The following is a 111524-nucleotide window of genomic DNA, read 5'->3' as shown; positions in this document are numbered from 1 at the left end:
TCCCCGAAGTCGTGACCTACGCCGTCTCCACCGTCGAGGAGGAGCTGGCCGCCACCGACATCGAGACCGCGGGCTGGCGCTGGACGCTGACCTGGCTGGAGGGCAACCCGGTCGTCGAGCTCGACGACGGCACGATCATCCGCTACAACGCGCACGAGGACTCGGCCACGATCACGCAGGTGGTCGAGACCGAGCCCTCGGACTACGACGAGGCGTAGCGGGTCAGCGACAGCGGGTCAGCGCGGGAGCTGCGGCAGCGTGCGCGCGGCCCGGTCGCGGGTCTGCTCGACGGTCGCGACGAGCTCGGCGTGACGATGGTGACGGGCCGGCTGGCGCATCCCCCACGCGGTGAGGGCCCGACCGAGCCGGAGTGCTGCGCGGTGGCTGAACGGCCGGTGCACGGGCAGGGCGATGGCGGTCATGATGCGGTTCCTTCCGGGATGGTTTGAACTTCTGGTGTTGAGGTCTCTGCTGTCGAGGTCTCTGCTGTCGAGGTCTCTGCTGTTGAGGTCACAGCCGACTGGCCGTAGCGGCCGGCGCTGAGCAGGAGGCGCGTGGCGATCAGGGCGAGCACCACCACGACCACGCCGCCGATGAGGAACGGCAGACGGAGGTCGATCCGGGCGACGAAGCCGCCGAGCACCGTGGCGATCGGCGTCAGTCCCCAGCCGATGGTGCGGACGATCCCCATCGCCCGACCGAGGATGGCGCCGGGCACGATCGCCTGCCGCAGCGCGCCCCACGGGACGTTCCACACCGCGACGCCGAAGGCGCCGAGCGCGTAGGCGAGGATGCCGGCCACCATGTTGCCGGTGAGCCCGACGCCGAGGAGGCCGAGGCCGCCGAGCAGCATTGCGACGTACATCACGCGGCCACGGCCGAACCGGGTCACGAACCCGCTGGCGCTCAGCGCGCCGACGAGCGCACCGGCGCCGACCACCGCGGTGACGACGCCGACCATCGAGGGCGGCAGCGAGTAGGTCTGCAGGAGCAGCAGCACGACGCTGCCCTGCGCGAACGCCAGCGCGGAGGCGGTGATCGAGGTGAGCACGATCATCTTGCGCAGGAAGCGGTCGTCCCAGAGGAAGCGGACGACGGCGCCCATCCGCGGGCGAGGGGCGGCCTCCCCGCCCTCCCCGCCGAGCATGTGCGCACGCGCCGCCGCCACCGGGATGGTGAGGACGAGCAGCACGGAGACGAGGAAGCCGGCGCCGGTCAGCCAGAGCGGCAGCGCGATGGCGGCGGCGAACAGGAAGCCGGCGATCGGCGTGGCGATGAAGTTCTGCACCACGATCTCGGCGGACTGCATCCGCCCGTTCGCGCGGTCGAGCTGATCGCGGGTCACCAGGCTCGGCGTGACCGTGGTGGTCGCGTTGTCGAACACCGTCTCGCCGAGCCCGAAGGCCAGCACGCAGGCGTACAGGCTCCAGATGGTCAGCGCGTCCGTCGCGATGAGCAGCGCCACGACGGCGGCCACGGCGAAGCGAATGCCGTTGGCGACGGCCATCGCCGCCCGGCGGTCCACGCGGTCGAGCAGCATCCCGGCCGGGATGCCGAACAGCAGCCAGGGCAGGAAGGTCACGGCGGTCAGCCCGGCGATGAGCGCGGGGTCGTGGGTCAGCGTGGTGGCGATCAGCGGGACCGCGGTGCGGCCGATGCCGTCGGCGAGGTTGCTCGCGATGGCGGCGCTCCAGAGGCGGCCGAAGCCGTGCCCGAGGCGCGACTTCGCCGTCGTCGGGGAGGTCATGGCCGGACCTCCGTTGTGCTCTCCGCCCGGTGCTCCTGCTCGACCAGCGGGAACGCGTTGAACTGCGCCTGGATGCGCTTGCGCTCGCCGGTCGGCTCGGTCTTCCACTTCTCCTTGAGGCGGTTGAGCAGCTTGTAGTACTCGGTGCCGAACTCGGCGAGCTGCTCGCGGGTGACCTCCAGGTGCGACGTCGACAGGGCGGCGGCCTCCACCCACTCCGTCCCGAACGTGTCGATTCCGCGGCGGAGGTACGCGTTGAGCCGGCGCTCGTTGTTCTGCGCCCAGCTCAGCGAGATCTGCTCGGTGACCTCGCGGCCGGCCGGCGTCTCCAGCGTCTCCGGGCCGCCGATGGTGACGCCGCCCGGCGCCATCCGCCACCAGCGCTCACGGCCGCTGCCGCGCTCGGTGTCCTCGACGAGGATGCCGTGCTTGGCGAGCTGCCGGAGGTGGTAGCTGGTGGCCCCGCTCGACTCCCCCAGCCGTTCCGCCAGCATGGAGGCCGTGGCCGGGCCGAAGTCGGACAGCTCGTTCATGATCTCGACGCGCAGCGGGTGCGCGAGCGCCCGCAGTGCGGGCATGCCGAGGGACTCGAAGTGCGGCTCGTACTCGTCGGCCGCGTTCGGGTTCTCGGCGGTGGGGTCATCGGTGGACATGAGTCCAGAGTAGCCATGCAAAGAGTTCTTTGCAAGCACTTCTTTGCAATTGCTTGTTTGCAATCGACTCTTTGCAAGAGAGTCTTCGCAAGCGCCCCGCTCAGCCGCGCGCGATGATCTCCCCGTGCGGCATCCCGTACCAGCCCGACGCGTCGGCGGCCCACTCCAGCCAGGCCCGGGAGACCGTGTCGAGCGTGTCCGCCCCCACGCCCGCCTCCCGCGCCTGCGCGCCCCAGTCGGACTCCGTCACCCGCTCGCTCCAGAGCCCGCCCCACCAGCGCCGCTCCTCGTCGGACGCGAAGCACCACACCGACGCGGAGCTCGTCACATCCGCGAAGCCCGCGTCGAGCGCCCAGGTGCGCAGGAACCGGCCGGCGAAGGGCTCGCCGCCGTTGCCGCGCTGCACGGCCTGGGTGATCCGCATCCACTCGGCCAGGCCGGGGAGCAGCGGCGCCCACATGGTGCCGCCCCAGTCCACGTCGCGCGCGACGACGAAGCCGCCGGGGCGCACGACCCGGCGGAACTCCCGCAGCGCCGCCATCGGGTCCGACAGATGCTGGAGAACCTGATGCGCGTGGACCACGTCGAAGGAGTCGTCGGGGAAGTCGAGCGCGTACGCGTCGCCCACCGCGAACGACACTCCCGCCGCACCGCGCCGGGACGCGGCCTCGGTCGCGTGCTCGACGATGTCGGCACTCCGGTCGACGCCGATCACCGTGCCGGGCGCCACCCGCGCGGCGATGTCGAACGTGAGGGTGCCCGGGCCGCTTCCGACGTCGAGCACGGTCATCCCCGGCCGGAGGAGGCCGGCGAAATAGGCGCCGGAGTTGGCCAGATTCCGCCACTCGTGGGATCGGAGGACGCTCTCGTGATGACCGTGCATGTAGCGATCGACAATCTTCATGCTGCAATCCTAGGTTCGGCCCCGACCGCCGCCGCGGCGCGCTGGATGAATATTTCGGTGCCCCTAGGCTGAGGGCATGGCCGACTCCTCGAACCCTTTCCTCTCGCCCAGCCCGCTCCCCTACCAGCTCCCGCCGTTCGCCGACATCCGCGACGAGCACTACCGTCCCGCCTTCGAGCAGGGCTTCGCGGAGCAGCTGGCCGAGGTCGAGGCGATCGAGTCCTCCCCGGACGAGCCGACCTTCGAGAACACGATGCTCGCGCTGGAGCGCTCCGGGCAGGTGCTGCAGCGCGTCGCCGAGGTGTTCTTCAACAAGAGCTCGTCCGACAGCACCGACTTCACCAACGCGCTGGAGGAGGAGATCGCTCCCCTGCTCTCCGCGCACCAGGACGCCATCCGGCTGAACCCCGCGCTCTACGCGCGCCTCCAGTCGCTGCACGAGCGGCGCCACGACCTCGGGCTCGACCCGGAGGGCGTGTACCTGATCGAGCGCTACTTCACCGAGTTCACCCTCGCCGGCGCCGGGCTCGACGACGAGCAGAAGGAGCGCCTGCGGGACTACAACCAGCGCCTCTCCACGCTCACGACGCGTTTCGAGAAGAACCTGCTCGCCGACACCAACGACCTCGCCGTCGTGTTCGACTCGGCCGAGGAGCTGGACGGCCTGGGCGAGGGTGAGCTCTCGGCCGCGGCCGAGGCAGCACGCGAGCGCGGGCTGGACGGCAAGTACGTCGTGAGCCTCGTGCTGCCGACCGGCCACCCGTGGCTCGCGAGCCTCACCGACCGCCGCTCCCGCGAGCGGATCATGGCGGCCTCCCGCTCCCGCGGCATCCGCGGCGGCGAGCACGACAACCGCGACCTGGTGCTGGAGATCACGCGCCTGCGCGCCGAGCGGGCCCGCCTGCTCGGCTTCGACACGCACGCCGCCTTCGTCACGGCGGACGAGACGGCGCGGACCCCGCAGGCCGTCGCCGACATGCTCGGCCGGCTCGCGCCTCCCGCCGCCCGCAACGCGCGCACCGAGCAGGCCGACCTCCAGCAGCAGCTCGATTCGGGAGAGACCGTCGAGAGCTGGGACTGGGCCACGCTCACGGACAGCGTCCGCCAGGCGACATACGACGTCGACTTCGCCGCGATGCGGCCGTACTTCGAGGCGGAGCGCGTGCTGCGCGACGGCGTCTTCTTCGCCGCCACCAGCCTGTACGGCATCACTTTCGAGGAGCGGCCCGACCTGGTCGCCTATCACCCGGACGCGCGCGTCTTCGAGGTGCGCAACGAGGACGGCTCCGGGCTCGGCCTGTACCTCCTCGACCTCTACACGCGCGACTCCAAGCGCGGCGGCGCCTGGATGAACCCGCTGATCTCGCAGTCCGAGCTGCTCGGCTACCCGACCGTCGTGGTCAACAACCTCAACGTGCCGAAGCCGGCCGCCGGCGAGCCGACCCTGCTCACCTACGACGAGACCAACACGCTGTTCCACGAGTTCGGCCACGCCCTCCACGGCCTGTTCGCGCGCGTGACCTACCCCAAGTTCGCCGGCACCAACGTCTTCCGCGACTTCGTCGAGTTCCCGAGCCAGGTGAACGAGATGTGGATGCTGTGGCCGGAGATCGTCACGAACTACGCGGTGCACCACGAGACCGGCGAGCGGATGCCGCAGGAGCTCATCGACCGGCTGCACGCCTCCGAGTCGTTCAACGAGGGCTTCGCGACGAGCGAGTACCTGGCCGCCGCCCTGCTCGACCAGGCCTGGCACGCCATCACCGCCGACGACACGGTGACCGACGTCGCCGCGTTCGAGGCGGCGGCCCTCGCGGCGGTCGGACTCGACAACCCGGCCGTGCCGCCGCGGTACGCGAGCACCTACTTCGCGCACACGTTCTCCGGCGGCTACGACGCGGGCTACTACTCGTACATCTGGAGCGAGGTGCTCGACGCCGACACGGTGGAGTGGTTCAAGGAGAACGGCGGCCTCCGCCGCGAGAACGGCGACCGGTTCCGCGGCCGCCTGCTCGGCGTCGGAGGCTCGAAGGACCCGCTGGAGGCGTACCGTGACTTCCGCGGCCGTGACGCCGTGATCGAACCGCTGCTGAAGCGCCGCGGCCTCGACGGCTGAGCCGCCGGGCCACGATCTGCACCTAGCCCCCTTCCCGCGCCGCCCTCTAACCTGAGCGCAACGCGAGAAGGGGGCAGTATGACCTCGACGGCACCGGAACCGGAGTTGGCCGCGCCGAGTGTGCGGTCGCTGCTCCTGCTGTCCATACCCGCGGTTGTCATCGGCGTGATCAGCGCGCTCACGCTCTGGGCGGTCGACGAGCTGGCCGCCGTCATCGACGACGGCGTCTGGACCTCGCTCCCCCACACGCTCGGGATCGACCCGTCGTCGGGATGGTGGATCTTCCTGATCCTCACCGTCACAGGCCTCGCGGTCGGGCTGACCGTCTGGCTCGTCCCCGGCCACGCCGGGCCGGACTCCGCGACGACCGACCTGGTCTCCACCCCGCTGAAGGTCGGCGCCGTGCCGTCGCTCGCTCTGGCGGCGGTGCTCGGCCTGGCCGGCGGCGTGAGCCTCGGGCCCGAGAACCCGATCATCGCCATCAACGTCAGCCTCCTGGTCGCGCTGGTCGGCCGGTTGTGGAAGGCCGTCCCCTCACGCGTGGTCATGCTGATGGCCGCCGCCGGCACGATCGGAGCGCTCTTCGGCACCCCGGTGGCCGCGGCGCTGGTCTTCACGGGCGTCGTCGCCGCGGTGAAGGGCGGCGGCGCGCTGTGGGACAAGCTCTTCCTGCCGCTCGTCTCGGCTGCTGCCGGCTCGCTGACCATGACGCTGCTCGCGCACCCGCACTTCGGGATCCCGATGCCGGCGTACACGCAGATCACCGGGTGGGATGTGCTGGCCGCCCTCATCATCGGGGTGCTGTCCACCGCGGTCGGCCTGCTCGGCGCCGTGCTGTTCCCGTGGGTCCACCGCGCGTTCCACGCTCTGCGGCACCCGCTGCTCATCACGCTCGCCGGTGGTGTCGTGCTCGGTCTGCTCGGCGCGCTCGGCGGCCCGATCACCCTGTTCAAGGGCCTGGAGCAGATGGGCACGCTCGTCGTGAACCGCGCCGACTATCCGACGGGGCAGCTCGTGCTGATCATCGTGGTCAAGCTGGCGGCGCTGCTCGTGGCGGCCAGCGCGGGCTTCCGCGGCGGCCGCGTGTTCCCCGCCGTGTTCATCGGCGCCGCGATCGGGACCCTCGCCGTCGCCCTGGTGCCGGGGATCCCGCTTCCCGTCGCGGTCGCCGCGGGGGTCTTCGGAATCACTCTCGCGGTCACCCGGGACGGCTGGATCGCCATCTTCATCGGCGTCGCCGTCACTCAGAACCTGCTCGTGCTGCCCATGCTGTCGCTCGCCGTTCTTCCGGCGTGGCTGATGGTGACCAAGGCGCCCGAGTTCCTGATCAAGCCGGCGACGCTTACGCCGACTTCTCCTCGCGCCGCGGGCGGTGCGGGACGATAGTCGGAGCCGCGTTCTCGAGCACGGCCTCCCTGGTGACGACGACCCGGGCGACCTCGGAGCTGGACGGCACCTCGAACATGATCGGGCCGAGCACCTCCTCCATGATCGCGCGGAGGCCGCGGGCGCCGGTCTTGCGGAGCACCGCGAGGTCGGCGATGGACTCCAGGGCGGAGTGCTCGAACTCGAGCTGCACGCCGTCGAGCTCGAACATGCGCTGATACTGCCGCACGAGCGCGTTCTTCGGCACGGTCAGGATCTGCATGAGCGCGTCCTGGTCGAGCGGCGTGACCGTGGTCACGACCGGGAGGCGGCCGATGAACTCGGGGATGAGGCCGAACTTGTGCAGGTCCTCCGGCAGCACCTCGGAGAAGAGGTTGATGTCGTCGCCCTTGGAGTGCAGCGGGGCGCCGAAGCCGATGCCCTTCTTGCCCGCACGCGAGGAGATGATGTCCTCCAGCCCGGCGAAGGCGCCGGCCACGATGAACAGCACGTTCGTCGTGTCGATCTGGATGAACTCCTGGTGCGGGTGCTTGCGGCCGCCCTGCGGCGGGACGGAGGCGACGGTGCCCTCCAGGATCTTGAGCAGCGCCTGCTGCACGCCCTCGCCGGAGACGTCGCGCGTGATCGACGGGTTCTCGGCCTTGCGGGCGATCTTGTCGACCTCGTCGATGTAGATGATGCCGGTCTCGGCGCGCTTGACGTCGTAGTCGGCGGCCTGGATGAGCTTCAGCAGGATGTTCTCGACATCCTCGCCGACGTAGCCGGCCTCCGTCAGTGCCGTGGCGTCGGCGACCGCGAACGGCACGTTGAGGCGGCGCGCGAGCGTCTGGGCCAGGTAGGTCTTGCCGCAGCCGGTGGGGCCGATCAGCAGGATGTTCGACTTGGCGATCTCGACGTCGTCCATCGCGTCGGCGGAGGTGAGGGTCTGCTTGGCCCGCACCCGCTTGTAGTGGTTGTAGACGGCGACGGCCAGGGCGCGCTTCGCCTGCTCCTGGCCGATGACGTACTCCTCGAGGAAGCCGAAGATCTCCTTCGGTTTCGGGAGGTCGAACTCACCCGACGCTTCCTCGCCCGCCTCGGCGAGCCGCTCCTCGATGATCTCGTTGCAGAGCTCGACGCACTCGTCGCAGATGTACACGCCAGGACCGGCGATCAGCTGCTGAACCTGCTTCTGGCTCTTGCCACAGAAGGAACACTTGAGCAGATCGGCGCTCTCCCCGATGCGTGCCATCCGTCTCCCCCTCCTTCTTCGGGTGTCTCCGTCGAGCCTAACCCGAGACGGCGACATTGGGGCGCACCGGAGGCGATTCGACACGCGGGGCCCTTATGCCAGGAGCAGACGCGCTCGCGCCCCGGCACGCGAAGCGCCCCCGTCCGGTCGGACGGGGGCGTTCAGCGACGCGGGGTTACTTGACGAGCGCCGGCAGCGTCTTGCGGCTGGTCAGCACCTGGTCGATGAGGCCGTACTCCAGAGCCTCGTCGGCCGAGAGGATCTTGTCGCGGTCGATGTCCTTGTTGACCTGCGCGACCGAGCGGTTGGAGTGCTTGGCGAGCGTCTCCTCCAGCCAGGTGCGCATGCGCATGATCTCGTTGGCCTGGATCTCGATGTCGGACGCCTGCCCCTGACCGGCCTCGCCCACGGCGGGCTGGTGGATGAGGATGCGCGCGTTCGGCAGCGCCAGGCGCTTGCCCGGGGTGCCGGCGGCGGTCAGGACGGCCGCGGCGGAGGCCGCCTGGCCGAGCACCACGGTCTGGATCTGCGGGCGGATGTACTGCATCGTGTCGTAGATCGCCGTCATGGCCGTGAACGAGCCACCGGGCGAGTTGATGTACATGACGATGTCGCGGTCAGGGTCCTGGCTCTCGAGCACGAGGAGCTGGGCCATGATGTCGTCCGCGGACGCGTCGTCGACCTGCACACCGAGGAAGATGATGCGGTCCTCGAAGAGCTTCGCGTACGGGTCCTGCCGCTTGTAGCCGTAGGCCGTGCGCTCCTCGAACGACGGGAGGATGTAGCGGGCGCCGGGCGCCTGGAGGGCCGACCCGCCGAGCATGGGGGTGTTCATAGTGATGTCCTTAGTCCTTCCGGCGGTCCGCTACTTCGGGTCCTGGTCGGTGCCGCCGCCGCCCGAGACGTCCAGTGCGGACTCCCGGATGTGGTCGACGAAGCCGTAGTCCAGGGCCTCCTGGGCGCTGAACCAGCGGTCGCGGTCGCCGTCGGCGTTGATCTGCTCTGTCGACTTGCCGGTCGCCGCGGCCGTGATCTCGGCCAGGCGCTTCTTCATGTCGAGGATGAGCTGGGCCTGCGTCTGGATGTCGCTGGCCGTGCCGCCGAAGCCGCCGTGCGGCTGGTGCAGCAGCACGCGGGCGTTCGGCGTGATGTACCGCTTGCCCTTGGTGCCCGCCGTCAGCAGCAGCTGACCCATCGAGGCGGCCATGCCGATGCCGACCGTGACGATGTCGTTCGGGACGAACTGCATCGTGTCGTAGATGGCCATGCCCGCGGTGATCGAGCCGCCGGGCGAGTTGATGTAGAGGTAGATGTCGCGCTTGGGGTCCTCTGCGGCAAGGAGCAGCAGCTTCGCGGCGATCTCGTTGGCGTTGTCGTCGCGCACCTCGGAACCGAGCCAGATGATGCGGTCCTTCAGCAGTCTGTCGAAAACATTGGGCTGGATACCCATGTCGGCCATGTTTCGCTCCGTTTCCTTTGTCGCTTGGGATCGAATCTATCGGAGCGCGGGACGCTTTTCCGCGCTGTTCGCCCTGGGCAGAGCGGGTGTCGCGGGGCGCCGGGCTAGGGGGGTCAGTCGTCGTCGAGCGCAGCGGCGTAGGCCTCCACCGCGCGGCCGTACTGCGGCAGGTGCGGAACGAGCGCGCGCAGCGACTCCCGCAGCGCGTCGGCGGGGAGGCCGTCGTCGAACAGGGCCAGCGCGGCGAAGGCGTGGGCGGCGCCGGCGAGCGGATGCTCCGGCTCGGCCTCGAGGAGGTCGCGCAGCAGCGCCAGGGCCTCGCCGGGGCGGCCGAGGTTGCGGAGCGTGCTCGCGAGCTGGACGATCGCCTGCCCGCGTTCCGGCTCGGTCAGCCCGTTCGCGAGGGCGGCTCGGTAGAAGGGCTCGGCCTCCGCCTCCCGGCCGGCGAAGTCGCGTGCGCCGCCCGCCTCGAAGAGTGCGACGGGGTCGCCCTCCGGGCGCTCGGCGACCAGCGCGTCGATCGCGGCGACCGTCGCAGTCTCGCCCGCCTCGTCGGCCGTCGCCCACACCGCGTCCACCCGCTGCCTCCAGTCGTCCATCCCGCCCACGGTACACGGCGCCGTCTACCTGACAGAACACGCCGTTGGCACACGTCCTTCGACGGCGTGTCCTGCCAGATAGATCGTGGCTGACGCGACGAAGGCCGGGCATCCCGTGGGACGCCCGGCCTTCGTGTGGAGGGTGTTACTCGGCCTTCTTCTTGGCGGCGCGCTTCTTCGGCTTCTCGTCGGCGGCCGGCTCATCGGCCGGGGCCTCGGGAGCGGCGTCCTCGTCCGCGGCGTCCTCGTCCTCGTCGCCGGGGAGGGCGACGAACTCGGTGAGGTCGACCTTCTTGCCATTGCTGTCGACGACCTCGGTCTTGCCGAGGATGATCGCGAGCGCCTTGTTGCGGGCGACCTCGCCGACCATCGACGGGATCTGGCCGTTCTCGCTGAGGATCTTGACGAACTCGTTCGGGTCCATGCCGTACTGGGCGGCGCCCTGCACGAGGTACTGGGTGAGCTCGTCCTGGCTGACCTTGACGTCCTCCGCCTGCGCGACCTCGTCGAGGAGGATCTGCGTGCGGAAGGTCTTCTCGCTCGACTCGGTGACCTCAGCGCGGTGCTCGTCGTCCTCGAGACGGTTCTCCTGCTCGAGGTGACGGTGCACCTCGTCCTCGACCAGCGAGGCGGGGACCGGGATCTCGACCAGCTCGAGCAGCTTGTCGACCAGCTGGTCGCGCGCCGCGGTGCCCTGGCCGAACGACTTGGCGCGCTCGACCTGGCCGCGGAGGCTGGTGCGGAGCTCGCCGATGGTGTCGAACTCGCTGGCGATCTGCGCGAAGTCGTCGTCGGCCTCCGGGAGCTCGCGCTCCTTGACGGCGTTGAGGGTGACGGTGATCTGGGCGTTCTCGCCCTCGTGGTCGCCGCCCATGAGCGGGGCCTCGAAGGTGGTGGTCTCGCCGGCGGTCAGCGTGTCGAGCGCCTCGTCGATGCCCTCGATGAGCTCGCCGGAGCCGATCTCGTAGGAGATGTTCGCGGCGGTGTCGACCTCCTCGTCGCCGATGACGGCGGTCAGGTCGATCTGGGCGAAGTCGCCGGACTTGGCCGGGCGGTCGACCGTCACGAGCGTGCCGAAGCGGCTGCGCAGGCGGTCCAGCTCCTCCTCGACGTCGTCGACGGACACCTCGGCGGCGTCGACGGTGAGGGTGATGTCGCCGAAGTCGGGAAGGGTGACCTCCGGGCGGGTGTCGACCTCGATGGTGAGCAGAAGGTCACCCGAGAAATCGCTCTCGCTGGGCCACTCGGTGATGTCGGCCTGCGGCCGGCCGAGCGGACGCACGTCGTTCTCCTCGACCGCCTGGCGGTAGAAGGTGTCGAGGCCTTCGTTGACCGCGTGCTCGAGCACGGCGGCCTTGCCGACCCGCTGGTCGATGATGGGCGGCGGCACCTTGCCCTTGCGGAAACCGGGGATGCTCACCTGCTCCGCGATGTGCTCGTAGGCGTGCTTGATGGACGGCTGCAGTTCCTCCGGCGTCACCGAGATGATGAGCTTGGTGCGCGTGGGGCTGAGCTTCTCGACCGTGGTCTTCACGATGTCTGGGTTCTCCTGAGTGTTCGAACGATGGTCTACTCGCAAGGAACGAGGTCCTCGTCGGGGCGACAGGATTCGAACCTGCGACCTCCCGCTCCCAAAGCGGGCGCTCTAGCCAAGCTGAGCTACGCCCCGGCTTCAAGCGGTGCGAAAGACCGTGCGCCAGTCTACTGCACGCGGGCAACTCCCCGCGTGTACTACGATGGTCGTCGGCCATCCGCAGAGGACGGCCTTCGGGGATGTAGCTCAATGGTAGAGCCTCAGTCTTCCAAACTGATTACGCGGGTTCGATTCCCGTCATCCCCTCGTTTACTAACGCCGAAGGGCACGTAAACGCCCCTAAACGTACGTTTTAGGGGCGTTTACGTGCCCTTCGATCGTTGTGGGTCAACGTTGGAGGTACGCCAGCACCGCCAGTACCCGGCGGTGGTCGTCGCCCGAGTCCTCCAGCCCCAGCTTCTGGAAGATCGACGTCACGTTCTTCTCGACCGCGCCCACGCCGATGACCAGGCGCGCCGCGATCGCGGCGTTGGTGCGGCCCTCGGCCATCAGCGTCAGCACGTCGCGCTCGCGCGGCGTGAGCGCCGCCAGCGGGTCGGTGCGGCGGACGAGCAGCTCGCGGACGACCTCCGGGTCGAGGACGGTGCCGCCCGCGGCGATGCGGGTGACGGCGTCGCGCAGCTCGTCCAGGGAGGCTATGCGGTCCTTCAGGAGGTAGCCGGTGCCGCCGCGGCCGCTGGCCAGCAGCTCCTGGGCGTAGGTGCCCTCCACGTACTGGCTGAGCAGGAGGACGCCGACCGAGGGGAACGACTCGCGCAGCGAGAGAGCGGCGCGGACGCCCTCGTCGCGGAAGGTCGGCGGCATCCGGACGTCGAGCACCGCCACATCGGGCGCCGACGACGGGAGGGACGCGAGCAGCGAGTCCGCGTCCCCGAAGGCGCCGACGGTCTCGAAGCCTGCCTCGTCGAACAGGCGCACCAGGCCCTCGCGGAGAAGGACGGAGTCGTCCGCGACGACGAGGCGGAGGGGGCCGGGAGCACGCACCCCTCCACCCTAGGGCCCGCCGCATTCGTGCCGAATGTCGCGAATGCGGCGGCGAATCAGGAGATTCGTGCGGAATGTGGCGGCGACTACGTCAGCGGGAGGCGGGCGCCGATCACCGAGGGGCCGCCCTCGGGGCTGTCGATCAGGAACTCACCGCGGAGGCCGTGCACCCGCTCAGCCAGCCCGCTCAGCCCGTGCCCCGGCACGATCGCCGCGCCGCCGTGGCCGTTGTCGGTGAGCCAGACCGACAGCCACGGCCGGCCCGAGGTGTCGAGCGTCCGTTCCAGCACCAGCCGGCCGGCGGTCGCGCCGGAGTGCTTGGCGAGGTTCGCGGACAGCTCCGCCAGGACGTAGTAGGCGTTCCGCTCGACCTCCGGGCTGAACCGTTCCCCCGCGCTCAGCGACGACTCCACGGTCAGCGGCACGGTGCCGCGGGCGGCGAGCGAGTCGACCGCCGCGCCGAGGCCGCGGTCCTGGAGGATCGGCGGGGCGAAGCCGCGGGACAGCGCGCGCAGCTCTTCCAGGGTGTCTCCGGCCTGCTTGCGCGCCTCGCGGAGCAGCGACGCAGCGGCCTCCGGGTCGTCGGACAGCTTGCGCTCAGCGGCCGCGATGTCCATCTGCAGCCGGATGAGCCGCTGCTGCGGACCGTCGTGGAGGTCGCGCTCCAGGCGGCGCAGCGACTGGTCCTCCGCCGCGACGGCGGCGCCGCGCTGGGCGGACAGGTCCGCGACCTCGCGTTGCAGGGCCTCCGACGGCCAGGCGCCGAGCAGGCCGCGGGCCACGGCGTGGTGCAGCAGGGTGAGACCGCGGGTGACGAAGGGCAGGGTCACGGCGAACAGGATGCCGGTGATCAGGTACAGGATGCGGTCCCCCGCCACCGGGTCGAACGTCGAGTGGATGCCGAAGACCGCGTCCACCACCACGCGGGACAGGAAGAACTCGCGGTTCCCGTGCGGGATGAAGCCGAGCCAGAGCCAGCCGGTCAGGCCGCCCAGCGCGACGGACGTCCACGCGATCGTGATGCTCCAGCTCACGACGCTGACGATCGGGTTGATGATCATCCCGTGCAGCAGGTACAGCCAGTAGTGGCCGTTCGCCCACGGACCGAAGAGGATGCGCCAGAACGTGCGCGGCTTGTCGGCGGGCTCCCACACCGGCCGCGGGACGGCCGGCCTCCCGGCCCAGTCCAGGCGCGTCAGCTCGACGACACCGAACGCGCGCGCCGTGTAGAAGGTCGCGGCGACGATGAAGAAGCCCACGTAGATGACGATGGTGCCGAGGCCGGTCCAGAACAGCGACGCCAGCACGGAGAGGCCGATGATCGCGATCGGCATGGTGAGCAGCAGGAAGCCGAGCTCGCGCGGGACCCCGCGCCACAGCGAGCCGTAGCCGGTGCGGCCGACGGCGGTCGGGGCGGCGGAGGAGGCGGTCACGGCATCCAGCCTGGCAGACGCGGCGGCCGCGCCGGGGACGTCGCCCGCGGGCAGCGGGACGGTGCTCTGTTCGTTCATGCCTCCAGCCTCGCGAAGCGGCGGGCGCGGCCCCATCCCGCAACCCTCCCGAACCGTCCGGGGGTTATCCCCCTGGAGCGGCTGCCGAAGGGCACGTAAACGCCCCTAAACCGGCGTTTTAGGGGCGTTTACGTGCCCCTCGGCGGTGTCAGAGGGTGGTGTGGGTGAGGCGGCCGGCGAGGAGGGTGGCGGAGACGCGCATGCCGCGCAGCTCGTCGGGGGACGCGGTGAGCGGGTCGCGCTCCACGACGGCGAGGTCGGCGGGCTCGCCCACGGCGACGCGCGTCCTGGTCGACGCAGCCAGCGCGGCGGCCGCCGGGATGCGCTGCTCGGGATGCCACGGCTCGCGGCCGTCGCGGGTGCGCCCGACCGCCGAGGCGATCGCGGCCCACGGGTCGAGCGGCGCGACCGGGGCGTCCGATCCGAACGCCAGCCGGGCGCCGGAGGCGAGCAGCGCCGCGACCGGGAAGGCGTCGGCGGTGCGGCCGGCCCAGAGCCGGTCGGCCACGTCGCGGTCGTCCATCGCGTGCTCGGGCTGGACGCTGGCGGTGACCCCGAGCGCGGCGAAGCGCGGGATGTCGGCCGGGTCGATGAGCTGCGCGTGCTCGATGCGGCCTCCCGCGCCCAGCGCCTCGAACGCGTCGAGCGCGAGCCGGTTCGCCTCGTCGCCGATCGCGTGCACCGCGGGCTCGATGCCGCCCGCGACCGCGAACCGGAGGTCCGCCAGCAGCTCGGCGGGCGTCAGGTTGGCGACGCCGTGGCCGCCGTCCGGGTACGGGTGAAGGCACAGCGCGGTGCGGGTGTTCAGCGAGCCGTCGGAGATGACCTTGAACGGACCCATCGTGAGGAGGCCGCCTGTGCCGTCCACCGCAGCGCCGGTGCGCAGGCGGAGGTCCACCGCGTCCGCGATCCGGTCGCGGTAGACGCCGAACTCGACGCGCAGGGAGCGCGCGCCGGCGGCGATGCGGCGGGTCCAGACCTCCAGGTTCCAGCCGTACTCCAGGTCGACGATCCCGACCACGCCGCGCTCCGAGGCGGACTCAGCCGCCTCCGCAGCCCACCGATCGAGCGTCACGGCGTCGGAGGGGGTCAGCCGGCTGGTGAGGGCGAAGCTCTCGTCCTCGCGCAGCAGCGCACCCTCCGCGCCCGGCGCGAACCGCTCGAAAGCCGCGGTGTTCAGCCACGAGCAATGCAGATCGCCCGCGATCAGCACCACGGGCCTCTCCCCCGCCGCGGCGTCGAGCAGCTCACGGGTCGGGAGGTCCGGCCAGAGCGCGTCGTGGAAGCCGAAGCCGACGATCACGTCCGCGCCCGGATCCGACTCAGCGCGCGCTCGCACGAGCGACGCCGCCTCCGCCGCCGACGCCGCCCGCGACACGTCCAGGCGGCGCGCGGTCTGCGCCCACTGCGTGAAGTGCACGTGCTGGTCCCAGAGCCCCGGGATGAGCCAGCGCCCGTCGAGCCGGATGCGATCCCGGCCGCGCTCAGCGGGGAGCCCGGCCGGGGCGATCCCCGCGATCGACCCGTCGCGGACGGTCACATCGACCAGCTCACCCGACCCGGGCAGCCGAGCGTCCGCCAGGACGAACGTCATCGCGCCGCGCGGCGGCGGTCGTGCACCAGCCGCATCTCGCGCAGCAGCGTCGGGCTCGCGTACGGCGAGCTGCCGCCGAGCTCGGTCATGATCGAGTCCACGATGTGGTCGGGACGGTTCTGGCTCATCTTCTGCTTCGCGACGATCCTCGTCGGCGTCAGCCGCACGCCGACCGTGCCGGAGGAGATGCGCTCGGCGTAGCGCTCGTCCTCCAGCGTCCCGCGCATCTGCCGCGGCTCCGGCAGCGCGCGCTCGAAGTGGTCGACCAGCTTCTCCAGGACCTGGAGGTTCTCCTCCAGGCTGAGCAGCTCGGGCACGCCCGAGAGGTGGACTGCGACGAAGTTCCAGGTCGGCACGGCCGGGTCGGCGTCGTACCAGGACGACGAGATGTAGCCGTGCGGACCCTGGAAGATCACCAGCAGCTCGTGCTCGCCCAGCTCGTGGAGCTGCTCGTCGGGCCGGCCGACGTGGCTCACGATGCTGAGCTCCTCGCGGGTGTCGTCGAGGATGACCGGGTAGTGCGAGGCGACCAGCCCGGTGGAGGCGTTGCTCACGAAGGTGCCCCACGGGTTCTCGCGGATGATCCGCTCGATCTCGGCCCGCTCGGTGAGGGTGAAGCTGGGGTTCTGACGCACGGGGCGCTCCTTTACTTCTGATCCTTCGGGCACCAGTACAGCTTGCGGCCGCCCAGCTCCTCCAGCACGATGTGCGTTCCGCAGACCCGGCACGGCAGGCCCTCGCGCTTGTAGACCCAGTGCCGGTCCTCGCGCTTGGCCATCGCCTTGCGGTACGACTCCTCGTCGAGGTCGTCCATCGTCATCATCTGGCCGGTCTCGACGCCGATCTTCAGCAGGTGCACCCAGTCGCGCCACAGCTCCCGGACGGTGTCCTCCGGGACGAGCTTGCCCGGCGTGTGCGGGTTCTGCCGCGCCCGGAAGAGCAGTTCGGCGCGGTAGACGTTGCCGATGCCGCTGACGACGCTCTGGTCCATGAGCAGCAGGGCGATGGCGGTCGGCTTCTTGCGGACCTTCGCGACGAAGGCCTCCTCGGCCTCGGGGCCGCTGTCCACCTGCGGGTCGGGGCCGAGCTTGGCGATCACGGCGTCCACCTCGGCGGGGTCGAGCACCTCGCAGGCGGTCGGGCCGCGGAGGTCGGCCACTGCGGTGTCGGTGAGCAGGCGCACCCGCACCTGGCCCATCGGCTCCGGCGGGAAGACGTCGATGTCGGCCTCCACCTTCTCCGACTCCGACATCCGCAGCCGGGTGCGGCGGGGAGCGCCGATGGAGTGCAGGGAGTTCTCGCCCGCCTCGTCCAGCACCATGCCCGTCTGGTTGGTCTGGCCCATCCGCCCGTTGGCGCTCGCGATCGTCGGGTCGATGCTGATGTCGCCCGCGAAGTCCCAGGCGCCGTAGATGCCGAGGTGGATGCGCAGCCAGAGCTCGTTGTCGAACTCCAGGAACATCTGCTTGCCGACCGCCTTCGCGGCGATCAGCGTGTGCCCGTCGATGCGCTGCGCGTCGTCGGCGAAGCGGCCCTGCGGGGAGGACACCGCGACCCGGTGGCCTACGAAGTTGACCGCGAACTGCTTCGCGATCCGGTGGACGGAGTGGCCCTCGGGCATCAGCGGTCCACGTTCTTGCCCGCGATGTCGCCGGTGGCCTCGTACTCCGCGAGCTGCGCGATCCGGCGCACGTGGCGCTCCTCCAGCGAGAACGGCGTGGCGATGAAGACGTCGATGAAGCGGGTGGCCTCCTCGACGGTGTGCTGGCGCGCGCCGATCGAGATGACGTTGGCGTCGTTGTGCTGGCGGGCCAGCTCGGCGGTGCTCTCGTTCCAGACCAGGGCGGCGCGCACGCCGAGCACCTTGTTGGCCGCGATCTGCTCGCCGTTGCCCGAGCCGCCGAAGACCACGCCCAGGGCCTCGACGCCGGCCTGCTGGTCGCGCACGACTCCCGTGGCCGCGTTGATGCAGAACGCCGGGTAGTCGTCGATCGGGTCGTACTCGGCCGGACCGTGGTCGACGACCTCGTGGCCGGCCTCGGCGAGGTGCGCCTGGAGGTGCTGGCTGAACTCGAGACCGGCGTGATCGGTGGCGATGTGGATGCGCATGCGAACAGTCTAGGGAAGGCCGCCGACGCCGCCGTCGCCGCGTCAGTAAGGTGGATGCGGTGGACACGATCCACACCCATCCCGCTTTTTCCAAGGAGTCAGCGTTGCCCGGAGAAAACCTCACCCGCATCGAAGCCCAGGAGCGCGCGTCGCTCGTCCGCACCAGCAGCTACGACGTCGTACTCGATCTGACCACCGGCCCGGAGACCTTCCGCAGCACGACGACTGTGCGCTTCTCCGCCACGCCGGGCGCCTCGACCTTCATCGACGCGATCACGCGCACCGTCCGCTCGGTCGTGCTGAACGGCGTCGATCTCGACCCTGCTGCGGTCTCGGACGGCGTGCGCATCCAGCTCGACGGCCTGGCGGCGGAGAACACCCTCGTGGTCGACGCCGACGCGATCTACACCAACACCGGTGAGGGCCTGCACCGCTTCGTCGACCCGGTCGACGGCGAGGTGTACCTCTACTCCCAGTTCGAGGTGCCGGACTCCCGCCGCATGTTCGCGGTGTTCGAGCAGCCCGACCTCAAGGCGGAGTTCACATTCACCGTGACCGCCCCCGCGCACTGGTCGGTCGTGAGCAACTCCCCCACCCCGGAGCCCGTCGAGGCCGCCGAGGGCATCAAGACCTGGTCCTTCGCCGCCACGCCGGTCATCTCCTCCTACATCACCGCGCTCATCGCCGGCCCGTACGAGTCGGTGCACAGCGTGCTGACCAGCCGCGACGGCCGCACCATCCCGCTCGGCGTGTACGCGCGCAAGAGCCTGGCCGGGTTCCTGGACGCCGACTACATCTTCGAGAAGACCCGCGAGGGCTTCGCGTTCTACGAGGAGAAGTTCGACTACGCGTACCCGTTCGAGAAGTACGACCAGCTCTTCGTCCCCGAGTTCAACGCGGGCGCGATGGAGAACGCCGGAGCGGTGACCTTCACCGAGACCTACGTGTTCCGCTCCAAGGTGACCGACGCGATCAAGGAGCGCCGGGTCGTCACGATCCTGCACGAGCTGGCGCACATGTGGTTCGGCGACCTGGTCACGATGAAGTGGTGGAACGACCTCTGGCTGAACGAGTCGTTCGCCGAGTACGCCTCCACCCTCGCCACCGCCGAGGCCACCGAGTGGACCGAGGCCTGGACCACCTTCGCTGCGATGGAGAAGAGCTGGGCGTACCGCCAGGACCAGCTGCCCTCCACGCACCCGATCGTCGCGACGATCAACGACCTGGAGGACGTGCAGGTCAACTTCGACGGCATCACGTACGCGAAGGGCGCCTCGGTGCTCAAGCAGCTCGTCGCGTGGGTCGGCCAGGACGACTTCCTCGCCGGCGTCGCGCAGTACTTCAAGAAGCACGCCCACGGCAACACCGAGCTGACCGACCTCCTGGTCGAGCTGGAGGCCACCAGCGGCCGCGACCTGACCGAGTGGTCGAAGCTGTGGCTGGAGACCGCGGGCGTCAACACCCTCCGCCCGGAGCTCTCCGTGGACCCCGACGGCACGATCACCGCGTTCGCCGTGCTCCAGTCCGCTGCCGCCGACTACCCGACCATCCGCCCGCACCGCCTCGCGGTCGGCTTCTACGACCTGGTGGAGGGCCGCCTGGTCCGCACTTCGCGCGTCGAGCTGGACGTCGACGGCGAGCGGACCGAGGTCGCCGAGCTGGTCGGCCAGAAGCGCCCGGCGCTCATCCTCCTCAACGACGACGACCTCGCGTACGCGAAGATCCGCCTCGACGAGGACTCGCACCGCGTCGCGCTCGAGCACCTGTCCTCGATCGAGAGCCCGCTCGCGCGCTCGCTGGTCTGGGGCGCGGTCTGGGACGCCACCCGCGACGCCGAGACCCCGGCGAGCGACTACGTGCGCCTCGTGCTCGGCAACATCGCGTCGGAGACCGAGTCCACCACGCTGCGCACCACCCTCACGCAGCTCGTGCTCGCCGCCGGCAGCTATGTTGCGCCCGAGCGCCAGAAGCAGACCGGCGAGGAGGCCGCGGCCGCCCTCTGGGAGCTCGCCCAGCAGGCGGAGGCCGGCAGCGACGCCCAGTTCCAGTTCGTCAAGTTCTTCGCGGCACTGGCCTCCACCCCGGAGCAGCTCGCGAACGTCGCCGCCCTGCGCGACGGAACGGTGACCCTCCCGGACCTGACCGTGGACACCGACCTGGCGTGGGAGCTGCTCATCGCGCTCGTCGCCGGCGGGGTCGCGGGCGACGCCGAGGTGGACGCCGCCCTCGCGGCGGACAACACCGCCAACGGCGCCCAGTTCGCGGCCCAGGCGCGCGCGTCCATCCCGTCGCTCGCGGGCAAGCAGGCCGCGTGGGACTCGGTCTTCGGCTCGGACGCACTGCCGAACACGATCGTCCGCTTCACGGGCCTCGGCTTCCAGCGCGCGGCCGACAAGGCCGTTCTGAAGGAGTTCGTCGCGCCGTACTTCGCCGCGCTGCAGGACGTCTGGGCGTCGCGCACGTACAAGATCGCGGAGTACCTCGTCGCGGGCATGTACCCGGCGCCGCTCGCGAACGCCGAGCTGCGGGACGCGACGCGCGCGTGGCTCGACGCGAACCAGGAGCCCGCGGCACTGCGCCGCCTCGTGGTCGAGAACCTGGCGGGCGTCGAGCGGGCGCTCGCGGCGCAGGCGCGGGACGCGCAGGCGTAACGATCCGCTGATTGGAAGGAGGCCCCGGCTCACACGAGCCGGGGCCTCCTTTCATGCCATCGCCCTATCCCCCCCGACACGCAGGTGGTACTCAGGTTCGATGACGGCACCACCTCCGCCGCCCTACTCTCGGAGCCATGATCCAACTCGAACACCTCACCAAGAGGTTCGGCAGCAAGACCGCTGTCGACGACATCTCGGCGACCATCCAGCCGGGCAAAGTCACCGGCTTCCTCGGGCCGAACGGCGCGGGCAAGTCGACCACCATGCGCATGATCATGGGGCTCGACCGGCCGACCCACGGCACCGCGACCATCAATGGCAAGCGGTACGCCGAGCTGCGGTCGCCGCTCGGGGAGGTCGGCGCACTGCTGGACGCCAAGGCCGTTCACACCGGCCGCACCGCCTACAACCACCTGCTGGCGATGGCCGCCACCCACGGCATCTCCAAGCGCCGCGTGCACGAGGTCATCGGCCTCACCGGCCTGGAGTCGGTCGCGGGCAAGCGCGTCGGCGGGTTCTCGCTCGGCATGGGTCAGCGGCTCGGGATCGCCGCCGCCATGCTCGGCGACCCGGCGACGCTCATCCTGGACGAGCCGGTCAACGGGCTCGACCCGGAGGGCGTGCTCTGGGTGCGCCAGTTCGCCCGGCACCTCGCCGGCCAGGGCCGCACGGTCTTCCTCTCCTCGCACCTGATGAGCGAGATGGCGCAGACCGCCGACCACATCATCGTGCTCGGCCGCGGCCGCGTCCTTGCCGACGCACCGGTCGACCAGATCCTCGCCGGCGCCACGCGCAGCGCGGTCCGGGTCCGCACGCCCGAGGTCGAACGGCTCGCCAACGCCATCCAGGGCGGCGACGTCACGATCACCGGCGTGGAGTCCCAGCTCATCGAGGTCACCGGGCTCAGCGCCGCGCAGATCGGCGACGCAGCGGCCGGCGCGGGCATCGCCCTCCACGAACTCACCCCGCTCAGCGCCTCCCTCGAGGAGGCCTACCTCGAACTCACGCAGGACGAGGTCGAATACCACTCGGAGGTCACCTCATGAGCACGGCAACCGCACCCGCCATCGGGTACGCCCACGCCGAGGTCGGCCGGCTGAGCTTCGTGCGCGTGCTGCGCTCGGAGTGGATCAAGCTCCGCTCGCTGCGCTCGACGTTCTGGACGCTGGTCAGCGTCCTCGTGCTGATCGCCGGTCTCTCCGCGCTGCTGTCGGCCGTCGTTCCGAACGCCTCGACGCTCGGCGCGCGTGCTCCGGAGTCGGCGCTCGCGGACTTCACGACCCGCGCGGCGACCGCCGGGCTGACCTTCGCGCCGCTCGTCGTTGCGGTGCTCGGCGTGCTCGCCATCAGCGGCGAGTTCTCGACCGGGATGATCCGCTCGTCGTTCGCCGCGGTGCCGCACCGGTTCCCGGTGCTCGGCGCCAAGGCGATCATGCTCTTCCTCGTCTCGTTCGTCGTCGGTCTGGTGAGCTTCGCGGCCTCCTGGTCGATCGCCGTGCCGCTGCTGACGGCAAAGGGCTACAAGGGCGAGCTGTTCTCGGACACCACGATGTGGTCGATCCTCGGCGCCTCGACCTACCTCGGGCTCGTCGCCGTCTTCGCGCTCGGCGTCGGAGCGATCCTCAAGGCGAGCGCCGGCGGAATCGCGACCTCGCTCGGCGTGCTGTTCCTGCTGCCGATCATCTCGCAGCTCCTGCAGGCGCTGCTGCCCAAGCAGACCTGGATCGCCGACTGGTCGCACTACCTGCTCAGCGCGTCCGGGGCCGGGATGGCCGGGCTGCCGAACGGCACGCAGGAGCCCTGGCAGAACATCCTCACCGTCGTGATCTGGACCGCCGTCTCTTTCATCGCGGGAGCGATCCTGCTGCAGCGACGGGACGCGTGACCTCCACGATCACCTCAGCCGACGCCGCCCCGGCCGACCTCGAACTCCCGAGGCCGCCCGGGGCGGTGCGGCGCTATCTCGGCGCGCACCCGCTGCTGGTGGACGCGATCGTCGCGGGCGTCTACCTGGTGCCGTCGCTCACCGAGGGCATCGTCCACCTGGTGCGGAGCCCGAGCCTGGGCTCCGCGATCCAGCTCCTGCTCGTGGTGGTCGCCGGCGCGGCGCTGTTCGCGCGGCGGCTGCACCCGCGCGCGGTGTTCGGGATCGCGATCGTCGTCCTCGTGGTCAGCGTGTTCCTGGGCCGCAACCTCGACTTCGTGCCTGCGGTGTTCGCGCTCTACGCCCTCGCGGTCTACCGCACGGTGCGCTCGGCGTGGATCGGCTACGGCATCACGGCGGTCGTGACCGTCGCCTCCCTGGCGATCGCGACCATCGTGTCCGAGGTGCCGGACTTCGCCCCGCTCTCGACGGAGGCCGTGCCGTCCGGCTTCGCCGCGCTCGCGTTCTGCATCGTGGCGGTGCTGATCGGCAGCAACGTCGGCAACCGGCGGCGGTACCTGACCGCGCTCATCGACCGCGCCCGCCAGCTCGCCAGGGAGCGCGACCAGCAGGCGGAGATCGCCACCGCGGCCGAGCGCAGCCGCGTGGCGCGGGAGATGCACGACATCGTCTCGCACAGCCTGACGGTCATGATCGCCCTCGCCGACGGCTCCGCCGGCCTCGTCGGAACGGCGCCGGAGCGGTCCGCCGAGACGATGCGGCTGGTCGCCGAGACCGGCCGCGGCGCCCTCGGCGACATGCGCCGCCTGCTCGGGGTGCTGCGCGCGACCGAAGAGGAAGCCGCGGCGCACGCCCCGCAGCCCGGGCTCGCCGACCTGCGCGAACTGGTCGAACGATTCCGGGCGGCCGGCCTCCCGGTGCGGATCACCGTCTCCGGCACGCCGACCACCGACGTCGGGCAGCAGCTCACGGTCTTCCGGGTCGTTCAGGAGGCGCTCACCAACACCCTCCGCCACGCGGCGCTCGCGACGACGGTCGCCGTGACCATCGAGTTCGGCGAGCGGGTGACCCGCATCGTCGTAGAGGACGACGCCACGGTGCACACCGGGTCGGTGCAGGGCTCTGGCAGCGGGCTGCTCGGACTGCGCGAGCGCGTCGCGCTCTACGGTGGGACGCTGGAGGCTGGACCGCGTCGCGGCGGCGGCTGGCGGCTCGTCGCGGAGTTCACGACCGTGCCGGCCTCCACCGATCCGGCCGCCACCGAACCGGCCTCCACCGATCCGGCCCCCTCCGATCCGACCCGCGCCCCCGACCCCACCAGGAGACCCGAATGACCGACCCCGGCCACCCGCAGCCCCTCCGCGTCCTGCTCGTCGACGACCAGGCGCTCGTCCGGCTGGGCTTCCGGATGGTCCTGGAGACCGAGCCCGACCTCCAGGTGGTCGGCGAGGCGGCCGACGGCGTCGAGGCGGTCCGGCTCGCCGTCGAGACCCGGCCCGACGTCATCCTGATGGACGTCCGGATGCCGAACCTCGACGGCATCGAGGCGACCAGGCGCATCGTCGCGGCGAACCCGGACGCGCGCATCATCATCCTCACCACCTTCGACCTGGACGAGTACGCCTTCGGCGGCCTGCGGGCCGGCGCGAGCGGCTTCCTGCTCAAGGACGCGCGGCCGGCCGAGCTCACCGCGGCCATCCGCGCCGTCGCCGCGGGCGACGCCGCGGTCACCGGCCGCGTGACCCGCTCCATGCTGGAGCTGTTCGCCGACCGTCTGCCCGCGAGCGGCGCCGGCGCGACAACGGCCGTCGACCCGACCGCGGTGCTCACGCCGCGCGAGCGCGAGATCCTCCTCGCGATGGCCGACGGCCTGACCAACGGCGAGATCGGCGCGAAGTTCTTCCTCACCGAGTCGACGGTCAAGACCCACGTCGGGCGCGTCCTCGCCAAGCTGCAGCTGCGCGACCGGGTGCAGGCGGTCATCTTCGCCTACGAGAACGGGCTCGTGGAGAGCTGAGCCGCGCAGTGGATTCCAGACGACGCCAAGGGAGCTCTCGATAGGATTCCCTGCGATGAGCATTCTGAAAGCGAACTTCTGGACCTCCCTCGGCGACTGGGCCGTCAGCACAGGATGGACCCTGGTCAACGTCGTCTGCATCATCGCCGGCGCCGTCCTGGTGAGCTGGCTGCTGCGCGTGATCATCCGCCGCGTGGTGAAGCAGATCGTCTCCGGCGTCAAGAAGGGGCAGAGCGTCACCGACACGCAGGCCCTGGTGGCCTCGCCGCTGGCCGCGGTGCGGGTGGTGCAGCGCACCCGGACGCTGGGCTCCGTGCTGAGCAACATCGTCAACGTGACCATCGGGATCATTGCCATCGTGCTGATCTTCGGGGTCGTCGCGCCCGGCGCGGCCAGCTCGCTCGCCCTCCTCACCGCCGCGATCGGCGCCGGCCTCGGTTTCGGCGCCCAGAACATCGTCAAGGACGTCCTCAACGGCCTGTTCATGGTCATGGAGGACCAGCTCGGCGTCGGCGACGTGGTGGACCTCGGCCCCGCGACCGGCGTCGTGGAGGGCGTGGGAATCCGGATCACCCAGGTGCGCGACGTCAACGGCGTGCTCTGGTTCGTCCGCAACGGCGAGATCCTCCGCGTGGGCAACATGTCGCAGGGCTGGTCGCGCGTGATCGTGGACCTCGCGGTGCCGTACGACGCCGACATCGAGACGGTGGAGGCGAAGATGATGGAGGCCGCGACCGCGCTCGCGACGAGCCCCAAATGGCGCTCGCGCATCCTCGACAAGCCGGAGCTGTGGGGGCTGGAGTCGATCTCCGCCGAGGCGATCGTGATCCGGATCGTGCTGAAGACCCGCACGACGGCGAAGGACGACGTCTCGCGCGAGCTCCGGCTCCGCCTCAAGCAGGCCACGGACGAGCTCGGCGTCACGCTGCCGTCGCTCTCCGCCGTGGTGCTGTCCGGCTTCGACGGCGCGGGCAGCGTCGGTGGCGCCAAGCCGCCGCGCACCCGGCCGACGCCTGTCGTGCCCGACCGGCCGCTCACCGGACGCAAGGCGCGGGCTGCTGCGAAGCGCACCGCGACCCGTGGGCCGGATCCCGGAGCCATCCGCATCCGCCCGGCGATCGAGACGAAGCCCGGCACGACGACGGCGAAGCCGCATCCCGAGACCAAGCCCGCCGCCACTGCGAAGCCCGCGTCGACCGCGAAGCCCGCGTCGGCCGCCAAGCCCGCCACCCCTGACGACACCGGTGCGACCCCCACGACGCCCGCCCCGAAACCCCGCACCACGAGACCGCCCGCGGCCGAACAGCCTCCCGCGGAAGAAGCCGAGTGACATGACCACCATCCCCGTCGGCCCTCCCCAGGGGCCGTCCTTCTTCGAGCAGCTCGGCGGCCACGCCACGTTCGTGCGCCTCGTCGACGCCTTCTACCGCGGCGTCGCCGGCGACCCGGTGCTCCGGCCGATGTACCCGGAGGAGGACCTCGGCCCGGCCAAGGAGCGGCTCACCCTCTTCCTGGAGCAGTACTGGGGCGGCCCCACCACCTACAGCGAGCAGCGCGGCCACCCGCGGCTCCGGATGCGGCACAACCCGTTCCGGGTCAACCCGGACGCGCGCGACCGCTGGCTGGCGCACATGCGCGTCGCGGTGGACGAGCTCGCCCTGCCGCCGCTGCTGGACGAGACGCTCTGGAGTTACCTGGAGCGCGCCGCGTTCGCTATGGTCAACACATTCGAGGAATAGCCCGCTCCTCGTCCTCCCGTCGTGCCGAAGGAGACACGCCCATGACGTCTGAACCCGACTGCCTCGTCGTGGGAGCCGGACTCGCCGGACTCGTCGCCGCGTGCGAACTGCTCGACGCCGGGAAGACCGTCACGATCCTCGACCAGGAGCCGGCGGCCTCGCTCGGCGGGCAGGCGTTCTGGTCGTTCGGCGGGTTGTTCCTCATCGACTCCCCCGAGCAGCGCAGGATGGGCGTCTCCGACTCCCTCGCCCTCGCCCGGCAGGACTGGTTCGGCAGCGCCGGCTTCGACCGCGCGGAGGACCACTGGCCGAAGCGCTGGGCCGAGGCGTATCTCCAGTTCGCCGCGGGCGAGAAGCGCGCCTGGCTGCACGAGAAGGGCGTCCGGTTCTTCCCGGTCGTGGGCTGGGCCGAACGTGGCGACGGCACCTCGGGAGGGCACGGCAACTCGGTGCCGCGCTTCCACATCACCTGGGGCACCGGCCCCGGTGTCATCGCGCCGTTCGTCCGGCAGGTGCAGGCCGCCGCGGCGACGGGGAAGGCGCGGCTGCTGCACCGCCATCGCGTGGACGAGCTCATCGTCGAGGACGGCCGGGTGGCCGGGGTCCGCGGCGAGATCCTGAAGCCGGACGCCGCCGCGCGCGGTGCCGCCAGCAACCGGGAGCGGATCGCCGACTTCGAGCTGCGCGCCCCCGCGGTCGTCGTCGCCAGCGGCGGGATCGGCGGCAACCACGACCTGGTCCGCGCGGCCTGGCCGGAGCGGCTCGGCACTCCCCCGGACTTCATGCTCTCCGGGGTGCCCGCGCACGTCGACGGGCGGATGCTCGGCATCGCCGAGGCGGCGGGCGCGCACCTGATCAACGGCGACCGGATGTGGCACTACACCGAGGGCATCCAGAACTGGGACCCTGTCTGGCAGCGGCACGGGATCCGCATCCTGCCCGGGCCGTCGTCGCTCTGGCTGGACGCACGCGGCGAGCGGCTGCCCGCGCCGCTGTTCCCTGGCTTCGACACGCTCGGCACGCTGGAGCACCTCCGCACGACGGGCTCGGACTACTCGTGGTTCATCCTCACCCAGAAGATCATCGAGAAGGAGTTCGCCCTCTCCGGCAGCGAGCAGAACCCCGACCTGACGGGCAAGGACTTCGGCCTGCTCGCCAAGCGCGTCGGTCCCGGCGCGCCGGGGCCGGTGGAGGCGTTCAAGGAGAAGGGCGCCGACTTCGTCGTGGCGGACACCCTGGACGAGCTGCTCGCCGGGATGCAGCGGCTGTCGGAGGTCCCGCTCGACACCGAGCTGGTCACCCGGCACGTGCGCGAGCGCGATCGGCAGCTCGACAACCCGTTCGGCAAGGACCTCCAGCTCGCGGCGGTGCGCGGCGCCCGCGCCTACCGCGGTGACAAACTCATCCGGGTGGCGTCGCCGCATAAGCTGACCGATCCGAAGGCCGGGCCGATGATCGCGGTGAAGCTGCACATCCTCACCCGCAAGAGCCTCGGCGGCATCGAGACGGACCTCGACGGCCGGGTGCTCGACGCCGACGGCACGGTGGTTCCCGGGCTGTACGCGGCGGGCGAGGCGAGCGGCTTCGGCGGCGGAGGCGTCCACGGGTACCGCGCGCTGGAGGGGACGTTCCTCGGCGGCTGCCTGTTCTCCGGGCGGCAGGCCGGGCGGGCGGTGGCGCGGGCGGTCTAGCCGCCCACTGCACCTAACCGCGCTACACCTAGCCGCGCAGGCTCCACGACTGGCGGCGGATGAGCGTGTGCCCGCGTCGCGTGGTCAGGCGCGTCCAGGGTCCGGTCTCCAGGATCGAGACCGGCTCGCCCGCGGCCAGGAAGCCGAGGCTCTCCGCCGCGAACGCCGCCCCCGCCGGGACGTACTCCAACCCGTCGATGGGACGGCCCCACACCTCGGCGCGCACGCGCTGGACGAGCTGCTCGCCCGTCCCTGTCGGCACGGCCTCCGCGACCTCCGCGATGCCGGCGGCCGCAGTCGCCTGCAGGAGTTCGTAGCTCGTCTCCCCGACCGGACGCCAGCCGCCGCGGGGCGGCGAGATGCCCGCCCAGGTGACGGACGGCGCCTCCATCGGCAGCCGCACCTCCAGCGGAGCGCTCTCGACGGCGCCGTCGACCGCTCCGGACTCGTCGCCGTCGCGGCCCTCCTCCTCGACCGCCCCGGTCTCGGAGGCGGCCGCCGCGCTCTCCGCGGCCTCGCGCACGCGCGCGAGCCGGTCGAGCAGCGAGCGGATCGGCACGACGACGTCGAACTCCACGTCGTGCCCGGTCAGGAAGGTGCGCAGCCCGAGCACGGTCGGCGTCTGGTCGAGCAGCCCCCTCGGATAGAGGATGGCGGTGTACACGGCGAGCACGCCCGATCCTGCGATCAGGCGCACCGACCCTTCCTCGACGCGGGCGGCGCGCGACAGGTATGTCTGCAGGTCGGCGGCGGCGAGGGTGTCCTGGAGGGAAAACGACTGGCTCATCTGACCTCTAAGCTACTAGAGACACCGGACGGAGACACTGTGACAGAGCCCCTGGAATCGCTGCTCACCGCACTCGACCTCACCGACACCGGTGCCCGCACCAGCGAGGACATCTTCACAGGGCCGTCCCAGTGGATGCCGCTGGGCCGCGTGTTCGGCGGCCAGGTGCTCGCGCAGTCCATCGTGGCGGCGACCCGAACGGTGTCCGACGACCGCAGCATCCACTCGATGCACGGGTACTTCCTGCGGCCGGGAGATGTCAACTACCCGATCACCTTCTCGGTCGACCGCATCCACGACGGCCGGTCGTTCTCCACCCGCCGTACCCAGGCGTACCAGAACGGCCTGCCGATCCTGTCGATGATCGCGTCCTTCCAGGACGAGGACGAGGGCCTGGAGCACCAGGTCGCGATGCCGCAGGACCTGCCCGACCCCGAGTCGCTGCCGAACTCGGCGGCGACGCTGGAGGAGGTCGAGCACCCCGTCGCGCAGTACTGGGCGAGCCAGCGCCCCTTCGACATGCGGCACGTGCCCTCGCCCATCTACCTGTCGGTGGAGGGCGCGCACGTCGCCCACCAGGCGGTCTGGTTCCGCTCGGTCGGCGACCTCCCGGACGACCCGGCGCTGCACCGCGCAGCGCTCGCGTACGCCAGCGACTACACGATCATGGAGTCGGTCATGCGCCGGCACGGCGTCGCCTGGGCCACCCCCGGCCTCAAAGCGGCGAGCCTCGACCACGCAATGTGGTGGCACCGGCCGGCCCGGGTGGACGAGTGGCTGCTCTACACGCAGGAGTCCCCCAGCGCGAGCGGAGGCCGCGGGCTCGCCCTCGGCCGGATCTTCAGCCGCGACGGCCGCCTCGTGGCCAGCGTGGCGCAGGAGGCGACCATCCGGGTCCCGGACGCGGCGAAGCTGCGCGACTGACCTAGCCGAAAGTGCTGCGCAGCAGCACCGTCCCGTTGGCCGCCGAGCGGATGTCGATGGCGGAGATGTCGGACAGTGGAACGCTCGTCGTCGCCGCCGGCTCGACCACGGTCCCCTCCGCGGCCGTCCAGGTCGAGATCTGCGTCTGGTGGCCGGACCTGTCGGTGACGACCATCGCGTACGTCCAGGTGCGGCCGCCGTCATCGCCGCCGACCTTCGCGTAGGCGCAGCGCGAGTCGATCCGCGTGCCCCACGGCTCCGAGGTGAGGTGGAGGTCGGCGGACAGCGCGCTCGGTTCCACCTGCTCCATCGCGACGCTCGTGCCAGCGGGCGAGCCGGGCTCCAGCGCAGGGACGGCGATCGCGATGGCCCCCACGAGCACGGCCGCCGCCGCAGCGGCGAGACCGCCCACCAGCCAGCGCGACCGCCGCCTGCGCCGCCGAGCGGCGTCCAGCAGCGTCGGGAGCACCTCCGCGCCGAGCCCGGCGTCCTGCGGCGCCTCCTCGTCGAGTAGGGCGAACGCCTGCTCCCTGGGCACCCGGCCGAGCAGCCCGGGCATGCCCGCGAGCTCGGCGACCGCCGCCGAGCAGCGCCCGCACTCGCGCAAGTGCTCCTCGAACTCCTTGCGCTCGGCCGGAGCGAGGGCGCCGAGGACGTACGCGGCGTCCCAGGTGGCGAACTCGTCGTGGTTCATCGCTCCGTCACCCCTCTCTCCTGCAGCGCGAGCCGCATGGCCCGCAGGCCGTAGTGCAGCCGCGACTTGACCGTGCCTTCCGGGATCTCCAGTTCCCGGGAGATCTCGGCGATGGACCTGCCGCCGTAGTACGCGTGGACGATCACCGCGCGGTGCTCGTCGGACAGCTCGGCCAGCGCGTCGGAGACGAGCCACGCGTCGAGGACGGCGTCCGCGCCGTCGTCGAGCGACGACGGCCTCTCTGGGAGGGTGTCGGTGCCGAACTCGTGCTGTGAGTGCGCGCTCCGCTTGTCGTCGATGACGATGTTGCGTGCGACCGTGAACAGCCACGCGCGCGCGGACTGCTGGGTCTGATCGAGGACCGCCGGCTTGCGCCAGGCGCGCAGCAGGGTCTCCTGCACGACGTCGTCGGCCATCGCTCGGTCGCCGGTGAGGTGGACGACGTAACGCCAGACCGCCTGCGCGTGCTGGTCGTGCAGCTCCCGCAGCAGGCGTGCGTCCTCATCCGGCATGGTCACCTCCTGCACTAACCACGGAGACGGTGATGGAAAAGTTCAGAACTCCATGTGTGAACCGAAAGCCGACACCCTCCTGTGCCTAACCTAAGAGAAAGCACTGCCGACCGGGAGGATAAACGATGACCGAATCCGTGCCGCTGACGCGCCGCACCCTCGTTCAGATCGGCGGCGTGTCCGCAGCAGGCGCGGGGGTGCTTCTGCTGGCGGCATGCACGCCGGAGGGCTCTGGCGCGTCGTCGGGCGACGGATCGGGGAACGGCGGCTCGGCCACCGTCGCTCTCTCATCGATCCCGGTCGGCGGCGCTGTCTCCGCACAGCTCGGTTCCACGCCGATCGTCGTCTCGCAGCCCGCGGCCGGCTCGGTCGTCGCCTTCAGCGCGGTGTGCACGCACGCGGGCTGCACCGTGGCGCCGCAGGGCAAGGAGTTCGACTGCCCGTGCCACGGCTCCCGCTTCGACGCGGCGACGGGCGATGTGATCACCGGACCGGCGAGCACGCCGCTGACGAAGCTGACGGCAACCGTCTCCGCCGGCAAAGTCACCATCACCCAGTAGCCTCTCCACCGATCGAGGGGCACGTTGTTGTCACTTCTGGGCTCCAGAAGTGACAACGACGTGCCCCTCGGCGGATGTGGCGGAGGGTGCGAGGGTGGGGCGGGTCAGCGCTTGGTGAATTCGACGGGGGTGTCGAGGTAGGGGGTCCAGGCGGTGCGCTCGCGGTCGTTGATCCGGCGCGGGCGCTGGCTCGCGGCGTCGACCAGCACGATGGTGGTCGCGGCGCGCGAGAACATCGTGCGGGGCTCGACGCCCTCGGGCGTCCAGACCTCGTAGTTGACCTCCAGGCTCGCGCCGCCGAGCCTGCCGAGCCAGAGCTGCACGTCGAGCGGCTGCCGCAGGTACGGGATGGGCGCGACGTACTCGATCTCCTGGCGGGCGATCAGCGTGAGCGTGTCGGCGCCCGGCGTGCCGTCGAGCACGGCCGTGGAGCCGCCGACGGCGTGCTCGTCCGTCGACCAGAACGCCTCGATGCGCGCCTCCTCCAGGAGGCGCAGCATCGCGGCGTTGTTCACGTGGGCGTACGCGTCGAGGTCGCTCCAGCGGAGCTTGATCGGGACGTGCAGTCGCATGCCGGCGTCAGTCGCGCGTCAGCTTGCGGTACGCGGAGCGGTGCGGCTTGGCGGCGTCCGGGCCGAGACGCTCGACCTTGTTCTCCTCGTACGCCTCGAAGTTGCCCTCGAACCAGTACCAGTCGGACGGGTTCTCCTCCGTGCCCTCGTAGGCGAGGATGTGGGTCGCGATGCGGTCGAGGAACCACCGGTCGTGGGTGATGACCACAGCACAGCCGGGGAACTCGAGCAGCGCGTTCTCCAGGCTGGAGAGCGTCTCGACGTCGAGGTCGTTGGTCGGCTCGTCGAGCAGCAGGAGGTTGCCGCCCTGCTTGAGCGTCAGCGCCAGGTTCAGGCGGTTGCGCTCACCGCCGGAGAGCACGCCCGACTTCTTCTGCTGGTCCGGTCCCTTGAACCCGAAGGTGGAGACGTACGCACGCGACGGGACCTCGGTCTTGCCGACCTGGATGTAGTCGAGCCCGTCGGACACGACCTCCCAGACGTTCTTGTTCGGGTCGATGCCGCCACGGGTCTGGTCGACGTACGAGATCTGCACGGTCTCGCCGACCTTCAGGTCGCCGTTGTCGAGGGGCTCCAGCCCGACGATCGTCTTGAACAGGGTCGTCTTGCCGACGCCGTTCGGGCCGATGACGCCGACGATGCCGTTGCGCGGCAGCGTGAAGGTGAGGCCGTCGATGAGGACGCGGTCGCCGAAGCCCTTCTGCAGGTTCTTCGCGTCGATCACGATCTGGCCGAGGCGCGGCCCCGGCGGGATCTGGATCTCCTCGAAGTCGAGCTTCCTGGTGCGCTCGGCCTCGGCCGCCATCTCCTCGTAGCGCGCCAGACGCGCCTTGGACTTGGCCTGCCGGCCCTTGGCGTTGCTGCGCACCCAGTCGAGCTCGTCGGACAGGCGCTTGGCCAGCTTCGCGTCCTTCTTGCCCTGGATCGCGAGCCGCTCGTGCTTCTTCTCGAGGTAGGTCGAGTAGTTGCCCTCGTACGGGTAGAGGTGGCCGCGGTCGACCTCGGCGATCCACTCGGCCACGTGGTCGAGGAAGTACCGGTCGTGGGTGACGGCGAGCACGGCGCCGTGGTACTTGGCGAGGTGCTGCTCCAGCCAGAGAACGCTCTCGGCGTCGAGGTGGTTGGTGGGCTCGTCCAGCAGCAGCAGGTCGGGCTTCTGGAGCAGCAGCTTGCAGAGCGCGACGCGGCGCTTCTCACCACCGGAGAGGGTGTTCACCGGCCAGTCGCTCGGCGGGCAGCGCAGCGCGTCCATCGCCTGCTCGAGCTGGGAGTCGAGGTCCCACGCGTCCGCGGCGTCGATCTGCTCCTGCAGCGTGCCCATCTCGGCGAGCAGCGTGTCGAAGTCGGCGTCGGGGTCGGCCAGCAGCCCGGAGATCTCGTTGAACCGGTCGACCTTGCCCTTGATCTCGCCGACGCCCTCCTGCACGTTCTCCAGGACGGTCTTGGTCTCGTCGAGCACCGGCTCCTGCATGAGGATGCCGACCGTGTATCCGGGAGACAGCTTGGCGTCGCCGTTGGACGGGGTGTCGAGGCCGGCCATGATCTTCAGGATGGTCGACTTACCTGCACCGTTCGGGCCGACGACGCCGATCTTCGCTCCCGGCAGGAACGCCATCGTCACGTCGTCGAGGATCACCTTGTCGCCGACGGCCTTGCGGGCCCTGACCATCGAGTAAATGTATTCGGCCACTCTTGTTCCTGAACTCCCTGTCTTGGACTCGCGGGGTCGAAGCCCTGTACGAGGATACCGGGAACTACCAGTCGATCGGCCGGGTCTGGCCGATCAGGCAGCCTCCGGTCGCGAGGGTGGGGCTGGTGAGGCTGGTGTAGCCGCCGGAGTCCGGCCCGTACTGGCCGATCACGCAGCCGGCTCCGAATTGCACGGAGAACTGGACGGAGGCCGCCTTGAGCCCGATCGTGGTCGTGTCCGGCGTGACCTGCATGTCCGACTTGGTGAACCCGGCCGCGACGAGCGCGTCGATGAAGTCGCGCCCCTGAGCGGCGGGCTTGGCCGCGATCGTCGCCTGGTTGACCTTGTCGAAGTACGGCAGGTTCTGCTCCGCGGTGCCTCCGGGGACGAGCGCCGGCGCTGCGCTCGCGGTCGGCGTGGGCGTGGGCGTCGGCGTGGCCGAGTCGGAGGCCGTGGTGTGCGGCGCCGGGTCGGTCGTCGCCGAGGGATGGGCCCCGGTGCACGCGCTCAGCAGCAGCGCCGCCGCGACGGCCGCACCCGCGAGCAGGACGGCGGCGGGTCGGGCGGGCGCTCTCATGCTGTCCACCCTAGGGCCCTGCGCCTATGGGATCTCCGTGATGTGCGGGCGCCTCCGGGAGCGAGGACAGCGTGATCGACCCGCCCACCCGGGCCGCCGGCAGGGCGATTCCGGCGGTGGAGCGCGTGAACTCGCTGCGGCCCCAGCTCAGATCGTGCCCGATCGCCTCCGCCTCGATCTCCACCGTCACGCCGAGCTGTTCACCCTCCCAATCGCGCACGCACAGCCTCCCGGCCACCACGAGCGGATCGCCGCGCGCGATGCAGGCCGCCACGCTGACGGCGAGCTCGTCGAACGCCGTGACCGTGAACCAGTTGGACTGCGCGTCGGGGAGCTTCGCCCCCGAGCGCCGTCCGCGCCTGCGGTCGTTCGTCACGAGCCGGAAGCTCGTGATCGGCGCGCCCGCCTCCGGTTCGACGTGCCGCGGGCTCGTCGCCACCGTGCCCTGTACCGTCACCGTCTCTGCCATGTCGTCCCCCGTTTCCGCGGCCTCCCGTGAGGCCGTACGACAACGATGGCCGACCCGCGAGCGGCACGGCGGCGAGAACGGAAATCCGTGGAGAACGCGCGAAAACGGTCAGCCTGTGGAGGACGACCCGGCGAAGGTCAGGCCGCGACCACGTACGGCGCGTACGACGCCCGGATCTTGTTCACCTTGGGCAGCGCGACCGCCAGGCAGTAGCCCTGACCGGGGTTCTTGGCGAAGAAGTCCTGGTGGTAGTCCTCTGCGCGGTAGAACGTCCCCAGCGGCTCGATCGTGGTCACGATACCGCCCTCCCAGTACTCGGACGCCCGCTCGCGCGCCGCCTCGAACTGCGCGCGCTGCTCCTCGCCGTCGAAGAACATCGCCGACCGGTACTGCGTTCCGACGTCCGCGCCCTGTCGATCGAGCTGCCGCGGGTCGTGCAGCGTGAAGAAGACGTCGAGGATCACCTCGGCCGGGATGACCTCCGGGTCGAAGGTCACGGCGACGGCCTCGGCGTGCCCGGTCGTGCCGGTGCACACCTCGTCGTAGTCCGGGTCGACGGTGGTGCCCCCGGTGTAGCCGGACACCACATCCTGCACCCCGCGGAGCACGCGGTAGACGGCGTCGAGGCACCAGAAGCACCCGCCGGCGAGGACGAAAGTCTGCATCGGTCCATCCCTTCGATCGGTCCGGCCTCCATTCTGCTACGCCCACGCCGCCCCACGGGCTTCGCGACGAGATGCGCGACACAGCGCCGCCGCTGCGCGGACAGGACGGTCCGCCCCGTTACCATCGCGGCATGCAGTGGTGGAATGACTTCGTCGATTGGCTCAACTCGTCCGACGCGCAGCCCGCGGTCTTCAACGCCGCGGTCCTCGCGATCGCCGTCATCGTCTCCGGTCTGCTCGCCGCGTGGATCGCGCGCGGCGCCCTCCGTGGACTCCTCTCGCGCACCGACCGTCAGCAGAAGGCCAGCGCGATCGCCGCGCTCGTCGACGCGGCGACCGAGGCGTCCGTCTGGAACTCGCTGACCCCGGCAGAGCAGGTGCTCTCCGACCGCGCGGTGGGACAGGCCGACATCCTCGTGCGGCTCCTGCCGATCAAGGGCTCGGGCATCGCCGCGAACTGGGCGGGCCACCAGCTCGCCGAGATGAAGCGCGCGTCCGCGACGTTCGGCTACCAGCTCGACCCGGCCATCGCGGAGTTCCGCGACCGGCTGATCGAGTGGCAGAACAAGCCGGGCCGCGCGCGCCGCATCTTCCAGGGCGACCTGGAGCGCTGGCGCTTCGAGAGCGCTGACCCGAACACCTCCCTGATGGTCCAGCAGGACGCCTGGGTCGCGCAGCAGCACCACGAGCAGTACACGGCGCCTGCGGCCGCTACGGAGGAGACGGTCCCGGCCGCGACCTACGCCGCCCCTGCTGCCAGCGCTCCCGCGGCGCACAGCGACCCCTCGTTCACGTCCGCCAACTACCCCACCACGGGCGGCGCCAACGACGAGACCCCGCTCCCGGTGTCCGCCTTCGCCGCGGCGGGCGACGAGAACGACACCACCCCGAACCCGCGCTTCGGCCAGCCCGTCGGCTGACCTCCGCGCATCCGAGCCCACCACACGCCAAGGGGCGCCGACCACCCGGTCGGCGCCCCTTCCTCGTTCTCGGGAGGCGTCGCTCAGCGGCTGTAGTCGCCGCGCGTCGTCCACCAGTCGTCGAACATGCTCGCGGGCACCCGCCGCTTGTGCTCGGTCGCCAGGTAGCGCGTCTCGATCGCCGACGCGATCTCGTCCGCGACCTCCTGACCTTCAAGGAAGTCGTCGATGTCGCTGTACTGGATGCCGAGGTTGGCCTCGTCGGTCTGGCCGGGGTCGAGGTCGAGGAGGTCGGCGGTCGGCGCCTTCTCGTAGAGGCGCGCCGGCGCCTCCAGGTGCTCCAGCAGCGTGCGGCCCTGGCGCTTGGTGAGGCCGCTGAGCGGGAGCACGTCGGCGCCGCCGTCCCCGTACTTGGTGAAGAAGCCGGTCACGGCCTCCGCCGCGTGGTCGGTGCCGACCACCAGCAGGCGCCGCTGGCCGGCGATGGCGTACTGCGCCACCATCCGCAGGCGCGCCTTCACGTTGCCCTTGTTGAAATCGGTCATCGCTTCGCCGACGGCGTCGCCGAACTCGGCGTCCACGCCGTCCACGCCGCGCTCGATGTTGAACTCGATGGTGCGCTGCGGCCGGATGAAGCTCAGCGCGAGCTGCGCGTCGTCCTCGTCGTGCTGCACGCCGTACGGCAGGCGCGCCGCGATGAACTCGGCATCGACGCCCTCGGAGGCGAGCCGCTCGACAGCGAGCTGGCAGAGCCGGCCGGCGAGGGAGGAGTCCTGCCCTCCGCTGATCCCGAGCACGAACCCGGAGGCCCCTGTCGCCCTCAGGTAGCGCACGAGGAAGTCGACGCGCTTGGCGACCTCCTCCGCGGCGTCGACGCTCGGCGTCACGTTCAGCTCGTCGATGATCCTGGCCTGGAGTTCACGCATGGTGCCACGATACTGGGCGCGGATTTCGTCCGTGTGAACTCCCCGCGCGCCGGGGCCCCGCTCTACCATCGGCCGCATGAACCCGCTCGTCGGAACGATCGTCCTCGTGCCGCTGCTGGCCGTCGTCGCCGCCCTCGTCGCCTCGGTGGTGGGGAGGGTGGCGAAGATCCCGCTCGTGGTGTTCGAGATCCTGCTCGGCATCCTGGTCGGCCCGAGCGTGCTGGGCTGGGTGCCGGCCTCGGACGCGCTGCACGCGGTCGGGCAGTTCGGCCTGGCCTTCCTGTTCTTCATGGCGGGCAACGAGATCGACTTCCACGCGATCCGCGGCCGGCCGCTGCGCCGCGCCTCCCTCGGCTGGGTCGTCTCGCTGGCCGTCGGCGTGCTGCTCGGCGTGCTGCTCGCGCCGAACGCGATCGCCGGCGTCTACGTCGGGATCGCCCTGTGCTCGACCGCGCTCGGGACGCTCATGCCGATGCTGCGCGACGCCGGCGAGCTGCGCACCCCGTTCGGCCTCGCGGTCACGGCCGTCGGCGCGATCGGCGAGTTCGGGCCGCTGCTGGCCATCTCGCTGTTCCTCTCCGGGCGGAGGCCGCTCGCCGCGGCACTGGTGCTGATCGCGTTCGCGGTGATCGCGGCCGGAGCGGTCTGGTTCGCGGCGCGGGGAGGCCACGAGCGGTTCCACGCGCTCGTGCGCGCCACCCTGCACACCAGCGGGCAGTTCGCCGTGCGCGTCGTGGTGCTGGCGATCGCCGCGCTGGTCGGGCTGAGTCTCGCGCTCGGCCTGGACATGCTGCTCGGCGCGTTCGCCGCGGGCGTCGTCGTCCGCGTGCTGCTCTCCGGCGCCGCCGAGGAGGACGCGAAGCTCATCGAGACCAAGCTGGAGGCCGTGGCGTTCGGCGTGCTGGTCCCGGTGTTCTTCATCGAGACCGGGATCACGTTCGACCTGCGCGGGCTCCTCGGCGACCCGCACGCGCTGCTCCTGCTGCCGATCTTCCTGGTGCTGCTGCTCGTCGTGCGCGGGCTCCCCGGCTCGCTCGCGGCCCCGCGCGGCTCGACGTTCGCCGACCGGGCGTCGCTCACGCTGTTCAGCGCGACCGGGCTGCCGATCATCGTCGCCGTGACGAACATCGGGCTGAAAGACCACGACCTGACACCCGGGACCGCGACCGCGCTGGTCGGCGCGGGGATGCTGTCGGTGCTGATCTTCCCGGTCGTGGCGCTGCTGCTGCGGCAGCGGTCGGCGGACGGCGGGGTTCGGCCTCCGGACCCGGATCGCATCCCGGTCGTGGGCTGAGACGCCGATCACGGCACGCGCGTGACCGCCCTGGCGAGGATGGCCGTGGTGAGCGCCTCCACCGGTTCGCGTGCGGCGGACGGGTTCGAGAGCAGCGTGAAGTCCACGTGGCCGAGCTCCGGGAGGCCGAACCGGTTGGTGACCTTGATCAGGTCGGTGGGGATCAGCGACCGCGGGAACACCGCGACCCCGAGGCCCGCGCGCACGGCGGCGAGGACGCCGTTGACCTCGCGGGTGTTGCAGGTGATCCGCCAGGTGCGGCCGGCGGCCTCCAGCGCCTCGATCGTGATCTGACGGCTGAGGCTCGGCCCCTGGTAGGCGATCAGCGGGACCGGCTGGTCGGGTTCCAGCGCCGTCTTCTCCTGCCCGATCCAGACCAGCTCGTCGGTCGCGACCACGGTCCCGTCGGTCGTTCCGGGGTTCTGCTTGATGAAGATGAGGTCGAGGTGGCCGGCCTTCAACCGCCGGTGCAAGGGGGCGGACTGGTCGACGGTGAGCTCCAGGTTGACCTGCGGGTTCTGCTGCCGGAAGTGCCGGAGGATGCGCGGCAGGGTCGTGATCGCGAGGTCGTCCGCCGCGCCGAACCGCAGCCTCCCGCGCATCGCCGACCCGCTGAAGTAGCTGTCCGCCTCGGCGTGGGCGGCGAGGATCGTGCGGGCGAACCCGGCCATCGCGTCGCCGTTGTCGGTCAGGCGCACCTCCCGGGTGTCGCGCGAGACGAGCTGGCGCTTGGCGGCCTGCTCCAGCCTCCGCACGTGCTGGCTGACGGTCGGCTGGCTGATGCCCAGCCGCTGGGCCGCGCGCGTGAACGAGCGCGTGTCCACGACCGCGAGGAACGTGCGCAGGAGGACGGGGTCGAACATCGGTGCTCCGTTCAGCGGTGTCGGTGTCAGGGCTACTATTCGGAAACCCAATGGGAGTTATAGGTTCAATTCGCTGAAAGAATACCGCCGATTCCGTAGCGTAGAAGGAGAACTCGAACAGACCATACGGAACCAGGAACGCAGGAACGACTCGTGGCGAACTCCACCGCAGCAGCAGCCCCTCCCACCGGCCCCATGCCCACCCTCAGCGCACGGCCGCCGTGGCGCGAGACCTTCATCTCGCTGCGCGTGACCAACTACCGCCGCTTCGCCGCAGGCAACCTCGTCGCCAACACCGCCGTCTGGATGCAGCGCATCGCGATGGACTGGCTGGTGCTCCAGCTCTCCGGCAGCGTGGCCGCGGTCGGCGTCACGGTGTTCATGCAGTTCACGCCGATGCTGCTGTTCGGGCTGTGGGGCGGCGTCATCGCCGACCGGTACTCGAAGCAGCGCCTCCTGATCTGCACGCAGTCGGCGGCGGCCATCCTCGCCGCGCTGCTCGCGACCCTGACGCTCACCCACGCCGTGCAGGTCTGGCACGTCTACGCGATCTCGTTCGTGCTCGGCCTCGTCACCGTCGTGGACAACCCGGCGCGCCAGGTCTTCGTCAACGAGCTGGTCGGCCCGAAGTACCTGCGCAACGCGATCAGCCTCAACTCCTCGATCTTCCAGCTCGGCGGCCTCATCGGCCCGGCGCTCGGCGGCATCCTGATCACCGCGGTGGGCGGAGGCTGGTCGTTCGTGATCAACTCGGCCGCCTGCCTCGCCGTGGTCGGCGCGCTGTTCAGCCTCCGCACGAAGGAGCTGCACCACTCCCCCGCGGCGCCGCGCGGCAAGGGCCAGCTCGCCGAGGGGATGCGGTACGTGCGACGCAAGCCGGTCATCTTCTGGACCGTGGTGATGGTCGCGGTGCTGGCGGTCTTCGCCTTCAACATGCCGGTGTTCCTCGCCGCCTACGCCAACAACGTGTACGACGTCGGGGCGCGCGGCTACGGGATGTTCAACGCGCTCGTCGCCGCCGGGGCGCTCGCCGGGGCGCTGGCCTCCACCCGCCGCACGTCGGTGCGCCTCTCGATGGTGGTCGGCACGGCCGCGGCCCTCGGCATCGTGCAGGCCCTCGCGGGGCTGGCGCCGGACCAGGTCGCCTTCAGCGTGCTCCTCGTCGGAATCGGCGTCGGCAACCTGCTCTTCATCACGGCGGCGAACTCGCTGGTGCAGATGTCGTCGAACGTCCAGATCCGCGGCCGGGTCATCTCGCTGTACATCATGGTGCTGCTCGGCGGCCAGGCGATCGGCGGCCCGCTGATGGGCTGGGTGGTGGAGGCCGTCGGCCCGCACATCGCGATGGTCATCTCCGGGCTGGTGCCCGCGGCGGCTGCTGTCGTGGTCGCGTGGATGATCGCGCGGCACGCCAGCCTCCGGTTGCGGTTCGGGCTGCGCGGGCGGCGGCCGGTGATCGCGATCGTGAACCGGGCAGGCAAGGCCGGGGCGACGCTGTAGGGCCGGGCGTCACCGGACGCCCGAGCCGCCTACGGTATCGTGGAGGCCGCGCCCCCGTAGCTCAGCGGATAGAGCAGGAGCCTTCTAATCTCTTGGTCGCAGGTTCGATTCCTGCCGGGGGCACCACACGTCGTCACGTGCCGCGAGGCGGCGCAAAGTGGGCCCGAAACGCGCGAGGCGGCGGAGAATCAGCCGTCTCGCGGGAGCGTCAGAGGGCGTGGGCGGCTGCGACGAGCACTTGGTTGAGGGTGGGGACGCCCTCGGCGCGGAAGACTTCGGCTCCATCGACACCGAGCACGATCACGGTGGGCGTGGAGCGGATGCCGTCCGTCTCCGCCCGGGCGGGGTCGCGGGCGACGTCGCGCTCTGTCACGCGCAGGCCCGGTACGAGGCGCACCGCCTCGGCGAGCACGGCGCGGGTCTGCATGCACGGCTCGCAGAAGGCCGACGTGTACAGAGTGAGGTCGACCTCCCGGGTGACGGGACGGTCAACGGCGGGTGTCGCTTCCACGACGACCAGTGTACGTCCGGCGAATTCCCGGCGACCATCCCGCGACAGCGCCCGGCGCGTCACCCGCGCGTCACCCCGGCGACCGAGAATCGGGGCGTGAGCAGGACCACCTACACGCGTTACGTGGCCCTCGGCGACTCGATCACCGAGGGGCTCTGCGATCCCGCGCCCGCGCGGCCGGGAGCCTGGCTCGGCTGGGCGGACCGCCTCGCCGGCATCCTCGACGGCGACGCGCGGCTCTCCGGCGGGACCGTCGAGTTCGCCAACCTCGCCGTCCGCGGCAGGCGCATCGCCGACGTGGTCGGCGAACAGGTGCCGGGAGCGCTCGCGCTGCGGCCCGACCTGGTGTCGGTGCTGGTCGGCGCCAACGACCTGATGAGCCCGACCGCAGACCCCGACGCCCTGGCCGAGCGGCTCTCCGACGGGGTGCGGATGCTGCGGGAGCACGGGACGACCGTGCTGCTGGCGAATCTCTTCGACCCGCAGTTCGCGTTCTTCCTCAAGCCGTTCCGCGGGCGCGCCGCGGTGTTCAACGCGAACATCTGGAGCATCGGGCGCGACCACCACGCCGTCGTGCTCGACGTGTGGGGCGTGCGCGGGTTCCGCGACCCGGCGATGTGGGGCGCCGACCGCGTCCACCTCAGCTCGCGCGGACACCGGCTGCTGGCGACGCACGCCGCGCACGCGCTGGGCGTCCCCTACGCGGAGACGACCTCCGCCGACAGCGGAGACGCGGGCGTCGGCGCGGTGCAGGAGCCGCCCACCCCACCGGAGGACCTCCCGCTGCGGACCTGGCTGCGCGTGCACGCGATCCCCTGGGCTGCCAGGCGGCTGCGCGGGATCTCGTCCGGCGACGGGCTCAGCCCCAAGCTCCCGGAGGCGCTGCCGGTGCGCGGCCAGGCGCTGGTCGCCGGCCAGCCGCGGATGGTCGGAGGCCCGCACTAGACTTGCGGGCATGGCTGCCTCAAGTGATCGACTGGTCTGGATCGACTGCGAAATGACCGGACTCGACCTCGAGGTCGACGAGCTCGTCGAGATCGCCGTGGTCATCACCGACTTCGAGCTGAACGTGCTCGACCCGGGGCTCAGCATCGTCATCAAGCCGGACGCCTCCGCGCTCGCCAACATGAACGACTTCGTGCGCACCATGCACACCACCTCCGGCCTCATCGAGGAGATCCCGGACGGCAAGAGCCTCGCGGAGGCCGAGTACGAGGTGCTGGAGTACGTCCTCAAGTACGCGCCGACGGCACGCACAGCTCCGCTCGCGGGCAACACCATCGGCACCGACCGGATGTTCCTCGCCAAGTACATGCCGCGCCTCGACACCCACCTGCACTACCGGAACGTCGACGTCTCCTCCATCAAGGAGCTCGCCCGGCGCTGGTACCCGCGCATCTACTTCAACGCCCCCGAGAAGAACGGCGGCCACCGCGCGCTCGCCGACATCCTCGAGTCGATCCGCGAGCTCGACTACTACCGCGCAGCGGCCTTCGTGGACGTGCCGGGACCCACCACTGAGCAGACCCAGGAGGCCGCCGCAGGTGTGGTGGAAAAATGGGCCGCCAGGATGTACTAGAATCGATGAGTTGCCTCGCGCGGAAGGGCCATCGCAGATGACCCGGAACGCTCGCGGAACATGGTGGGTATAGCTCAGCTGGTAGAGCGCCTGGTTGTGGTCCAGGAGGTCGCGGGTTCAAGCCCCGTTACTCACCCCAAATGATCGAAGGGCACGTAAACGCCCCTAAAACCGTGTTTTAGGGGCGTTTACGTGCCCTTCGGCGGTTAGTCGGCACTCCGGTGCACCACGAAGATCCCGCCGTGCGCCGGGAGGTGGCTGCGCTCGTGGTCCGTCTCGACGTACGCGTCGATGACGGCCACGATCCGGCGGTCCAGCTCGGCGACGTCCTCCGGCGACAGGTGCAGCGAGAAGCGCGCGAACGTCGCGATGGAGGCCGGGCCGGCCTCCGCGAGCTCCTGCTGGAAGGCTTCCACCGGCGCCACGTTCCGGCTGGTGTCCTGCTGGTCCAGCGTCATCGACAGCCACCAGCTCCGCCCGGTCGAACGGTACGGCTTCTCGAGCGCGCCGCTGCCGCCCGACCGCACCGGCGCCGGCTCCAGGAAGCCCGCGGCCACCAGCTGGCGGACGTGGTAGTAGACCGTTCCGGCGTCCTCCCCCAGCCGGTCGGCGAGCTGCTTGTTGGTCAGCTCGCGGTCGCCGCACAGGCGCAGGATGCGCACCCGCAGCGGATGCGACAGCGCCTTGATCTCCGCGACGGAGGCCGGGCGGCGCTTGGCGTCCGGGTCGGCGGACGGGCCGGGCACGCTGCGCGCGGCGGCCTCCTCGGGCGTCTGCGCCTCCTCGGGCTTCTGGTCCGACATACCCCGAGGATACCCGTCTGATTGAGTTTCTTGACATCGATTGAGTTTTCTCAATCATCGTGTCAGGCTGGGCGCGTGACATCGGAACGCGCGGCATCGGCACCACTCGGCTCGCGCTATTGGACGCTCTGGACATCGTCGGCCCTCTCCAACCTCGCCGACGGCGTGATGAAGGTCGCGCTGCCGCTGGTCGCCATCCGCTACACCGACTCCCCCGCGCTCATCGCCGGCCTCACCTTCGCGTTCACCCTGCCGTGGCTGGTGTTCGCCCTCCTCGCGGGCGCCCTCGCCGACCGGTACGACCGGCGCAGGCTGATGCTCGTGGCCAACATCGCGCGGGCGGCGTTCCTCGGGCTCCTCACGATCGCGACGCTCGCGGGGGCCGGGGCGATCTGGCTGCTCTACGCCGCGGCGATCTGCATCGGCGTGGCCGAGACCGTCTACGACACGTCGTCGCAGTCCATCCTCCCGCAGCTCGTGAGCAAGCCCGCGCTCTCCCGGGCGAACGGCCGGCTGTACGCGGCAGAGCTCACCACGAACCAGTTCGTCGGGCCGCCGCTCGGCGGCTTTCTGGTCGCGGCCGGGGTCGGGCTCGCGTTCGGGACGCCCGTGCTGCTCTGGGTCGCCGCGATCGGGATGCTGCTACTCCTCCGCGGGCGCTTCACGACCGACCACCCGCGCACCACCACCATCCGCGCCGACATCGCGGAGGGGCTGCGGTTTCTGCGCGGGAGCACCTTGCTGCGCACGCTCGCGGTCATGGTGGGCGGCTTCAACTTCGCCAGCAGCGCCGTCTTCACAGTGTTCGTGCTGTACGCGGCCGGCCCCTCCTCCGCGATGAAGCTCACCGACCCGGGCTACGGCCTCCTGCTCACCGCCTCGGCGCTCGGCAGCGTCGTCGGCACGTTCCTCGCCGAACCCGCCGAACGGCTGCTCGGCCGCGCGCGAGCACTCACCCTCACGGTCCTCGGCTCGCTCCTGACGGTGGCCACGCCGGCGTTCACCACGAACCCGTACATCATCGGGGCCGGATTCCTCGTCGGCGGCGTCACCGTCTCGATCTGGAACGTCATCACGGTGTCGCTCCGACAGCGCGTGACGCCGCAGCGGCTGCTCGGCCGGCTGAACTCCGCGTACCGCCTGCTGGCGTGGGGCACGATGCCGCTCGGCGCCGCAGCGGCGGGCGTGATCGCCCAGTTCTTCGGCATCCCCGCGGTGTTCCTCAGCATGGGCGTCGTCGCGCTCGCGATGCTGATCGGGATGATCTGGGTCACCGACGCGCGCATGGCGGCGGCCGAGACGGAGGCCGAGGAGGCCGACGAGCGCGACCACGCGGCCTTCGGCGGCTGACCCGCCGGCCGGCGCACGCCGCACTGCCAGGTTCCGGCGCCGGAAGGCCCGCGGAACGACGCCGCGAGAGCGCGCGCACACGACTTTGCCAGCGTTCATGCCCGAGTCGTCCAGAGTGGGCGTCTAACGTGGTCGAACGACGGCAGTGAACGCCGTCTGTGCTGCGCCGTGCGTCCAACCCCCGAACCCCCCGGACGCCACCCCCGAAATCTGGTGCGGCACACCCGCGCCGAACGCCGCGCCTCGGGACCAGCCGGTCCAGTGGCGCTTCCGTGCGTCCCGGCGCGGTTGCCAGCCCGTCCGAGCGCTCTCCCCCGGGAGCGCTCTCAGCCGTGCGCCTCCCGAGAGGGAGGCCGCCCGGCTCGGCGGGGAAAGCCCGACCCAGGAAGTTTATGCTCAGCACTCTCAGCCACGTCGTCCGCTCATCCAACCTCTCCTTCGGCCGCGTCCTCACCGGCGCCGCCGCCATCATCATGTCGGCCAGCATTGTCGCCCCGATGATCGCGCAGCAGCAGGAGAGCGAACGCGCCACCCGCGAACTGTCCCAGTCCACCGGCATCCACCACGACCAGCTCGGCGTCTACAACACGCTGTGGCGCGACCGCCTCGAGGGCATCGCCCAGGTGAGCCTGACCAAGGCGGAGTCGACCGTGCAGGCGAACGCCGCCAAGACGGACGCGACTGCCGCGAAGACCGCGATCGCCGGCCTCGACAACTACAAGAAGCTCGACGACTCGAAGCTCCGCGCGCAGATCGACACCACCGACGCCGCCACCACGGCGCTCGCCGCCGCCGGTGTCGCCGCCGACCAGAAGGCCGCAGCCGCGGCCGCAGCCGCCGCTGCCGCAGCCGCCGCTATCCAGGCGAACGCCAATACGCCGAGCGGCGCGCGCACCGCCGCGCAATCCATCATGGCCAGCAGCTACGGCTGGGGCTCCGACCAGTTCCAGTGCCTCGACAGCCTGTGGACCAAGGAGTCCAACTGGAACTACCAGGCCTCCAACGGCGGCAGCGGCGCGACCGGCATCCCGCAGGCGCTCCCCGGCAGCAAGATGGCCACGTTCGGCAGCGACTGGGCGACCAACGCGACCACCCAGATCAAGTGGGGCCTCTCCTACATCAAGGGCTCGTACGGCACCCCGTGTTCCGCATGGAGCCACTCGGAGGCCATGAACTGGTACTGAGCCGGTTCGACACCTCCACAGCATGAGGGGACGGCGGCCGCGCCGGTAGACTCGCCCAGGTGAGCACCGGCCCGGCCCCCGTCCCCTCCGTCGTTCCCGAGATCCGTGGAGCGCACCTTGTCGGCAGCGTCAACCTGCCCGACGCGGGCGCCGTGTTCGGCGCCGCGAGCGCGCACCTCGGCGACCGGCTCCGCCGCATCCCCGACGGCGAGGTCGGCGAGCGGTTCTACTGGATCCAGTTCCAGACCAAGCGGTTCGACACGATGGCCGGGCTGTCCCGCATCCCGGTCGAGCCGTACTACCTGCGCGGGATCTTCGACGGCCGGCCGTTCCAGCTCGACGCCGACGTCGCGGCGGGCGATCTGGTCTTCCCCGACCTCGGCTACGCGGAGGCCGCACTGGCCTCCTACGCGGAGTTCACGCGGCTCCGGGACGCCGGCACGATCGCGCAGGGCACCCGGTTCCAGGTGTCGCTGCCGACGCCGGCCGCGGTGATCGGCGCCTTCGTCGTGCCGCGCGACCGGGCCGCGCTCGAGCCGGCGTACGAGCGCGCGCTCCTCGGCGAGCTCACGCGCATCCTCGACGGCATCCCGCACGAGGACCTCGCGATCCAGTGGGACACCGCGGTCGAGTTCGCGCTCCTGGAGGGCCGCATCGAGCCGTGGTTCGCCGAGCCGGGCACGGCCGGGGTGCTCTCCGGGGTCGTGGAGCGCTCCGTGCGTCAGGCCGCCGCGGTGCCGGGTGACGTGGAGGTCGGCTACCACCTCTGCTACGGCGACGTCGAGGAGCAGCACTTCGTGCAGCCCGCGGACGCCGGAAACCTGGCGGCGGTCATCGCCGGCATCCTCGCCGACGCGCCGCGGCCGATCACGTTCTTCCACCTCCCGGTTCCGATCGAGCGCGACGACCCGGAGTACTTCGCTCCCCTCGCCGCTCTCGAGCTGCCGGAGTCGACCGAGCTGTACCTCGGCCTCCTGCACCACGAGGACGGCGTGGAGGGCGCGCGGCGCCGTGCCGCGGCGGCGGCGACCGCTCGGCCGCGGTTCGGGGTGGCGACCGAGTGCGGCTTCGGCCGCGGGCCCTCGGAGCGGACGGTCGGCCTCCTCGACCTGCACGCCGCCGTCGCCGAGGCCTGGTGACGATGCCGCTGCACCTGGACGCCGACGCGTTCGAGACGCTCGTCACCGACGAGCTCGACCGGCTCCCCGACGAGATGGTCGACGGGCTGGACAACGTCGTGTTCGTCATCGAGGACCGCCCGGAGGACGGCTCGCTCGACCTGCTCGGCCTCTACGACGGCGTCGCCCTGACCGAACGGGACGCGTACGGCTTCGGCGAGATGCCCGACCGCATCATCCTCTACCGCGAGCCGTTGCTGTCGATCTGCGCCGACGAGGACGAGCTCCGCGACGAGGTCCATGTGACCCTCGTGCACGAGATCGCGCATTACTACGGCATCGACGACGACCGCCTGCACGAGCTCGGCTGGGCCTGAGACCGTCACCGTCAGCGCGCCATCGTGCTAAGGCGCGGGTGAATCCTTCCGAATCCCGCGCAGTCGGAGTCCGAGTACTCCTGAATACCGCCCTCGCCTCGTTGCTATAAACCCCTCACGCGACTCTTCTCTCGCGAGACGCGCCATGCAACGAAACGAAAGGGTGGCAATGCCCACATCCGCGAACACCGTGAAACGCGCGCTTCGCCCCGGACTGATCCTCGCGACGGTCGTCGGAGTCCTGGTGTCGCTCGCCGCGACCTCCGGACCGGCGGCCCCCGCAACGGCCGCGGGCGCCCTCGACTGCTCCGGAACGTCCATCTACGGCCTCGTGCCCGGCACCCTCGGAGCTCCGGACGTCGCGGACCTGCTGAGCATCGACGGCACGTCCGTCGGCGGCGCTCAGCTGAACGCCGCAGTCGCATCGTCGAGCACGTTCAATGGGACGAACCCGAACGGGCTCGGCCTCGCCGTCGGCGGCACGGGAGCGTTCATGGCCTCCGACAACGGAACCGTGATCCAGGGCTACGACGCCGCCACCGGCGACTGGACCGCGTACCAGGGCAAAGCGGCTCCGGGAGGCGGCGTGACGGTCGGCGCGGTCGATCCCAGCACGGGGATCTACTACTTCGGAGACGTCGGCACCAACGGCGTCACCGGTCAGCTCTGGGGCTTCAACACGAAGACGGACCAGATGGTCAGCCCGTCGCCACTGCTCACCTTCCCCGCAGTGGCAGGGCAGAACAACGGCGACATCGCCTTCGACGGCGGCGGCAACCTCTACCTCGTCTTCTCCTCGGCCACCAACGGCTCGCTCGAGGCGATCAGCGGTCCACTCCCGCAGACCGCCGCTGGGGCCGCGACGGTGACACCGGCGACCCTGAGCACGTTCGCCGTCCCCGGCGGCGCCGCCGTCAACGGCATCGCCTTCGACGGCAACGGGACGCTCTACCTGAGCCAGGGCAGCACCAACGGCATCTTCTCGATCGACCCGGGCACCGGCTCCTCCGACGGCAACCTGACACCGCTGCCGGCCTCCCAGACCGGCGCGTCCGGCACCGGCCTGGTGGACCTGGCGAGCTGCGCGTTCCCGCCGGCCGCCAGCGCCCAGAAGAACGTCGTGTCCCGCGTGAATGCGACGGACCAGTTCGCGCTGAGCGTCACCGGCCCCACGGTCAGCCTCCCCGCCACGGCCGTGACGGTGGGCACCGCGACCGGACTGCAGCAGACGGCGGACGGCCGCGTCCTCCAGGCCGGGCCCGCCCTCGCCCGCTTCGGCGACACGTACACCGCCACCGAGACGGCGGCGGGCACGACGAACCTGGCCCAGTACGTCTCGACGTACAGCTGCGTCGACACGGTGAACCCGGGGAACCCGCAGTTCCCGATCACGGGCAGCGGGACCTCCGTCTCCTTCGCGCTGGCGACGTACGCGGGTGAGTCGCCCTCGGTGGTCTGCACCTTCACGAACACGCCGCGGGCCGCATCCCTGTCGCTGACGAAGACCGCGAGCCCCGCGACGATCGCGAACGCGGGCGACACGGTGCACTACACGTACACGGTGACCAACACCGGCAACACGCCCCTGACCGGCATCGGCGTCACCGAGACGGCCTTCACCGGCACGGGGACCGCTCCGGTCCCGAACTGCCCGACCACCACGCTGGCGCCCGGGGCGAGCGAGCAGTGCACCGCGTCGTACGACGCGACCGCGGCCGACATCGATGCGGGCACCATCTCGAACACGGCCGTCGCAGGCGGCCAGGACGCGGTGGCCGGAGCGGTGACCAGCCCGGCTGCGACGGCGGACGTGACCGCCCAGCGGGCGCCGAGCCTGACCCTCGACAAGAAGGCGGACCCGACCAGCATCACCGGCGCCGGACAGCCGATCACCTACTCGTTCGTGGTGACGAACAGCGGCAACGTGACCCTGACCGCCGTCGGGATCACCGAGCAGAGCTTCTCCGGCAGCGGAGGCCCGCTGACGGTGACCTGCCCGGCGGACACCACGCTGGCCGCGGGAGCCTCGCTGACCTGCACCGCTGACTACCAGGCGACGGACGCCGACTACGCCGCGGGCAGCATCACCAACACGGCCGTGGCCGACGCGACCGACCCCACCGGCGCCGGCGTCCGGTCCGCGGAGTCCACTGCGGTCGTCGACGCCATCCGGGTGCCCGTCGAGAACCCGCCCGCGGCGAACCCGCCCGCGGCGAACCCGCCCGCGGCGGACCCGCCCGCGGGGAACCCGTCGCTGGCCCAGACCGGCCTCGACGTGCTGACGTGGCTCGCGCCGCTGGCGGCGCTCCTCGCGCTCGCCGGCACGGGACTCGCGCTGATGACGCGACGCAAGACGGCTCGCGAGCAGGGCTGAGCGGGTGACCGACTGACCGGCTGAGCCGCCGACGCACGATGCCCCGGGAGTCACCGACTCCCGGGGCATCGTGGCGAGCCGTTAGAGCGACTCCTCGTCCTTGTCGGCCTCGACCGGGTCGCTGTCGGGAGCGTCGAAGTGGTATGAGACGTGGCGCTCGCCGTTGACGCTGCGCTCGTCACCCGCGACGTACCAGAACAGCGACTCGAGGCCCTCGACCGCGGCCACCGCCCCGATCCGCTCGTCCACCTTCCCGCCGACCAGGTAGCGCCGCTCGGCCGTCCCGACGAGGGGGCCGTCCGCGTATTCGACGATGTACTCGGTGTCCGAGTGGGATGTCTCGCTCATGGCACCACCGTAGACCCCGAGGGATGCCGGGGTGCAGAGCCGATCGGCCAGTCGGTGACGTCCAGCACGAGGTCGGCTCGCCCCCGCGGGTCCTCGCGGGCCAGGTACTCCTCGAACTCGGACTGCCACTGATCCCAGTGCGACGCGAACGTCGCGCCGTCGCGGTCGAGCGCGCGCGCCTTGCGGAGGGCGTCGTCGGCGTCCAGCCAGATCGCAAGATGCGCCCAGCGGACGTTGGCGGCGGCGAGCGTGCCGCAGCCCTCCACGACGACCGGCGCCGTGCCCGCCACGTCGTGCCATTCGGCCGGGCGCCCGCCGGCCCAGTCCCAGCGCCGCCAGCGCCCGTGCCCGGCGAGGGCGAGCGGCTCGAGGAGGTCGCCGGCCAGCGCGCTGCTCGCGGCGAGGAGGCCGTCCCAGCCCGGGTAGAGGTCGTCCATCCTGACCAGCCGCGGCGCGTCGGCGCCGGGCCAGTGCCGCACGAGCAGGTCGGCGAGGGAGCTCTTCCCTGCACCGCTCGGGCCGTCGATCAGGACGACAGGGGCCGCCTCTCCCCCGGTCGCCTCCATCGCGTCCGCGACCGCGCCGAGGAGCTCGCACAGCTCCGGTCGTTCGTCAGGATCCCAGGACATTCCAGCTCCCCACCGCGATCGCCACAGCCGCCGCCGTGCCCGCGACAAGGAGCGCGACCGCCAGCGTCACCCAGTCCCGCCCGCGGAACACCGAGGGGCGCGCCCAGGTGCGGGCGACCGGCGCGCCGAAGCCGCGGGCCTCCATCGCCGTCGCCAGCTTGGACCCGCGCCGGATCGAGAGCACGAACAGCGAGAACGACTGGCCGAGGAAGCGCCGCAGCGCCCCGGTCTCCGCCACCCCGCGCGCCCGCCGCGCGAGGGTGAGCGCGCGCCAGTCGTCCACGAAGAGCCCCACCAGCCGGAGGCCGGCGAGTCCGCCGAGCACGAAGCGCGCGGGCAGCCTGAGGAGCTGCGCCAGGCCGTCGGCGAGGTCGGTCGGGTCGATGGTCACGAACAGCAGCACCGCGGGCAGCCCGATCGCGAGCACGCGCAGGAAGGTCGCGAGGCCGAGTTGGAGGGAGCCGTCGCTGACCTCGATCGCCCACCAGTGCAGGTAGACGCTGCCGGCGGTCCGGCCATAGAGCACGGTGGTGAGTCCCGCGAGCGGCGCCGCGATCAGGATCGGCGAGGTCCGGACGAGCAGCACGCGCGCCGGGATCGCCGCGAAGCAGAGCAGGACGAGCTCCAGCCCGAGAGCCACGCCCGCCGACACCGGGTCGATGGAGACCAGCAGCACAGCGGTTACGATCAGCGCGGCGCCCAGCTTGGACACCGGGTTGAGGGTGGCGAGCGGGCCGCTGCGGACGGGTTCGGCGATGGTCACGCGACCGCCTCCCGCCTGGTGTCGAGCCGCAGCCCGTCGGCGCCGATGGCCGAGGCGAACTCGGCGTCGTGGGTGGCGGCGACGACCGCGTGGCCTTCGTCGCGCAGCCCGGCGATCAGCTCGACGAGCCGGCGCCAGGTGTTCGCGTCCTGGCCGTACGTCGGCTCGTCCAGGACGAGGAGGCGCGGGCGCGTCGCGAGCGCGGTCGCGACCGACAGGCGGCGCTTCTGGCCGCCGGAGAGCGTGAACGGGTTGGCGTCCGCAAGCGCGGCGAGGCTGAGCGCCTCCAGCAGCTGCTCGACGCGAGCGGCGATCTCCCCCTGCGCGAGCCCCAGAGCACGGGGCCCGGCGGCGAGCTCGTCGCGCACGGTGGAGGCGATGAACTGGTGCTCGGGGTTCTGGAAGACGGTACCGATGCGCGTCAGCAACTCGCGCGAGCGCCAGACGCCGGGATCGGAGGCCGCGCCGGCCGCCAGGGCGGGTGCGGCGGTGAGGGTTCCGCCCAGGGCGGGCATCAAGCCGCCCAGGGTGAGCGCCAGCGTCGACTTCCCGACCCCGCTCGGGCCGGTGAGCGCGAGAGCCGAGCCTTCGGCGATCGCGACGTCCGCCCGGAACGGGAGCGCGTGCGCCAGCAGGTCGCCGCCGCGCTCTGCTCGCCGTCGGGCGCGACGGCCGGCGAACAGCGGCGACCGTCCGACGGCGAGCGAGGCGGCCTCCAGCAGCGGCGCCCCCTGCGCGACCGGACGTGCGGCGGGCACGGGCTCATCGGGCAGCCAGACGCCGGCCTCCCGCAGCCGTCCCGCGGTGTCGGCAAGCACCGTCTCGGGTGCTCCGTCCGCGAGCACGCCGCCCGCGGCGTCGAGCACGATGACCCGGTCCACCAGGTCCCGCCAGACGGCGACCCGGTGCTCCACGACGATCAGGGTCGCTCCGGTCCGCCCCAGTACGGCGGACACGGCGTCCCTGACCTCCCGCGCGCCATCCGGATCGAGGTTCGCGGTCGGCTCGTCCAGCAGGAGCAGGCCGGGACGCATCGCGAGCAGGCCCGCCAGCGCGAGCCGCTGCTTCTGGCCGCCGGAGAGCTGCGCGGTCGAGCGGTCCAGCGGGAGGTCGAGCCCGACCGCCTCCAGTGACCAGCGCACGCGTGTCCACAGCTCGTCGCGCGGGACGCCGAGGTTCTCGCACGCGAACGCCACATCGTCGCCGACGCGCGCGAGGATCACCTGCGCGTCCGGGTCCTGCAGCAGCAGCCCGGAGGCGCCGCGCGCCTCAGCGGGATGCCGGCCGCCGACGCGGAGGTCGCCCTCCGCCTCGCCGTCGTCGTCGCCGCCCAGCACGCCGGCGAGCCCGGCGAGCAGGGTCGACTTGCCCGCGCCGGACGCGCCGAGCAGCAGCACCCGCTCCCCCGGCTCGATCGACAGGCTCAGCCCGCGGACCGCCCAGGCCTGGCGGCCGGCGTGCCGCCAGCCCCAGTCGCCGACGTGCACGGCGACCGGGGCCGGTGGAGCACCGGCCGGACTCAGTTGCGGCATGACAGCCTCCCGGCCGTCGCCTAGACCCGCCCCGTGACCTCGCGGCCCGCGGCGAACCGGCCCAGCGCCCCTGTACGAGCGATCGCCTTGACCAGCAGCCAGGACCCGAGACCGGCGACGACGATGCCGGAGATGGTCGTCGTGATCGTGTAGACGACCACGAACTCCGGCTTGGCGCCGGGGTAGGAGTAGATCAGGTCGAGGATCGACTCGGCGAGGCCGGTGCCGGCGCCCGCGATCAGCGCGGTCACCAGATTCCAGCGGGCGTAGAGGAACAGCGCGAAGACGATCTCCGCGCCGAGGCCCTGCACCACGCCGGACAGCAGCGTGGCGAAGCCCCACTGCGTGCCGATCAGCATGGAGACGACGGCCGCGACGACCTCGCCGTACAGGGCGGCGCCGGGCTTGCGGACGATGAGCGCGACGAGCACGCCGGCGAACAGCCACGGGCCGTTCAGGATGCCCTGGAAGCCGGGGAGGACGGCGGTCACCGGGCCGGAGATGGGGTTGTAGGCCTGACCCCAGACCCAGAAGACGACGCCGGCTGCGACGGCGACGACGCTGGCGACGACGATGTCGACGACCCGCCAGCGGAGGATGCGCTTGGACGGCGCGGAGACGGACGAAATGGTTGCGTGCACTGTTCGTGCCCTTTCTGTTCAGAAATGGGGCACGGGATTGTGAGATGCCTCCCTGCGCTGGCATGACCCAGATCAGGTTCGACGGTCGAAACTTGGAGAAGCTTCCTCTCAGCCCGGCTCACCGGACTCCCGTGTTCAGGAGCCCAGTGTAGTCCCGGGGCGAGGCTTGCTGCTGCCGCGTTACCGCTTGAGCGCGCGGATGACCCGCGCCCAGGCGTGGCCGGCCACCCACACGAACGGGATGGCGACCGCGAGCAGCGTGATGAGGTTCGGCCGGAACCGCACGCCGGTCTCGTCGCTGATGTACGCGCCGAACGGGACAGCGGCGCCGCCGCCTCCCGCACCTCCCGGCGCCGAGTCGTCGCCCGGGCCTTCACCCGCGCCGAAGCCGAACTGCACGGCGGCGACGGGCACGATCGTGGTGCCGTCGACGACGATCGGCTCGCCGTAGACCGACTTGATTCCGGAGGAGCTCATCGTCTCGGCGAGCTTGAGGGAGAGGTTCGTCATGGGTTCACCGTACCCGGCGGGTCCCGGCGCGACCAGGGCCGGTGAGGGTCGGGGCGGCTGAGCGTCGGGGCTGAGGGTCGCGGGCGCTAGTCGCTCAGCCAGCGCGGGTTGCGGCCGTCGCGCTCGGCCTGCTCGGCGTCGCGCGACCTCCGCACCAGCGAGGCCGGCCCGATGGCGCCGCGGCCGAAGCGCGCGCTGACCGCGTCGAGCGTGCGCTCGGCCTCCCGCCACTCCTCGTCCGGGTCCCAGAGCGCGAGCGCGTCGCCGCCGGCGTCGGCGAGCTGCTCCGCGCGGACGCCGATCAGCCGGATCGGGGTGTCCTTCAGGCGGAGGTCGAGCGCCTCGAAGACGTCCCAGGCCTCCTCGAACAACCGCCGCCCGACGTTGGTCGGCTCGGCGAGGGTGCGCGAGCGGGTGATGGTGCGGAAGTCGGAGAAGCGCACCTTGAGGGCGATGGTCCGGCCGACCATCCCGTGCTTGCGCAGGCGCTCGCCGACCCGCCCGGAGAGCCGCAGCAGCTCGCGGCGCAGGGTGTCGGCGTCCTCCACGTCGACCGAGAACGTGTTCTCGTGGCCGATGCTCTTCTCGCGGGACGCCGTGACGATCCGCCGAGGGTCGCGGCCGTTGGCGAGCTCGTGCAGCCGGTGCGCGGTCGCGTCCCCGACGGCGCGCTGCAGGACGGTCAGCGGCGCGTCGGCCAGGTCGGCGACGGTGCGCATGCCCATTCGCTCCAGGGAGGACTGCGTGCTGGCGCCGACGCCCCAGAGCGCGCCGACCGGGAGCGGTCGGAGGTACGCCACCGTGTCGGCCGGCGGGATGACGAGCATCCCGTCCGGCTTGGCGTGACCGGAGGCGAGTTTGGCCATGAATTTCGTGCCGGCGACACCGACCGAGCAGGTGAGGCCGGTCTCCTCCTTGACGCGCGAGCGGATGAGCTCGGCGATGCGCCGGGGCGACCCCAGCAGCCGGCGCGCTCCGGCGACGTCGAGGAACGCCTCGTCGATGCTGAGCGGCTCGACCAGCGGCGTCACCTCGTGGAAGATGTCCATCACCTTGCCGGAGTACTCGGTGTACTTCTCGTAGTGCGGCGGCAGGATGATCGCGGTCGGGCACAGCCGCAGCGCCTGGGAGACCGGCATGGCGCTGCGCACGCCGAACCGGCGCGCCTCGTACGTCGCGCTCGTGACGACCCCGCGGCCGCCCGCGTGGCCGACGATCGCGGGCTTGCCTCGCGCGTCCGGGCGGTCGAGCAGTTCGACGGAGGCGAAGAAGGCGTCCATGTCGACGTGCAGGATCGTGGCGTCGGCGTCGTCGACGTCGGCGGTCGTCACCCGCCGGTCGCTGCCGTCCGCCCTACCCACCGAGAACACCTCCCACTGTGCACACCTCTGATAGGGCAATCCTCCCATCCGGCCACGACATCCGGCCCGCATCCGCCCGGACGCGGCGCTAGCGTGGAGGCATGGAATTCAGATACCTCGGCAACTCCGGTCTCAAGATCTCGGAGATCATCTACGGCAACTGGCTCACCCACGCCTCCCAGGTCGAGAACGAGACGGCGACGCAGTGCGTCCACGCCGCCCTCGACGCCGGCATCAGCACGTTCGACACCGCGGACGCGTACGCGAACACCGCAGCAGAGCAGGTGCTCGGCGACGCCCTGAAGGGCCAGCGCCGGCAGTCGCTCGAGATCTTCACCAAGGTCTACTGGCCGACCGGCCCGAAGGGCCACAACGACACCGGGCTCTCGCGCAAGCACATCCTGGAGTCCATCGACGGCTCGCTCACCCGGCTCGGCACCGACTACGTGGACCTCTACCAGGCGCACCGCTTCGACTACGAGACGCCGCTCGAGGAGACGATGCAGGCCTTCGCCGACATCGTGCGGCAGGGCAAGGCGCTCTACATCGGCGTGAGCGAGTGGACGGCCGACCAGCTCCGCGCAGGCCACTCGCTGGCGAAGGAGCTCGGCTTCCAGCTCATCTCGAACCAGCCGCAGTACTCGATGCTCTGGCGTGTCATCGAGAAGCAGGTCGTCCCGACCTCCGCCGAGCTCGGCGTCTCGCAGATCGTCTGGTCCCCCGTCGCCCAGGGCGTGCTGACCGGCAAGTACCTGCCGGGCGCGCCCCTCCCCGAAGGCAGCCGCGCGGCGGACGACAAGGGCGGCGCGAACGCGATCAAGGGCTTCCTGCGCGACGACGTGCTCACCTCCGTGCAGCGGCTGAAGCCGATCGCCGACGAACTCGGCGCGACGATGGCGCAGCTCGCGATCGCGTGGGTGCTGCAGAACCCGAACGTGTCCGGCGCGATCGTCGGCGCGTCCCGGCCGGAGCAGGTGGCCTCCAACGTCAAGGCCGCGGGCGTCCGGCTCAGCGGCGACGTGCTCGCCCGCATCGACGAGGCGGTCGGGGACGTCGCTGTGACCGACCCGGCGGAGACGACCTCCCCGGCGCAGCGGGTGGCCTGACTCATACCAGCGCGGCGCTCACACGAGCGCCGCGACGAGCGGCCGGAACCAGTCGCGGAACGCCTCCGAGTCGTCGCGCAGCGAGGTGCTGACGACGACCGTGTGCGGGCCGACGATCCACGCGCCGCGCTCGGCGAGCGGGAGCACGTCGATGTCCAGGCGGAAGTAGCCGGCCTGGCGTCGGAGGTCGTGCTCCCGCTCGTGGACCACGTCCACGATGTCGGCGGCGCGGGTGGCGTGGTGCTCGATGCTCGCTCGGGCGTACTCGGCGCGGCGCTCGCGCGCCCAGCGCGCCGCCGTCTCGTGCTGGGCGAGCACGATGTCCTGCAGCTCGATCGCGCGGTCGAGCGCGGCGAAGTGCGGAGGCTGAAGCAGCGGGGTGATCGGGCGGTGCTCGCGGTCGGCTGCGCGCTCGAAGAGGGCGTGCCACTGGGTCTCCAGCACGTCCTTCGCAGCAAGGGTCGTGCCTCGCCCGCTCCGCTCCGCCGACCCGTGCAGAGCGGGAACGACCGCCGGCGACACCCGCGGGAGGACGGGCTCGCGGGTGTTGTCGAGGCCCACGAGGTCGCGCAGGGCGAGCGCGATCAGCAGGTCCCAGGGACAGTCCTCGGTGACCTGCCATCGAAGGGTGCCCTCGACGAACATGCCGTCATTGTAAGAGCAGCCGGTGACCGCCAGCAGTGCACCGGTTCCTGCGTTCAGCCGCGCCGGTCGAGCTCGGCGATCAGGCGCAGGACGGTGCGCTGGTTGCGTCCCGTCGCCACCGGCCCGATGGCGCGCCAGAACGCGGCGGGCACGACCGATTTGGAGACGCCGAGCGGGCTCCACTGGTAGATCGCGCGGTCCCGCAGACGGACCACCTCCGGGGCGAGGTCGGCGTCGGCGGGCGCGCTCACGCCGGCGGGCAGGTCGTGGTCGAGGAAGGTCACGACGAGCCGGGAGTCGTCGTCCGCGATGTCCACCAGCGGGTTGTCCGCCGCGATCCGGCGGAAGCGGTCCTCCGGCAGCAGGACGACGCCGGCGGACACGCCGGACGACTCCGCCAGCGCCGCGCTGACGGCCTCGGCCTGCGCGGCGGTGGGTGCGCCCGGCCCGCGGAAGACGACGTTCCCGCTCTGCAGCAGGGTGACCACGTCCTCGAAGCCGGCCGCCTCGAACGCGGCCGCCAGGTCGGCCTTCGCGACGCGCGCGTTGCCGCCGACGTTGATGCCGCGGATCAGGCCGACCCCGAGCACGGCTCAGGCCTCCGCGGGCTCGGCGGCCACCAGCAGCACCGCCGGGATGGTCGCCTTCTCGTACGGACCGCTCCCGTCGCGGCGGAGCTGCGGCTCGCTGAACGCGACGACCCAGTGCGTGTAACCGTCGTTCGGCAGGGAGACGTGTCGGAGGCTGCGATCCCCGTTGGCGATGATCACCCCGGTCGGTTCCCCCGGCCAGTCGTCGGGCGTCGGCGGCTCCTGCTCGACGACGTACACCTGCACGCCGACGCCCAGGGACGGCGTCGCCGCGCGGGGGTCGCGGGGCGGGCGGGGACGATCACGCTTCCACATGGCTCAAGCATCCCATCTCAGTGCGACGTCGATGGCTCGGTCCTCCCCCGCTCCGGGTCGAGCAGGCGGCGCAGGGCGCCCCGCTCGACGACGGTCCAGGCCGTCGTGGTCAGGATGTACACGGCCGCGGCGAGCGGCACGAACGCCGCGAACACCACCGTGACGTACGGCAGGAACGACAGCGCCCGCACAACGCCGGTCGGCGGCGGCGTGCCGTCCGGCTGCGGCAGCGCGAGCACCCGCCGCGACACCGTGGTCACGGCGGCGATGAGCACGAGCACGCCCGCGTAGACCAGGAACGCGGGCCAGACCGGGCCGGCGCCGGCGAGGCCGACGAAGCTCGTGCCGAGCGGCGCGCCGAGCACGTGCGCGTCGAGCAGGGCGTTGGCGTGGCCGGCGATGGTGGCGTGCGTGAACAGCGCGTAGACCAGCGAGATGACGGGGAGCTGCGCGAGCAGCGGCAGCATCCCGGCGAACGGGGAGGTGCGCTCTGCCTGGTAGAGCTCCATCGTCTTGCGAGCGAGCGCCTCCCGGTCCTTCCCGTGCGTGCGCTGGAGCTCGGCGAGGGCCGGGGCGAGCCGGCGCCTGGTGTACTCGGCGCGCACCTGGCTGACGCCGACGGGGAGGAGGAGGGCGCGCACGATCACCGTCAGGACGACGATCGCGACGATGCCGGCCGCAGCGCCCGCGACGGGCTCCACGGCGGCGGAGAGGGCGGTGACGAAGCCGTAGGCCGCGTCGAGGATGGCCGCGATCGGCGGCCATGAGAAGAAGTCCATGAGTGGTATCCCTGCTGTCAGAACGAAACGAAGACGTCGTCTGGCCGCGCAGGGGCGAGAAGCGCCCGGCTACGCGACCGGCAGGAGGATGCCGGGGGCTCGCGGGCGCGGACGGCCGTCGGCGTCCGGGTCGGCCTGGCTCTGCAGCAGCCAGCCGGCGGCGGGCTGCAGCGGGTTCGACCAGACGGCGCGCACGCGCAGGGAGGCCGCCAGCGCGGCGACCGAGCGCACGACCGCCGTCGCGGCGACCGCGACGATCCCGATCGCGCCGGCCAGGCCGGCGAGGGCGACGAGCCCGGAGAGCCCTCCGGGCCAGGCCGCGGAGTGCCACAGCACCGACAGGCCGGAGCCCGGCGCGAAGAAGCGCGCCACGAACTCCAGCAGACCGGTCATGTGCACGACGGTAACGCATCCCCCCGCCGGGCCGCGCCCACGTTCGCCGTGAGCGGAGCGGGGCAGAACAGGAGCAAGATGGAGGCATGAGTCGAATCGCGATCGTCGGAGCCCACGGAAAAGTCGCCCAGCAGCTCATGCGGGTGCTCTACGACCGGGGGGACGAGTTCGTCGGCCTCGTCCGCAGCGACGAGCACGCCGACGACGTCTACCGCCTCGGCGGCGAGGGCCACGTCCTCGACATCGAGCAGGCCGACTCCGGCGCGATCGCGATGGCTTTCGTCGGCTGCGACGCTGTCGTGTTCACGGCGGGCGCCGGGCCCGGCTCCGGCGTCGCCCGCAAGCGCACGGTCGACTACGCCGGCTCGGTGAAGTCCGCAGAGGCCGCCGCCTCCACCGGCATCCGCCGGTTCGTGCAGGTGAGCGCCTGGGGCGTCGACGGCCCGGTGGCGGAGGACGCCGACCCGCAGTGGCGCGCCTACGTCGAGGCCAAGCGCGACGCCGACGCCGACCTGCGCGCCTCCGGGCTGGACTGGACCATCCTGCGCCCGGGCGGACTGACCTTCGACGAGGGCACGGGCCAGGTGCAACTCGGCGAGAGCGTGCCGCGCGGCACCATCGCACGCGAGGACGTCGCCCGGCTGATCGCCGTCTGCCTGGCCGAGCCTGCCACGATCGGCCGCACCTGGGAGGTCGTCTCCGGCGATGTCCCCATCGAGGAGGCCGTGCGCACGCTGACGGCGGCCCCCTAGGCTCGTGTCTGTGAGTGGTTACAGCGATCGTCCCTGGGTCTCCGCCTACGCGCCAGGTGTCCCGGCCGACATCGAGCTGCCGGAGGGCTCCCTCGCCCACCTGATCGACGACTCGGTGGCGACCTACGGCAAGCACGTCGCCCTGGAGTTCTTCGGCGCGACGACGACCTATGCCGAGCTCGGCGACCAGATCGCCCGCGCCGCGGAGGGCCTGCGCAAGCGCGGCGTCCGCAAGGGCGACCGGGTCGCGCTGGTGCTGCCCAACTGCCCCCAGCACGTCGTCGCGTTCTACGCGGCGCTGCGGCTCGGCGCCGTCGTGGTGGAGCACAACCCGCTCTACACGCCGCGCGAGCTCCGGCACCAGTTCGAGGACCACGGCGCGACCGTCGCGATCGTCTGGGACAAGGTCGTGCCGACGGTGCAGGACCTCCCGGCCGACCTCGGCGTGGCGACCGTCATCTCGGTGGACATCACCCGCGGGATGCCCGCGAGCAAGCGCTTCGCCCTCCGCCTCCCCGTGCCCGCCGCGCGCAAGGCCCGTGAGCAGCTCACTGCGAAGGTGTCGGGCGCCGTCACCTGGGAGTCGCTGGTGTCGTCCCGGCGGCTGAAGGCCTCCGTGCCGCGGCCGGAGCGCGACGACCTGGCGCTCATCCAGTACACCAGCGGCACCACCGGGCGGCCGAAGGGCGTCATGCTCAGCCACCTCAACCTGGCGGTCAACGCCGCGCAGGCACGCGCGTGGGTGCCCACGATCGAGCGCGGCACCTCGGTGGTGTACGCGGTCCTGCCGCTGTTCCACGCCTACGGGCTCACACTCTGCCTGACCTTCGCCATGAGCATGGGGTCGCGGCTCGTGCTCTTCCCGAAGTTCGACCCCGACCTCGTGCTGGATGTCGTGAAGAAGCGGCCGGCGACCTTCCTGCCCGCTGTGCCGCCGATCTACGAGCGGCTGGTGCAGGCCGCCGAGAAGCGGAAGGTGTCGCTCTCGGGCATCGACATCGCGATCTCCGGCGCGATGAGCCTCCCGCAGACCATCGTGGACCTCTGGGAGTCGAAGACCGGCGGCTACCTGGTGGAGGGCTACGGGCTCTCCGAGTGCTCGCCCGTGCTGATGGCGAACCCGGTCGGCGCGACCCGCAGGGCCGGCACGGTCGGCCTCGCGCTGCCCGGCACCGAGCTGCGCGTCGCCGACCCGGAGGACCCGGCGGTCGAAAGAGGGTTCGGCGAGGAGGGCGAGCTGCTCGCTCGCGGACCCCAGGTGTTCTCCGGCTACTGGCGCAACGCCGACGAGTCCGCCAAGGTGCTCACCGCGGACGGCTGGTTCCGCACCGGCGACATCGTGACGATGGACGAGGACGGCTTCGTGCGGATCGTCGACCGGATCAAGGAGCTCATCGTCACCGGCGGCTTCAACGTCTCCCCGACCGAGGTGGAGGACGCGCTGCGCAGCTTCGAGGGCGTCGCGGACGTCGCCGTGGTCGGCCTCCCGCACCGCCGCGGCGGCGAGGACGTGGTCGCGGCCGTCGTCATGGAGCCGGGCGCGTCGTTCGACGAGGAGGCCATCCGCGCCTACGGCCGGGACTGCCTGACCGCGTACAAGGTGCCGAAGCACGTCGTGCAGGTGGACGAGCTGCCGCGCAGCATCGTCGGCAAGGTCATCCGCCGGAAGGTCCGCGACCAGCTCGTGGCGCAGCAGGAGGCGGCGGGCTCCTGAGGTGTTCGGGCGTCAGCCGATCGGAAAGACCAGCAGCGACCCCGTCGCCGTCGCGACCGTCTTCCCGCTGCCGTCCGTCACCACGCCGTCCGCGAACGCCACCCGGTTGCCCGGCTTGGTCACCGTCGCGCTGCAGGTGAGCGGGCCGCTGCCGGCGAACACCGGGCGGAGGTAGTTCACCTTGATCTCGATCGACGTGTAGCCCTGGCCCTGCGCCAGCGTCGACTGCACCGCGCAGCCGATCGCCGAGTCCAGCAGGGTGCACACCAGTCCGCCGTGCACGGTCCCGATCGGGTTGTAGTGCGACTCGTCCGGCTCGCAGACGAACACCGCGCGCCCGGTCTCGGCCTCCGTCAGGGCCATCCCCATCAGCTTCGCGATGGGCGGGGGCGGCAGCTCCCCCGCGATCATCTTCTGTAGGTACGCGAGGCCGCTCACCGTCGGCATGACGGCGACGCCCGGCGCGGGGTCCTCCCAGTGGACGGTTCGGCTGCGTTCGCTCACTCACTCCCCTTCCGCGGGAGGTCGGGATCGGCCGGCGGCAGGTCCGCCGGCTCGTCGACCTCTTCGAGCGTATCCGCATTGACCGGGGTCTGCCCTTCGGGGAGGTTGGAGAAGTCGGGCGCGATGACCGTCGCGGGCAGGCGCGCCGCCACCGAGCCGAACACCGAGTCTGCGCCGACCACCTCGGGCGCGAGCACGATGTCGTCGCTCCTGCGCGGCAGGGTGAGGCCCTTGAAGTAGTCGGGCCGGATGATCCGCCAGACGATCATCAGCACGACGCCGATCAGGATGCCGCCGATGCCGACGACGGCCTCCGCGCCGATCCCGAAGATGGTCACGTTCTTCCCGTTGGCGTCCTGCAGCCAGTCGGGCGCCGCGAACTGGATCACCCCGTAGATGAACACCGCGACCAGCATCACGCCGCCGAGCACCGGGAACAGCCCGCGCATGATCGCGTGCCGGAAGCTCGTGAACAGCGTGCGGCGGTAGTACCAGACGCAGGCGAACCCGGTGAGGCCGTAGTAGAACGCGATCATCAGGCCGAGCGACCCGATCAGGGCGGTCAGGAGGGTGACGCTGATGAAGGTGAACAGCAGGTAGAACGCCGCCGAGGCGATCCCCATGCCGACCGTCGACCAGGTGGGGGTCAGGAACTTCGGGTGGATCTTCGCGAACTTCTCGGGGATGGCCTTGTAGACCGCCATCGACAGGGTCGTGCGCGCCGTCGGCAGGATCGTGGTCTGGGTGGAGGCCGACGCGGACGTCAGGATCGAGAACCCGAGCAACGTCAGCAGGATGGAGCCGAGCGGACCGCTGCCGAACAGCGTCGGCCCGATCGCCGAGAACACGTCGGCCGAGTTGGCCGGGTTGGCGAGGCCGATGCCCTTGTCTCCGACCCCGGCGAAGGCCACGGTGGCGACGGTGACGACGGCGTAGGTGGCCAGCAGGAGCAGGGTGCTGATGACGGCCGCGCGGCCCGGGGTCTTCTCGGGGTTCTTGGTCTCCTCGTTGATCGACACCGCGGTGTCCCAGCCCCAGTAGATGAAGATCGCGGTCAGCAGCGCGGGGGCGATCGTCTTGCCGAAGTCGAGGGTGAACGGGTTGAACCACGACCACTGCGGGATCAGCGAGTACGGCTCCGCGTTTCCGGTGTAGACCTTCACCAGCGCGAAGGCCGCGAAGAAGATCAGGATGACGATCTCGAAGCCGAGCAGGACGTACTGCACGCGCGCCGACACCTCGATGCCGCGATAGCAGATCCAGGTCATCAGGGCGATCCAGATCAGCCCGGCTATCGTCACGGCGCCGGCGTTGTTGGCGAGCGCCGCGACGCCGGGGAGGCCGAAGCCGCCGATGAACGTGAAGGAGTAACTGCCGGCGATCTGCGCCAGGTTCGACATCACGATGATGTCGGCGATGACGATCCCCCAGCCGCCCATCCAGCCGGTGATCGGGCCGAAGGCTCTCGCCGCCCAGGTGAAGGTCGTGCCGCAGTCCGGCTCGGCCTTGTTGAGCTCCGCGTACGCGACCGCGATCAGGTACATCGGGATGAACGCCAGCAGCACGATGCCCGGCGCCTTCACGCCGGCCGCGAGCGTCCCGCCGACGACGATGAAGCCCAGGCTGGCCGCGAGGCTGTAGGCGGGAGCGGTGGACGCGACGCCCACCACGACGCTCGACACCAGGCCGAGCGCGCCCCCCTTCAGGCCCTTGTTCCCGGCCTCGTCTGGCACGGTTGGACGGGTGGATGTCATGGCAACACCTCCGGTGACTCGGGTCCGCTCGGCGATGAGCGGGCCACCGGACGACAGCGTAGCTCCGAAGCGGGCCGCGCAGGTTGCACGTTCTCACAGACAACCGGAGCACAGACAGTCAGGAGCAGAGACTGCTCGGTGCGCAGACAGCGGGAAGCGGCCGGAATCGGTCAGGCTCCCGGCGCCGTGGCGAGCCGAGCCAGCCGCCTCCGGGCCGCCAGCTCGGCCTGCGTCCGCGGCCCGAGCAGCACCTGCGCTCCCCCGAGCACGGCGGCCGTCGCGCCGTGGATCGGCAGCCGGTCGGTCACGGGCAGCCCGAGCAGGGCACGGTGCCGCGGCTCCATCGTGGAGACCGCGGCGCGGAACAGCACCCGGTACGACGGCCGCAGCGTCCAGCGCAGCGGCGCACGCCGGATGAAGCGCACGACCTCCTCCACCTCCGGACCGCCGCGCAGCTCCCCCGCGTCGGTCACCGCGTCGATGCGGGCGCGCAGGCCGGCGGCGGTGCGCGGCGGGTCGCCGACGCCCATCAGCTCGGCCGCGGTCGCCCACTCGTTCACGTACCCGTCCGCTCCACCCGGGATCGGCGACCCCCAGCGCTCGTGCGCGGTGAGGAAGGCGTCGGTGAAGGCCAGGTGCACCCACTCGGCCAGGTCGGGATCGTTCGCCGTGTACGGGCGGGTGACGCCGTGCCCGTCGACGTAGCTGCCGTGCACGCGCTCGTGCAGGGTCTTCACCAGCTCCGAGCCGGCGACGGCCTGGCCGCGGCTGCCGAAGGTGACCGTGTGGATCCACTGGATCGTGCCGGCCAGCCGGCCCAGCGGGTCCTCGCGGTAGCGGGAGTGCTCGCGCACGCCGGCGAGGGCGCCGGGATGCAGCGCCTGCAGCAGCAGCGCGCGGACTCCCGCGACGAGCGTCGGCATCCCGCCGTGCACCGTCCAGGCGGCGCCGCCCGCGGGGAAGAAGCCTTCGTCCTCGCCGGCCTCCAGGCGCAGCACCCAGCCTGGGACGCGGTCGGAGCGCCCGGACAGCGTCTCGATCAGGTGCGAGCGCACCGGGCCGAGGAGGCGGTCGACACCGGCACCGGTCATCGCGGTGCGAACTCCTGACCGAGCCCGTCGATCACCTGCGCGGACGGGAGCCCGCCCAGCAGCCGGCCGGGAAGCAGGATCTTGGACCGGCGCACGCCGGACCCGATGATGACCAGGACGCCGTCGGCCGCCACGCGGGAGTCCACCAGCAACGGCCACTCGGCCGGCAGCCCGATCGGCGTGATGCCGCCGTACTCCATCCCGGTCAGCTCGACGGCGCGCTCCATCGGGAGGAAGGACGCCTTTCGGACGTCCAGCAGCCGCTTGACGGTGTTGTTCACGTCGGCGCGCGTGGTGGCGAGCACGACGCAGGCGGCGATCCGCTCGACGCCCTCGCGCTTGCCGCCGACCACCACGCAGTTGGCGAGCGTGTCGGCGCTGAGACCGAACTGCTCCTGCGTCGCGGCGGTGTCGGATACGTCCGGGTCGATCTCCACGACGCCGACCTCGTCGAGCCAGCCGAGCTCCGTCAGGGTCGCGAGGGTGGCCGGGGCCAGCAGGTCGGTGCGGGAGGAGGCGGGGGCCGTGGTCAGCCCGCCGAGTGTGAAGACGCCCATGCGCTCAGGCTAGCGCGCCTACTCGTGTGCCCGCCCTCCACGTCGTCGAGGGGTCGCGACACGCCGTTCCCGTCCGCGGACGGCGGCGTGTTGCGACCCCTCGATCCGCGGCCTACTGCGAGGCGCGCTCCAGCACCAGCTCGCGGACGCGGGCGGCGTCCGCCTGGCCCTTCATCGCCTTCATGACGGCGCCGATGACCGCGCCGGCGGCCTGCACCTTGCCGTCGCGGATCTTCTCCAGCACGTCCGGCTGCGCTGCGAGCGCCTCGTCGATGGCCGCGATCAGCGCGCCGTCGTCGGAGACCACCGCGAGCCCGCGGGCGTCCACGACCTCCTGCGGAGCGCCCTCGCCCGCGACGACGCCCTCCAGCACCTGGCGGGCCAGGCGGTCGGTGAGGGTGCCCTCCTCGACCAGCGCGGCCAGCTCGGCGACGTGCTGCGGGCTCACCAGGGTGCCGGCCGGGACGCCCTGCGCGTTCGCGAGGCGGGCGATCTCGCCGGTCCACCACTTGCGCGCCGCTGCAGGGGTCGCGCCGGCGGCGATGGTCGCCTCCAGCTCGTCCAGCAGCTCGGCGTTGTCCACGTCCTGGAACTCCAGGGCGGTGAAGCCCCACTCGGCGGTCAGGCGCTTGCGGCGCGCGGCCGGCGGCTCCGGGAGCGTGCCGCGCAGCTCGTCGACCCACTCGCGGCTCGGCGCGACGGGCACCAGGTCGGGCTCGGGGAAGTACCGGTAGTCGTCGGCGTCCGACTTGGGACGGCCGGCGGAGGTGGTGCCGGTGTCCTCGTGCCAGTGCCTGGTCTCCTGCGTGATCGAGCCGCCCGCGTCGAGGATCGCCGCCTGGCGCTGGATCTCGTAGCGGACCGCGCGCTCGATCGAGCGCAGCGAGTTCACGTTCTTGGTCTCGGTGCGGGTGCCGAGCTGGCTCGAACCGCGGCGGCGGAGCGAGACGTTCGCGTCGCAGCGGACATTGCCCTCCTCCATGCGCGCGTTCGAGACGCCGAGCGCCTTCACCAGGTCGCGGATGGCGCGCACGTAGGTGCGGCCGACCTCCGGGGCGTCGCCCTCCGCGCCCTCGATCATCCTGGTGACGATCTCGACCAGCGGGACGCCGCCGCGGTTGAAGTCGACCAGCGAGTAGTCGGCGCCCTGGATGCGGCCGGTGGCGCCGCCGACGTGCGTCAGCTTGCCGGCGTCCTCCTCCATGTGCGCGCGCTCGATCTGGATGGTCAGCTCGCGGCCGCCCTCCAGCTCGATCGTGACCTCGCCGTCGTGCGCGATCGGCTCGTCGTACTGGGAGGTCTGGAAGTCCTTCGCCAGGTCGGGGTAGAAGTAGTTCTTCCGCGCGAACCGGCTCGACTCGGCGATGTCGCAGCCGAGCGCCAGGCCGAGGCGGATGCTCGACTCGATCGCCTTCTCGTTGACCTGCGGAAGGCCGCCGGGGAGGCCGAGGCAGGTCGGGCAGGTGTTCGTGTTCGCGCCGGAGCCGAACTCGTTCGCGCAGCCGCAGAACATCTTGGTCGCCGTGTTCAGCTCGACGTGCACCTCGAAGCCGAGCACCGGCTCGAACAGCTCGAGGGCCTTGTCGTAATCCATCAGTTCGGCCGTGGCCATCAGACCGCTCCCTCTTCGCTCGCGAACATCTCGGTGGCGCTCAGATCGGGCGCCTGGCTCAGCAGGCTGCCGCCCCACTGCTCCTCCAGGAGCCGCTCCAGGGCGGCGCCGATGGTGTAGAGCCTGGCGTCGGCACGGGCCGGCGTCATGAGCTGCATGCCGACGGGGAGGCCGTCCTCCGGCGCCAGCCCGATCGGGAGGCCCATGCCGGGCACGCCCGCGAGGTTCGCCGGGATGGTGGTGATGTCGTTGAGGTACATCGCCATCGGGTCGGCCAGCTTCTCGCCGAACTTGAACGCGGTGGTCGGCGCGCTCGGGCTGACCAGCACGTCCACCTTCTCGAACGCGACGGAGAAGTCGCGCTGGATGAGCGTGCGGACCTTCTGGGCCGACCCGTAGTAGGCGTCGTAGTAGCCGGCGCTCAGCGCGTAGGTGCCGAGGATGATGCGCCGCTTGACCTCGGTGCCGAAGCCGGCGTCGCGGGTCGCCGCCATCACGCGCTCGACGGTGACGGGGCCGTCCTCCGGGTTCACCCGCAGGCCGAAGCGCACCGAGTCGAAGCGGGCCAGGTTGCTGGACGCCTCGGCCGGGAGGATCAGGTAGTAGGCCGCGACCGCGTACTCGAAGCTCGGAGCCCCGACCTCCACGATCTCGGCGCCCGCGCCCTCCAGGAGCGCCAGCGCTTCCATGAAGCGCTGCTTGACGCCCGCCTGGAAGCCCTCGCCGTTCAGCTCGCGCACGACGCCGACGCGCACGCCCTTCAGGGCGCCGTCGCGCAGACCCGCCCGGGCGGCGTCGGCCATCGACGGCCAGGTGTCCGTGAGTGACGTGGAGTCGAACTTGTCGTGGCCTGCGATCACGTCGTGCAGGAGGCCGGCGTCCAGCACGCTGCGTGAGACCGGGCCGACCTGGTCGAGCGAGCTCGCCAGCGCGATGGCGCCGTAGCGGCTGACGCCGCCGTAGGTCGGCTTGACGCCCACCGAGCCGGTGACGGCGGCGGGCTGACGGATCGACCCTCCGGTGTCGGAGCCGAGCGCGAAGGGCGCCTCGAAGGCGGCGACGGCCGCGGCCGAACCGCCGCCGGAGCCGCCGGGGATGCGCTCCAGGTCCCACGGGTTGCGGGTGGGGCCGTACGCGGAGTGCTCGGTGGAGGAGCCCATCGCGAACTCGTCCATGTTGGTCTTGCCGAGCGGCACCAGGTCGGCCTCGCGCAGCTTGCGGACGACCGTGGCGTCGTAGGGCGGGATCCAGCCCTCGAGGATGCGCGACCCGGAGGTCGACGGCATGTCGTGGGTGGCGAGCACGTCCTTGATCGCGACGGGGACGCCGGCGAGCGGGCCGAGCGGGTCGCCCGCTGCCCGGCGGCCGTCGATCTCCGCGGCGGTGCGGACGGCATTCTCGCCCGCGACGTGCAGGAACGCGTGCACGTCGGCGTCGACCGACTCGATGCGGTCGAGGTGGGCGCGGGTGGCCTCCACGGAGGAGACCTCGCGCGCGGCGAGCAGGTCGGCGAGGGTCGCGGCGGAGAGCCTGGTCAGATCCGTCATGCTTACTCCTCGTCCAGGATGGTGGCGACCTTGAACCGGTCGCCCTCGCGTTCGGGGGCGCCGGAGAGCGCCTGCTCGACGGTCAGCGACGGGCGCACCTCGTCGGACCGGAACACGTTGGTGAGCGGCAGCGGGTGGCTGGTCGCGGGGACGTCGGGCCCGGCGACCTCCTGCACCTTGGCGACCGCCTCGACGATCTGGCCGAGCTCGCTGGTGAGGCTCTCGATCTCTTCCGGGCTGAGGTCGATCCTGGCGAGGCTCGCCAGGTGCGCGACCTGTTCTGCGCTGATTTCGGACATGCGTCTCCGTCGTGGTGTCTGAGTGGGCTGAGTCAATTCTAGGGTGACCGCGCCAGCCCGCGCCCGCCCAGGAAACTCCCGGCGGACGACCTCCTGACGCGTCGCTAGCTGAGGACGAGGTCGCCCTGGTCGATGCCGATCAGCGCGAGGTTGCGCATGCACTCGGTCCCTGCGCTGAAGTACTCGTTGTGGCCGCTCGACCCGGTGAGGCTCTTGTCGGTGATCGGGTCGGTACCGCCGTCGACCCCCATCTTCTTCGCGCCGTAGGAGGGCGCCCCCGGGTCGCTGCCGAAGAAGGCGCTGTTGACGATCGGGTCCATCGTCGCCTTGCCGACGTACACGTTGCCGTCGCGGACGCCGAGCTGGTGCACCGACTGGGCGTCGGACCCCGGCGACCCCATCAGGGCGAGCGCGTCCACGGTGACCGTGCCCTTCTCCAGCGCGAGCAGCGCGGCGGTCGACCCGTACGAGTGGGCGAGCACGCTCAGGTACGGCGGGTCCGCCTGGCGGAGCGACTTCAGGCCGATCAGCGTGCGCTCCAGGCTGTCGGCGCCCTGCTTGGCGAGGTCCATGCCGCCGATGTTGGTCAGCACGGGGGTCTGGTAGCCGATCCAGGCCACGACCGCGACGCCGGGCGCCGCGGTGTTCGACCGGGAGCCGAGGAAGCGCTTGAGGAAGCCGGTCTCCTGCGAGTAGAGGTCCTGGGCGACGCCGGCCCAGCTCTCCACCTGCTCCCCCACCGCCATGTACATGCCGGGCACGAGCACGCTCACGTAGCGCGCCGTGCGAAGGTCGCCGACGACGATCGCGGCTCTGGCGTCCGCCGACGTGTCGAGCGAGACCAGGGTCCGCTTGACGCCGTCCTTCTTCTTCAGCGCCGTCTCGACGTTGCCGAGCGTCGTGAGCTGGCGCTTGAGCGCGACACGCTCGGTCTTGCCGCGCTGGGTGCGAAGGTCCGACTTCGCGGAGGCGATGGTGCGGTCGAGGTCGAGCACGTTCGCCTTGCCGCGGATGTCGTACGGGACGCCCTCCAGGTTGCCGATCACGTGCGGCGCGAACTTCACGAGCTGGGCCTGGCGGGCCGGGTCGAGGAGCTTCCACAGCTGGCCGACGTCGCTCGCCGCCGGCGGGTTGGTCAACATCCGGTTCAGCTCGGAGGCGTGCGCGCCGAGGAACTCGGGCAGCGCGGCGGGGTCGACCGCGCGGATCGAGCCGAAGACGGCCGCGGCGGTCGCGCCGGAGACCCCCGCACCCGCCGGGCCGGAGCTGGCCGGCGCGTCGCCGACGGCCGCGGGAACAGGCTGCGCGAGCACCGAGACCTGCGCCGCCTGCGCGCTGTCGGCAGGCATGACGAAGGCCCCGGTCAGTCCTGTGACGACCGAGGTGACGATGGAAGCTGCTGCAAAGCCGACCAGCACTCCGTCCGGGTCCCTCCGAGAGCGAGCGAGCTAAGCCCTTGCGTGCACCGGGCGAGCGCACATCATGACTCTAGCCGCATCCGGGGGGTGGACGGATGGACGTTCTACCCCCGATTCAGGGGGATAACTTGTGGTCTGTCCACAAACTGACGGACTAGTTTTCGAGCCCGGACGGGCCCTTATCGACAAGGATCGCGAACTGGGCGGCGTCGATGACGCGCACCCCCAGTTCTTCCGCCTTGGCGAGCTTAGACCCCGCGCCCGGTCCCGCGGCGACGAAATCGGTCTTCTTGGACACACTGGAGGCCGCTTTCCCTCCGGCGGAGATGATCGCCTCCTGCGCCCCCTCGCGGGTGAAGCCCTCCAGGGAGCCCGTGGCGACGACGGTCAGGCCCGCGAGGACGCCGCCCGCGTCGGCCTGCGCGCCGGGTCCGGCGTGACCCGGCGTGGCGAACTGCACGCCGTCGGCTGCCCAGCGCTCGATGATCTCGCGGTGCCAGTCCACCTCGAACCAGGCGAGCACCGCGTCGGCGATGATGCCGCCGACGCCGTCGACCGCGGCGAGCTCCTCCCGGGAGGCGCCGCGGATGGCGTCGAGCGACCCGAAGTGGTCGGCCAGCGCGCGGGCGGCGACCGGGCCGACGTGCCGGATGTTGAGCGACACGAGGATGCGCCAGAGCGGCTTCGTGCGGGCGGCGGCGAGATTCGCGAGCAACTCCAGCGCGTTCTTGGAGGGGACGTACAACTCGTCGCCGTCGAACTCCGCGGCATCGGGGTGGAACGCTCCGTCCTTCTTCTGGCGACGACGGCGGAACGGTGTGTCCACCTTCTCCGCGCCGGAGTCGGTCAGCTTCGGCAGCCCCGTCTCGGAGTCGCGGACGACCACCTCGATCGGGAACAGCTCCCGCACGGTCAGCCCGAACAGCCCGGCCTCGGTCGGCAGCGGAGCCGTCTCCGGGAAGCGCGGCTGGGTGAGCGCCGCGGCCGCGACCTCCCCCAGCGCCTCGATGTCGAGCCCGCCGCGCGATCCGATGTGCTCCACGCGGCCGCGCACCTGCGCCGGGCAGAACTCGGAGTTGGGGCAGCGGAGGTCGATGTCGCCCTCCTTGGCCGGCGCGAGCTTCGTGCCGCACTCCGGGCAGTTCTCCGGCATCACGAAGGCGCGCTCGGTGCCGTCGCGCAGCTCGACCACCGGGCCGAGGACCTCCGGGATGACGTCGCCCGCCTTGCGCAGGACGACCGTGTCGCCGATGAGCACGCCCTTCGCCTTCACGACGTCCTGGTTGTGTAGCGTCGCCTGGCGCACCTCGGAGCCGGCGACGCGCACCTTCTCCATCACCGCGAACGGCGTCGCCCGGCCGGTGCGGCCGACGCTGACGACGATGTCGAGCAGCTTGGTGTTGACCTGCTCCGGCGGGTACTTGTAGGCGATCGCCCAGCGCGGCGCCCGGGAGGTCGCGCCCAGCTCGTCGTGCAGGGCGAGCTCGTCCACCTTGATGACGATGCCGTCGATCTCGTGCTCGACGCTGCCGCGGTGCTCGCCGAAGTAACGGATGAACTCGTCCACCTCGGCGACCGTGCCGAGGACGCGGTAGTGGCTGGAGGTCGGCAGGCCCCACGAGCCCAGCAGCTCGTAGACCTGCGACTGGGCGTCGACGGGCGGGTTCCGCCACGCGCCGATGCCGTGGACGAGCATGTGCAGGCGGCGCAGCCGGTCGCGCATGAGCGCGAGCTGGGCGGCGTTCTTGCCCTCCGCCTTCTGCCTCAGCGAGCCGCTGGCGGCGTTGCGGGCGTTCGCGAAGACGCGCTCGCCGGCCTCCTGCTGGTGGGCGTTCAGCTCGTCGAACTGGGCGACGGGGAAGAACACCTCGCCGCGCACCTCCACCACGGGCGGGAACGGGCCGTCGCCGGCCAGCCGCTGCGGGATGGCCGGGATCAGCCGGATGTTCTCGGTGACGTCCTCCCCCACGACGCCGTCGCCGCGGGTGGCCGCGGTGACGAGCACGCCGTTCTCGTAGCGGAGGTTGATCGCGAGGCCGTCGATCTTGAGCTCGCACAGGTAGTCGACCCGGCGGCCGGCGTCGCGCTCCACCTTGGCGGCCCACGCCTCGAACTCCTCCAGCGAGAACACATTGTCGAGGCTGAGCATCCGCTCGGCGTGCTGGACCGGCGCGAACAGCGTCGTCTGCGCGCGGCCGCCGACGGTCTGGGTGGGGCTGTCCTGGCTCTGCAGCTCGGGGTGCAGACGCTCCAGCTCCTCGAGGCGCCGCAGCATCCGGTCGTACTCCTCGTCGCTGACGAGCACGGTGTCGCGCTCGTAGTACGCGTCGCGCAGCTCGAGGATGCGGGTGGTCAGGTCCTGGGCCTCCGCGCGCGCGTGCGCGTCCTGCTCGTCAGTCACCCCGCAAGCATATTCACCCCCACCGACCCCCGCGGCGGTAACGGCGGAGCCCCGCCCCGACACGCCGCCCGAAAACAGCCAACGGAGGACATCCTGCCGCAGCAGCCCCCGATCTCCTCCGTTATCTGCCGACACGCGGTGCGGCGAGCCGGAACTCCTCCGTTGCCGACAGGGTCAGGCGGGGACGGCGGAGACGGTGCGGTCGATGGTGGTCTGGCCGAGGACGCGGGTGCCGACGTAGACGACGGCGGTCTGGCCGGGGGCGACGCCGTTGAGGGGCTCGTCGGGGCGGACGACGAGCTCGCCGTCGCGCACCTGGGCCACAGCGGGCACGGGGTCGGCGTGGACGCGGATCTGGACGTCGCACGCGAAGGCGGTCTCCGGCGCGACGGGAGCCTGCCCGGCCCAGGTGTAGCGCGAGCCCGCGATCTCGGCGATGTCGAGCGCCTCCTTCGGGCCGACGACCACCGTGTTGTCCTTCGGCCGCACCTCCAGCACGAAGCGCGGGCGGCCGTCCGGGGACGGGTAGCCGATGTTGAGGCCCTTGCGCTGGCCGACGGTGTACGCGTGCGCGCCCTCGTGTGCGCCGAGCCGGTTGCCCTCGCGGTCGAGGATGTCGCCCTCCGCAGCTCCTACGTGCTCGGCCAGCCAGCCGCGCGTGTCGCCGTCGGGGATGAAGCAGATGTCGTGCGAGTCCGGCTTGTTGGCGACGCTCAGGCCGCGGGCCGCAGCCTCCGCGCGCACCTCCGCCTTGGAGGGCGTCGCGCCGAGCGGGAACATCGCGTGCGCGAGCTGGTCGGCCGTGAGCACGCCGAGCACGTACGACTGGTCCTTGGCCCACGCGCTCGCGCGGTGCAGCTCGCGGTTGCCGTCGGCGTCGGTCAGGATGCTCGCGTAGTGGCCCGTGCACACGGCGTCGAAGCCGAGGTCGAGCGCCTTCTCCAGCAGGGCGGCGAACTTGATCCGCTCGTTGCAGCGCATGCACGGGTTGGGGGTGCGGCCGGCCGAGTACTCGGCGATGAAGTCGTCCACGACGTCGAGCTTGAACCGCTCGGAGAAGTCCCAGACGTAGTACGGGATGCCGATGATGTTCGCGGCGCGCTGGGCGTCCATCGAGTCCTCGATGGTGCAGCAGCCGCGGCTGCCGGTGCGCAGCGTGCCCGGCATCCGGCTGAGCGCGAGATGCACCCCGACGACGTCGTGCCCGGCCTCCACGGCGCGCGCGGCGGCCACGGCGGAATCGACGCCACCGCTCATCGCTGCCAGAACTCGCACCCGAGGAGTCTACGCCGTGGCGGCTGAGCGGCTCCCGGGCGTGCGCTCGGCCAGGCCGGCGCGCGCGGCCTGGGCGTAGGCGGACGGAAGCGCCGCGAGCAGCGCGTCCACGTCCGCCTCGGTGGAGGTGCGGCCGAGCGTGAAGCGCAGCGCGCTGCGCGCCTCCTGCTCGCTGCGCCCCATCGCGAGCAGCACGTGGGACGGCTCGGGGATGCCCGCCGTGCAGGCCGCGCCGGTGGAGACCGAGAGCCCGGCGAGGTCCAGCAGGAACAGCAGCGAGTCGCCCTGCGCGCCGGGGAAGACGAAGTGGGCGTTGGACGCGACGCGCTCGTCCGTCCCGTCGCGCGCAGGCTCCGGCCCGCTCAGCACCGCCGAGGGCACGGCCTCCCGCACCCCGCGGATCAGCCGGTCGCGCAGTCCGGCGAGCCTGCGGGCCTCGTCGACGCGCTCGGCCTCCGCGGCGAGCGCCGCCGCCGCGAACGCGACGGCCGCCGCGACGTCCTGCGTCCCAGAGCGCACCTGGCGCTGCTGTCCGCCGCCGTGGATGAGCGGAACCACCGCAGAGCGCCGCCCGAGGACGAGCGCGCCGATCCCGACCGGTCCCCCGATCTTGTGTGCGGAGACGCTGAGGGCGTCAACGCCCAGGTCGGCGAAGGAGACCGGCAGGTGGCCGTACGCCGCGACCGCGTCCACGTGGACGGGAACCCCGGCGTCGCGCGCGAGTGCGGCCAGCTCTGCGACCGGCTGGATCGTCCCCACCTCGTTGTTCACGGCGAGGAAGGTCAGCAGCGCGACATCGGACGACGGCACCAGCGCAGACGCGACGACGCCAGGCAGGATGCGCCCCTCCGGGTCGAGCGGCAGCCACTGCGCGCGCGCCCCCTCCGCGCCCTCCAGCCACTCCACCGCGTCGACCGTCGCATGGTGCTCCCCACCCGGAGCCAGGATGCGCGGACGCGCCGCGCCGGCGTTGCGGGCCCAGTACAGCCCCTTGATCGCGAGGTTGATCGCCTCCGTGCCGCCCGAGGTGAAGACGACTTCGATCGGGTCGCAGCCGAGCGTCGACGCGACCGCTTCGCGGGCCTCCTCCAGCATCCGCTTGGCCTGCTGGCCCTGGCTGTGGATGCTCGACGGGTTGCCGACGAGCCCCAGCGCGTCCGTGAAGGCGGCGATCGCCTCCGGACGCATCGGGGTGGTGGCTGCGTGGTCGAGGTAGACGGGCACCGAGGCCTCCTCAGGGTGCGGCGCGGTGTGGTCCTACTCTAGAACGCATGACGTCCCCCGATCCTCTGCGCAACCTGGGTGTACGCATCGGTCCGCACGGCGGTGAGCTTCGGGTGTACTCCGAGCACGCCGACGCGATGGAGCTGCTGCTGTTCCACCGCGACGACCCGGACTGGCGGACCAAGACCGTGACGATGGTCAAGGACGCGAACAACGTCTGGATGGGCCGCTCCCGCAGTCTCCAGGTCGGCAGCCTGTACGCGATCAACGTCTCCGGGCCGTCCGGACCGCAGAACATGTTCAACCCGGAGACCCTGCTGCTGGACCCGTACGCGAAGGGCCTGACCCGGGTCGGCCCGGAGGAGTGGCGCTCGACGGTGGTCGCCGACGGCTTCGACTGGGGCGACTCCCGCAAGCCGGGCACGCCGTTGGATCACACCGTCGTGTACGAGGCGCACGTGCGCGGCATCAGCCATCAGAACCCGGACGTGCCGGAGGAGCTGCGCGGCACGTACGCCGGCCTCGCCCACGAGTCCACGATCGGCTACCTCAAGGACCTCGGCGTCACCGCAGTGGAGCTGCTCCCGGTGCACGCGTTCACCTCCGAGCAGCGCCTCATCCGCGAGGGCCTGACGAACTACTGGGGCTATAACACCCTGAACTTCTTCAGCCCGCACGCCCCCTACGCCACCCGCGCCGCCCAGGCCGAGGGTCCGGAGGCCGTGCTGGTGGAGTTCAAGGGGATGGTGAAGCTGCTCCACGAGGCGGGCATCGAGGTGATTCTCGACGTGGTCTACAACCACACCGCCGAGGAGGGCATCGGCGGACCGCGCACCAGCCTGCGCGGCATCGACAACGCCACCTACTACCGGCAGGACGCGAACGGCGTCTACATCGACGTCACCGGCTGCGGCAACACGGTGGACTTCGGCCACGTCGTCCCGCAGCGCCTGGTGCTCGACTCGCTGCGCTACTGGGCGCGGGAGGTGCAGATCGACGGGTTCCGGTTCGACCTGGCCGTCACCCTGGGCCGCGGGGAGGACGCCTCCTACAGCCGCGACCACCCGCTCATCAACGACATGCTGAGCGACCCTGCGCTCGCCGACGTCAAGCTCATCGCCGAGCCGTGGGATGTCGGCATCGGCGGCTGGCAGACCGGCAACTTCCCGGGCGGCCCGGACCGTAAGGACGGCACTGGCACCGACGGCACCTGCGGCAGGGACGGCTGGTCCGAATGGAACGACCGCTACCGCGACCGCGTCCGCAACTTCTGGCTGGCCGACATCGCCGAGGCGCGGCGCAACGGCCAGGCCCCGATCGGCATCGGCGGCTTCGCGACCCGGCTCGCCGGGTCCTCCAACACGTTCTCGCCCGAGCGCGGCCCGCTGGCCTCCATCAACTTCGTGACCGCCCACGACGGCTTCACGATGGCCGACCTCACCGCGTACAACGTCAAGCACAACCTCGGCAACGGGGAGGACAACCGCGACGGCACCGACAACAACCGCTCGTTCAACCACGGCGCGGAGGGTCCGACCCTGGACGAGCACGTGCTGCTCGACCGCCACAAGGCGATGCGCAACCTGATGGGCACCCTGCTGCTCTCCGCCGGCGTGCCGATGATCACGGCCGGCGACGAGTTCGGCCGCAGCCAGCGCGGCAACAACAACGCCTACTGCCAGGACAGCGAGCTCACCTGGATGAGCTGGCTGCGCACCAGGGAGCAGCGGGAGATGCTCGACACCACCCGCCGCCTGCTGGAGCTGCGCCGCGAGAACCCGGCGCTGCGCCCGAGCCGGTTCGCCGTCTACGGCCAGACCACCCCGAACGCCAGCCACATGGACTGGTTCGACGCCACCGGGGCGCTCATGGACGACGAGGACTGGAACTCCCCGGAGAACCGCACCCTGCAGTACCTGGCGGCCTCCACGCCCGACAAGGAGGAGTTCAACCGCGTGCTCCTCATCGTGCACGGCGTGGAGGACGACGTGGAGGTCTCCCTCCCCGTCGCGCCGGGCGTGGAGTCGTACCAGCTCCTCTGGGACAGCGCGACCGAGGTGCCGATCCTGGAGGACGGCGTCGAGGTCGCGCCGGGCAGCAAACGCCTGGTGGGCGGCACCTCGATGCAGCTATACCGGGCGAACGGGCCGCGCGTCGAGACGCCGGTGGGGACGGCCTGATGGCGAAGCGGCCGGCCTCGGCGGGCACGCCCGCCACGGTCGCGCTGGGAGCCGCGGCCATCCCGTTCACGGTGCACGCCTACGAGCACGACCCGGCGGCGCCGTCGTACGGCCTGGAGGCCGCCGACGCGCTGGGCGTGGAGCCGGACCGGGTGTTCAAGACCCTGCTGGCCGACACCGAGCTCGGGCTCGTGGTCGGCGTCGTGCCGGTGACCGGGATGCTCGACCTCAAAGCGCTGGCCGCGGCGGTCGGCGCGAAGCGCGCGGTGATGGCCGACCCCGCCGTCGCCGAGCGGCGGACGGGCTACGTCGTCGGCGGCATCTCCCCCATCGGCCAGAAGACCCGGCACGTCACGGTCGTGGACGAGACCGCGCAGCTCTTCGACACGGTGTACGTCTCGGGAGGCCGCCGCGGCCTCGACCTCGAGCTCGCGCCCGACGCACTCGTCGCGGCCACGTCCGCCACCTACGCGCCCATCGCCCGAACGAACTGACAGGAAGGTCGTCAGGCTGCGGCGACGAGGCCGAGTTCGGCGGAGGACAGCAGGAGGTCGTTGACGGGGACGACGCGGACGGTGTAGCCGAACGAGCCCGCCCAGGTGAGGGTCACGCCGCCGGAGAACTCGTGCGCGACCGACGGGTCGGCGCCGGGGATGGCGTGGTCGAGCGTCAGGCGCTCGTAGTGCACGCCGGTCAGGTCGTCGCCGTCGTAGCTGCGGCCGTAGACGAGCTGCACCTCCACGTCCTCCGGGCGCAGGCCGTTCAGGTGCACGAGGGCGCGCACGCGGAGCTGGTCGCCCACCTGCGGCACGGCGTCGAGGCCGCCCGCGTCGATGTGCGCAACGTTCACGCCGGGCCACGCGGAACGCACCTGCTCCTTCCAGGCGGCGAGCTCGCGCGCGTCCCGGTAGTCGTCGGCGCTCAGCCGCTTCTCGTTGGCGGCGGCCGGAATGTAGAGCCGCTCCACGTACTCGCGCACCATCCGCTCGGCGCTCAGCGGGGAGGACAGCGTCGCGAGCGTGTGCCGGATCTGGCCGACCCAGGTTTCCGGCACGCCGTCGCCGTCGCGGTCGTAGAACCGCGGCGCGATCAGGTGCTCGATCAGGTCGTACATCGCCTCGGCCTCCAGCGCGTCGCGCTCGGCGCCGTCCCCCGCGGCGTCGGCGGACGGGATCGCCCAGCCGTTCTCGCCGTCGTAGAACTCGTTCCACCAGCCGTCCAGGATGGACAGGTTGAGCCCGCCGTTCAGCGCCGCCTTCATGCCGGAGGTGCCGCAGGCCTCCAGCGGCCGCAGCGGGTTGTTCAGCCAGACGTCGGTGCCCGGGTAGAGCAGCTGCGCCATCCCGATGTCGTAGTCCGGCAGGAACACCATCCGCGAACGGATCTCCGGCTCGGAGGCGAACTGCACCAGCTTCTGGATGAGGCGCTTGCCCTCGTCGTCGGCCGGGTGCGACTTGCCCGCGATCACGAACTGCACCGGTCGCTCCGGGTGCAGCAGGATGTTCCTCAGCCGCTCCGGGTCGTGCAGCATCAGGGTGAGCCGCTTGTAGGTCGGCACGCGCCGGGCGAAGCCGATGGTGAGGACGTTCGGGTCGAGGAGGTCGTTGATCCAGACCGGCGCGATCCCGCCGGGGTTCTGCGTCTCCCAGGCCGCGGCGACGCGGTGCCTGGCGTCCTTGACGAGCTGCTCGCGCATCCGGGTCCGCACGCTCCACAGGTCGAGGTCGCTCACGGCGCCGCGGTTCGCCCAGTCGGCGTGCGTGGTGTCGTCGGTGCCGAGCCGCTCCATCGCGAGGGAGCGCAGCATCGGGTCGGTCCAGGTCGGCGCGTGGACGCCGTTGGTCACCGAGTCGATCGGCACCTCCGGGCTGTCGAACCCGGGGAACAGGCCGCCGAACATCTGCCGGCTGACCTCGCCGTGCAGGCGGGAGACGCCGTTGGCGTGCTGGCCGAGGCGGAGGCCCATGACCGCCATGTTGAACACGGCGTCGGAGCCGCCCGGGTAGTCCTCCGCGCCGAGCGCGAGCACCTGGGCCGGCTCGACGCCCGGGAGCAGCACCGTGGAGAAGTAGCGCTCGACCAGCGGCCGGTCGAACCGGTCGATGCCGGCGGGGACGGGCGTGTGCGTGGTGAAGACCGTGCCGGCGCGCACCACCTGGAGGGCCTGGTCGAACGTCAGCCCCTCGCCGATCAGGTCGGAGATCCGCTCCAGGCCGAGGAAGCCGGCGTGCCCCTCGTTGGTGTGGAACACCTCCGCAGCAGGCGCACCGGTGAGCTCGGTCCACGCCTTGACGGCGCGCACGCCGCCGATGCCGAGCAGCAGTTCCTGCAGCAGCCGGTGCTCGCCGCCGCCGCCGTAGAGCCGGTCGGTGACCGAGCGCAGGCTCTCGTCGTTCTCGGGGATGTCGGTGTCCAGCAGCAGGAGGGTCACCCGGCCGACCGCCGCCTGCCAGACCCTGGCGCGCAGTTCGCCGGCGGGCAGGGCGAGCGTGATCTGCACCGGCGCCCCGTCCGGGTCGCGCAGGACGCTCAGCGGGAGCCCGTCCGGGTCGAGCGCCGGATAGCTCTCGACCTGCCAGCCGTCCGGCGTGATCGCCTGCGCGAAGTAGCCGGAGCGGTAGAACAGCCCGACCGCGACCAGCGGAGCGCCGAGGTCGCTCGCGGCTTTGAGGTGGTCGCCGGCGAGGATGCCGAGGCCGCCGGAGTACTGCGGCAGCGTGGAGGCGATGCCGAACTCGGGCGAGAAGTAGGCGATGGACGCCGGCGCCGAGTCGTCGAGCGACTGGTACCAGCGCGGGTCGTGGATGTAGGCGCGCAGTTCGTCGCGCACGTGGTTCGCCCAGTCGACGTAGCCGGGGTCGGCGGCGAGCTCGGCCAGCCTGGCCGGATCGACGGACCCGAGCAGCGCGATCGGATCGTGCTCGACCTCCTGCCAGATCTCCGGTGAGATGCGGGCGAACAGCTCCTTGGTCGGCTCGTGCCAGGACCAGCGGAGGTTGCCGGCGATCTCCTCCAGAGCGGAGAGGGTCTCGGGGAGGACTGCGCGGACGGTGAATCTACGGATGGCCTTCACTCGCACGAGCATAGACGGGCCTTGTGACCGGAGTGTTAATGAGGGCTCATGACGAAACTGCGAATGAGTGTACGGTCGGCATGTGGCAAAGAGCGCAGCGACCAAATCATCAGCCGCCGCAGCACCGGAGGCGCCGGCAGCCGTCGAGCCGGAACCCGTCCAGACGGCACCCGAGTACGAGCCCCTCCTCCCCCGGCTCCCGATCCTGGGGCTCTCGCCCCAGGTGGACGAGGGCCACTGGGCCGCCTCCGCGTTCAGCGGCGAGGTCGTCCCGTTCCGGGCCACCGCCTTCCGCGAGGGGCACGACCGGATCGGCGTCGACCTGATCCTGCTCGACCCGTCGGGCAACCAGGTCGAGCACCACATGCGGCCGCTCGCCCCCGGCACCGACCGCTGGGGCGTGGAGGTCCAGCTCGAGGAGGAGGGCCTCTGGCGGTACCGCGTCCAGGCCTACGCCGACGAGTACGCGACCTGGCGGCACAATGCCGAGGTGAAGGTGCCGGCCGGCGTCGACGTCGAGCTGATGCTGACCACCGGGCGCGAGCTGCTTGAGGAGGCCGCGACCGACAAGCGCCGCAGCACTGCGGAACGCCGCCACCTGTCCGAGGCTGCCCGGGTCGTCGGCGACGCCGAGCGCGGCGTGGAGGAGCGCTTCCAGGCGGCGGTCGACGACCGCATCCGCCGCATCCTCACCGAGCGGCCCGTGGTCGCCCTGCCGTCGCTCTCGCCGACACGCGCCATCCTGGTGGAGCGCACCCGCGCGGGTGTCGGGAGCTGGTACGAGTTCTTCCCCCGGTCGGAGGGCGCCAAGCGCGCCGCCGACGGAAGCTGGCAGTCCGGCACGTTCCGCACCGCGGCCAAGCGCCTCCCCGAGGTCGCGGCGATGGGCTTCGACGTGGTCTACCTGCCGCCCATCCACCCGATCGGCCGCACCTTCCGCAAGGGGCCGAACAACTCGCTCGACGCCGGCCCCAACGACCCCGGCTCGCCCTGGGCCATCGGCGGTCCGGACGGCGGCCACGACGCCATCCACCCGGACCTCGGCACCGAGAAGGACTTCGTCTTCTTCCTCGGCAAGGCGAAGCAGGCCGGACTGGAGATCGCCCTCGACCTCGCCCTGCAGGCCTCCCCCGACCATCCCTGGGTCACGACGCACCCGGAGTGGTTCACCACGCTCCCGGACGGGACGATCGCGTACGCGGAGAACCCGCCGAAGAAGTACCAGGACATCTACCCGATCAACTTCGACAACGACTACGACGGACTCCGCTTCGAGGTGCTGCGGATCGTGCGGTACTGGATGTCGCTCGGCGTGCGGATCTTCCGCGTCGACAACCCGCACACCAAGCCGCTGCACTTCTGGGAGTGGCTCATCCACACCGTCAACGAGACCGACCCCGACGTGGTGTTCCTGGCCGAGGCGTTCACCCGGCCCGCGCTGCTGCACACGCTCGCCAAGGCCGGGTTCCAGCAGTCGTACACCTACTTCACCTGGCGCAACACCAAGGAGGAGCTGGAGGAGTTCCTGACCGGGCTCGCGACGGAGACGGCCGACTTCCTGCGGCCGAACCTGTTCGTGAACACCCCGGACATCCTCACCGAGTACCTCCAGTTCGGCGGTCCGGCCGCCTTCAAGATCCGGGCGGCGCTCGCGGCGACCGCGGCGCCGACCTGGGGCGTCTACTCCGGCTTCGAGCTGTACGAGAACGTCGCCCGGCCGGGAGCCGAGGAGTACATCGACAACGAGAAGTACGAGTACCGGCCGCGGGACTACGCGCGGGCCGTCGCGCTCGGCCGCTCGCTCGCGCCGTACCTCACCATGCTCAACCGCGCGCGCAGCGAGCACCCGGCGCTGCGCCAGCTCCGCAACCTGCAGGTGCACCGCAGCGAGGACGAGTCGATCCTCGTGTATTCGAAGTACCTGGCCGGCCAGTTCACCCGCAGCGGCAAGCCCGACGCGGTGCTCGTCGTCGCCAACGTCGACCCGCACTCGGTGCGCGAGACGATGATCCACCTCGACGTCACGGCGCTCGGCATCGAGCCCGGCGCGCAGTTCGAGGTGCGCGACCTGGTCACCGGCCAGCGCTGGACCTGGGGCTCGGACGCCTACGTGCGCCTCGACGCGTTCACCGAGCCCGTGCACATCCTGACCGTCAAGCCGTTGGAGGCCGCACGATGACCCCGATCCCCGAGGGCGCCGCCGCCGTCGACCTGCCCGCCCTGGACGACGACGTGCTGCGCGCCGTCGCCACCGGCAGCTACCACGACCCGCACTCCGTGCTCGGTCAGCATCAGGTCGCCGCGCCCGGCGTCGAGGACCCGATCACGGTCATCCGCGCGCTGCGCCCGCTCGCCGAGGCGGTCTTCGCCATCCTGCCGACCGGCGCGCACATCGAGCTCGCGCACCTCGGCCACGGCATCTGGCAGGGCGTCGACATCGTCGGTCCAGGCGCCTACGAGCTGGAGGCGCGCTACGACGGCGGCAGCACCTGGACCACCGACGACCCGTACCGGTTCCTGCCGACGATCGGCGAGCTCGACCTCCACCTGATCCGGGAGGGCAGGCACGAGCAGCTCTGGACGGCACTCGGCGCGCACGTCCGCGACCTCGGCGGCGTCACCGGCACCTCCTTCACGGTCTGGGCGCCGCACGCCCGCGCCGTGCGTGTCGTCGGCGACTTCAACGGCTGGGACGGCACCCTGCACGCGATGCGCAACATGGGCGCGTCCGGCGTGTGGGAGCTGTTCGTGCCGGGGCTCGGCGAGGGCTCCATCTACAAGTTCGACCTGCGCGGCTCCAACGGCGAGTGGGTCCGCAAGATCGACCCGATGGCGCAGTTCGCGGAGATCCCGCCCAACACGGCGTCGGTGGTCACGGTCAGCCGGCACGAGTGGGCGGACGGCGAGTGGATGACCCGCCGCGCCGCCACCGACCCGCACGCCGGGCCGATGAGCGTCTACGAGCTGCACTTCGGGAGCTGGCGGCCCGGCCTCGGCTACCGGGAGGCCGCCGACCAGCTCATCGACTACGTGGGCGGGCTGGGCTACACCCACGTCGAGTTCCTGCCGCTCGCCGAGCACCCGTTCGGCGGCTCGTGGGGCTACCAGGTGACCGGGTACTACGCCGCGACCAGCCGGTTCGGCTCGCCGGACGACCTCAAGTATCTGATCGACCGCCTGCACCAGGCCGGCATCGGCGTCATCCTCGACTGGGTGCCGGGCCACTTCCCCAAGGACGACTGGGCGCTCGCCCGCTTCGACGGCCAGGCGCTCTACGAGCACTCCGACCCGCGCCGCGGCGAGCACAAGGACTGGGGCACCTACATCTTCGACTACGGCAACTCGCAGGTGCGCAACTTCCTGGTCGCGAACGCGCTGTTCTGGCTGGAGGAGTTCCACATCGACGGGCTCCGGGTCGACGCCGTGGCCTCGATGCTCTACCTCGACTACTCGCGCAACGAGGGCGAGTGGGAGCCGAACATCCACGGCGGCCGCGAGAACCTGGAGGCGATCGGCTTCCTGCAGGAGGTCACGGCGACCTCCTACAAGCGCAACCCCGGCACGGTGCTGATCGCCGAGGAGTCCACGAGCTACGCCGGCGTGACAGCGCCGACCTCCTCGGGCGGCCTCGGCTTCGGGCTCAAGTGGAACATGGGCTGGATGCACGACGCGCTCCAGTACATCCAGGAGAACCCGATGTGGCGCAGCTACCACCACAGCGAGATCACGTTCTCCTTCGTCTACGCCTGGAGCGAGAACTTCCTGCTGCCGATCAGCCACGACGAGGTCGTGCACGGCAAGGGCTCGCTGATCGGCAAGATGCCGGGCGACCACTGGCAGCAGCTCGCGAACGTGCGCGTGTTCCTGTCGTTCATGTGGGCGCACCCGGGCAAGCAGCTGCTGTTCATGGGGCAGGAGTTCGGGCAGTACTCCGAGTGGAGCGAGGAGCGCGGCCTCGACTGGTGGATGCTCGACCAGCCGAGCCACCGCGGGCTCTGGAACCTCGTCGCGCAGCTCAACGCCGTCTACCGCGACAACCCGCAGCTCTGGGCGCTCGACAACGACCCGGGCGGCTTCGAGTGGCTGGACGGCTCCGACGCGGCGGGCAACGTCCTCGCGTTCCTGCGCAAGGACCGCGACGGCTCGCCGATCGCGGTGCTGCTGAACTTCTCCGGAGCGCCGCACGCCGACTACCGGGTCGGGCTGCCGTTCGCCGGCGAGTGGGAGGAGCTCCTCAACACGGACGCCGAGGACTTCGGCGGCTCCGGCGTCGGCAACTTCGGCGGAGTCACCGCGCACGACGAGCCGTGGATGGGCCGCCCGGCCTCCGCGGTGCTCACGCTGCCGCCGCTGGGAGCGCTGTACCTGCGGCCGCGCCGCTGAGAGTCAGGCGAACTCGGACTCAGGCGGATCGGGACTCAGACGGATTCGCGCAGCCACGCCGCGTACGCGACGCCGTCGACCGCGTGCTCCGGCGCGAGGTGACGCCCGGCGCGCCAGGCCGAGCCGAGCGGGCCGCCGAGGCGGACCGACAGGATCGGCCGGCGCGTGCCGGTGGCGTCCTTCCACTGCCGGGCGAGCGCTCGGGCGCTCTCCACGCGCGGGCCGCCCACTGTGCGGGTCGACCCCGGCGTGCCTGCACCCTCGGCCGCGTCCACCAGGACACGCGCGACGTCCGCCACCGAGATGGGCTGGAACCGCGTTCCGGAGGGCGCGGTCAGCGTCCCGAACCGGCGGCCGCGCTCGAAGACCGACGTGACGAAGTCGTGGAACTGCGTCGTGCGCACGACCCTGACCTCCAGCGGGGACTCGAGGTAGGTGCTCTCCTGCACCAGCTTCGACCGGTAGTACGGGTAGCGCGCGCCGTCGATGCCCGCGATGGACAACAGCACGGCCCGGCCGACGCCGAAGCGTGCGGCGGTGTGCAGGAGGTTGCGGGAGCCGTGCGCGAACACGTACGAGGCGCGGCGGCCACCGGCGTTGCTCGCGTCGATGAGCACATCGACGCCCTCGACCGCCTCCTCGAGCCCGTCGCCCGTCACCAGGTCGGCCGTCACATAGGCCGCACCGTCGACGTACGCGGCCGCGTCGTCGTCGGGCGTGCGCCGGGCGGCGACCACGACCTGGTGGCCGCGCGCGACGGCCTCAGCGGTGACGGCACGACCGGCGAGACCGGTCCCACCGACGACGAGCACACGGGACATGCGCGAGCCTTCCAGGCGAGGGGGATGTCAACCGCTCTGCGCGTCGGACCCCGGGGCTGGAGGGTGCGCGTCAGTAGAGCAGTGATGCCAGCCTAGCCCTGGCCTTGCCGACGCGGGGGTCTTCCACGCCGACGATCTCGAAGTACTCCAGGATGCGGGCGCGCACGGCCTCCTTGCCCTCCGCGTCGAGCGTCGGGAACAGGGTCAGCAACCGGTCGAAGGCGTCGTCGACGTGACCGCCGGAGAGGTCGAGGTCGGCCACGGCGAGCTGTGCGTCGCTGTCGCCCGGCGTGGCGGCCGCGGCGTTCCGGATCTCGTCCAGCGTGCGGCCGGCCAGGCGCGACAGCAGGCTCACCTGGGCGAGCCCGGCGATCGCCATCTGGTCGCGCGGGTCCTGCGCGATCGCGGTCCTGTACGCGGTGATGGCCGCGGGATAGTCGCCGCGGTCGATCGCGTCGTACGCCTCGGCGTGCAGCGGGGGCAGCGGCGGCTCCGGCGCGGGCTCGCCGGCCTCCGCGCCGGGCGTCTCCGCGCCGGGGGTCTCCCCCGCCGCGGCGTCGACCTGCGCAGTGCCGGTGACCCCGTTCTGCGCGGCCAGCTCGAGGAGCTGGGCGAACACGTCGCGCACCTGGTCCTCCGGCAGCGCTCCGGTGAAGAGCTGAACGGGCCGGCCGGAGACGATGCCGGCCACGGCCGGCGCCGACTGCGCCTGGAACGCCTGCACGAGCTGCGGGTTCGAGTCGACGTCGACCTGGACGAGCACGACGCGCCCCGCGAGGTCGTTCGTGACGCGGTCGAGGACCGTCGCGAGCGCGCGGTCCGGATCGGCCCAGGACGCCGTGAGCGCGACGACGACCGGGATGCGCATCGACAGGTCGATGAAGTCGTTGAAGTTCGCGTCTGTGCCCTGGAAGAACAGGCTGGGCAGCTCGACCGGCTCACCCTGCGCCGCGCCGCCTGCGTCGCCCTCGCCGGGCTGCGGCCGGTTCACCAGGCCGCTCAGGTCCACGGCGCCGCGGAGATTGGTCGGATTGGGCGGAAGCTGACTCATGAAGTCAAGCCTACTGCGCAGCCCAGCCCCCATCACGGGTCAGCACCGTGCGGTCACTGCACCTCGCGCGCGGAGACCAGGCCCTGGGCGAAGCCGAGGAGGCGCACCTTCTCGTTCGAGCCCGCCGGGGGCACGTAGAAGGCGAGCTGGTAGCCGTACACCGACTCGATGCCGGTGTTGGACTGCGCCACCCCGCTCAGCGCCGCCGTCGTGGCGCCCGCGATGACCTGGGCGCCGGCCTCTGTCACCCGGTGCAGCTGCACTTCCTCCGGGTTGACCCAGACGATGGCTCCGGAGTCGTTGGTCGCCATCGAGATGACAGGGCCTGCGCCGACGCGGCCGGAGAACGTGAGGGTGGAGGTCTGGCCGAACTGCTGGGCGAGCCTGGCCTGCTCCTGCTGCTTCCAGGAGGCGCCGACCTGCGCCACGAGCTTGTCGTCGGTGAGGTCGAAGCTGGAGTACCACTTGCTCTTGTCGCCGTTCAGCAGGATGTCGCCGTACGCGGCGGCCACCTGGTCGGGCTGGACCTTGAGCAGCTTGGAGTCCGGGGGCACCACTGCGGCGCCGATGCTCGCCGGCGCCAGGTTCGGCACCTTCACGTTCGGCTCGAGGGCGATGGCGTACTCCACCATGTAGTTGTCGCGCGGCGTCTGCTGCACGAGGGCGAGCGCGAGCGGGGCCTGCGCCTTGCCTGTGGAGTCGTTCGGCATCTTCACGACGGCCGTGACGGTGCGCGGCCAGCTGTCGGTGGCCTGCGGGAGCGAGAGCTCGAGCGGTCCGGCCGGAATGGCGGGCAGCGCAGGCTGGTCGGCCTTCTTGAGGCGGATCGTGTAGTTGGCGTCGCGGAGCTGGAGGGCGGGCCCGGCGAAGCGCAGCTTGGCCAGGGCCGTGTCGTTCTTGGCGTCCGCGTTGGCCGCCGCGACCGAGATCCGCTTGATGATGCGCTCGAGCTGCGGCGCCGTCACGGCGGGGGCCGGGGAGTTGCTGTTGCTGTTCGGCGCGCTCGTCGTCGAGGTCGGCGTCGGTGTGGGCGTCGGCGTCGGCGTGTCGGCGAAGGCGGCGCCCGCTCCGGTGCCGGCCAGGGCGAGGACGCCCGCGAGGATGGCCGGGGCCATCACGCGCGTGCGGCGGGTGGACCGGCGTCCGCGCGGGGTCGCCTCGATGGACGCGGTCGGCTTGTATTTGGGGGCTTTGGGGAGCTTCGGCATCTTGGGTCCGCTCTTGCGTCGTGGTCCGCGCGCCCTGCGGTGGGTGTAGAGCCCCCACAGGTAGAGCGCGATGCCGATCACCAGGAGCACGAGACCGCCGATGATGAGCGGGAACGCCCACGGCGTGCTGGTGTCGACCGGCCAGGTCAGGACGATCTTGTCCGGGGCAGGGGTGGTCCCGTCGCCGGCGACGATGACGCTGACGCCGGACGGGACGTTCATCTTGGTGACCTGGGCGTCCTGGCCGTCGAACTCGTCGAGCCAGAGGTCGGAGCCGGCCGGGTCGGGGCCGGGGGTGGCCGTCTGCGCCGGGGTGGTCCCGGTGGGAGCCGGCGTCGGTGTGGCGGTCGGAGCCGGGGTGGCGGTGGAGGCCGTACCGGTCTGTCCCGTCGATCCTGTCTGGCCGGACTTCGGGGTCACCGTCTTCACCGTCACCGCGGTGTCGCCCGCGCGGTAGGCGATGGTCGCGTACTTCTGGTCCGCCAGCCACGCCTTCACGTCGGCGGTGCGGCCGTAGGCGACCATCTGGGTCTTGGCGTTCTTCGAGCCGGAGATGGACAGCGTCTGCTGGCCCGGATGGGCGTTCAGCACCGCGCTGTCGATCACGACGTAGCGGGTGTCGACGGGGACGGTCGCCGCGGCGGTCACCTGCGACGGAGGTGCGAAGACCGTGCGCTGGGCGATGCCGGCCACGATCATGACGGCAGCGACCACGAACGCGACGATGGCCAATACGAAACGCAAAAAGAACTCCTCAGTGCCGGACGGGGGGCGGGCACAGTCACACAACGATAATGGAGGACCCTGAGAGGCATCTAACCGTTGTCTGCACGGTCACGCAGTCCCCCATGCGGGTACGGCCCTCGAAATGTAAGATCGATGCGGCGCGCGCGCGGCTCGCTCTCTCGATCCCACAGGAGTAACACGGTGGCCACCGACGAATCCAACTTCACCCAGGTCTTTCGCGGATACGACAAGGACGAAGTCGATCAGGCCATCCAGGACCTCCGCCGCGAGCTGATCAAATCCAACACCCAGTCGGCCGACTCGTCCAAGGAGCTCAAGCGCCTGCAGTTGCGCATCGACGAGCTGAACGCGGAGATCGAAGAGGTCGGCAGCCCCACTTACTCCGGGCTCGGCACCAAGCTGGAGAACACCCTCCGGGTCGCCGAGGAGCAGTCCACCCGGCTCATCGCGCAGGCCGACATCGACGCCGAGAAGCTGCGCACCGGCGTCACCGCCGAGATCGACAAGATCAAGAAGACGGCGGCCCAGCAGGCCGAGCGCGTCCTCGCCGACGCGCAGGCCCGCGCGACGACCGCCCTCGAGGACGCCCAGATCGAGTCGTCCGAGCTGCTGGCCCGCACCCGCGCCGACAAGGAGACCCTGCTCAACGACGCGATCCGTGAGGCCGCGGCCATCCGCGGCGCCGTCGCCACCGAGGCGGCAGAGTTGCGCGCGACGAGCAAGCGCGAGGCGGCCGCCCTCCGCGCCGAGGCGGACCGCGAGGCCGCCGAGCTGAAGGCCGTCGCCCTGCGCGAGGCGGAGGCCGCACGTACGGAGGCCGCCGAGCTCGACCGCACCATCGCCGCCCGCCGCGGCGAGCTGGAGAACGCGCTCGCAGCCGACCGCGCGGCGTTCGAGCGCGAGGCGGCGCAGACCCGCCTCGAGCTCGACAAGCGCGTCGCCGAGACCGCGGACCGCCTGACCGCCGAGCAGGCCGAGGCCCGCGGCGCCGTCGCAGCGGAGGTCGCCCAGGCCCGCGTCGAGCTCGCGGACGAGGTCGAGCAGCAGCGCGCGACCCTCGCCGCTCTCGCCGCGCAGACGCGCGCCGACCTCGAGCACGAGGACACCACGCGGCGTCAGGCGCTCGCCGCCGACGTCGAGCAGACCACGACCTCCCTGGCCGCCGAGGTCGAGCAGACCAGGAGCTCCCTCGCCGCCGAGGTCGAGCAGACCAAGGCCCGCCTGGCCGACGAGGTCACGACGACCACCTCCGCCCTCGCGGACGAGGTCGCCCGCACCACGACGGAGCTCGCCGACGAGGTGGCGCGCACGAAGGCCGCGCTCGCCGCCGAGGTCACCAGCACGAAGGCGGCGCTGGAGACGGAGGTCACCACCACGCGCTCGACGCTCGAGACCGACGTCACCACCACCCGCTCCGCGCTGGCCGAGGAGGTCGAGCGCACAAAGAAGGAGCTCGCCGACGAGGTCACCCAGACCCGCTCGACCCTGGAGCGCGAGACCACCGAGACCCGCAGCGGCCTCGAAGCCGACCGCACCGCGACCGCCGCACAGCTCACCGCCGACCGGGAGCGCGTCACGAACGAGCTCACCGCCGAGGAGGAGACCACCCGCGCCCGCGTCACGGCCCTGCGCGAGCGCACCGCCGCGGAGCTGGCGACGGAGGTCGCGGACACCCGCGCCGACCTCGCGGCCGAGGTCGAGACCACCCGGGCCGACGTCGCCAAGGAGATCGACGCGGCTCGCTCCACCCTCGCGAAGGACGTCGAGACCACCAAGGCCTCCCTCGCCAAGGAGGTCACGAGCACGCGCTCCGCGCTGAAGAAGGAGGTCGCGAGCACGAAGTCCGCCCTCGCAGCCGAGGTGGAGACCACGCAGGCCGCGCTCGCAGCCGAGGTGCAGACCGCGCGTGCAGAGCTGGCCGAGGAGGTCGAGACCACGAAGTCCGCCCTCGTGGAGGAGGTCGAGACCACCAAGGCAGCCCTCGCGGAAGAGGTCGAGAGCACGACCTCCGCCCTCGCGGAAGAGGTCGAGACCACCAAGGCAGCCCTCGCGGAGGAAGTGTCCACCACGAAGGCCGCCCTGGCCGACGAAGTCGAGACCACCCGCTCGGAGCTGGCCGCCGACGCCGAGCGCCAGCGCCGCGAGCTGGAGGGCGAGGCCACCGACCTGCGCGCCGAGCTGGCCGCAGAGGTCGGCGAGGCCCGCACCGCCCTGGCCGAAGAGCTCGCCACCGAGCGCAGCGCCCTCACCGCCGAGGTGACCTCCACCCGCGCCACGCTCGCGGCCGACGTCGACCAGACCGCCGCCCGGCTCGCCGCGGAGAAGGAGCAGACCCTCTCCCGGCTCGAGACCCAGGTCGTCACCACCAAGGCTGCGCTGGCCGCCGAGGTCGAGCAGACCAAGGCCGCCCTCGCCGCCGAGGTCGAGCAGACCAAGGCCGCTCTGGAGACCGAGGTCACGACCACGACCTCCAACCTGGCCGCGGAGGTCGAGCAGACGAAGTCGGCGCTCGAGACCGAGGTGTCCACCACGAAGTCCGCCCTGGCCGCCGAGGTCGAGCAGACCACGTCCGCCCTCGCCGCCGAGGTCGAAGAGACCCGCTCCAAGCTGGCCGACGAGACCGAGCAGACCCGCAGCACCCTCACCGCCGACGTGAAGCGCACCACGGCCGACCTCGCCGACCAGCGCGCTCGCACGGCCCAGGAGCTGAAGAACGACCGCCAGCAGCAGCGCCTCGAGCTGGAGCGCGAGGCCGACCAGACCCGGGTGACCCTGGCCGAGGAGACCGAGCGCGCCCGCATCACGCTCGACGCCGAGACCGCGAAGGCCCGTGCCGAGGTCGCGCGCGAAGCCGCGGAGGCGAGCACCGCGCTCGACGCCGAGCTCGCCGAGCGTCAGGCCGGCTACGACCAGGAGGCCGCGACCGCCCGCGCCGACCTCGACGCCGAGCTCACCGCCCTCCGCACCTCCACCCTCGGCGAGCTCGACAAGCGCACCCGCGAGATCGAGCAGGCGCGCATCGACCTGGATGTCGAGCTCCGCGCCCGTCGCGACGAGGCCGAGAAGGAGTACCTGGGGCGGCACCAGGAGGCCGTCGCCCAGACTCAGAAGTACCTGGACGAGGCCAACGTCCAGCTCGCCGACGCCGTGAAGCGCACCTCGCAGGCGCGCACGGAGGCCGAGACCTTCGGCACCGAGGCCCGCGAGACGGTCAAGAAGGCCCGCAAGGACGCCGAGAAGGTCGCCGCCGACATCGTGCGCCAGGCGCAGGAGCGCGCCGACGCCCTGGTGGAGGAGGCCGAGGAGCGCACGCAACGCCTGGTCGCCGACGCGGAAGACCGCCTCTCCCAGATTAGGATTGAGCGCGAAGCCGTCGCCGGGTACTTCGAGAATCTGAGGGGTATGCTCCAGCAGGCGGATACGGTTTCGGCCGACGACTGAGCTCCGTCCCTTCCCGGGCGGAGGGCCCGGAGGGGGACCGAGTGAAGATCCAGAACGCGTTTCGAGTCGGCCTGATCGGCACGCTCGGCGTGGGTCTGGGCTTTCTCATCCTGACCTCGATCGTGAGCCTGGCCACGATCATCACGTACATCGGCGCCGCGCTGTTCCTGGCGCTCGGCATCGAGCCGCTGATCTCCTTCCTGGAGCGGCGGAAGTTCCCGCGCTGGGCCGCGCTCGTGGTCACGCTCGTCGTCATCGTGGGCGCGTTCGTCGGCCTGATCTGGGCGATCGTCCCCATCGCGGTGAGTCAGGCCACGCAGCTCGTCCAGAACGCGATCAACTGGGTCAACAACGGCAGTGCCGAGAAGTGGTTCCTCAGCCTCCAGCACCAGTTCCCGACGGTCGTCAACCAGCAGAACATCAACGCGGTCACCCAGTGGCTGCAGAAGAACCTGCCCGACATCACGTCCAAAGTGCTGCAGACCGGGTTCGGCATCGTGCAGGGCGCGTTCGGCGTGATCATCGTCGTGATCCTGACCATCTACTTCACCGCGTCGCTGCCGAGCATCAAGCGCGCGGCCTACCAGCTCGTTCCGGCCTCCCGCCGCTCGCGCTTCGCCGACCTGGGCGACCAGATCACCGACTCGGTCGGCAAGTACGTCGGCGGCCAGGTCTCGCTCGCACTCGTCAACGGCGTGCTGAGCGCGATCTTCCTCACGATCATCGGCGCGAAGTTCCCCATCCTGCTCGCGTCGATCGCGTTCTTCTTCTCGCTCATCCCGCTCGTGGGCACGATCACCGGCTCGGTCATCATCGTCGCGGTCTGCTTCTTCTCGGGCCCGCCGACCGCCATCGCCGCCGCGATCTACTACCTCGCCTACATGCAGGTGGAGGCATACATCTTGAGCCCGCGCATCATGAACCGCGCCGTGTCGGTGCCGGGTGCGCTTGTCGTGGTCGCCGCCCTCGCCGGCGGCACGCTGCTCGGCATCCTCGGCGCGCTGGTCGCCATCCCGTTCGCCGCGGCGATCCTGCTCATCATCAAGCAGGTCGTCATCCCGCGGCAGAACGAGCTCTAGCGCGGCGGTCTCGCTGGGCTCAGGCCGGCGGCCACTGCGACGGCAGGGGCGCAGCGGAGGGGTTCATCCGCTCCACGATCTCGTCCAGCACGCGTCGGGTCTGGTTCTCCCCCACCCAGAGGTGCTTGCCGCCCTCCACGTCGACCAGCTCGATCTGCGGCAGCGGGCGGAACCGCTCGGCGGCCTCCGCGGGCTGGAGGTAGTCGTCGTGCTCGGGGATCAGCGCGACGATCGGGCGGTGGTCGCCCGCCCAGGCCGCCAGGTGCTCGGGCTTGGCCCTGTGCAGCGGCGGTGACAGCAGGATGATCCCGTCCACCGGGCACTCCCGCCCGTACATCAGCGCGAGCTCCGTGCCGAACGACCAGCCCAGCAGCCACGGGTGCGGGAGTCCGCGCTCGGCGACGAACGCCATCGCGGCCTCGACGTCGTAGCGCTCGTCCACACCGTGGCCGAACTCCCCCTGACTGCGGCCGCGCGGCGACGCCGTGCCGCGCGTGTTGAACCGCAGCACCGCGATGTCGGCCAGCGCGGGAAGGCGCCCTGCCGCCTTGCGGAGGATGTGGGAGTCCATGAAGCCGCCGCCGGTCGGCAGCGGATGCAGTGTGACCAGGGTCGCCACCGGCTCGCGGTCGAGCGGGGAGGCCAGTTCGCCGACGAGGGTCAGTCCGTCGCGCGTGCGCAGCTCGATGTCCTCGCGCCGGGCGGGCAGCTCGACGCCGCCGCGGATCTCGATCGGCCCCTGGGGCGCCGACGCGCCTGCACTGTCGGTCATTCTCTCTCCATCACTCACGCGACCCGCCAGCACGTCGTGTGCCAGTGCCGGCGGGCGGCCAGGTCGGCCGCGTCGCCCATCACGCCGTCCGCGCGCCAGGCGACCAGGTGCGCGACGCCAGGACCGATCTCACGACCGCAGCCGGGGCACACGTAGCTCTTCTGCGCCTGCACGGCCGACACGGGCTGCACGTTCCATTCGACGCCGCGCCGCATCTCCGTGCGCCGCCAGCCCGCGAGGAGGCGGTCGAGGCCGTCCTGCTCCTCTTCAGACGGCTCACCGTGACGACGGCGGGGACGATTGCTGCGGGGCACCGATCCAGTCTATGCACGCTCCGCGGCTGTGACCCGTCGTCCCACGCGCGTGGCAGGAGCGCCGCGTAGCAGGAGCGGTCAGGGCGTCGTGTCCGCTCAGTACCAGCCGGACGACTGCGAGTGCGCCCAGGCGCCGCACGGGTTCGTGTAACGGCCGGCGATGTAGCCGAGGCCCCACGAGATCTGCACGGAGGCGTCCGTCTGCCAGCCCGGGCCCATCTTGCTTCCGGGGAGGGCCTGCGGGATGCCGTAGGCGCCGCTCGGGTTGGACGCGTTCACGCGCCAGCCGGACTCCCTGTTCCACAGCGACACCAGGCAGCTGTACTGGTCGTCGCCCCAGCCGCGCTGGTGCACCATCTGGTAGGCGATCGCCTTCGCGGTGCCCGGGTCCGGAACGGGAGCGGACGGTGCGCTCGATCCGCCCGACGAAGAGGACGACGACGACGACTTCGTCGGCGTGGGCGTCGGGGTCGGCGTGGGCGTCGGCTTGAGCTTGACGCCCAGCGTGTCGCGCGTGACGGCCGTCTCCGAGGCGTTCGGGGCCGTCAGGCTCTGAACGGGGACCGCGCCGAAGCGGGAGGTCTGCTGGATGCTCTGGAGGGTGTCCGCGTACGCCGGCGTGGCTGCGGAGCCCGAGTACGGGTCCACGACGTTGACCAGCGCGAAGCCAACGGCCGCCGTGAAGGCGAACCCCCAGATCACGGCCCGCGAACGGACGTGAGGCCGTCGCGAACGACGGAATGCGACTCCGACCGGGTTGGCAGGGGTCAGCGGAACGAGCTCTGCTGCTTCTTGTCTACCCACGATCACAGAACCATAACGGACATTTCACACGTTTCCAACACGGCGCTCTCCTACTCAGGTAACGGCCAGGGTCAGCGGACCGCGAGCATCACGTCCGTGACGCTGTCCAGGAGGAGGTCCACTTGGGCCTCACGGTACCCCCCTCGCTGCTCACGGAAAGTGACCGTGCGAACTTCGTCGACGCCCATCGGGCGGCCGTCCTGGAAGTACTTCACCAGCCGGCCGGCGAACCGGTCGACGTCCTGGCGGTTGTAGCCGAGGGTCAGGAAGCTCACCCGCTGGAAGCGGTGGCCCAGCGGGCGCTCCAGCCGGTCGAGGATCGCCTGCGCCGCCGTGCGGGCGTCCTCGAACCACAGCGCGTCGTGGCCGCCGCCGCGTGCGACGTCGCGCTCACGGGCCGCGAAGGCGTCCTCCAGGCGCTCCAGGGCCGCATCCACGTGCGAGGTCGAGTAGCCGCCTTTGGTCATCGAGAACGCTGTGTGGCGGATGTCGGAGGCCGACAGCGTGCCGGGGTTCGAGGGGTCGGAGTCGTAGGCGCGACGGGCGCTGACGAGGAACTCGTCGACCTGCGCGACGTCGTACCCTGGCTTCGACTTGGGGCTCCGGGGGAAGGTGCTCACCAGCCCATTCTGTCAGGAGAAGATGAGGAACAGCACGTAGGTGGCCGCCGCGGACGGCAGGATGGAGTCCAGCCGGTCGAGGAAGCCGCCGTGCCCAGGCAGCCAGGAGCTCATGTCCTTGATGCCCAGATCGCGCTTGATCAGCGACTCGGAGAGGTCGCCCGCGGTCGCCGTGAGCAGCGCGACGACGCCGAAGATCACCCCGAACCACCACGGCTGATGGATCATGAACAGCGAGATCAGGACGCCGGCGACGATCGCCGCGACGGCGGCCCCGGCGAAGCCCTCCCAGGTCTTCTTGGGGCTGATGGTCGGCGCCATCGGGTGCCGGCCGAAGGACAGCCCGCTCGCGTACGCGCCCGTGTCGACGGCGACGACCACGATCAGGAAGCCGAGCACCCACCACTCGCCGCCGTTCTCCGCCAGCAGCAGGATAGCGAAGGAGCCGAGCAGGGTCACGTACATCTGGACGAGCACGCTCCAGGCGAGGTCGCGCGAGAGCGCGACTCCCCCTGCGCGCTTGGCCGGCAGAACGGCCTCCTCGACCAGCCGCCAGACGACCACCAGGACGATCCCCGACGCCAGCGCGACGAGCTGGCCGCCGGCGTGGAACCAGAACGTCGCAGGCACGATCGCGAGCGACGCGATCAGCGACGGGGTCCGCGGCACGCGCCTCCCGGCCCCGCGGAACGCCTGGGTGAGCTCGAAGGCGGCGAAGCCGATCATCGCGGCCCCGAAGACGAGGAAGAGCTCCTTGATGAAGATCAGGCTGACCACCAGCAGCGCGCCCGCGACCAGCCCGATCAGGGTGGCCAGGATCAGGTTGCGCCCCGTGCGGGCGGCGATCCGCTCGTTCGTCGCGTCGAGCTGCGCCTTGCGCGCCAGCACCTGCCGCTCGAAGTCGGCCCGGGTCGCCTGCACCTGCGCGCGCAATTCGGCGCGCGCCGCGGACTTCCCCCTTCTGCCCGACGCCGGCGTGCGAGGCTCGCCGGGGCTGCTCCCCTCGCTCATCTAGACCTCGAGGAGCTCGGCTTCCTTGCGCTTGAGGGCGTCGTCCACCGCGTCGACGTTGGTGCGCGTGATGGCCTCGAGCTCCTTCTCGCCGCGCGCCACCTCGTCGTCGCCGACCTCGCCCTTGAGCGCGTCCAGGTCGTCCTTCGCCTTGCGGCGGATGTTGCGGATGGCGACCTTGGCGTCCTCGCCCTTGCTTCGGACGAGCTTGACGAAGTCCTTGCGGCGGTCCTCGGTCAGCTCGGGGAGCGAGACGCGCACGATCTCGCCGTCGTTGCCGACGTTCGCCGACAGGTTCGGCATGTTGACGATCGCCTTCTCGATCTCCTTGAGGGCGGACTTGTCGTACGGCGTCACCAGCAGCACCCGGGCCTCCGGGTTCTGGAGGCCGGCCAGCTGGGCCAGCGGCGTCGGCGAGCCGTAGTAGTCGACGAGCACCTTCTGGAAGAGGGCCGGGTTCGCGCGCCCCGCGCTCACCGTGCCGAAGTCGTCCCTCGCCGCGTCCACGGTCTTGGCCATGCGCTGGCGGGCGTCGGAAATCACATCCGCGATCACGGTTTCTCCTTCAGATCGATGAGTCGTTGTCTAGTCTAGGGCCAGGCCGCGGAGCACCCCGTGCATGGCGGGGCGCCCCGCCGCGCCGGGTCAGCCGAGCAGGGTGCCGATCTCGGCGCCGAGCAGCGCGGCGGTGACATTGCCGGCCGGCTCGATGCCGAAGATGCGCATCGGCATCCCGTTGTCCATGCAGAGGCTGAGCGCGGTGGAGTCCACGGCCTTGAGGCCCTGGGTCAGCGCGTCCTGGTGGCTGATCTGGTCGATCTTGCGCGCGTCCGGGTTGGTGCGCGGGTCGGAGTCGTACATGCCGTCCACGCCGTTCTTGGCGACCAGCACGACGTCGGCGCTGATCTCCAGGGCGCGCTGGGCGGCGACGGTGTCGGTCGAGAAGTACGGCAGGCCGGCGCCGGCGCCGAAGATGACGACGCGGCCCTTCTCGAGGTGGCGCTCGGCGCGGCGCGGGATGTACGGCTCGGCGACCTGGGTCATGGCGATCGCGGACTGCACCCGCGTCTCCGCGCCCGCTTGCTCCAGGAAGTCCTGCAGGGCCAGCGAGTTCATCACGGTGCCGAGCATGCCCATGTAGTCGGCGCGCCCGCGGTCCATGCCGCGCTGCGACAGCTCGGCGCCGCGGAAGAAGTTGCCCCCGCCCACGACGATCGCGATCTCCACATCCTCCGCCGCCTGGGCGATCTCGCGCGCGATGCCGCTGACGATGTCGGGGTTCACCCCGAGCTGACCGCCTCCGAAAGCCTCGCCGGAGAGTTTCAGAAGGACCCTGCGTCTGTGAGTGGCTGCCGTCATGTGTGTGGGAGTCCTTCCGTGTGTTTCGTTAACGCTAGTGCGTGCCCGCTGTGCCTGAACAGGGAGAGGCGGACACAGAAAAGGAGTCCGGATCGTGATTCACGATCCGGACTCCTTCATGCCTGGGTCAGGCGCCGACCTTGAAGCGGGCGAAGCCCGAGACAGTCAGACCCGAGTCCTTGAGGACCTGGGCGATGTTCTGCTTGTTGTCGCGGGCGTAGTCCTGCTCGAGCAGGGCGACCTGCTTGAAGTAGGCGCCGAGGCGACCCTCGATGATCTTCGGGAGCGCGGCCTCCGGCTTGCCCTCGTTGCGCGAGATCTCCTCGACGATGCGACGCTCGTTCTCGACCTCTTCGGCCGGGACGTCCTCACGGGTGAGGTAGGTCGGGTTCGCGAACGAGATGTGCTGCGCGATGCTGCGGGCGGTCTCCGCGTCGGCGCCGGCGTAACCGACGACCACGCCGACCTGCGGGGGCAGGTCCTTGGAGGTCTTGTGCAGGTAGATCGCGAAGTTCTCGCCCGAGACGACGGCGATGCGGCGGAGCTCCACCTTCTCGCCGAGGATCGCGGCCTCGTCACCGATGAGCTCGGCGACGGTCTGCGACCCGGCGGGGGCGGCCAGCGCCTCCTCGACGGTGGTGGCGCCCGCGGCGGCGGCCGCGTCGAGCACCTTGTCGGCGAGGGCGATGAACTTCTCGCCCTTCGCGACGAAGTCGGTCTCGCAGGCGAGCTCGATCATCGTCGCGGCGCCGTGGCCGTTCTCCTTCGCGGCCACGAGGCCCTCGGAGGTGGAGCGGTCGGCGCGCTTCGCGTTGCCCTTGGCGCCCTTGAGGCGGAGGATCTCGGTCGCCTTCTCGATGTCGCCACCGGCCTCCTCGAGGGCCTTCTTGGTGTCGACCATTCCGGTGCCGAGCTGCTCGCGCAGGGCCTTGATGTCAGCGATGCTGATGTTTGCCATGTTCTGAGTGGAACCTTCTGACTCGAAGTTGTGTGAGTGTGCTTACTTGGCCTCGGCGTCGGCGTCGGCCTCGGCGACGACCTCGGCGGAGTCCGCCTTGGCCTCGGCGTCGGCTTCGCCCTCGGCGACGACCTCGGCGGAGTCCGCCTTGGCCTCGGCGAGGTCGGCGTCAGCGGCCTTCTCGTTCTCGGCGGAGGCCTGGAGCTCTTCGCTCGGCTGGGCGAGGAGCTCCTGCTCCCACTCGGCGAGCGGCTCGGCGGGCTCGGCGCCCTCTTCCGGCTTCTGGTGACGCTGGATGAGGCCCTCGGCCGCGGCGTCGGCGACGATGCGGGTGAGGAGCGTGACGGAGCGGATGGCGTCGTCGTTGCCCGGGATCGGGTACTGGACCTCGTCCGGGTCGCAGTTCGTGTCGAGGATGGCGATGACCGGGATGCCCAGCTTCTTCGCCTCGTCGATCGCGAGGTGCTCCTTCTTGGTGTCCACGACCCAGATGGCGCTCGGGGTCTTGGCCAGGTTGCGGATGCCGCCGAGCGACTTGTGGAGCTTGTCCAGCTCGCGCTTCTTGATCAGCAGCTCCTTCTTGGTGAAGCCGCTGGTGGTGCCCTCGAAGTCGAGCTCCTCGAGCTCCTTCATGCGGGCGAGGCGCTTGGACACGGTCTGGAAGTTGGTCAGCAGACCGCCCAGCCAGCGCTGGTTGACGTAGGGCTGGCCCACGCGGGTCGCCTGCTCGGCGATGGCCTGCTGCGCCTGCTTCTTGGTGCCGACGAAGAGGATGGTGCCGCCGTGGGCGACCGTCTCGCGCACGAACTCGTACGTCTTGTCGATGTAGGTGAGCGACTGCTGCAGGTCGATGATGTAGCTGCCTGAGCGCTCGGTGAGGATGAAGCGCTTCATCTTCGGGTTCCAGCGGCGGGTCTGGTGTCCGAAGTGGACGCCGCTGTCGAGCAGCTGGCGCATGGTGACGACGGCCATTTGCCGTTCTCCTGTTCTTGCGCACCCGGCCTCACGGCGGGGACACGACTCTCGGTTGTCCAGCGGAAGCCGATCGGCCGCCGCTCCTGGTGCCCCGCACCTCCCCGCACCCGCGCCTCCGCACGGAGGACCGTGGTGGATGAGCGGGAGACCGGTGGAGAGGCGCACGCCCCCATCGATGATGTTCTCGTCGAGGACGTCCGGACACGCGTAGTCACTCCGACATGCGGAGTGCAGTGGACATCCTATCAGGAACCCGGCCCCGGCCGGGCCGCGTCACGGCCGCGGGACGGTGTCCCCCGACGACCGCACCTGCGGGCCGCGGCTGCGTCCGGCGTTGGCGAACAGCGTCTCGGCGTGCTCCAGCGCCATCCCGTTCGTCTCCGGCACCTTGAAGAACACGAAGAAGAACGACAGCGCGGCGAAGATCGCGTACATCCCGTACGTGAACGGCAGAGAGAAGTCCGACATCGGCGGGAAGGAGACCGTGACGAGGAAGTTCGCGATCCACTGCGCGGAGGCGGCCACGCCGAGCGCAGCGCCGCGGATCCGCGGCGGGAAGATCTCGCCCAGCAGCACCCAGACCAGTGGGCCCCAGGAGGCGCCGAAGCAGATCACGAAGAGGTTCGCCGCCACCAGCGCGATCGGCCCCCACGGGTTCGGCAGGCTGACGGCGCCGTTCACCTTGTCGGAGAAGCTGAACGCGAGCGCCATCACCCCCAGCGACAGGGCCATGCCCACCGAGCCGGTGAGCAGGATCGGCCGCCGGCCGACCCGGTCCACCAGCAGGATCGCCACGATGGTGACGACCACGTTGGTGACGGAGGTGATCACGGTGATCAAGAGCGAGTTACTCTCGGTGAAGCCGACCGCCTTCCAGAGCGTCGTGGAGTAGTAGAAGATCACGTTGATGCCGACGAACTGCTGGAACACGGACAGGATGATGCCGATCCAGACGATGGGTTTCAGCCCGAACCGGTTGCCGCGCAGCGTGCCCTTGGCGGAGTCCTTGTCCTCCTTGATCGCGCTCTCGATGTCGCGCACCTGCCGGTCGACGTCCTCCTCCGGGACGAGCGTGGCGAAGATCTCCCGCGCCTCGTCGTGCCGGCCGGTGGACAGCAGATAGCGCGGGGACTCCGGCAGACGCAGCGCCAGGATGCCGTAGATGACCGACGGGATCACGCCGACGAGGAACATCCACCGCCAGGCCTCCAGCCCGAACCAGAGCTGGTTGGCGGCCGCACCCGCGGCGCCGGCCAACAGGGCGTCGGACAGCAGCGCCACGAAGATACCGATCGTGATGGCGAGCTGCTGGAGCGAGGCGAGGCCGCCGCGGCGCTGCTTGGGCGCGATCTCAGCGATGTACGCCGGCGCCACCACGGACGCGATGCCGATGCCGAGGCCGCCGATGATGCGCCAGAAGCCGAGGTCCCAGACGGAGACCGAGAGGCCGGCCCCGATCGAGCTGGCGAGGAACAGGACCGCGCCGATGAGCATCACCCGGATGCGGCCCCACCGGTCGGCGAGCCGCCCGGCGAGGTAGGCGCCGAGCGCACAGCCGAGCAGGGCGATGGCGACGATGAACCCGGTGACGAACGCGTTGAGCTTGAAATTGTGCTGGATGGAGTCGACCGCCCCGTTGATGACCGAGGAGTCGAAACCGAACAGGAACCCGCCCATCGCTGCGGCGACGGCGAGGCCCACGACCTTCCGCCGCATCGCCGCCGTGGGCTGCGGAACGTTCTCCTCCTCGTGATCGGATCCGGTGCTGCGCTGATCGGACATGAGACCCCCTCCTCCATCGAGTCGCCGCCCTCTGAGGAGGACGGCGGAACGTGCTGGTCAGGGTACGCCGACTCGTTCGTGTGCAGAAGAGTCCTCCACAGGGAGGGGGTGTGAGCGCGTTGTACACGGATCTGGCGGAGGCGCGGGTGGGAGGCGGTCGGTGGCGGAGGCTGGATGCGGAGGTGATGGAGGATGCGGGGTTTGTCGAGAGCGGCGAGGGTCGCTGTCGTGGTGGCGGTGCCGATCGCGGTGTTTGTGGGGCTTGGTGGTCTCGCTGAGCCGGCTGGTGGGGTCGTTCGCTCGATGGTGGAAGGCGGCGTCTCCCCCGAGACCGTTGCGGCCTCCCCTGCAACCCTGCGCGTCTCGCCGCGATGGTCGTGGCCGCTCGCACCGCTCCGGCTGGTCCGCGCCTACGAGGCCCCGCCCTCGCCGTACGCCGCCGGACACCGCGGGATCGACCTCGCGGCGCCGCCCGGCGCGATCGTGACCGCCCCCTCGGACGCGACGGTGCACTTCGTCGGGGTGGTCGTTGACCGGCCGGTGCTCACCCTGGACCACGGGTCAGGCGTGCTCTCGTCCTATGAGCCCGTCGTGGCGGAGGGTCTGGCTGCGGGCGACCCGGTGACACGCGGAATGGTGCTCGGCGTCGTCGGCGAGGGCGCGCACTGCTCCGGCGCCTGCCTCCACGTCGGCGTCCGCGTCGACGGCGAATACGTGTCGCCGCTGCTGTTCTTCGATCGGCCGCCGCGGTCGGTGCTGCTGCCGCTGCGTCCGGGAGCAGCCTCCCCCGCGGCGGCGCGCGGCCGTCCCGTCAGGCGCGGGGATGGGCGAGGCGGTAGCTCTCCTTGAGCCGTTCACTGGAGACGTGGGTGTAGATCTGCGTGGTCCCGAGGCTGGCGTGCCCGAGGATCTCCTGGACCGCCCGCAGGTCCGCTCCCCCGTCGAGCAGGTGCGTCGCGGCGGTGTGACGCAGGGTGTGCGGACCGGCCGGCCCGCCGCCGGGCAGGTCGACGAGCAGCGACGCGACCAGCTGGTAGACCGCACGCGTGCCGAGCCGCCCGCCGCGCGCCCCGAGCAGCAGCGCCGGGCCGGACCCCTCGGCTGCGAGCGCCGGCCGTGCGACCTGGAGGTACCGCCGGATCGCGCGCAGCGCAGGCACACCGAACGGGACGACCCGCTCCTTGTTCCCCTTGCCGACGACTCTCAGTGTCAGCCGCTCGAGGTCGACGTCGTCGACATCCAGGCCGGTGAGCTCGCTCACCCGGATCCCGGCCGCATACAGCACCTCGATGACCGCGACGTCCCGGATCGCCCCCGGCTCCCCGCCCTCCGCCCGAGCCGCGAGCGCGTCGAGCAGGCCGTCGATCTGCGCCCGGGTGATCACCCGCGGGAGGTGCTTGTCGGGCTTGGGCGCCCGCAAGCGCGCTGCGGGGTCGGTGGCGGTCGAGTCTGTTTCCGACGCGGCGACGACGTCCGGCCCCGTCGCCGGGACGACCGGGTGCACAGGAGCGCCCCCGATCCGCGCGTTCCACGCGCTGAAGCCGCGCACCGCGGCCGATCGTCGCGCCAGGGTGGCCCGGGCGAGCTGCTGCTGAGCGGCCTCCCAGAGCCAGTCCCGGAACAGATCGAGGGTGAGCGCGTCCGTGCTGGTCACCCCGCGCGATTCGGCGAACCGCTCGAACTGGGTGAGGTCGGAGCGGTAGGCCCGCACCGTCTGCGCCGAGTACCCGCGCTCCACCTCCAGGTGGCGCAGGTAGCCGTCGACGGCGAGACGGAGGTTCACTCCCCCAGCATCCGCCATCGGCGCCACCACCCGGCCGCGGACGCACCGGCGGCGGCGGATTCCGGCCGACAGCGTGTGGTCATCGGTCACCCCACGGCTGACTCCCCCTCGCCGAGGAGCGCTCCCAGCGGCTCGGCCAGTTCCGCCATCTCGTCGGGACTGGTCACGCAGATCGCTCCGTACTCGCGGATGAGGCGGTGGCAGCCCGCGGACGCCGGCGAGGTGATCGGGCCGGGCACGGCTCCCAGCGGGCGGCCGAGCTGGGCAGCATGGCCGGCCGTGTTCAGGGAGCCGGAGCGGGCGCCGGCCTCCACGACCACGGTCGCGTTGCTCGCGGCGGCGATCAACCGGTTGCGCATCAGGAAGCGCCAGCGCGTCGGGGTGGAGCCCGGTGGGAGCTCGGCCATCAGCAGGCCCGTGCGGGCGATGCGCTGCAGGAGGTCGTCGTTCCCGGCCGGGTAGAGGCGGTCGACGCCTCCGGCCAGGAATGCGACGGTGACCTGGCCGCTCGACAGCGCCGCGCGGTGGGCGGCGGCGTCGACGCCGTAGGCGCCTCCCGAGACGATCGCGAAGCCGCGGTCGCTCAGGCCGGCCGCGCTCTCCAGTGCGACGTGCTCGCCGTAGCCGCTGGCTGCGCGTGCTCCGACCAGCGCGATGGAGCGCGTGAGGCTGGCCAGCCGCGCGGGGTCACCGCGCACCCAGAGGGTGAGGGGCGCGCCGAGCTCGAGGCTGTCGAGGGCGGTGGGCCAGGCCGGGTGCTCCGGCGTCACGAGCAGCGCGCCGAGGTGGGCGGCGCGCTCCAGCGGAGCCTGGAGCGGCGCCCGCGGGAGGCGTCCGCGCCATCGGTCGAGGGCGTCCCGAAGCCGGTCGATGGGCAGGACGGCCGGCGAGCCGGCGTCGCGCAGCGCGGCGCGGACGGCCTGCGGCGACGTGTCACCGATCACGGCGGCGAGGGTCGGCAGTGGGCCGAACGAGCCCACAAGCAGTGCGGCGTCGGTGTCGCCCGGCTCGATCGCGGACGACAGGGCGGCCCGCGCAGCGGCCGCGAGCATCGACGGCTCGTCCGGATACTCCGTGCCCGTGGAGACCCTGCCGAGGAGGGAGGCGATCTCCCGAGACGTCAGCCCGGGGAACGTTCCGACGCTCATCGCGCGTCCCCGGGGATGATCGGCGTGGATGCGGGTGAATCCTCCGAATCCGCCCCCATCTCTCCCTCTCCTTCCGTCTCTCCTTCCGTCTCCCCTGCGCCGGCCGCCAGCCGCCACAGCGCACACTCGCCGCACCACCTTTCGCGCCCGCGCTCCGGGTTCTCGCGCTCCTCGCGGATGAGGTCGACCCAGATCCTCTTCATGCGAACGCACCTCGTCTCAGGTACAGCGCTCGTGCCACGTGCTCGCCGGTCGGGCTTGCCGCGCCGTCGAGGTCGGCGAGGGTCCAGGCGAGGCGGAGGGTGCGGTCGTAGCCGCGCATCGTGAGGGCTCCGCGCTCGAGTGAGCGGTCGAGGGTGGCGCGGGACGACGCTGCGAGCTGGCGCTCGGGGGCTCTGAGCCAGGATCCTGCGGCTTGGGAGTTCGTCGTCCAGCCGGTGCCGTGCAGGCGTTCGCGGGCGACGGCGCGGGCGCTCTCCACCGCGCGGCGGAGCTCCCGGCTCGCGCGCGACGGGGCGGTGCCGTCGGACGCGGTTCTCAGGGCGCCCAACCCCAAGCGGCGCACGGTGAGGCGGATGTCGACGCGGTCGAGGAGCGGGCCGGAGAGGCGCGTGAGGTAGCGACGGCGCGCGGCGGGGGTGCACGAGCACTCCTCGTCGGCCGAGCCGTAGCGGCCGCACGGACACGGGTTGGAGGCGAGGACGAGCTGGAAGCGGGCGGGGAACGTGGCGCTCGCGGCCGCGCGGTCGACGGCGATCGAGCCGGACTCCAGAGGCTGGCGGAGGGCGTCCAGGACGTTGGGCTGGAACTCCGCGGCCTCGTCCAGGAACAGCACGCCGTTCGACGCCCGCGCGATCGCCCCGGGCACCAGCCGTCCGCTGCCGCCGCCGACGAGAGCGGCGGACGACGCGGTGTGGTGCGGGGCCTCGAACGGCGGCCGCAGGATCAGGCCGCCGCCCACGCCCCGGCCCGACAAGGAGCGGATGGAGGTCGTCTCCATGGCCTGCTCCGGCGTGAGGTCGGGCAGCAGGGACGGCAGGCGGCGCGCCAGCATGGTCTTGCCCGTTCCGGGCGGACCGATCATCGACACGTTGTGACCTCCGGCCGCCGCGGCGACGAACGCGTCGACCGCGTCGTCGTTGCCGGCCACGTCCGCCATGTCCGGTTCCAGCGCTGCGGGGCCGGGCTCAGCGGCGACGGCGACCGGCTCCTCCTCCACCGGGTCCAGCTCCGCGCCGTGCGCGATAGCGGCGCTGCGCAACCCCGCGACCGGCACCACGTCGATCCCGTCTACCAGGAAGGCCTCCTCTGCGTTCGCCGTCGGCACCAAGACTCTCGCGAAGCCGGCATCACGCGCTGCGAGAACCGCAGGCAGCACCCCGGGGACCGGACGCAGGCGGCCGTCCAGACCCAGCTCGCCGACGTGGACGGCCGCAGCAGCCGACTCGGCGGGGACCTCGCCGGAGGCCGCCAGTGCGGCCACCGCGATCGCGAGGTCGAAGCCGGAGCCCTGCTTGCGCAAGGAGGCCGGCGACAGGTTCACGGTCAGCTTGCGCTGCGTGAGCGTGCAGCCGGCGTTGGCGGCCGCCGCAGAGACCCGCTTGCGAGACTCGCCGAGCGCGGCGTCCGGCAGCCCGATGAGCACGAAGGCGGGCAGCCCGGCCGAGATGTCGGCCTCCACCTCCACGATGTCGCCGCGCACCCCGGTCAGTGCCACGGCGAACGTGCGTGCGAGCGCCATCACGCCACCCCCGCCCGGTGCTCCACCGACGGCGTCGCGCTCCATGCGTCGAGCACGGCGATCGCGTCGATGCGCGTCTCGCCGCGGACCGGGCCGTGCCCCCGGCACCACTCGGCCGCCAGACGGCGCAGCCGTGCCGCCTTCCCCGCCGTGATCGCCTCGAACGGGTGCCCGAACGCGACCGAGCTCCTGGTCTTGACCTCCACGAACGCGGTCACGCGTCCGAGGCGTGCGATCAGATCGAGCTCCCCGCTCGCGCAGCGCCAGTTGCGGGCGACGATCTCGTAGCCCTGCGCCTCCAGCCAGCACGCCGCGACGGCCTCGCCGCGACGACCCAGACGGTCTTTCTCTGCCATGTTTCCTCCCACGACCAGCGTGGTCGGAGGGGACACGGCAGAACCGGGCAGAGCGAAATCTGTGGAGAAGTCGTCAGCTCAGAGCGTTGTGGAGGACAAGCACCACGAGCACAACGAACACGACGAGCTCACTCGTCGAGCGCCAGCTCCTTCGGGAGCTCGAACTCCTTGCTCGAGAGCTCCTCGATGTTCACGTCCTTGAACGTCAGCACGCGAACGGACTTCACGAACCGGTCGGCGCGGTAGACATCCCACACCCAGACATCGTTCATCGTCAGCTCGAAATAGAAGTCGTGCTCCGTATCGCGGCGCACGAACTCCACCTCGTTCGCCAGGTAGAAGCGGCGCTCGGTCTCGATCACGTACTTGAACTGCGAGACGACGTCCCGGTATTCGCGATACAAAGCCAGCTCGACCTCGCGGTCGTAGTCGTCGAACTCGTCCTCATCCATCGTTCGCCAAGTCTAGCCGTGCCGACTCAGCTCGGCATGTCGAGGGTCGCGAGGTCCTTCAGCCAGGTCAGCCTGTGCAGCGCGCTCGGGCCGAGCTCTGCGATCGCGGCGAAGTGCTCCGGGGTCGAGTAGCCCTTGTTGCTCACCCAGCCGTAGCCGGGATAGTCCACGTCGTGACCGATCATCAAACGGTCGCGGTGCACCTTCGCGATGACCGAGGCCGCGGCCACCGACGCGCAGTCGCGGTCGGCCTTGATCCGCGTGACGACGCGAGCCGGGCGCATCAGCGCCGGATTGAGGTAGTCGTAGTTGCCGTCCAGGATCAGCGTGCTGTCCCGCACCTGCGCACCCTGATCCTCCAGCATCGCAAGGGCGCGGGCGCCGGCGAGGCCCAGGCAGCGCATGATGCCGAGCGAGTCGACCTCCGCGGCGGAGGCCATCCCGACGGCGTGGAACAGCGACCAGCGCCGGCAGGCGGGCTCGAGCGACTCGCGCACCGGTTCGGGCAGCAGTTTGGAGTCGCGCAGCCCGGGCGGGATGCGCTTGACCGCGGTGTCGATGACCACCATGCCGACCGCCACCGGGCCGGCCAGTGCCCCGCGGCCGACCTCGTCGACGGCAACGATGGAGGTGACGCCGTCGCGGTAGAGCGCCTTCTCGAAGCGCAGCGACGGCGAGACCGGGGTCATCATTCCTTCTTCTCCTCCACGCCTCTGAAGACATCAGGATAGTCGTCCAACCACGTCCATCTGCTGACCGGCCAGCTGATCACGGAGGCCCGTCCGACGACGTGGTCGAGCGGGACGAAGCCGCGGCCGGGGAGCGCCTGGTTGCGGGAGGAGTCCTGCGAGTCGTAGCGGTTGTCGCCCATGACCCAGATCCGCCCCTTCGGGACCGTCACGTCGAAGGCGAGCGTCGCGGCGTCCTTCTGGCCCGGCGGGACCACGATGTACGGCTCGTGGATCGCGGTGCCGTTGACGGTGATCCGGCCTGCGGCGTCGCAGCACACCACGTGGTCGCCCGGCAGGCCGATGAGCCGTTTCACGAGGTGGTCGTCGCTGTCGGAGGCGGACAGCCCGACGAACGTCAGCGCGGTGTCGGCCGCCTGGGCCAGCGGGTTGCGCACGACCGGCGGAGACTTCGGGAGCCAGCCTCCCGGATCCCGGAACACCACGACATCACCACGGCTCAGCGGGAACAGCGACGGCTGCAGCTCGTTCACGAGGATCTTGTCGTTGATCTGGAGGGTGTTCTCCATCGATCCGGAGGGGATGTAGAACGAGCGCACCACGAAGGTCTTCACCAGGAAGGCCACGAGCAGCGCGATCACCACCACGACCAGCACGTCCTGCGCGAACAGCAGGCCGCTGCGCCTGCCGCGCTCTCGCCGCGCCACGCGTTCGGGCCGCGTGGGCAGTGTCTCGTCCGTCATCCACCCTGCCTGGCTCGTTAACCGCCTGAGCTCCCGGTCCAGTGTAGGACCGGGAGCTCAGGAAGAGTCGCGCGCGAAACGCTCAGTTGTCGCGCTTCTCCTTGATCTTCGCCTTCTTGCCGCGCAGCTCGCGGAGGTAGTACAGCTTGGCGCGACGGACGTCACCGCGGGTGACGACCTCGATGTGGTCGATGACCGGCGAGTGCACCGGGAAGGTGCGCTCGACGCCGACCTGGAAGCTGACCTTGCGGACCGTGAAGGTCTCGCGGACGCCTTCGCCCGAGCGGCCGATGACGACGCCCTGGAAGACCTGGATACGAGAGCGGGTGCCCTCGATGATGTTGACGTGCACCTTGACGGTGTCGCCGGCACGGAACGCGGGGATGTCCGACTTGAGGGACGCGGCGTCCACCTGATCGAGGATGTGCATTGCTGTTCGCTCTCTGTACCCGCCTGCAGGTCGGGGACGGATTCGGGGCCGTCGTACGGATGCGCGATGCGCACGGCGGACGGCCGGGATTCGATTGGGTGTGCACGCTCGATTTGCTGGCTCCCCTGCGGCAGAGCCGGGCGGCGGCACGAACAACCATTCTGCCACGCTCAGGGCCCTATTGCCAAAGCGCGCCGGGCGCCGACGGCGCGGAGGTCAGTCCTCGCGGTGCTCTTCGATGACGATCACGTCCGCGTCGTCCACCACGGGGCTGGACGGCCGCGGCACCTGCTGCGGCTGCGCGGCCTGCTGGTAGGCGGCGAAGGTGACCGCCACCCGGTCGCGCGCCTCGGTCACCAGCTCCCACAGCCCGACCCAGAACGTCGCGAGGAAGAACAGCACGCCGAGCACGGCGAGCCAGCCGGTGGCGCCGGGCGGGAAGAACCCGAAGGCGATGATGGAGGCGCTCCAGCCGGCGAGGAGGCCGGTGTCGTACCAGGAGACCGCGCGGGTCTCCCTGACGCTCCTGCGCGCCATCACGATGCCGCCGATCGCGAGCAGCGCGACGAAGAGGATCGGGCACAGCACCAGCAGCCCGAGGAACGTCCAGCCGCTGCCCTGGTGGAACGCGGCCCAGCCGATCAGGAGCCAGATCGGCAGCACCACGGCGGACGGGAAGAGCCACCAGTAGAACACCTTGCGGATGAACATGCGGCCAGCGTAACGTCGCGCGGCTGTGCGGTGGCTGCCGGTTCGCCGTGGGCGGACTCCGGACCGCGCCGCATGGAAGACTGGACGCAGTCACACCACAGAAGGAGAACGTCCCGTGATCGAGCTGAGGACCCCCGCCGAGATCGAGCAGATGCGACCGGCCGGCCGGTTCGTCGCGGAGGTCCTCGCCGAGACGGCCGCGGCGGCGAAGGTCGGCGTCAACCTGCTGGAGCTGGACCGGATCGCGCACGACCTGATCCGAAGCCGCGGCGCGGAGTCCTGCTACATCGACTACCACCCGTCGTTCGGCGCGAGCCCGTTCGGCAAGGTGATCTGCACCTCCGTCAACGACGCCGTGCTGCACGGCCTTCCTCACGACTACCGGCTACGCGACGGCGACCTGCTCAGCCTGGACTTCGCGGCGAGCGTCGACGGCTGGGTGGCCGACTCGGCGGTCAGCATCGTGGTCGGGTCGGCGCGCGACGAGGACCTCCGGCTCATCGACACGACCCGCCGGGCCCTCACCGCGGGCATCGCGGCCGCACGGCCCGGGGGCAAGGTGGGCGACATCTCGGCCGCGATCGCGGCCGTGGCGCACGCCGAGGGGTACTCGGTGAACACGCAGTTCGGCGGCCACGGCGTCGGCCGCACGATGCACGGCGACCCGCACATCCCGAACGACGGCCGCGCCGGACGCGGCTTCCCGCTGCGCCCCGGCCTGGTCATCGCGATCGAGCCGTGGTTCCTGGAGACCACCGACAAGATCTTCACCGACCCGGACGGCTGGACGCTCCGCTCCGCCGACGGCTCGCGCGGCGCCCACTCCGAGCACACCATCGCCATCACCGACTCCGGCCCCCTCATCCTCAGCGCCCCGTAGTAACCGCCGAGTACGCTCGAAATCAGGCGAAAACGGTGGCGTGGTCTACCGGTGGATGCAACGGGCTGATCCGGAAGGATTCTGCTCATGGTCGGGACGCGGTTGTCTGTGGTGGAGCGTGGCAAGATCGA

Annotated in this window: 108 protein-coding genes, 4 tRNA genes and 1 riboswitch (1 of these 113 running past the window's edge); of the genes, 37 read left to right on the top strand and 75 right to left on the bottom strand. The window is 71.2% G+C overall.

What is annotated here, in order from left to right:
- A protein-coding gene (locus ACFQ9V_RS11660) for a hypothetical protein (RefSeq protein WP_345839219.1) crosses the window boundary here: on the top strand, positions 1-218 show its 3' portion. 49 nt of this gene lie to the left of the window's left edge; only the last 218 of its 267 coding nucleotides appear in the window; its start codon lies off the left edge, out of view; it ends in the stop codon at positions 216-218.
- 18 nt (positions 219-236) lie between these two features.
- Here ACFQ9V_RS11660 and ACFQ9V_RS11655 read toward each other — a convergent pair whose 3' ends face one another.
- The 4 genes from ACFQ9V_RS11655 to ACFQ9V_RS11640 form a co-directional block, all read right to left on the bottom strand.
- On the bottom strand, positions 237-422 hold the full coding sequence (locus tag ACFQ9V_RS11655; RefSeq protein ID WP_382459314.1) for a hypothetical protein: 186 nt from the start codon (positions 420-422) through the stop codon (positions 237-239).
- Positions 419-1747 (bottom strand): MFS transporter, encoded by a 1329-nt coding sequence (locus ACFQ9V_RS11650; protein WP_382459313.1) that lies wholly within the window; start codon positions 1745-1747, stop codon positions 419-421. The genes ACFQ9V_RS11655 and ACFQ9V_RS11650 overlap by 4 nt, the downstream gene beginning before the upstream one ends.
- Positions 1744-2400 carry an ArsR/SmtB family transcription factor gene (locus ACFQ9V_RS11645; protein ID WP_382459312.1) on the bottom strand — a complete coding sequence of 219 codons (657 nt, stop codon included), beginning with the start codon at positions 2398-2400 and terminating at the stop codon, positions 1744-1746. The genes ACFQ9V_RS11650 and ACFQ9V_RS11645 overlap by 4 nt, the downstream gene beginning before the upstream one ends.
- 100 nt (positions 2401-2500) lie before the next feature.
- Positions 2501-3304 carry a methyltransferase domain-containing protein gene (locus ACFQ9V_RS11640; protein WP_382459311.1) on the bottom strand — a complete coding sequence of 268 codons (804 nt, stop codon included), beginning with the start codon at positions 3302-3304 and terminating at the stop codon, positions 2501-2503.
- A gap of 76 nt (positions 3305-3380) precedes the next feature.
- Between ACFQ9V_RS11640 and ACFQ9V_RS11635 the strand changes: the two genes are divergently transcribed.
- Positions 3381-5420, top strand: coding sequence for a M3 family metallopeptidase (locus ACFQ9V_RS11635; RefSeq protein WP_382459310.1), 2040 nt, complete (start codon positions 3381-3383; stop codon positions 5418-5420).
- 78 nt (positions 5421-5498) lie between these two features.
- Positions 5499-6806, top strand: coding sequence for an ion channel protein (locus ACFQ9V_RS11630; RefSeq protein WP_382459309.1), 1308 nt, complete (start codon positions 5499-5501; stop codon positions 6804-6806).
- Here ACFQ9V_RS11630 and clpX read toward each other — a convergent pair.
- The 6 genes from clpX to ACFQ9V_RS11600 all read right to left on the bottom strand — a co-directional run bounded on the left by clpX (position 6763) and on the right by ACFQ9V_RS11600 (position 11764).
- Complete coding sequence (clpX, locus tag ACFQ9V_RS11625; RefSeq protein ID WP_382459308.1) at positions 6763-8037, bottom strand: ATP-dependent Clp protease ATP-binding subunit ClpX; 1275 nt, start codon at positions 8035-8037, stop codon at positions 6763-6765. The two genes, ACFQ9V_RS11630 and clpX, sit on opposite strands and share 44 nt — an antisense overlap.
- Positions 8038-8212: 175 nt before the next feature.
- Entirely contained in the window at positions 8213-8872 is a 660-nt protein-coding gene (locus tag ACFQ9V_RS11620; RefSeq protein WP_370053042.1) for an ATP-dependent Clp protease proteolytic subunit, read from the bottom strand.
- A gap of 30 nt (positions 8873-8902) precedes the next feature.
- Positions 8903-9496, bottom strand: coding sequence for an ATP-dependent Clp protease proteolytic subunit (locus ACFQ9V_RS11615; protein WP_382459307.1), 594 nt, complete (start codon positions 9494-9496; stop codon positions 8903-8905).
- Between the two features lie 113 nt (positions 9497-9609).
- Positions 9610-10095 (bottom strand): tetratricopeptide repeat protein, encoded by a 486-nt coding sequence (locus tag ACFQ9V_RS11610; protein WP_382459306.1) that lies wholly within the window; start codon positions 10093-10095, stop codon positions 9610-9612.
- Positions 10096-10240: 145 nt separating this feature from the next.
- A complete protein-coding gene (tig, locus tag ACFQ9V_RS11605) occupies positions 10241-11629 on the bottom strand; it encodes a trigger factor (RefSeq protein ID WP_382459305.1) in 1389 nt (462 codons plus the stop codon).
- Between the two features lie 60 nt (positions 11630-11689).
- Positions 11690-11764, bottom strand: a tRNA-Pro gene (locus ACFQ9V_RS11600).
- Positions 11765-11864: 100 nt separating this feature from the next.
- On the opposite strand from ACFQ9V_RS11600, the gene ACFQ9V_RS11595 reads away from it, so the two are divergent.
- Positions 11865-11935, top strand: a tRNA-Gly gene (locus tag ACFQ9V_RS11595).
- Positions 11936-12016: 81 nt separating this feature from the next.
- On the opposite strand, the gene ACFQ9V_RS11590 is transcribed toward ACFQ9V_RS11595, so the two are convergent.
- From ACFQ9V_RS11590 to ACFQ9V_RS11565, 6 genes are all read right to left on the bottom strand, one after another.
- Entirely contained in the window at positions 12017-12673 is a 657-nt protein-coding gene (locus tag ACFQ9V_RS11590) for a response regulator (RefSeq protein ID WP_382459304.1), read from the bottom strand.
- 86 nt (positions 12674-12759) lie between these two features.
- Complete coding sequence (locus tag ACFQ9V_RS11585) at positions 12760-14184, bottom strand: sensor histidine kinase (protein ID WP_382459303.1); 1425 nt, start codon at positions 14182-14184, stop codon at positions 12760-12762.
- Positions 14185-14332: 148 nt separating this feature from the next.
- On the bottom strand, positions 14333-15778 hold the full coding sequence (locus tag ACFQ9V_RS11580) for an amidohydrolase (RefSeq protein WP_382459302.1): 1446 nt from the start codon (positions 15776-15778) through the stop codon (positions 14333-14335).
- Complete coding sequence (locus ACFQ9V_RS11575) at positions 15775-16413, bottom strand: FMN-binding negative transcriptional regulator (RefSeq protein WP_382459301.1); 639 nt, start codon at positions 16411-16413, stop codon at positions 15775-15777. The genes ACFQ9V_RS11580 and ACFQ9V_RS11575 overlap by 4 nt, the downstream gene beginning before the upstream one ends.
- An 11-nt stretch (positions 16414-16424) precedes the next feature.
- On the bottom strand, positions 16425-17399 hold the full coding sequence (locus ACFQ9V_RS11570) for an Fpg/Nei family DNA glycosylase (RefSeq protein WP_382459300.1): 975 nt from the start codon (positions 17397-17399) through the stop codon (positions 16425-16427).
- Positions 17399-17887: a ribose-5-phosphate isomerase gene (locus ACFQ9V_RS11565; protein WP_382459299.1), complete on the bottom strand. Its 489-nt coding sequence runs from the start codon at positions 17885-17887 to the stop codon at positions 17399-17401. The genes ACFQ9V_RS11570 and ACFQ9V_RS11565 overlap by 1 nt, the downstream gene beginning before the upstream one ends.
- Before the next feature lie 104 nt (positions 17888-17991).
- Between ACFQ9V_RS11565 and pepN the strand changes: the two genes are divergently transcribed.
- The 8 genes from pepN to ACFQ9V_RS11525 all read left to right on the top strand — a co-directional run bounded on the left by pepN (position 17992) and on the right by ACFQ9V_RS11525 (position 27873).
- Positions 17992-20538, top strand: a complete 2547-nt coding sequence (gene pepN / locus ACFQ9V_RS11560; protein WP_382459298.1) for an aminopeptidase N — start codon at positions 17992-17994, stop codon at positions 20536-20538.
- Between the two features lie 137 nt (positions 20539-20675).
- Positions 20676-21587 (top strand): ABC transporter ATP-binding protein, encoded by a 912-nt coding sequence (locus ACFQ9V_RS11555; protein WP_382459297.1) that lies wholly within the window; start codon positions 20676-20678, stop codon positions 21585-21587.
- Positions 21584-22426, top strand: a complete 843-nt coding sequence (locus tag ACFQ9V_RS11550) for an ABC transporter permease subunit (protein ID WP_382459296.1) — start codon at positions 21584-21586, stop codon at positions 22424-22426. The genes ACFQ9V_RS11555 and ACFQ9V_RS11550 overlap by 4 nt, the downstream gene beginning before the upstream one ends.
- Complete coding sequence (locus ACFQ9V_RS11545; protein WP_382459295.1) at positions 22423-23760, top strand: sensor histidine kinase; 1338 nt, start codon at positions 22423-22425, stop codon at positions 23758-23760. Before ACFQ9V_RS11550 ends, ACFQ9V_RS11545 begins: the two co-directional genes overlap by 4 nt.
- Positions 23757-24443, top strand: coding sequence for a response regulator (locus ACFQ9V_RS11540; protein ID WP_382459294.1), 687 nt, complete (start codon positions 23757-23759; stop codon positions 24441-24443). The genes ACFQ9V_RS11545 and ACFQ9V_RS11540 overlap by 4 nt, the downstream gene beginning before the upstream one ends.
- Before the next feature lie 55 nt (positions 24444-24498).
- Entirely contained in the window at positions 24499-25773 is a 1275-nt protein-coding gene (locus tag ACFQ9V_RS11535) for a mechanosensitive ion channel domain-containing protein (RefSeq protein WP_382459293.1), read from the top strand.
- A 1-nt stretch (position 25774) separates the two neighbouring features.
- Entirely contained in the window at positions 25775-26182 is a 408-nt protein-coding gene (locus ACFQ9V_RS11530) for a globin (protein WP_382459292.1), read from the top strand.
- A 41-nt stretch (positions 26183-26223) separates the two neighbouring features.
- A complete protein-coding gene (locus tag ACFQ9V_RS11525) occupies positions 26224-27873 on the top strand; it encodes an FAD-binding dehydrogenase (protein WP_382459291.1) in 1650 nt (549 codons plus the stop codon).
- A gap of 28 nt (positions 27874-27901) precedes the next feature.
- Here the strand turns inward: ACFQ9V_RS11525 and ACFQ9V_RS11520 are convergent, their stop codons facing one another.
- A complete protein-coding gene (locus ACFQ9V_RS11520) occupies positions 27902-28660 on the bottom strand; it encodes a hypothetical protein (protein WP_382459290.1) in 759 nt (252 codons plus the stop codon).
- 39 nt (positions 28661-28699) lie between these two features.
- On the opposite strand from ACFQ9V_RS11520, the gene ACFQ9V_RS11515 reads away from it, so the two are divergent.
- The gene (locus ACFQ9V_RS11515; RefSeq protein ID WP_382459289.1) at positions 28700-29584 is read left to right on the top strand and encodes an acyl-CoA thioesterase; all 885 of its coding nucleotides are present in this window, start codon (positions 28700-28702) and stop codon (positions 29582-29584) included.
- Position 29585: 1 nt separating this feature from the next.
- Here the strand turns inward: ACFQ9V_RS11515 and ACFQ9V_RS11510 are convergent, their stop codons facing one another.
- Positions 29586-30278 carry an anti-sigma factor family protein gene (locus ACFQ9V_RS11510; protein WP_382459288.1) on the bottom strand — a complete coding sequence of 231 codons (693 nt, stop codon included), beginning with the start codon at positions 30276-30278 and terminating at the stop codon, positions 29586-29588.
- Positions 30275-30790 carry a sigma-70 family RNA polymerase sigma factor gene (locus ACFQ9V_RS11505; RefSeq protein WP_345839252.1) on the bottom strand — a complete coding sequence of 172 codons (516 nt, stop codon included), beginning with the start codon at positions 30788-30790 and terminating at the stop codon, positions 30275-30277. The genes ACFQ9V_RS11510 and ACFQ9V_RS11505 overlap by 4 nt, the downstream gene beginning before the upstream one ends.
- Positions 30791-30915: 125 nt before the next feature.
- Here ACFQ9V_RS11505 and ACFQ9V_RS11500 point away from each other — a divergent pair, with 125 nt between their 5' ends.
- On the top strand, positions 30916-31350 hold the full coding sequence (locus tag ACFQ9V_RS11500) for a ubiquinol-cytochrome c reductase iron-sulfur subunit (protein ID WP_382459287.1): 435 nt from the start codon (positions 30916-30918) through the stop codon (positions 31348-31350).
- Positions 31351-31454: 104 nt separating this feature from the next.
- On the opposite strand, the gene ACFQ9V_RS11495 is transcribed toward ACFQ9V_RS11500, so the two are convergent.
- From ACFQ9V_RS11495 to msrA, 5 genes are all read right to left on the bottom strand, one after another.
- Positions 31455-31922 (bottom strand): acyl-CoA thioesterase, encoded by a 468-nt coding sequence (locus ACFQ9V_RS11495; RefSeq protein ID WP_382459286.1) that lies wholly within the window; start codon positions 31920-31922, stop codon positions 31455-31457.
- A gap of 7 nt (positions 31923-31929) precedes the next feature.
- Entirely contained in the window at positions 31930-33612 is a 1683-nt protein-coding gene (gene ettA / locus ACFQ9V_RS11490; RefSeq protein ID WP_382459285.1) for an energy-dependent translational throttle protein EttA, read from the bottom strand.
- 64 nt (positions 33613-33676) lie between these two features.
- Positions 33677-34189 carry a DUF6993 domain-containing protein gene (locus tag ACFQ9V_RS11485; protein ID WP_382459284.1) on the bottom strand — a complete coding sequence of 171 codons (513 nt, stop codon included), beginning with the start codon at positions 34187-34189 and terminating at the stop codon, positions 33677-33679.
- A gap of 10 nt (positions 34190-34199) precedes the next feature.
- Positions 34200-34658, bottom strand: a complete 459-nt coding sequence (locus ACFQ9V_RS11480) for a single-stranded DNA-binding protein (protein ID WP_382459283.1) — start codon at positions 34656-34658, stop codon at positions 34200-34202.
- Positions 34659-34795: 137 nt separating this feature from the next.
- On the bottom strand, positions 34796-35323 hold the full coding sequence (gene msrA, locus ACFQ9V_RS11475; protein WP_382459282.1) for a peptide-methionine (S)-S-oxide reductase MsrA: 528 nt from the start codon (positions 35321-35323) through the stop codon (positions 34796-34798).
- 131 nt (positions 35324-35454) lie between these two features.
- Between msrA and ACFQ9V_RS11470 the strand changes: the two genes are divergently transcribed.
- On the top strand, positions 35455-36243 hold the full coding sequence (locus tag ACFQ9V_RS11470) for a hypothetical protein (RefSeq protein ID WP_382459281.1): 789 nt from the start codon (positions 35455-35457) through the stop codon (positions 36241-36243).
- An 83-nt stretch (positions 36244-36326) separates the two neighbouring features.
- On the opposite strand, the gene nadE is transcribed toward ACFQ9V_RS11470, so the two are convergent.
- On the bottom strand, positions 36327-37169 hold the full coding sequence (gene nadE / locus ACFQ9V_RS11465) for an ammonia-dependent NAD(+) synthetase (RefSeq protein WP_382459280.1): 843 nt from the start codon (positions 37167-37169) through the stop codon (positions 36327-36329).
- 76 nt (positions 37170-37245) lie between these two features.
- On the opposite strand from nadE, the gene ACFQ9V_RS11460 reads away from it, so the two are divergent.
- Complete coding sequence (locus ACFQ9V_RS11460; RefSeq protein WP_382459279.1) at positions 37246-38463, top strand: cation:proton antiporter; 1218 nt, start codon at positions 37246-37248, stop codon at positions 38461-38463.
- Positions 38464-38471: 8 nt separating this feature from the next.
- Here ACFQ9V_RS11460 and ACFQ9V_RS11455 read toward each other — a convergent pair whose 3' ends face one another.
- A complete protein-coding gene (locus tag ACFQ9V_RS11455; RefSeq protein WP_382459278.1) occupies positions 38472-39326 on the bottom strand; it encodes a LysR substrate-binding domain-containing protein in 855 nt (284 codons plus the stop codon).
- Positions 39327-39521: 195 nt separating this feature from the next.
- On the opposite strand from ACFQ9V_RS11455, the gene ACFQ9V_RS11450 reads away from it, so the two are divergent.
- Positions 39522-40826 (top strand): MFS transporter, encoded by a 1305-nt coding sequence (locus ACFQ9V_RS11450; RefSeq protein WP_382459335.1) that lies wholly within the window; start codon positions 39522-39524, stop codon positions 40824-40826.
- 50 nt (positions 40827-40876) lie between these two features.
- A tRNA-Arg gene (locus ACFQ9V_RS11445) sits at positions 40877-40952 on the top strand.
- An 82-nt stretch (positions 40953-41034) separates the two neighbouring features.
- Here ACFQ9V_RS11445 and ACFQ9V_RS11440 read toward each other — a convergent pair.
- Positions 41035-41337 carry a glutaredoxin family protein gene (locus tag ACFQ9V_RS11440; RefSeq protein ID WP_382459277.1) on the bottom strand — a complete coding sequence of 101 codons (303 nt, stop codon included), beginning with the start codon at positions 41335-41337 and terminating at the stop codon, positions 41035-41037.
- 96 nt (positions 41338-41433) lie between these two features.
- On the opposite strand from ACFQ9V_RS11440, the gene ACFQ9V_RS11435 reads away from it, so the two are divergent.
- The 3 genes from ACFQ9V_RS11435 (at position 41434) to ACFQ9V_RS11425 (ending at position 43055) form a co-directional block, all read left to right on the top strand.
- Positions 41434-42282 (top strand): SGNH/GDSL hydrolase family protein, encoded by an 849-nt coding sequence (locus ACFQ9V_RS11435; RefSeq protein WP_382459276.1) that lies wholly within the window; start codon positions 41434-41436, stop codon positions 42280-42282.
- 10 nt (positions 42283-42292) lie between these two features.
- Positions 42293-42916, top strand: a complete 624-nt coding sequence (gene orn, locus ACFQ9V_RS11430) for an oligoribonuclease (protein ID WP_382459275.1) — start codon at positions 42293-42295, stop codon at positions 42914-42916.
- A 63-nt stretch (positions 42917-42979) separates the two neighbouring features.
- Positions 42980-43055 (top strand) — tRNA-His (locus tag ACFQ9V_RS11425).
- Between the two features lie 67 nt (positions 43056-43122).
- On the opposite strand, the gene ACFQ9V_RS11420 is transcribed toward ACFQ9V_RS11425, so the two are convergent.
- Positions 43123-43719 carry an ArsR/SmtB family transcription factor gene (locus ACFQ9V_RS11420; RefSeq protein ID WP_382459274.1) on the bottom strand — a complete coding sequence of 199 codons (597 nt, stop codon included), beginning with the start codon at positions 43717-43719 and terminating at the stop codon, positions 43123-43125.
- Positions 43720-43794: 75 nt separating this feature from the next.
- On the opposite strand from ACFQ9V_RS11420, the gene ACFQ9V_RS11415 reads away from it, so the two are divergent.
- The 5 genes from ACFQ9V_RS11415 (at position 43795) to ACFQ9V_RS11395 (ending at position 50122) form a co-directional block, all read left to right on the top strand.
- Entirely contained in the window at positions 43795-45069 is a 1275-nt protein-coding gene (locus ACFQ9V_RS11415; RefSeq protein ID WP_382459273.1) for an MFS transporter, read from the top strand.
- 392 nt (positions 45070-45461) lie between these two features.
- Positions 45462-46253, top strand: coding sequence for a hypothetical protein (locus ACFQ9V_RS11410; protein ID WP_382459272.1), 792 nt, complete (start codon positions 45462-45464; stop codon positions 46251-46253).
- Positions 46254-46312: 59 nt separating this feature from the next.
- Positions 46313-47392, top strand: coding sequence for a hypothetical protein (locus tag ACFQ9V_RS11405; protein ID WP_382459271.1), 1080 nt, complete (start codon positions 46313-46315; stop codon positions 47390-47392).
- Positions 47393-47394: 2 nt separating this feature from the next.
- A complete protein-coding gene (locus tag ACFQ9V_RS11400; RefSeq protein WP_382459270.1) occupies positions 47395-47748 on the top strand; it encodes a metallopeptidase family protein in 354 nt (117 codons plus the stop codon).
- A 169-nt stretch (positions 47749-47917) separates the two neighbouring features.
- The gene (locus tag ACFQ9V_RS11395; protein ID WP_382459269.1) at positions 47918-50122 is read left to right on the top strand and encodes a hypothetical protein; all 2205 of its coding nucleotides are present in this window, start codon (positions 47918-47920) and stop codon (positions 50120-50122) included.
- 81 nt (positions 50123-50203) lie between these two features.
- Here ACFQ9V_RS11395 and ACFQ9V_RS11390 read toward each other — a convergent pair whose 3' ends face one another.
- From ACFQ9V_RS11390 to ACFQ9V_RS11360, 7 genes are all read right to left on the bottom strand, one after another.
- Positions 50204-50470, bottom strand: coding sequence for a hypothetical protein (locus ACFQ9V_RS11390; RefSeq protein WP_382459268.1), 267 nt, complete (start codon positions 50468-50470; stop codon positions 50204-50206).
- Positions 50467-51099, bottom strand: coding sequence for an ATP-binding protein (locus tag ACFQ9V_RS11385; RefSeq protein ID WP_382459267.1), 633 nt, complete (start codon positions 51097-51099; stop codon positions 50467-50469). Before ACFQ9V_RS11385 ends, ACFQ9V_RS11390 begins: the two co-directional genes overlap by 4 nt.
- Positions 51083-51862, bottom strand: a complete 780-nt coding sequence (locus ACFQ9V_RS11380) for an energy-coupling factor transporter transmembrane component T family protein (protein ID WP_382459266.1) — start codon at positions 51860-51862, stop codon at positions 51083-51085. Before ACFQ9V_RS11380 ends, ACFQ9V_RS11385 begins: the two co-directional genes overlap by 17 nt.
- Entirely contained in the window at positions 51859-53394 is a 1536-nt protein-coding gene (locus ACFQ9V_RS11375) for an ABC transporter ATP-binding protein (RefSeq protein WP_382459265.1), read from the bottom strand. The genes ACFQ9V_RS11380 and ACFQ9V_RS11375 overlap by 4 nt, the downstream gene beginning before the upstream one ends.
- A 20-nt stretch (positions 53395-53414) precedes the next feature.
- Positions 53415-54035, bottom strand: a complete 621-nt coding sequence (locus tag ACFQ9V_RS11370) for an ECF transporter S component (protein WP_382459264.1) — start codon at positions 54033-54035, stop codon at positions 53415-53417.
- A gap of 32 nt (positions 54036-54067) precedes the next feature.
- Positions 54068-54169: riboswitch (TPP riboswitch) on the bottom strand.
- A gap of 46 nt (positions 54170-54215) precedes the next feature.
- Positions 54216-54545, bottom strand: a complete 330-nt coding sequence (locus ACFQ9V_RS11365) for a GerW family sporulation protein (protein ID WP_370052963.1) — start codon at positions 54543-54545, stop codon at positions 54216-54218.
- Between the two features lie 86 nt (positions 54546-54631).
- Positions 54632-55906: a DNA polymerase IV gene (locus ACFQ9V_RS11360; protein WP_382459263.1), complete on the bottom strand. Its 1275-nt coding sequence runs from the start codon at positions 55904-55906 to the stop codon at positions 54632-54634.
- 101 nt (positions 55907-56007) lie between these two features.
- Here ACFQ9V_RS11360 and ACFQ9V_RS11355 point away from each other — a divergent pair, with 101 nt between their 5' ends.
- Positions 56008-57012 carry an aldo/keto reductase family protein gene (locus ACFQ9V_RS11355; protein ID WP_382459262.1) on the top strand — a complete coding sequence of 335 codons (1005 nt, stop codon included), beginning with the start codon at positions 56008-56010 and terminating at the stop codon, positions 57010-57012.
- A gap of 18 nt (positions 57013-57030) precedes the next feature.
- Here ACFQ9V_RS11355 and ACFQ9V_RS11350 read toward each other — a convergent pair whose 3' ends face one another.
- From ACFQ9V_RS11350 to ACFQ9V_RS11330, 5 genes are all read right to left on the bottom strand, one after another.
- A complete protein-coding gene (locus ACFQ9V_RS11350; RefSeq protein WP_382459261.1) occupies positions 57031-57657 on the bottom strand; it encodes a hypothetical protein in 627 nt (208 codons plus the stop codon).
- A gap of 53 nt (positions 57658-57710) precedes the next feature.
- On the bottom strand, positions 57711-58247 hold the full coding sequence (locus ACFQ9V_RS11345) for a DUF1697 domain-containing protein (protein WP_382459260.1): 537 nt from the start codon (positions 58245-58247) through the stop codon (positions 57711-57713).
- Positions 58248-58250: 3 nt separating this feature from the next.
- Positions 58251-58562 (bottom strand): hypothetical protein, encoded by a 312-nt coding sequence (locus ACFQ9V_RS11340; protein WP_382459259.1) that lies wholly within the window; start codon positions 58560-58562, stop codon positions 58251-58253.
- Positions 58563-58579: 17 nt separating this feature from the next.
- A complete protein-coding gene (locus tag ACFQ9V_RS11335) occupies positions 58580-59341 on the bottom strand; it encodes a YidC/Oxa1 family membrane protein insertase (protein ID WP_382459258.1) in 762 nt (253 codons plus the stop codon).
- A gap of 69 nt (positions 59342-59410) precedes the next feature.
- Positions 59411-59734 (bottom strand): DUF6412 domain-containing protein, encoded by a 324-nt coding sequence (locus tag ACFQ9V_RS11330; RefSeq protein WP_345839280.1) that lies wholly within the window; start codon positions 59732-59734, stop codon positions 59411-59413.
- A gap of 86 nt (positions 59735-59820) precedes the next feature.
- On the opposite strand from ACFQ9V_RS11330, the gene ACFQ9V_RS11325 reads away from it, so the two are divergent.
- Positions 59821-60486 carry an SDR family oxidoreductase gene (locus ACFQ9V_RS11325; protein WP_382459257.1) on the top strand — a complete coding sequence of 222 codons (666 nt, stop codon included), beginning with the start codon at positions 59821-59823 and terminating at the stop codon, positions 60484-60486.
- 10 nt (positions 60487-60496) lie between these two features.
- Positions 60497-62200: a long-chain-fatty-acid--CoA ligase gene (locus ACFQ9V_RS11320; RefSeq protein ID WP_382459256.1), complete on the top strand. Its 1704-nt coding sequence runs from the start codon at positions 60497-60499 to the stop codon at positions 62198-62200.
- 12 nt (positions 62201-62212) lie between these two features.
- Here ACFQ9V_RS11320 and ACFQ9V_RS11315 read toward each other — a convergent pair whose 3' ends face one another.
- The 11 genes from ACFQ9V_RS11315 to ACFQ9V_RS11265 all read right to left on the bottom strand — a co-directional run bounded on the left by ACFQ9V_RS11315 (position 62213) and on the right by ACFQ9V_RS11265 (position 75882).
- A complete protein-coding gene (locus ACFQ9V_RS11315) occupies positions 62213-62647 on the bottom strand; it encodes a PaaI family thioesterase (RefSeq protein ID WP_370057246.1) in 435 nt (144 codons plus the stop codon).
- Between the two features lie 53 nt (positions 62648-62700).
- Entirely contained in the window at positions 62701-64458 is a 1758-nt protein-coding gene (locus ACFQ9V_RS11310) for an APC family permease (RefSeq protein ID WP_382459255.1), read from the bottom strand.
- Positions 64459-64628: 170 nt separating this feature from the next.
- Positions 64629-65549: an oxygenase MpaB family protein gene (locus ACFQ9V_RS11305; RefSeq protein ID WP_382459254.1), complete on the bottom strand. Its 921-nt coding sequence runs from the start codon at positions 65547-65549 to the stop codon at positions 64629-64631.
- The gene (locus tag ACFQ9V_RS11300) at positions 65546-66106 is read right to left on the bottom strand and encodes a YbaK/EbsC family protein (protein WP_382459253.1); all 561 of its coding nucleotides are present in this window, start codon (positions 66104-66106) and stop codon (positions 65546-65548) included. Before ACFQ9V_RS11300 ends, ACFQ9V_RS11305 begins: the two co-directional genes overlap by 4 nt.
- 112 nt (positions 66107-66218) lie before the next feature.
- Positions 66219-67718 carry an Asp-tRNA(Asn)/Glu-tRNA(Gln) amidotransferase subunit GatB gene (gene gatB, locus ACFQ9V_RS11295; protein WP_382459252.1) on the bottom strand — a complete coding sequence of 500 codons (1500 nt, stop codon included), beginning with the start codon at positions 67716-67718 and terminating at the stop codon, positions 66219-66221.
- Entirely contained in the window at positions 67718-69265 is a 1548-nt protein-coding gene (gene gatA / locus ACFQ9V_RS11290; protein ID WP_382459251.1) for an Asp-tRNA(Asn)/Glu-tRNA(Gln) amidotransferase subunit GatA, read from the bottom strand. Before gatA ends, gatB begins: the two co-directional genes overlap by 1 nt.
- A gap of 2 nt (positions 69266-69267) precedes the next feature.
- Complete coding sequence (gene gatC / locus ACFQ9V_RS11285; RefSeq protein WP_382459250.1) at positions 69268-69564, bottom strand: Asp-tRNA(Asn)/Glu-tRNA(Gln) amidotransferase subunit GatC; 297 nt, start codon at positions 69562-69564, stop codon at positions 69268-69270.
- A gap of 104 nt (positions 69565-69668) precedes the next feature.
- Entirely contained in the window at positions 69669-70982 is a 1314-nt protein-coding gene (locus tag ACFQ9V_RS11280) for an alpha/beta hydrolase (RefSeq protein ID WP_382459249.1), read from the bottom strand.
- A 154-nt stretch (positions 70983-71136) separates the two neighbouring features.
- On the bottom strand, positions 71137-73383 hold the full coding sequence (gene ligA, locus ACFQ9V_RS11275) for an NAD-dependent DNA ligase LigA (RefSeq protein WP_382459248.1): 2247 nt from the start codon (positions 73381-73383) through the stop codon (positions 71137-71139).
- Positions 73384-73557: 174 nt separating this feature from the next.
- Complete coding sequence (gene mnmA, locus ACFQ9V_RS11270; protein ID WP_382459247.1) at positions 73558-74658, bottom strand: tRNA 2-thiouridine(34) synthase MnmA; 1101 nt, start codon at positions 74656-74658, stop codon at positions 73558-73560.
- A gap of 9 nt (positions 74659-74667) precedes the next feature.
- Entirely contained in the window at positions 74668-75882 is a 1215-nt protein-coding gene (locus ACFQ9V_RS11265; protein WP_382459246.1) for a cysteine desulfurase family protein, read from the bottom strand.
- Positions 75883-75929: 47 nt separating this feature from the next.
- Here ACFQ9V_RS11265 and glgX point away from each other — a divergent pair, with 47 nt between their 5' ends.
- Together glgX and ybaK are read left to right on the top strand one after the other, a co-directional pair.
- Entirely contained in the window at positions 75930-78062 is a 2133-nt protein-coding gene (gene glgX / locus ACFQ9V_RS11260) for a glycogen debranching protein GlgX (RefSeq protein WP_382459245.1), read from the top strand.
- A complete protein-coding gene (ybaK, locus tag ACFQ9V_RS11255) occupies positions 78062-78556 on the top strand; it encodes a Cys-tRNA(Pro) deacylase (protein ID WP_382459244.1) in 495 nt (164 codons plus the stop codon). The genes glgX and ybaK overlap by 1 nt, the downstream gene beginning before the upstream one ends.
- Positions 78557-78567: 11 nt before the next feature.
- On the opposite strand, the gene glgP is transcribed toward ybaK, so the two are convergent.
- On the bottom strand, positions 78568-81135 hold the full coding sequence (gene glgP, locus ACFQ9V_RS11250; protein ID WP_382459243.1) for an alpha-glucan family phosphorylase: 2568 nt from the start codon (positions 81133-81135) through the stop codon (positions 78568-78570).
- An 82-nt stretch (positions 81136-81217) separates the two neighbouring features.
- On the opposite strand from glgP, the gene ACFQ9V_RS11245 reads away from it, so the two are divergent.
- On the top strand, positions 81218-83314 hold the full coding sequence (locus ACFQ9V_RS11245) for an alpha-1,4-glucan--maltose-1-phosphate maltosyltransferase (protein ID WP_382459242.1): 2097 nt from the start codon (positions 81218-81220) through the stop codon (positions 83312-83314).
- Positions 83311-85518 carry a 1,4-alpha-glucan branching protein GlgB gene (glgB, locus tag ACFQ9V_RS11240; RefSeq protein ID WP_382459241.1) on the top strand — a complete coding sequence of 736 codons (2208 nt, stop codon included), beginning with the start codon at positions 83311-83313 and terminating at the stop codon, positions 85516-85518. Before ACFQ9V_RS11245 ends, glgB begins: the two co-directional genes overlap by 4 nt.
- 35 nt (positions 85519-85553) lie before the next feature.
- On the opposite strand, the gene ACFQ9V_RS11235 is transcribed toward glgB, so the two are convergent.
- From ACFQ9V_RS11235 to ACFQ9V_RS11225, 3 genes are all read right to left on the bottom strand, one after another.
- The gene (locus ACFQ9V_RS11235; protein ID WP_382459240.1) at positions 85554-86339 is read right to left on the bottom strand and encodes an SDR family oxidoreductase; all 786 of its coding nucleotides are present in this window, start codon (positions 86337-86339) and stop codon (positions 85554-85556) included.
- 70 nt (positions 86340-86409) lie between these two features.
- Positions 86410-87390: a tetratricopeptide repeat protein gene (locus tag ACFQ9V_RS11230; RefSeq protein ID WP_382459239.1), complete on the bottom strand. Its 981-nt coding sequence runs from the start codon at positions 87388-87390 to the stop codon at positions 86410-86412.
- A 53-nt stretch (positions 87391-87443) separates the two neighbouring features.
- Positions 87444-89342 (bottom strand): hypothetical protein, encoded by a 1899-nt coding sequence (locus ACFQ9V_RS11225; RefSeq protein ID WP_382459238.1) that lies wholly within the window; start codon positions 89340-89342, stop codon positions 87444-87446.
- Positions 89343-89525: 183 nt separating this feature from the next.
- On the opposite strand from ACFQ9V_RS11225, the gene ACFQ9V_RS11220 reads away from it, so the two are divergent.
- Positions 89526-92786 (top strand): DivIVA domain-containing protein, encoded by a 3261-nt coding sequence (locus ACFQ9V_RS11220; protein WP_382459237.1) that lies wholly within the window; start codon positions 89526-89528, stop codon positions 92784-92786.
- Between the two features lie 41 nt (positions 92787-92827).
- The gene (locus tag ACFQ9V_RS11215; protein WP_382459236.1) at positions 92828-93865 is read left to right on the top strand and encodes an AI-2E family transporter; all 1038 of its coding nucleotides are present in this window, start codon (positions 92828-92830) and stop codon (positions 93863-93865) included.
- A gap of 19 nt (positions 93866-93884) precedes the next feature.
- Here the strand turns inward: ACFQ9V_RS11215 and ACFQ9V_RS11210 are convergent, their stop codons facing one another.
- The 10 genes from ACFQ9V_RS11210 to ACFQ9V_RS11165 form a co-directional block, all read right to left on the bottom strand.
- Positions 93885-94637, bottom strand: a complete 753-nt coding sequence (locus ACFQ9V_RS11210; RefSeq protein ID WP_382459235.1) for an alpha/beta hydrolase — start codon at positions 94635-94637, stop codon at positions 93885-93887.
- Positions 94638-94651: 14 nt separating this feature from the next.
- Positions 94652-94951: a hypothetical protein gene (locus tag ACFQ9V_RS11205; protein WP_382459234.1), complete on the bottom strand. Its 300-nt coding sequence runs from the start codon at positions 94949-94951 to the stop codon at positions 94652-94654.
- A gap of 96 nt (positions 94952-95047) precedes the next feature.
- Positions 95048-95653 carry a lytic transglycosylase domain-containing protein gene (locus ACFQ9V_RS11200; RefSeq protein WP_382459233.1) on the bottom strand — a complete coding sequence of 202 codons (606 nt, stop codon included), beginning with the start codon at positions 95651-95653 and terminating at the stop codon, positions 95048-95050.
- A 173-nt stretch (positions 95654-95826) separates the two neighbouring features.
- Complete coding sequence (locus tag ACFQ9V_RS11195) at positions 95827-96375, bottom strand: DivIVA domain-containing protein (RefSeq protein WP_382459232.1); 549 nt, start codon at positions 96373-96375, stop codon at positions 95827-95829.
- A 12-nt stretch (positions 96376-96387) separates the two neighbouring features.
- Complete coding sequence (locus tag ACFQ9V_RS11190; RefSeq protein ID WP_382459231.1) at positions 96388-97386, bottom strand: phosphatidate cytidylyltransferase; 999 nt, start codon at positions 97384-97386, stop codon at positions 96388-96390.
- Positions 97387-97941 (bottom strand): ribosome recycling factor, encoded by a 555-nt coding sequence (gene frr, locus ACFQ9V_RS11185; protein ID WP_382459230.1) that lies wholly within the window; start codon positions 97939-97941, stop codon positions 97387-97389. It lies immediately after the preceding gene.
- Between the two features lie 90 nt (positions 97942-98031).
- Positions 98032-98745, bottom strand: coding sequence for a UMP kinase (pyrH, locus tag ACFQ9V_RS11180; RefSeq protein ID WP_370052901.1), 714 nt, complete (start codon positions 98743-98745; stop codon positions 98032-98034).
- A gap of 127 nt (positions 98746-98872) precedes the next feature.
- Positions 98873-99703 (bottom strand): translation elongation factor Ts, encoded by an 831-nt coding sequence (gene tsf / locus ACFQ9V_RS11175; RefSeq protein ID WP_370052899.1) that lies wholly within the window; start codon positions 99701-99703, stop codon positions 98873-98875.
- A gap of 42 nt (positions 99704-99745) precedes the next feature.
- Entirely contained in the window at positions 99746-100675 is a 930-nt protein-coding gene (gene rpsB / locus ACFQ9V_RS11170) for a 30S ribosomal protein S2 (protein WP_382459229.1), read from the bottom strand.
- Positions 100676-100951: 276 nt separating this feature from the next.
- A complete protein-coding gene (locus ACFQ9V_RS11165; protein ID WP_382459228.1) occupies positions 100952-102460 on the bottom strand; it encodes a sugar porter family MFS transporter in 1509 nt (502 codons plus the stop codon).
- Positions 102461-102763: 303 nt separating this feature from the next.
- On the opposite strand from ACFQ9V_RS11165, the gene ACFQ9V_RS11160 reads away from it, so the two are divergent.
- Positions 102764-103309 (top strand): M23 family metallopeptidase, encoded by a 546-nt coding sequence (locus tag ACFQ9V_RS11160; protein ID WP_382459227.1) that lies wholly within the window; start codon positions 102764-102766, stop codon positions 103307-103309.
- Here ACFQ9V_RS11160 and ACFQ9V_RS11155 read toward each other — a convergent pair.
- From ACFQ9V_RS11155 to ACFQ9V_RS11110, 10 genes are all read right to left on the bottom strand, one after another.
- The gene (locus tag ACFQ9V_RS11155) at positions 103272-104243 is read right to left on the bottom strand and encodes a tyrosine recombinase XerC (protein WP_382459334.1); all 972 of its coding nucleotides are present in this window, start codon (positions 104241-104243) and stop codon (positions 103272-103274) included. The genes ACFQ9V_RS11160 and ACFQ9V_RS11155 overlap by 38 nt on opposite strands.
- Before the next feature lie 86 nt (positions 104244-104329).
- Positions 104330-105391: a DNA-processing protein DprA gene (gene dprA / locus ACFQ9V_RS11150; protein ID WP_382459226.1), complete on the bottom strand. Its 1062-nt coding sequence runs from the start codon at positions 105389-105391 to the stop codon at positions 104330-104332.
- Positions 105388-105594, bottom strand: a complete 207-nt coding sequence (locus tag ACFQ9V_RS11145; protein ID WP_382459225.1) for a hypothetical protein — start codon at positions 105592-105594, stop codon at positions 105388-105390. The genes dprA and ACFQ9V_RS11145 overlap by 4 nt, the downstream gene beginning before the upstream one ends.
- Positions 105591-107132: a YifB family Mg chelatase-like AAA ATPase gene (locus ACFQ9V_RS11140; RefSeq protein WP_382459224.1), complete on the bottom strand. Its 1542-nt coding sequence runs from the start codon at positions 107130-107132 to the stop codon at positions 105591-105593. Before ACFQ9V_RS11140 ends, ACFQ9V_RS11145 begins: the two co-directional genes overlap by 4 nt.
- On the bottom strand, positions 107132-107488 hold the full coding sequence (locus tag ACFQ9V_RS11135; protein ID WP_382459223.1) for a YraN family protein: 357 nt from the start codon (positions 107486-107488) through the stop codon (positions 107132-107134). Before ACFQ9V_RS11135 ends, ACFQ9V_RS11140 begins: the two co-directional genes overlap by 1 nt.
- Before the next feature lie 128 nt (positions 107489-107616).
- Positions 107617-107940 carry a DUF2469 family protein gene (locus tag ACFQ9V_RS11130; RefSeq protein ID WP_018190696.1) on the bottom strand — a complete coding sequence of 108 codons (324 nt, stop codon included), beginning with the start codon at positions 107938-107940 and terminating at the stop codon, positions 107617-107619.
- A 26-nt stretch (positions 107941-107966) separates the two neighbouring features.
- On the bottom strand, positions 107967-108629 hold the full coding sequence (locus ACFQ9V_RS11125; RefSeq protein ID WP_382459333.1) for a ribonuclease HII: 663 nt from the start codon (positions 108627-108629) through the stop codon (positions 107967-107969).
- Complete coding sequence (lepB, locus tag ACFQ9V_RS11120; RefSeq protein WP_382459222.1) at positions 108629-109372, bottom strand: signal peptidase I; 744 nt, start codon at positions 109370-109372, stop codon at positions 108629-108631. Before lepB ends, ACFQ9V_RS11125 begins: the two co-directional genes overlap by 1 nt.
- Positions 109373-109454: 82 nt before the next feature.
- Positions 109455-109802, bottom strand: a complete 348-nt coding sequence (gene rplS / locus ACFQ9V_RS11115; RefSeq protein ID WP_345839320.1) for a 50S ribosomal protein L19 — start codon at positions 109800-109802, stop codon at positions 109455-109457.
- 216 nt (positions 109803-110018) lie between these two features.
- Positions 110019-110513: a hypothetical protein gene (locus ACFQ9V_RS11110; protein ID WP_382459221.1), complete on the bottom strand. Its 495-nt coding sequence runs from the start codon at positions 110511-110513 to the stop codon at positions 110019-110021.
- A gap of 115 nt (positions 110514-110628) precedes the next feature.
- Here ACFQ9V_RS11110 and map point away from each other — a divergent pair, with 115 nt between their 5' ends.
- The gene (map, locus tag ACFQ9V_RS11105) at positions 110629-111393 is read left to right on the top strand and encodes a type I methionyl aminopeptidase (RefSeq protein WP_382459220.1); all 765 of its coding nucleotides are present in this window, start codon (positions 110629-110631) and stop codon (positions 111391-111393) included.
- Positions 111394-111524 lie beyond the last annotated feature (131 nt).

Origin of the sequence: Leifsonia sp. NPDC056665 (genome assembly GCF_042791795.1) — a bacterium.
GTDB lineage: Bacteria > Actinomycetota > Actinomycetes > Actinomycetales > Microbacteriaceae > Leifsonia.
The sequence above is the reverse complement of the archived record's forward strand: the minus strand, read 5'-3'. Positions and strand labels throughout refer to the sequence as shown.

Excerpts from the sequence above, each read along its gene's own strand:
- ACFQ9V_RS11655 (WP_382459314.1), bottom strand. The coding sequence starts at position 422 with ATGACCGCCATCGCCCTGCCCGTGCACCGGCCGTTCAGCCACCGCGCA.
- ACFQ9V_RS11650 (WP_382459313.1), bottom strand. The coding sequence starts at position 1,747 with ATGACCTCCCCGACGACGGCGAAGTCGCGCCTCGGGCACGGCTTCGGC.
- ACFQ9V_RS11645 (WP_382459312.1), bottom strand. The coding sequence starts at position 2,400 with ATGTCCACCGATGACCCCACCGCCGAGAACCCGAACGCGGCCGACGAG.
- ACFQ9V_RS11640 (WP_382459311.1), bottom strand. The coding sequence starts at position 3,304 with ATGAAGATTGTCGATCGCTACATGCACGGTCATCACGAGAGCGTCCTC.
- ACFQ9V_RS11635 (WP_382459310.1), top strand. The coding sequence starts at position 3,381 with ATGGCCGACTCCTCGAACCCTTTCCTCTCGCCCAGCCCGCTCCCCTAC.
- ACFQ9V_RS11630 (WP_382459309.1), top strand. The coding sequence starts at position 5,499 with ATGACCTCGACGGCACCGGAACCGGAGTTGGCCGCGCCGAGTGTGCGG.
- clpX (WP_382459308.1), bottom strand. The coding sequence starts at position 8,037 with ATGGCACGCATCGGGGAGAGCGCCGATCTGCTCAAGTGTTCCTTCTGT.
- ACFQ9V_RS11620 (WP_370053042.1), bottom strand. The coding sequence starts at position 8,872 with ATGAACACCCCCATGCTCGGCGGGTCGGCCCTCCAGGCGCCCGGCGCC.
- ACFQ9V_RS11615 (WP_382459307.1), bottom strand. The coding sequence starts at position 9,496 with ATGGCCGACATGGGTATCCAGCCCAATGTTTTCGACAGACTGCTGAAG.
- ACFQ9V_RS11610 (WP_382459306.1), bottom strand. The coding sequence starts at position 10,095 with ATGGACGACTGGAGGCAGCGGGTGGACGCGGTGTGGGCGACGGCCGAC.
- ACFQ9V_RS11585 (WP_382459303.1), bottom strand. The coding sequence starts at position 14,184 with ATGAACGAACAGAGCACCGTCCCGCTGCCCGCGGGCGACGTCCCCGGC.
- ACFQ9V_RS11580 (WP_382459302.1), bottom strand. The coding sequence starts at position 15,778 with ATGACGTTCGTCCTGGCGGACGCTCGGCTGCCCGGGTCGGGTGAGCTG.
- ACFQ9V_RS11570 (WP_382459300.1), bottom strand. The coding sequence starts at position 17,399 with ATGCCCGAGGGCCACTCCGTCCACCGGATCGCGAAGCAGTTCGCGGTC.
- ACFQ9V_RS11565 (WP_382459299.1), bottom strand. The coding sequence starts at position 17,887 with ATGCGCATCCACATCGCCACCGATCACGCCGGTCTCGAGTTCAGCCAG.
- ACFQ9V_RS11555 (WP_382459297.1), top strand. The coding sequence starts at position 20,676 with ATGATCCAACTCGAACACCTCACCAAGAGGTTCGGCAGCAAGACCGCT.
- ACFQ9V_RS11550 (WP_382459296.1), top strand. The coding sequence starts at position 21,584 with ATGAGCACGGCAACCGCACCCGCCATCGGGTACGCCCACGCCGAGGTC.
- ACFQ9V_RS11540 (WP_382459294.1), top strand. The coding sequence starts at position 23,757 with ATGACCGACCCCGGCCACCCGCAGCCCCTCCGCGTCCTGCTCGTCGAC.
- ACFQ9V_RS11535 (WP_382459293.1), top strand. The coding sequence starts at position 24,499 with ATGAGCATTCTGAAAGCGAACTTCTGGACCTCCCTCGGCGACTGGGCC.
- ACFQ9V_RS11530 (WP_382459292.1), top strand. The coding sequence starts at position 25,775 with ATGACCACCATCCCCGTCGGCCCTCCCCAGGGGCCGTCCTTCTTCGAG.
- ACFQ9V_RS11525 (WP_382459291.1), top strand. The coding sequence starts at position 26,224 with ATGACGTCTGAACCCGACTGCCTCGTCGTGGGAGCCGGACTCGCCGGA.
- ACFQ9V_RS11520 (WP_382459290.1), bottom strand. The coding sequence starts at position 28,660 with ATGAGCCAGTCGTTTTCCCTCCAGGACACCCTCGCCGCCGCCGACCTG.
- ACFQ9V_RS11510 (WP_382459288.1), bottom strand. The coding sequence starts at position 30,278 with ATGAACCACGACGAGTTCGCCACCTGGGACGCCGCGTACGTCCTCGGC.
- ACFQ9V_RS11505 (WP_345839252.1), bottom strand. The coding sequence starts at position 30,790 with ATGCCGGATGAGGACGCACGCCTGCTGCGGGAGCTGCACGACCAGCAC.
- ACFQ9V_RS11500 (WP_382459287.1), top strand. The coding sequence starts at position 30,916 with ATGACCGAATCCGTGCCGCTGACGCGCCGCACCCTCGTTCAGATCGGC.
- ACFQ9V_RS11495 (WP_382459286.1), bottom strand. The coding sequence starts at position 31,922 with ATGCGACTGCACGTCCCGATCAAGCTCCGCTGGAGCGACCTCGACGCG.
- ACFQ9V_RS11485 (WP_382459284.1), bottom strand. The coding sequence starts at position 34,189 with ATGAGAGCGCCCGCCCGACCCGCCGCCGTCCTGCTCGCGGGTGCGGCC.
- ACFQ9V_RS11480 (WP_382459283.1), bottom strand. The coding sequence starts at position 34,658 with ATGGCAGAGACGGTGACGGTACAGGGCACGGTGGCGACGAGCCCGCGG.
- msrA (WP_382459282.1), bottom strand. The coding sequence starts at position 35,323 with ATGCAGACTTTCGTCCTCGCCGGCGGGTGCTTCTGGTGCCTCGACGCC.
- ACFQ9V_RS11470 (WP_382459281.1), top strand. The coding sequence starts at position 35,455 with ATGCAGTGGTGGAATGACTTCGTCGATTGGCTCAACTCGTCCGACGCG.
- nadE (WP_382459280.1), bottom strand. The coding sequence starts at position 37,169 with ATGCGTGAACTCCAGGCCAGGATCATCGACGAGCTGAACGTGACGCCG.
- ACFQ9V_RS11460 (WP_382459279.1), top strand. The coding sequence starts at position 37,246 with ATGAACCCGCTCGTCGGAACGATCGTCCTCGTGCCGCTGCTGGCCGTC.
- ACFQ9V_RS11455 (WP_382459278.1), bottom strand. The coding sequence starts at position 39,326 with ATGTTCGACCCCGTCCTCCTGCGCACGTTCCTCGCGGTCGTGGACACG.
- ACFQ9V_RS11450 (WP_382459335.1), top strand. The coding sequence starts at position 39,522 with ATGCCCACCCTCAGCGCACGGCCGCCGTGGCGCGAGACCTTCATCTCG.
- orn (WP_382459275.1), top strand. The coding sequence starts at position 42,293 with ATGGCTGCCTCAAGTGATCGACTGGTCTGGATCGACTGCGAAATGACC.
- ACFQ9V_RS11420 (WP_382459274.1), bottom strand. The coding sequence starts at position 43,719 with ATGTCGGACCAGAAGCCCGAGGAGGCGCAGACGCCCGAGGAGGCCGCC.
- ACFQ9V_RS11410 (WP_382459272.1), top strand. The coding sequence starts at position 45,462 with ATGCTCAGCACTCTCAGCCACGTCGTCCGCTCATCCAACCTCTCCTTC.
- ACFQ9V_RS11400 (WP_382459270.1), top strand. The coding sequence starts at position 47,395 with ATGCCGCTGCACCTGGACGCCGACGCGTTCGAGACGCTCGTCACCGAC.
- ACFQ9V_RS11395 (WP_382459269.1), top strand. The coding sequence starts at position 47,918 with ATGCCCACATCCGCGAACACCGTGAAACGCGCGCTTCGCCCCGGACTG.
- ACFQ9V_RS11390 (WP_382459268.1), bottom strand. The coding sequence starts at position 50,470 with ATGAGCGAGACATCCCACTCGGACACCGAGTACATCGTCGAATACGCG.
- ACFQ9V_RS11385 (WP_382459267.1), bottom strand. The coding sequence starts at position 51,099 with ATGTCCTGGGATCCTGACGAACGACCGGAGCTGTGCGAGCTCCTCGGC.
- ACFQ9V_RS11375 (WP_382459265.1), bottom strand. The coding sequence starts at position 53,394 with ATGCCGCAACTGAGTCCGGCCGGTGCTCCACCGGCCCCGGTCGCCGTG.
- ACFQ9V_RS11365 (WP_370052963.1), bottom strand. The coding sequence starts at position 54,545 with ATGACGAACCTCTCCCTCAAGCTCGCCGAGACGATGAGCTCCTCCGGA.
- ACFQ9V_RS11355 (WP_382459262.1), top strand. The coding sequence starts at position 56,008 with ATGGAATTCAGATACCTCGGCAACTCCGGTCTCAAGATCTCGGAGATC.
- ACFQ9V_RS11350 (WP_382459261.1), bottom strand. The coding sequence starts at position 57,657 with ATGTTCGTCGAGGGCACCCTTCGATGGCAGGTCACCGAGGACTGTCCC.
- ACFQ9V_RS11340 (WP_382459259.1), bottom strand. The coding sequence starts at position 58,562 with ATGTGGAAGCGTGATCGTCCCCGCCCGCCCCGCGACCCCCGCGCGGCG.
- ACFQ9V_RS11335 (WP_382459258.1), bottom strand. The coding sequence starts at position 59,341 with ATGGACTTCTTCTCATGGCCGCCGATCGCGGCCATCCTCGACGCGGCC.
- ACFQ9V_RS11330 (WP_345839280.1), bottom strand. The coding sequence starts at position 59,734 with ATGACCGGTCTGCTGGAGTTCGTGGCGCGCTTCTTCGCGCCGGGCTCC.
- ACFQ9V_RS11325 (WP_382459257.1), top strand. The coding sequence starts at position 59,821 with ATGAGTCGAATCGCGATCGTCGGAGCCCACGGAAAAGTCGCCCAGCAG.
- ACFQ9V_RS11315 (WP_370057246.1), bottom strand. The coding sequence starts at position 62,647 with ATGCCGACGGTGAGCGGCCTCGCGTACCTACAGAAGATGATCGCGGGG.
- ACFQ9V_RS11310 (WP_382459255.1), bottom strand. The coding sequence starts at position 64,458 with ATGACATCCACCCGTCCAACCGTGCCAGACGAGGCCGGGAACAAGGGC.
- ACFQ9V_RS11305 (WP_382459254.1), bottom strand. The coding sequence starts at position 65,549 with ATGACCGGTGCCGGTGTCGACCGCCTCCTCGGCCCGGTGCGCTCGCAC.
- ACFQ9V_RS11300 (WP_382459253.1), bottom strand. The coding sequence starts at position 66,106 with ATGGGCGTCTTCACACTCGGCGGGCTGACCACGGCCCCCGCCTCCTCC.
- gatB (WP_382459252.1), bottom strand. The coding sequence starts at position 67,718 with ATGGCCACGGCCGAACTGATGGATTACGACAAGGCCCTCGAGCTGTTC.
- gatA (WP_382459251.1), bottom strand. The coding sequence starts at position 69,265 with ATGACGGATCTGACCAGGCTCTCCGCCGCGACCCTCGCCGACCTGCTC.
- gatC (WP_382459250.1), bottom strand. The coding sequence starts at position 69,564 with ATGTCCGAAATCAGCGCAGAACAGGTCGCGCACCTGGCGAGCCTCGCC.
- glgX (WP_382459245.1), top strand. The coding sequence starts at position 75,930 with ATGACGTCCCCCGATCCTCTGCGCAACCTGGGTGTACGCATCGGTCCG.
- ybaK (WP_382459244.1), top strand. The coding sequence starts at position 78,062 with ATGGCGAAGCGGCCGGCCTCGGCGGGCACGCCCGCCACGGTCGCGCTG.
- glgB (WP_382459241.1), top strand. The coding sequence starts at position 83,311 with ATGACCCCGATCCCCGAGGGCGCCGCCGCCGTCGACCTGCCCGCCCTG.
- ACFQ9V_RS11235 (WP_382459240.1), bottom strand. The coding sequence starts at position 86,339 with ATGTCCCGTGTGCTCGTCGTCGGTGGGACCGGTCTCGCCGGTCGTGCC.
- ACFQ9V_RS11230 (WP_382459239.1), bottom strand. The coding sequence starts at position 87,390 with ATGAGTCAGCTTCCGCCCAATCCGACCAATCTCCGCGGCGCCGTGGAC.
- ACFQ9V_RS11210 (WP_382459235.1), bottom strand. The coding sequence starts at position 94,637 with ATGACCGACAGTGCAGGCGCGTCGGCGCCCCAGGGGCCGATCGAGATC.
- ACFQ9V_RS11190 (WP_382459231.1), bottom strand. The coding sequence starts at position 97,386 with ATGAGCGAGGGGAGCAGCCCCGGCGAGCCTCGCACGCCGGCGTCGGGC.
- pyrH (WP_370052901.1), bottom strand. The coding sequence starts at position 98,745 with ATGACGGCAGCCACTCACAGACGCAGGGTCCTTCTGAAACTCTCCGGC.
- tsf (WP_370052899.1), bottom strand. The coding sequence starts at position 99,703 with ATGGCAAACATCAGCATCGCTGACATCAAGGCCCTGCGCGAGCAGCTC.
- rpsB (WP_382459229.1), bottom strand. The coding sequence starts at position 100,675 with ATGGCCGTCGTCACCATGCGCCAGCTGCTCGACAGCGGCGTCCACTTC.
- ACFQ9V_RS11165 (WP_382459228.1), bottom strand. The coding sequence starts at position 102,460 with ATGTCCGATCAGCGCAGCACCGGATCCGATCACGAGGAGGAGAACGTT.
- ACFQ9V_RS11160 (WP_382459227.1), top strand. The coding sequence starts at position 102,764 with ATGGTGGAAGGCGGCGTCTCCCCCGAGACCGTTGCGGCCTCCCCTGCA.
- dprA (WP_382459226.1), bottom strand. The coding sequence starts at position 105,391 with ATGAGCGTCGGAACGTTCCCCGGGCTGACGTCTCGGGAGATCGCCTCC.
- ACFQ9V_RS11145 (WP_382459225.1), bottom strand. The coding sequence starts at position 105,594 with ATGAAGAGGATCTGGGTCGACCTCATCCGCGAGGAGCGCGAGAACCCG.
- ACFQ9V_RS11140 (WP_382459224.1), bottom strand. The coding sequence starts at position 107,132 with ATGGCGCTCGCACGCACGTTCGCCGTGGCACTGACCGGGGTGCGCGGC.
- ACFQ9V_RS11135 (WP_382459223.1), bottom strand. The coding sequence starts at position 107,488 with ATGGCAGAGAAAGACCGTCTGGGTCGTCGCGGCGAGGCCGTCGCGGCG.
- ACFQ9V_RS11130 (WP_018190696.1), bottom strand. The coding sequence starts at position 107,940 with ATGGATGAGGACGAGTTCGACGACTACGACCGCGAGGTCGAGCTGGCT.
- ACFQ9V_RS11125 (WP_382459333.1), bottom strand. The coding sequence starts at position 108,629 with ATGACCCCGGTCTCGCCGTCGCTGCGCTTCGAGAAGGCGCTCTACCGC.
- lepB (WP_382459222.1), bottom strand. The coding sequence starts at position 109,372 with ATGACGGACGAGACACTGCCCACGCGGCCCGAACGCGTGGCGCGGCGA.
- rplS (WP_345839320.1), bottom strand. The coding sequence starts at position 109,802 with ATGCACATCCTCGATCAGGTGGACGCCGCGTCCCTCAAGTCGGACATC.
- ACFQ9V_RS11110 (WP_382459221.1), bottom strand. The coding sequence starts at position 110,513 with ATGTTCATCCGCAAGGTGTTCTACTGGTGGCTCTTCCCGTCCGCCGTG.